A 115,343-nucleotide genomic window follows, 5' to 3' on the forward strand; every position below is an offset into this window, starting at 1 on the left:
GAACAAGTATTCTGAAGTAAAAGCCAGAATGTTACATGCAATAAAAGGCGATGGTGATCTTCAACTTCCTACCTTGGAACATAAAGTTACATTCAAAGATGGAAAAGTTCACGTAGCCGATTTGACTTATAACCAAGGTGTTCAAATCAATGCACCACAAAAGCAAGGCGAACCCAAAAAACCAGAAAATCAAGCAAATCAAGCGTTTAGGTCAATGGTTGCCCTTTGGTTAGCAGAAAATGATTATATTCCTGTTGATGGAAAACCAAACGAATATAAACACTATGCAAGTGGTGCCGTATTGGATGAAGATACGTTCAAAAGATTGAATGCTGATCCTGAAACCAGTTTGTCCAAGTTCCTGAAAGATAATGCAAACTTGAAATATGAGGAGCAAGAAGAATCACGAGCTACTCCTACTCCTCCATAATTTGAGAGCGTTATATTAAGCCTTTATTGAATTTGCGGTATTCCGCTATGGAAGCGAAATACCGTATCAGTTGCTAAAATAAAATCATTTTCTATTGTTAAGAACAACTTCAGACGTTCTTCTATATTCCCACCATATAATTTCGCCAGTCGCAGATAATCCTCAAAATGACGAGCTTCCGATTTAATCAAAGTACCGTAAAATTTTACCAAGTCCTGATCTTCAAGGTAGGGTATAATTGCGTGAAACCGCTCACAAGAGCGGGCTTCAATAATAGCTCCAATAATCAATTGATCACATAAACGTTGCAGAACATTTCTGCTCGTAACTTGCTTATGCATTTGAGTTGCATATCCTGAGGGTTGTAAGGGGCAAAATTCAATGCCTTTGTTCGTCATAAAGTTAATGACTTTTTCAAAATGAAGTAGTTCTTCACGTGCTAAAGGAGACATCACTTCAACCAATTCTCTTTTTTCCGGGTATTTGCCCATAAAATTAATTGCAGTTGCAGCTGCCTTACGTTCACAATGAGCATGGTCAATTAATAACAGAGGAATATGATCTGCTGCGAAATCTAACCATCTTTGCGGTGTTTTTATTTGAAGAAAGTCATTTAATAATTGTAAATCAGTATCTAATCGTTTTAACATCTGTGAAATACACTATACTTATCGAATAAAATGTCTTATATCATAGGACCTTTTTACAATTCTACTATTTTGGCTGTAATACCTTGATTTTCTAAGCTCGATGCCGATGGATTTTACGATTAGGTGACAAGAATTTCGACTTAATATAACGAATTGTAAACAAACCTAATATTTTGAAAATTTAAATTGGATGAAAAATGAACGGGGAACAAGCTGATACTGAATTAAGTAACTGGTTTTCAACTTACGGGGTAATCACAGCTGAGCGTATATTAGGCAGGTATAAAGTCAATTTGGCGCAAAGTGAGCTTGTAGAAGCAATTAAAAGTCCATATAGTTTTTATCATCGAATGTTGCGGGTTCCACTTAAAAGCGTACTTAATGGTATCGTCCTGCAACAGGCAAATGATTATCATGTCTATACTCAAAAATTATTTATTGATTATTTATTGTCTGGCGAAAATTCTAAAGGTGAGGAAGCACAAGGTGCTTCTATACGTGAAGATCTTGAAAATGAACGACAACAACTAGTTACGCTTGGTGATGAGTTTCATAATGTGCATGGGCAACATGATTATTTAATTGCTAATAGTCAGGCTGCGTTGATTAGATTAGCTCAAATATTCAATACAGAATTGGAAAAAGCGATTACTGCAATGAGTACGTTACTCAAAAGCACGGGTATTTCTGAGAAAAAGAGTAAAATTCGACGGGCAATTAATCATGCTTTGATTTATAGCAATATATTAGATGTCCAAAACAACCAATTTCTTTTCATAGAAAAAATGAATGAAATTCTTAAAATTTCGCTTACCGAGGATTTAGAGAAAAAAATGGTAATGGTATTATCTGAAATATTGCAAATCGATATGGATTTTGATGAACAAATAAGTGATTTTGTTGCGCAAACTGAAGAGCTTAGCCGAGCAGCTAACTCATACCGAACTCTCTTTTATGAAACGATTCTTCGTGTTGTGGATTTAATGAAATCATTACCTGATTACAAAATTGATCCCGAACAAGATGCTATTAACAGAGAACCTTTATACTTTGATAAAACGATTGGTGCAATAGAATAGTGTTGCACAAAGAAAAAAACAATTTCTAGATATGACACGAGTATGTATCCTGGGTTTGCTTCATTTATGAAGACGATAATGACTTGCAATGAATTTATATTAGCCATATAGATGGGATTTCGTGTATAATATTGCACTTTAACTAAACCCCTATGGAGTGCATGATGGCAAAAGAAACAACATTGTCAATTATTAAACCCGATGCAGTAGCTAAATCTGTTATTGGCCAAATCTATACTCGTTTTGAAAACGCAGGTCTGAACATCGTTGCTGCAAAAATGATGCAACTTTCTCGTGAACAAGCTGAAAATTTTTATGAGATTCATCGTGCACGTCCTTTCTTTAAGGATTTAGTTGAGTTCATGATTTCTGGTCCAGTAATGGTTCAGGCATTACAAGGCGAAAATGCTGTATTGAAAAACAGAGACATTATGGGTGCTACCAACCCTAAAGAAGCTGCTCCTGGAACCATTCGTGCTGATTTCGCTGATAGTATTGATGCCAATGCGGTACATGGTTCAGACAGTCTTGAAAATGCGGCTCGTGAAATTGCCTTTTTCTTTGAACCACACGAAATTTGTGAACGATAAGAACTGGTTTTTTTGATATTTAATGACACATATAATGTAGCCAGGGTGCCGCTTAGCGAAACTCAGGCTACATCAACTATATTGCAACTAATGTCATTAAATTTGGAGTAAAAATGACTGCACAAAAAGTAAATCTGCTGGATTACAATTATCAACAAATGCGTGAATTACTCAATAGCTGGGGTGAGCAACCATATCGAGCTCAGCAGCTAATACAGTGGATTCATCAGGCAGGTTTTACTGATTTCACAAAAATGACTAATCTTAGCAAGACGCTAAGAGAAAAATTAACACAGCTATCTTGCATTAAATTACCCGAAATAGTTGCTTGCCAAAAATCCAATGATGGCACTCATAAATGGCTATTGAAACTGGACTGTGGTAATTGCATCGAAACGGTATTTATCCCCGAAACCAATCGAGGTACCTTATGTGTTTCCTCGCAAGTGGGATGTGCTTTAAACTGTTCCTTTTGTTCTACTGCGAAACAAGGTTTTAATCGTAATTTATCCACTGGAGAAATTATTGGTCAAGTATGGTTGGCTGTACGTGAATTATCACAACAGCAAGGAGCCCACGACAAAAGAGTAACCAATGTGGTGATGATGGGGATGGGAGAACCCTTACTTAATTTTGATAATGTCGTGTCAGCAATGGATATTATGATGGATGATTTTGCTTATGGATTATCAAAGCGTCGCGTTACTTTAAGTACCTCTGGAGTTTTACCCGATCTGGAACGTTTAAGAGAAGTCAGCCCAGTGGCTTTGGCTGTTTCATTACATGCACCAACTGATGAGCTGCGAAATGAACTTGTTCCTATAAATAAGAAATATCCCTTGGCTCAGTTAATGGCTTTATGCAAAACCTATTTTAAAAATGAACCACGAAGAAAAGTAACTTTTGAGTATGTAATGCTCAAGGGAGTAAATGATCAACCTGAGCATGCAACTCAGTTGATAAAGTTACTGCGTAATATTCCATCAAAAGTAAATTTAATTCCTTTTAATCCTTTTCCAATGTCACAATATGAGCGTTCATCTCAGGAAACAATTAATGCATTTAGAGATAAATTAATAGCTCACGGAATTAACACGATTACCCGGAAAACACGGGGTGATGATATCGATGCCGCGTGCGGACAATTAGCCGGAGAAGTTAAGGATAGAACGAGTCGCTCTCAAAGATGGCAAAAATTACATTTTACACCCAAAAAGGATCAGAAGCCGCAAACTGTACAATGATATTGTAGTTGGGGGTAACAGAACGACCCTAGCCAAGAGAGCAACGATACTAGGACTCGCTGCAGGCTTCATCTAAAATTATGTCATTTGAAACCCCAATAAAATCATTATTTGTGACAAATCATTTTTAATTTATTTATAAGCGGTTATAATGCGCAATCATTTCTAGCCTTAGTGTGAAATATTGTGTTAAAAAAGTTTTGTTTTTTATTTATTATCACCTGTCTGTTTTTACAGGCTTGTGTGCATAATGAAGAAGATGAAAAGCAAAATTTCAAAAAACGTGATCTCAGTAAAGCCGCATCGTATAATGTACAGTTAGGCTTAGGTTATTTAAAACAAGGTGATAGGCCTAGGGCGAAAAAAAAGATCCTTACTGCATTAGAACAAGAACCTTCATCACCTGATGTTAACTCAGCAATGGCTTATTATTTTGATCAAACTAAAGAACTGGATCAGGCAGAAAAATACTATTTGAAAGCAATATCATTAGCAGGAAATGGAGGCGCACAGCTAAATAACTATGGAGCCTTTTTATGTCGACAAGGCGATTATAAAAGAGCTGAAAGTTACTTTTTAAAAGCTGTTAATGACTTGAAATATGTTCATACTGCCGGAGCTTATGAAAATGCTGGTCTTTGTGCTCTATCAGTTCCTAATGAAGACAAGGCCAAGCTATATTTTGCTAAAGCATTAAATCAAGATCCTTCAAGGAAGGTATCTTTTTATGAATTACTGAAACTTGAAGTTAAAAGCGGAAATGCTTCAGAAGCTTTTGCTCTGTTACAAAAGCATCCAGATTTAATTTTAAATGACAGACTATTATTATCTTTGGCCAAAGAGGTTTCTGAGAAAGTTGGACAATATACTCTTGCAGCAGAATATCAGCGAAGTATAAATAATTTAAATTCCAATATCGACACTAGTGGAGTAACTAATGAATACAATAACCACACTGGATGAAAATATAGTTGAGCATAATAAAAATCCAGGCGAGCAGCTTGCCAGTATACGTGAGCAAAAAGGGTATACAGTTGAGTACGTTGCCAATAAATTGCATTTAAGGGCTCGAATTATTGAATTAATTGAAAGTAATGAGTTTCACTTGTTACCAGAACCAGTATTTGTTAAGGGATATTTGCGTGCATATGCTAAATTATTAGGAACTTCCCCCGAACCTTATCTGGCAATATTTAATGAACAGTTTGTTGTTGAGAAAAAATCTGATCGTGCTCTTTTATGGCAACAAAGTAAACGCGAGTCTCATAAAGCAGAGCATATTATTCGCTGGTTCACAATATTATTTGCTGTAGGAGTGATTGTTGCTGTAGGAATTTGGTGGCAAAAAAACAGAGATTCGCAGCAAGTGTTTTCAACAAAGAGTACCCCAGTTGATTTATCACTAAATCAAACACCAGCAGTAGAAACTCAAGAATTGAAGCTTACTGATATATCAAAAATGCAATCTCTATTAAATCCCAAACCGGAAATGTCTCCTATGGAGAAAATCGGTGGCTGAGCGAATTAAAGCAATACGAGGAATGAATGATATTTTGCCTGACGCAACGGCATTATGGCGTTCCATTGAACAAGTTTTTATAAGTGTACTGTCCAGTTATGGTTATCAGGAAATACGCTTTCCGCTTATTGAAAGTACCCAGTTATTCAAGCGGACTATAGGTGAAGTCACTGATATAGTCGAAAAAGAAATGTACACATTTAATGACTTAAATGGCGATAGTATTACTTTGAGGCCCGAAGGGACTGCAGGTTGTGTGCGCGCTTGCCTGCAAAACGGACTCCTACATAATCAGCAACAAAAATTATGGTATATGGGACCTATGTTTCGTCATGAAAGACCACAGAAAGGACGATATAGACAATTCAATCAATTAGGTGTTGAGGCATTTGGTATGCCTGGGACCATGGTTGAATTAGAATTGATTTCCATGTGCCGTAAATTTTGGGAACAGTTAGGTTTTGCAGACTTTGTACAATTGGAAGTAAATACATTAGGTGAATTAACAGAACGTCAGCGCTATAAAAAAGTTCTTGTTGAGTATTTGACGGATCATGAGCATCAGTTAGATGAGGACAGCAAGCGTAGGCTAACGCGTAATCCATTGCGTATTTTGGACAGCAAAAACCCGGAAATGCAAGAGTTATTGGCTAATGCTCCTAAACTGATTGATGTACTTGATGAAAAAAGTCGTGCACATTTTCAATCTTTTTGTGATGGCTTAGACGCATTAAATGTACCTTATGTAGTTAACCCTGTTTTGGTTAGAGGCCTTGATTATTATGGGCATACGGTGTTTGAGTGGGTAACTGATAAACTAGGAAGTCAGGCTACAGTTTGTGCTGGAGGCCGATACGACATATTGGTTGAACAGTTAGGCGGTAATCCAACACCTGCAGTAGGTTTTGCATTAGGCATTGAAAGAATATATCTTCTTATGGAAACTCTGAATGTCCTAAAGCAGGAGAGTAAAAAGAATGGTTTGTATATTATTGCTACCAATGATAATGCTGTGGTACAAGGTCTCGTGATTTCTGAATCAATACGTACTGCTTATCCGGAAATTGAAGTATCAGTAAATACAGCAGGTGGTAGCTTTAAAAGTCAATTCAAAAAAGCAGATAAAAGCGGGGCACGATTGGCTTTGATTTTAGGTGAAGATGAGTTGGCTAATAAGCAAATTAGTATTAAAGATTTGCGTAATGAAGCTGAGCAAATCACTGTAGATCAAAATATGGTTAATCAGGTTTTAAAAGATTATTTAGAGTAAGTGCAGGAGAGTGTTATGTCAGTGTATATGACTGAAGAGGAACAATTAGAATCGATAAAAAAATGGTGGAAGCAATATGGTACTCTTGTCACTGTATTATTATCGCTTGTACTCTTTGGGATTGCTGGATATCGATATTTGCATTGGCATCAGGAAAAGCTAACCCAACAAGCATCAGTTGCATATGAGCAAATGATGGTTGCTCTTTCAAATCAAAATATCAAAGCAGTTAGAGCCTATGCTAATGAACTGATTCATGAGCACAGTCGTACTGTTTATGCCGATGCAGCACATATGACACTTGCAAAAGTTTATGTATCGAAAAATAAACTGGATAAAGCAACAAACGAGTTAAATGCTGTTGCTTCGAACAGTAAGATGCCGACTCTAAAACAAATTGCCAAAATCCGTATTGCACGTATCCTTGCAGCAGAAAAATCTTATACAAATGCTCTTAAAGAATTGAGTAATGTTGAGGATAATACTTATTTACCAGTCATTAATGAATTAAAGGGCGATATTTACGGAGCCACTGGACAATATGAAGAGGCCATGAACTCCTATAAACTGGCTTTAGAGGAAGTAAAAAATAATGGAATGGGTAATTTATTTTTGGAAATGAAAACCAATGCGATTGCAAGTAAGTCGCACTCGATGATTTCTGAAGATAAAAAAGTAGAATCTGCATAACTTTTAGTTATCAGCCTGATAGGTTCATATAACATACACATTTTGAGATTTGCTCTATCTGGGCTAAAACGTAATGAGTGTGTTTATTGATATGTTTTGTAAAAATTGAGGTTTGACTTTCATGAAAATGAAATTATTTATTTTAATTCTTTGTACCATAATCCAAGGGTGTTCAAAACTTGATGATTACATGTTAGGTAAAGATAACACTCCAAAACCTAAAGAGCTCAAACAAATTAAGGACAAAGTTAAAGTTGAACAAAATTGGACAGTTGCTGTTGGTAAATCATCAAAAAATAAAGAATATTTAAGACTTAAACCGGTAGTGAAAAGTGGAATTATATACACTGCTGATGCCAGTGGACTGGTTCAAGCTGTTAATAAGCATAATGGTACTATGAAATGGTCTACTGCTCTGAAGCATGGCTTGGTTAGTGGACCGGCTGTTGCTGGTGGATATGTTGCTGTGGGCACTAATAATTCCTCATTAGTTGTATTAAGTGAAAATAATGGTACCAAATTATGGCAAACAAAGGTTACCGGAGAAATTCTATCACCGCCTACTATTTTAGGTGGAAAGGTAATCGTTAAGACAATCGACGGTAGAGTTTATGCATTTAATGCAGCTGATGGCAAACAAATATGGATGACAGAGCATGGTTCTCCTAGTTTAATCCTTAAGGCAAGTTCATCTCCTGTTGCAATGGGAAATCTAGTATTGATTGGTTTTTCTGATGGAAAACTGGATGCATTAGATGTAAAAACAGGACGTGTTATGTGGCAACGAAGTATTGCTTATGCGTCAGGACCAAGCGATGTCGAGCGATTGGTTGATATCGATGCGGATCCAATTGTAGAAAATAATGTGGTTTATCTTGCAAGTTATCAAGGCTATATTGGCGCACTGTCTTTATCTGACGGACAGTTTATCTGGAGAAAACCTGGTTCTGTATACAAAAATATGATTCTAAGTGGTAATACTTTATATATCACTGACAGTCATGATGTCGTTTGGTCTATTGATAAACGTAGTGGCCAAGTCAATTGGAAACAGACTGGATTGAAGGCGAGAGTATTAACAGAGCCAGCATTGATTAAAAATGATTTGGTAGTAGGTGATAAAACTGGTTACCTACATTTTATTGATTCACAAACGGGTGAGATTATAGCTCGTTCAAAAGTTTCAAGTGGTGTTAGTATTTCTCCAAGCGTGATTGGAAGAAAGTTATATGTATTAACAGACAACGGAATGCTAAATCAATTATCTGTGAGTTAATAAATGATCCCTGTGATTGCACTTGTTGGACGTCCTAATGTTGGTAAGTCTACATTATTTAATAGGCTGACTAAGACACAAGATGCCCTAGTTGCTGATTTTCCTGGTTTAACTCGTGACCGACAGTATGGTCAAGCCATTCATGATCATAAGCACTATATCGTTGTCGACACCGGAGGTATTGGTGTTGACGATATTGCTGTTGATAATTTAATGTCTAAACAATCAGAAATCGCACTTAATGAGGCTGATATTGTTCTTTTTCTAGTTGATGGAAGAGCTGGCTTGACTGGTATTGATGAAAAAATTGCCAGTAATTTACGTAAATTAAATAAAAAAGTACATCTGGTTGTTAATAAAACTGAAGGTTTGGATGATGATCTTGTCTGTGCTGATTTTCATGCTTTAGGGATTACTGATATTCACTCTATTTCCTCGTCGCATGGTAGTGGTATTAGAACCCTACTCGAGGAGGTTTTATCTCCATTTACGACTCAAGTTGATGAAAGTGAAGAAGATAATGTGATTAAAATCGCTTTTGCCGGTCGCCCCAATGTTGGAAAATCAACTTTGATTAATCGAATTTTGGGTGAAGAACGGGTCGTTGTTTATGATATGCCAGGTACAACCAGAGATAGTATTTCGATTCCTTTTGTAAGAGATGAACAAAACTATGTTCTAATTGACACTGCAGGTGTACGTAGAAAATCTCGCATTGATGAAAAAATAGAAAAATTCTCTGTGATTAAAACGTTACAAGCCATTGAAAAATCGAATGTATGTTTACAAGTTCTGGATGCTAGGGAAGGGATTACTGATCAAGACATGAATTTGCTCGGCTTCATTATTGAATCCGGTAAAGCATTAGTTATTGCGGTAAATAAGTGGGATGGCTTAGATGAAGAGCATAAAGAAAAAGTAAAAAGCGAATTATCCAGAAGATTACATTTCGCTAATTTTGCAAAAATCAGATTCATATCGGCCTTGCATGGCAGTGGTGTAGGTGGTTTATTTAAAGATATAAACGAAGCGTATGCTTCAGCTGTCCAATCCTTTTCAACACCAAGATTAACTCGATTGCTTCAAGATATTAGCACGAAACACACTCCTCCTTGTGTGAATGGACGTAGGATTAAATTAAGGTATGCGCATCTTGGAGGGCATAATCCCCCTGTAATTGTCATCCATGGGAATCAATTGGCGGATTTACCTGAAAGCTATAAGCGTTATCTTAGCAATGAATTTATTAAACATCTGGGATTAGTCGGAACACCATTAAAATTTGAGTTTAAAGGCGGAACAAACCCTTTTGCAGATAAGAAGATTAAGTTATCGCAAAGGCAAGTAAATAAAAAAAGAAGACTAATGAGTCACGTTAAGAAGAAAGCAAAAAACAAAAGGAAGTAGACTGATTATATTTTTTGCTTTCCATTTTTGTAGTCGGGGTTACGACTGCCTTTTCATCCAGGCTACAATATGTCAAAAATGTGATTAACTCTTACAAAGTGAGCGACATTGTGAAATTATTTGTTTCGTTCTTGCTGCACTAATATTTAATTTATTAAGAAGGTTAGGATTCTCACCAATTGCTTTGCATAAGAGAATGTTTTCTCCAAGCAAAAATTCAATTTCAGCTTTTGTAAAGTTAGTAATGCAGGTTATAGGGTATAGGCCAGAATACTCTATTAATTCTTTTAAGCTTCCTTTTTGAGGATAATCCCAGCCAATTAAATGTAAACCTGAACACTGACCATATTGTATTGCATCATTGGTAAAGCGAGTATTAGTCACAATCCAACCCTTGAGTTGTTCATGATTTTCTCTTTTGTAGGCCTGTTCAATATCAAGAAATCGTGCCTTGATATACAAAGTAACTTTTACATCACAAGCAAGACCCAAGCGATTATGGTATTTGCATTCTACAAAAACATGCTCATTCTGGCGCTCTCCAACTACATCTACTTCATGATTAACACAATATCCATTAATAATTTGATTATTAAGGACTTTAAATCCTTGATGACGCATAATTTCAGCAACAAATTTTTCAAATGGATATCCAGAAAATCCAAGTTGCATAATTGCACGTTTTAAATGATATTTGCCAGCGATGCTTCTTGACTCATTGCGTAAGTGGCGAAAGGTAATACGATAAATTTCTTGTGTTGTCATTCCTTCAACTATTGATTGAGATACGTCATTGATGATCTTGTTAATGAGGGATTCGTCGGTGCCAACTCGTTTTAATGAGCGATAGATACGCTGGGGATCAAATGGTACCTTTTCTCCAGAAGATTTAATAATATAAACAGGTTGTGCAGGTGTGGTCACTTTATTCATTTGTGGTATTCCAATTAAGCAAGAAATCGATAATATCCTGGCTGACATCGATATTATTTGATGTATGAGGAATTGTATTGCAGGTAATAATCTTTGCTGCATGGGACAGTAAAAGCTTTTGATATGCATTTTCAGCAAAAACGGCATGAACGCCAATGCAAACAGCCGGCTTCATTTTTAATGAACTTAAATGAGTTAATGTTTCCATCATTGTCATTCCCGTTGAGATAATATCATCAATAAGAATTGGTGTTGCCTTGCAGTATTGTTTTATTCCTGGAATAGATATTTCAACGTGTGTATCGCTTTTCCTGATTTTTTCTAAAATAGTAAACGGTGCGGAAGATTTTTGCGCAATTGTTTCAACCCACTGTGCACTTTCTGAGTCAGGCCCAATAAGAATTGGATTAGATACATGTTGAGATATCCAGGATGAAATCTCATAGGTTGCATGAAGTACTTTAGTGGGTATTTTATAAATCGCATTTAAATCTGACCAGCGATGTAGATGTGGGTCGACTGTAATTAAGCTATCGAAATAAGCGGAAATCAATTCTGCAAAATATACGGATGTAATCCCTTGTCCTGGTTCAAATGCTTTATCTTGACGCATATATGTAAGGTATGGAGTTACTAATACTATTTTCGATGCGCCTAAAGATTTAGCTGTTTCTGCAGCAAATAGAAGAGGAAGAATTTTCGGATTGGGATGTACTAAATTGGCAACAAATATAACAACTCGCTCTGCTACATCAGAATCGATTCTAACAAGAGTTTCTTTATCGGGAAATTGATGGAAACTAATTGTTCCTAGCTCATAATGACATTTTTGATGAATTGTATATGTCAGCTCATCATGTCCAAATAGTGTAAAAATAATGGGTGTTTTTTTCATACGCTGGCCTCAATTTGAAATACTTCATGGCCTTGTTTCAAGAAATCAAGGGCATAATTGAGCTCTCCTCGCGTATCTGCGTAGATTCTAAAAAGAGGTTGAGATTTTTTGACTATTGAATGCAGTGGACTTAATAACTCAACACCTGCTGCTTTTGAGCGTGGTGCCCCTGCCAATTTAGCTAATTGAGAAATATGTCGATTATCAATGTTAATAATGATACCTGAGAGCTTTGATTCTACTGTATGAACAATTGGTGCTTTTTTAATCTCACGCAGGCCACCTTGAGCCCGACAAATTGCTTCAAATTTAGCTAATGCCTTGCCAGTGTTAAGAAGGTGAGTTGCAATACTCAATCCTTGTCCTGGCAAAACCTGGGGGGAAAATTCTATGATATGAGCCGCTAAGACTAAAGCATGCTCACGTAAATCTTGTGGTGCATGTTTATCGCAATTCAGTACTGCTAGTACATCAAGTGCCTCAAGAACAGGTCCTATTCCACGTCCTACCGGCTGTGATCCATCACTAAAGATTACTTTTGTCCTGATATCAAACTCTTCTGCAACAGTTTTTAATAATTTTTTTAGCGAATTAGCCCGCTCAATTGATCGAACTTTTGCCGTAGTTCCAATAGGCATATCAATGACGAGATGATTAGAACCCGCAGCAATTTTTTTTGATAAAATTGAAGCGACCATTTGTCCTTCACTATCGATATTTGCAGTTCTCTCGATTCGGATAAGTAAATCATCGGCTGGGCTTAAAGCCATAGAGCCGCCCCAGACGAGGCAACCATTTTCTTGTTCAACAACTTTTTTCATTTCATTAATGCTCAGGTCGACGTTAGTGAATACTTCCATCGTATCTGCTGTTCCTGCAGGTGACGTGATGGCACGAGAAGAAGTTTTGGGAATAACCAAGCCGAACGCAGCAACAATTGAGACAACAATAGGGGTCGTACGATTTCCTGGTAAACCGCCAACAGAATGCTTATCAACAATGAAAGGTATGTCCCATGATAATTGTTGGCCAGAATGAATCATCGCTCGAGTCAGATCAATAATCTCTTTCATGGAAAGTCTATCTCCGCCGCTGGCAGCAAGATACATTGCAATATTAATATCAGAGAGCTGTCCTGACACAATATCATTGATGATATGGGTTGTTTGTTCTGCAGTGAGCTCATTTCCATAAATTTTTGAGCGGATGTAACTGAGAGAATCCAGTTGTTGTGGATGTGTTAATGCTATTTTTTCACCTTCTTTTGCAGCGAGTAGTTCCCAAGCATAAATAGAAAGACTTGCTTCATTATGTCTTAATAAATTGGATTCAACTGTATTTAATGTGGCAACAATAGAACGTTCATTTAGTATTACTCGAACACGAGTCTGGGCTGTGAATCCCTCTGATTTACATATATAACAATCCTCGCGCATGTAAATAACAGGTTCCTTATGGGTATTAATCCCCAAATATTTAAGCGTCAGGGTGGTGTGCTTTTTGCTCATAATCCCTCTGTTTGTCCATATTTAGGAATATCGCATTGCCAACCGAGTTGTGTTTCGATTTTAGATTTTAAGGATAAGGAGGCTTCAGGTTCTCCATGCGTTATAAATGTCTTTTTAGGCGGTTGTTGAAACTGATTGAGCCAACCAAGAATATCGCCGTAATCGGCATGGGCTGAGGTACTGTGCATTGATTCAACTTGCGCATTGATAGGGATAATTTTGCCATGAGTTTCAATGAACTTTTTACCCGCTATTATCTCTGCGCCCAGAGTCTCCTCAGACTGGAATCCAGTAAATAACAAGGTATTACGTGGATCTGATGCGTAGGCTTTGATGTGATATACGATTCGTCCACCAGAGGCCATGCCACTCGCAGAAAGAATAATTTTGGGTGATTTGTCCAAGTCAAGCTCAATCGATTCTTCTACATCTTGCACGTATGTGGCTACATCACAGAGCTCTTGGCATTGGATTGGAGTTAAACGAAGATCCTCTATGTGTTTATATAAAATTTGTGTCGCATTGATGGCCATAGGGCTATCTAGATAAATAGGCACATCCGGAATTGCTTTTTCTTTTTTTAATTCAGAAAGATAGTGTAATAATATTTGTGAACGACCAACAGCAAATGCTGGAATAATTACTGATCCACCTCGATGAATCGTTTTATTGATAATATTTTTTAAAGTTAACTTGGGTGGTTCCTTTTCATGAAGTCGGTCTCCATAGGTCGACTCAATTACCAGATAGTCAATTTGCTTAATTTCGCTGGGTTTTTTCATTACGGGATCATGCATTCTGCCCAAGTCTCCAGTGAAAAGAAGTGATGTGTCTTGGCATTGTAGTCTTACAAAGGAAGAGCCTATAATGTGTCCCGCAGGAATAAATTGAAAACTGATGTTGTCATGTAGACTAATTATCTTGTTATAAGCTTGGGGCTGAAATAGTTGTAATGCATTTTCTGCATCCGCTGCGGTATATAGCGGAAGAGCAGGGCGATGATTGGAATAATGGTGTTCATTAGCATGCCTGGCATCCTCTTCTTGCAGGTGTGCGCTGTCAGGTAATAATATGTCACATAAATCTTTAGTCCCGTAAGTACAGTATATTGGTTTATTAAATCCATTTTTAACTAATAATGGCAAATACCCTGAGTGGTCAATATGAGCGTGGGTAAGAATAATCGCATCTAAGAGTTCAGGATTGAACGGGAGTGGATTCCAGTTTCTTAAACGTAACTCTTTAGGACCTTGAAAAAGACCGCAATCTACCAAAATATTTTTGTTATTAAACGATAGAAGATATTTGGAACCTGTGACAGTTCCAGTGGCACCAAAAAATGTGATTTGCATCATTAATCCTTTAATAATAGCGCTGATAAAAAATTAATTTTAAAGTCGTAATGTTAATACATCACATGGAGCATGATTCACTGTAGCATGTGCTGTGCTTCCCAAAAATGAATGCAAGCCAACTGAAGAATGACTGCCAATAATTATAAGCTGACAATCTAATTCTTTTACCTTATTAAAAATATGCTCTTTTACCGAACCCACTTCGACGAATTGATGGTCGCGTGGAATGTCAAAATTTTCCCCTAATAGGGCTAAAACAGTTTGTGCATCGTCTTTGGCTGGGTTGGCTAACTCTGTAAAACCAAGTCCTTGAGCTAATTGGAAACTAGCAGGTAGTTCAATGACATGTAACAGATATAATGTGGCACTAAATTGTTTTGCGATAGCGATTGCTTTTTCTGTGAGATGATTATGTTCCTTGAGCAAATCCGTAGCAAATAAAATATTCTTATACATAGCAGCCTCACAATTAAATTTATTATTGTAAATAATAGTAGATTCCTTGATATAAGTACCTATTTTACATCACAAAATGTGAAAAATAATTTGGTTTGAGATCGTTCATTGGAATTGTACTGTGTATTTTTAGATAAAGGTCAGGGTGTAGATGAGATAATTTTCCAATCAAGATTCTTTTAATTCGTAATTGGGATTTATTTCCATCAAAGGAATTAAGACAAAATCTCTAAATTGGATTTGCGGATGAGGGATTACAAGTTTTTTAGATCGAATATTTTTATCTTCATAATACAGAATATCAATATCAATCACTCTTGGTCCCCAGTGCTTTTTTCGAACCCTGCCTTGTTTTTTTTCAATTTTTTGGCATGCATCAAGTAATTGTAAGGGAGGTAAACGAGTAGAGATCTCGATTACTGTATTGCAAAAGTCTTGTTGGCCTTGCAATCCCCAGGCTTTATTCCAATAAAAAGAGGAAATTTTGGTAACCACGGTAGAAGGCAAAGATTTTATTGATTTAATTGCTCTTCGAAGTTGACGTTCAGGTACTTGCTGATTTGAGCCTAGACCTAAATAACAAACCTTCATTGTGGATCACTAACTTTATTGCTTTTAGGCTTGCGGCGTCGCTTACGCTTAGGCATATCTGGTTTGAGTTGAGCTACCATTTTAGCTTGCTCTATTTCATCTGCATCCTGAAAAGCTGTCCACCATTGCGCTAGCTCCATGGACTCATCACCTGCAAGGGCACGTAGCGCCATGAAATCATAGGCTGCTCTAAAGCGAGGGTGTTGTAAAAGATTAAAAGCTCTTCCTCCAAGTCTTTTCACAAAGCGATACTGTAATAACCAGATTTCACGAATAATTTGTGTATAGCGTTTGGGAATTGAAATAATTTGATTTTGCTCTGCTATGACAAGCGACATTGCTTTTTCTATAGAAGGTAGTGGGTCTATTCCAGTTTTTTGTAGTTCCTTAGCACGCTCAATCATGGGGAACCATAAAAGAACTGCAAATAAAAATGCTGGTGTTACTGGTTTATCTTCATGAATACGAGTATCCGTGTTTTCAAGAGCAATAGCTAATAAAGCATTTACTGGATGAGCGCTGTCTAATAGGGCATTAGTTTGAGGACATAAATGTTGAAACAAGCCATATTGCATGAGCAATCTTTGAACTGCTACTGCATTACCGCATTGGTATAATTTCGTCATTTCATCAAATAAGCGTGAACTTGAAACATGAGTAATAAGATGACTAATCTCAGGAAAAGGTGCTTCTGTCTCTTGTGCAAGTTTGAAATTTAATTTGGCACTAAAGCGAATTGCCCGTAACATACGAACGGGGTCTTCCTGATAACGTTTGACTGGATCACCAATCATACGAATAAGCTTATTTTCAACATCTTTTACACCACCCGTAAAATCAACAATTGAGGAGTCATTGATGTTGTAGTAAAGCGAGTTAATCGTAAAATCACGTCTCCAGGCATCTTCATCAAGGGAGCCATAGGCATTATCACGCACCAACATACCACGTTCATTTGTTTGTTGATTCTCATCCTCTTCTGCATGACTTCGGAACGTAGCTACCTCAATAATTTCACGGTGGAAGAGTATATGTACAAGCTTGAATCGGCGCCCAATAATTCGTCCATTTCGAAACAGATTCTTAACTTGATTCGGTGTTGCATCGGTTGCAACATCGAAATCTTTTGGAGCCTTATGCAGTAATAAATCCCTAACGCTGCCCCCAACAATGTATGCTTGAAAGCCAGCACCAATTAAGCGGTTAAGCACTTTGAGCGCATTGCTGCTAATGTCCGCTTTAGAGATGGAATGCTTATTCCTTGGAATGATATAAGCTGAGGGAACAGTTGGCACATGAGCCCTGTTTCTCTTTAAGAGCTTTTTAATGAATTTGATGATCTTTGTATCTCACAAGATTAATAAAAAATTTATATTATATCGAAGCAAAAGAATAAAGTGAATATTTTGTCCTTACAAACCTTGATCTTTCAATAAAATTTTTGTGTTGTGGATTATATAAAAAGGTTTAGGTAAATATCAGCCTATGAGTATATCATATAATTTTTCAATTTCTGACATCTGAGGATTTGATGGATTTTATTGATATTTCAGTAGGCTTAATTGTCTTAATCATATTAGAAATAGTTTTGGGAATTGACAATTTGGTAATTTTATCTATTTTGTCTGAAAAACTACCACCCAAACAGAGAAAAAAAGCAAGGCGCTGGGGGCTCACGCTTTCTTGGATTATGCGGCTGATTTTACTGGCACTTGCGGTTGATCTCATCAAATTAACCAAACCATTGCTCACTGTGGCCGACATGTCGTTTTCTGCCCGTGATTTTTTTCTCATGGGCGGTGGGGCTTTCTTAATTTGGAAAGCAACAGAAGAAATTCACCAGGACGTGACCGAAGAGTTTGTAGTAACCGATGAAAAGACCGTAACTTTTAAAGCAACATTTCGTGCGGTTATTTTCCAAATTGCATTAATGGATATTATATTTTCTTTAGATAGTGTTTTGACTGCAGTGGGATTGACTTCATACTTTTGGGTGATGGCTGTCGCAATTACTTGTGCCATCCTCATAATGATATTTGCAAGTGAAGCAGTAAGCGCATTTATTAAAGAACATCCTACAATCAAAATGCTTGCACTAAGTTATTTAATTCTGATTGGAATGGTTCTTGTTGCCGATGGATTTTCTTTCCATATTCCTCGAGGATATATTTATTTTGCTATGGGATTTTCCTTAGGTGTGGAATCGCTGAATTTGCTTAAGCACTCACGGAAAAAACGAAAGCATCGCTCAGGAAATTAATTATGTTATTGATTAAAGCATTTCATATTATTGCCATGGTTGCCTGGTTTGCCGGATTATTTTATTTACCCAGACTATTTGTTTATCATGCTGATACTCAGGATGAGACGAGCCTTACTCGTTTTAAAATAATGGAGAGGCGGCTTTACTATGGAATCACGTGGCCTGCTGCGGTAGTGACTACTTTTTTGGGATTATGGCTTTTAAGCTATAATTTATCTTATTACATGAGTGCAGGATGGATGCATGCTAAATTGAGTCTGATAGTTGTTTTATGGATTTACCACCTATTATGTGGGCATTATTTAAAGGCGTTTGCACAAAATAAAAATCAAAAAAACTCTCGTTTTTTTCGTATTTATAATGAATTGCCAACTTTGTTGCTGATAGGGATTGTTATCTTGGTTGTGGTGAAACCGTAGCTCTAAAGGTATAGCCTGAGTGACGTGAAACCCGGAACTCTTAACGTTCTAAAAACTCTTGTTCTCGGGTTTCATAGGTACTTAATTAAAGGTACGAATATAGGAACTTATTCCATTTCCACCATATCAAAATCTTCTTTACCAGCGCCACAATCTGGACAGAACCAGTTTTCTGGTACATCTTCCCAGCGTGTGCCTGGCTCAATTCCATCTTCAGGCCATCCCTCAGCTTCATCATAAATAAATCCACAGATGACACAGATATATTTCTTATATTCTTGCATGATAATACTCAATTAAAAGAGCGTAATTTAGCTATTGTGAACGTCGATGTAAAGATAAACCGCTTTTTTTGCCAATTTTTAATAATCTCTGTAATATTATACTGCAAAATTATGGAGATTTTTTATGACTCGCTCAACAGAATTATTTCATCAGGCTCAGGCAATTATTCCTGGAGGCGTCAACTCACCAGTAAGAGCATTTAAAGGTGTCGGTGGCGATCCGATTTTTTTTAAACAAGGTAAAGGTGCTTATCTTGTTGACGTTGATAACAATGAGTACATTGATTATGTTGGGTCATGGGGGCCATTAATTCTTGGGCATTGCCATCCCGCTGTAATTGAAGCAGTAAATAAGGTGCTGCATAGTGGCATGAGTTTTGGAGCGCCAACAGAGCTTGAAATACAATTGGCTGAAAAAATTACCTCTTTAATTCCTTCGATTGAAAAAGTACGAATGGTTAATTCTGGTACTGAAGCAACCATGACTGCTATTAGATTGGCTCGTGGTGTAACCAAAAAAAATAAATTTATTAAATTTAATGGTTGTTATCACGGACATAGTGATAGTTTGCTGGTCAAAGCTGGCTCTGGTCTACTTACATTAGGTATCCCCTCCACTCCAGGGATCCCACAAAGCGTTACAGAACATACTTTAACTGCAAACTTTAATAATCTGGAACAAACAGCACAATTATTTGAAAAATTTCCTGATGATATTGCGGCAGTAATATTGGAACCAGTTGCTGGAAATATGGGTTTTGTTTTGCCTGAACCAGAGTTCTTGAATGGATTACGTCAATTATGCGATCAACATAATGCTTTATTGATCTTTGATGAAGTAATGACTGGTTTTCGAGTTGGGTTAACAGGAGCCCAGGGAGTGTTTGGAATTACTCCTGATATTACTACTCTTGGTAAAGTTATTGGAGGCGGGATGCCTGTAGGTGCTTTAGGTGGTAAGGCTGAAATTATGTCCTTTCTAGCGCCAGAAGGACCTGTGTATCAAGCAGGTACGCTTTCTGGTAATCCATTAGCTATGGCAGCAGGTCTTGCAACGCTATCTGAAATTGAAAAACCAGGATTTTTTGACCGGTTAATTGAAACAACTCAAAGCTTGACTCAGGCTTTAGCCTCAGTTGCTGAAACGTTAAATATTCCATTTTTTACTGCTTCATTAGGTGGTATGTTTGGTTTTTGTTTTACAGAAAAAAAACGCATTGCGGATTATGCTGATGTTGCTGCCTCTGACGAGGTTTTATTTAAAAAGTTCTATCATGGAATGTTAGATAAAGGTATTTATTTTGCTCCCTCAATGTATGAGGCCGGATTTGTATCCAGTGCACATGGAGAACATGAGGTTGCCAAAACCCAAATGGCCGCCGAGGAAGTTCTAAGTCAATTAAAAAAATAGCACGGTAATGTGTCCACGAGATGACCTTTGAGCCTGGGTGAAGCGATAGCGGAACCCAGTTTTAAAGAAATTTATTAATCGAGTAAAGTGCGGTTTTTGCTGTGGCGTAGCATATTAACTTATTGAAATATATAAATTTCAAAATATATTTTTAAAAAAACTAGACAGTGTTTTTTCCACATGTCATATTCAAAGACGATCTTGAATAAACAAGGAAGGTCATATGTCGATAATGACAAATAAAAAGGAATTTATAAAGTCAATGCCCCAAGGAATTATTCCTCTTTTTTTTATTCAAATTGTTTCTACTTTAAGTTTTAGTGTTTTGTACTCTACACTTGTTTTGTATATGAAGGGCAAGTTAGGACTCCAAATTAGCGCTGCCAACAGTATCATGGGTGTTTTTATTGCATTTAATTATGGCTTGCATTTGCTTGGAGGTTTTTGGGGCGGGCGTTTGCTCTCTAATCGTGCGTTGTTTTGTGCAGGAATGGTGGCGCAAATTATTGGCTGCGTCTTATTGTCATTCGGCGATATTTCATTTCTTTATTATGGCTTGGCAGCATTTTTAACCGGTTCTGGTTTAAATGTAACATGCGTGAACTGTATGTTAACTCAATGTTTCTCTCCTGAAGATACGCGACGGGAAACAGCATTTCTCATGAATTATGCAGGTATGAATATCGGCTTTTTTGTTGGTTTTAGTTTGAGTGGGCTATTTCAGTTGACTCAAAACTACGAACGACTTTTTTTGCTTAGTAGTTTAGGGAATTTGATTGCCTTAATCATTTGTTTATATTGTTGGCAGCAATTATCTGATAAAGATACAATTTTCTCTAAAAAAGATAAGCTTTCTCAGAAGAGAGCTGTTCTGTTAGGTAGCATTCTGATTATAGCGCTTCCTTTCTTTTTAGGCCAAATGCTCCATTATGCTGACTGGGCTAAAAAATTAGTACTGATAACAGGCATAGTAATGCTCGGAGTTATTTTATATCTGGCAAGACAACAACCAACTAAAGAAGCTAAAGATAAAATAGTAGCGTTTGCAGTGTTTATGATTGTAGGGACTGTTTTTTGGATGCTTTACCAAATAGCCCCGATGGGTCTTACAGTATTTATTGATCATAATGTTCAGCGTGAGTATGCGAGTTGGATTATTCCACCGCAATGGTTCCAGAATATTAATACAGTCGCTATTGTTATTGGAGGCCCATTATTAGGAGTCTTGTTGCATAAAATGCGTAAAAACGGGGTGCAAATTAATATTCCAACTCAGTTTGCATTAGCATTGTTGCTTATTGGTATCGCTTTTGCAATATTGCCTATTGGTATTGCTTATGCCAACTATGAAGGACTAGTGAATCCTAGCTGGATTATCTTGAGTTATATTTTGCAGAGTATAGGTGAACTTTTAATATCCCCAATTGGTTATGCTATGATAGGATATTTGGCTCCTACATCATTGCAGGGTGTGATGATGGGAATGTGGATGCTTAATTCTGGTGTTGGTGCAACTTTATCCAGCTACAGTTCAAACTTGATGATTGAAGGGCAGGATAGTGTTTCACCTTTAGTAACTAATAGTGGTTATAGCCATGTATTTTTAATGTTAGGATTATTTGCAATTGGTTCTTCAATTGTACTTTTTATCCTTGTGCCTAAATTAAGGGAGTTAATTCAGGAAAAAAAGCCAACTGAATTACAAGAAGCCAAAGGGATGGCTACGAATCGAGTAGTTGTATGTGAGTAATTTTTTTGTACCTATTAATAAGGCAGAGTTGGCTTGGCATGATACTCTGCCTTTCTCGTCACAATATGATGACATTTATCATTCTTCTGAAGGCGGAATAGATCAAGCCCTTCATGTATTTGTTGATGGAAATGATTTAATTAAACGTTGGCAATCACTTTCTGATGATAACCCCCAAAGATTTACAATTGCAGAAACGGGTTTTGGAATGGGTTTGAATTTTCTCGTAAGCTGGAGTTTGTGGGAGCAATATGCACCCAAGTCCAGCCAATTGCATTTTATTTCATGCGAAAAACATCCTTTATCTCTTACTGATTTAAGCAAAAGCCTAGCCTATTGGCCACAATTGGAACAGTATGCCCAGCAGCTTATTACAAGCTATCCAGTCTTGACCCCTGGATATCATCATTTGTCTTTTTGTGATGGCAGAGTAACACTTACATTAATGCTAGGTGATGCGCTGGAATGTTATGAACAACTATTAATTTGTGGCGAATCTACTCTAGAGAAGAAACTTAGAACGGCTTTTATCGATGCATGGTTTCTGGATGGGTTTGCCCCTGCTAAAAATAAAAGTATGTGGTCAGATGCTTTGATTAGAGTAATTGGGATGTTATCTAAAGAAAATACCACTTTAGCAACCTATACCGCTGCAGGAACAGTAAAGTCAGGTTTAATCCAGAATGGATTTGATGTAGAAAAACGGAAAGGATTTGGGCCAAAACGTCATATGATTTGTGCTCATTTTACGAAAACACCGATACAAAATGCCGCGAAACGGCACACACCTTGGCATGTGGGGAAGCATGAAAAATATTCTAGTAAATCAGCGATTATTGTCGGTGCCGGTTTAGCGGGTTGTTTTACAGCTTATGCACTAAACAAGAGAGGGTGGAACGTAACAGTTATTGATGAATTGGGTCAGGTTGGCAGTGCAGGATCGGCAAATCAGCAAGCGGTTTTATTTCCAAAGCTATCTGCTTACCAATCGCCTTTAACTCAATTTATGTTAACTGCATTTTTATATGCTGCACGAACGTATCAATCTATCTTAAATCAAACAAAGATTGGCGAACTGAATGGCTCATTATTACTTGCATACTCTGAGAGAGAAAAAGCAGCTCAGTCCAGCTTACGTTCCTGGCTTGCTCATTACCCCGAGTTGGGAGTTCTCGTAGATGCACAGCATGCATCAGAGTTGACGGGACTCTCTTTAGACAAACCCGGATTGCATATCCCTTTATCAGGATGGATTAATTCTCCTGAATTATGTAGGTATTTAGTTAACGTGGAAGGTATTTCTTTACTAACCGATACTTCGATAAACCAATTGAATTTCGATAAACGATGGTTCGTGAATGATTTAGAAACAGAAGTGCTCATTTTGGCAAATGGTCATAAAATCAGCTCTTTTAAACAAACAGAATATTTGCCAATTAAACCGATACGTGGGCAAATGACGGGAATTTCCTCAACAGAACAAAGTGCGAGTTTAAAAATACCCATTTGTGGTGATGGTCATGTGCTTCCAGCAATACAAGGTATACATCAGCTTGGAGCTACCTACGAGTTAAAATCAGCAGACTCCCGAATAAAACCTCAGGATGATCAACATAATTTGGCTAAACTAGAACAATTAGCACCTGAGGTTTTATGGTCTGGATCAGTAAGTAATCATTGGGCTGGTGTCAGAGCATCAACTCCTGATTATCTTCCTTTAGTAGGTAAAGTTGCTGAAGCTAGACAATTTATCCATCAATTCGCTCGATTGGAAACCAATGCAAAGCGTTGGATAGCCCAAGCTGGTCCTTATTATCCTGGTCTTTATGCTTGTGCTGGATTTGGATCTCGAGGCTTGACAACAATTCCAATCTGTGCGGAATGGCTTGCTTCGGTAATTAATAACGAAATAGGTTGTTTACCCAGAAACTTGCAATATGCTTTATCGCCTGCACGTTTCTTACGTAAAAATATAATTAGAGGTGAGATTAAAATCGATTGAGATGGAATTCTCATTAGAGCATAATATTATGCTTGTAGCTGGAATGAAGCGAAATACCGGTGCGTTGACGAAAGACCTCAAGTTCCATATCATTTTTCCAGCTGGATAGGTTCAGATTAAGATCAAGGAGTGACAGCTAATGGCAAGTTCCATGGGAAAAGCCTTCAAACAAACAGTCAAAGAAAATAAACCATTACCCGTATTAGGTACCATAAATGCTTATTCTGCTATGCTCGCGCAATCTGCTGGAGCTAAGGCAATATATCTTTCAGGAGCTGGTGTTGCAAATGCATCGTACGGTATACCTGACCTTGGCATGACCAATTTATCTCAGGTTCTTGAGGATGCACGCAGAATTACCGAAGCGTGCTCTTTACCACTGCTTGTCGATGTGGATACTGGATGGGGGCATGCGTTTAATATTGCCAGAACGGTAAAGCTCATGGAAAAAACAGGTGTCGCAGCCATCCACATTGAAGATCAAGTGTTGGCAAAACGATGTGGGCATAGACCCAATAAAGCCATTGTGTCTCTGAAAGAAATGGGTGATCGAATTAAATCAGCCGTTGATGCGCGCCAAGATCCTGATTTTGTGATCATGGCAAGAACCGATGCCTATGCTGTTGAAGGTATGAACGCGGCAATTGAACGAGCATTACTTTGTGTTGAGTTAGGGGCTGATATGATCTTTCCTGAGGCAATGACACGTTTGGAAGAATATCAAACGTTTACTCAGGCAGTTTCTGTACCCGTGTTGGCGAATATTACTGAGTTTGGTAAAACCCCTTTATTTAATCAAGAAGAACTTAAACAGGTGGGTGTATCATTAATTTTGTACCCCTTAAGTGCATTTAGAGCCATGTCCCAAGCGGCGCTAAATACCTATCGTGCGATTCTTCTGGATGGAACGCAAAAATCTATGCTCAATACAATGCAGACTCGAGAGGAATTATACGAAGTACTTGGTTATTATCAATATGAACAAAAACTAGACCAATTGATGGAGGATGACAATGAGTGTTAAAAGCGGCGGTTTAGCCGGAGTTGTTGCTGGTCAATCAGCAATTTGTACAGTTGGGCTAGCAGGGAAGGGTTTGAATTATAGAGGCTACTCAATTGATGACTTAGCAGAATATGCTACGTTTGAAGAAGTTGCCTATTTATTGCTTTATGGAAAACTGCCGACTCAAAAAGAATTGGATGAATATACAAAAAAGCTGGTTAGTCTCAGAACATTGCCAGATACATTAAAAACAGTACTAAAATTAATTCCTAAAAATACTCATCCTATGGATGTTCTAAGAACTGCCTGTTCATTTTTGGGTACAATTGAGCCAGAACATAATTTTACAGAACAATATCATATTGCAGATCGATTGCTGGCTTCATTTCCGGGGGTAATGTGCTACTGGTATGCATGGCATTTTCACAACAAGGAAATTTCTGGCTTAAGCGATGAGCAAACAACAGGGGCACATTTTCTTGCTTTATTACATGGGCATAAGCCAAGTAAAATCGAAGCTCAGATGATGAATGTATCTTTAATTTTATATGCTGAGCATGAATTTAATGCCTCTACTTTTGCTGCACGAGTAACAGCAGCAACACTGGCTGATTTTTACTCTGCAATTACGAGCGCTATCGGTACATTACGCGGTCCCTTACATGGAGGGGCTAATGAAGCAGCAATGGAGCTTATAGAACGTTTTAATAGTCCGGAGCAAGCTGAAACTGAACTGAAAAAAATGTTGCATGAAAAAGCTCTTATAATGGGATTCGGACATCGAGTTTATACAACCAGTGACCCACGCTCTGACATTATCAAAAAATGGTCATTCCGATTGGGTGAAGCTAAAGGCGATCTTCTCTTATACCACATTTCAGAACGCATCGAAGAAGTAATGTGGAATGAAAAGAAATTGTTTCCAAATTTAGATTTTTATAGTGCTTCGGCATACCACTACTGCGGTATTCCTACATTCTTGTTCACACCCATTTTTGTTATGTCGCGTATCACAGGATGGGCCGCACATGTATTTGAGCAAAGAGCGAATAACAAATTGATAAGACCTACCTCTGAATATACTGGACCCGAACCGCAAAAATTTCCGGCTATTGAGACGAGAGGGTAGTGATTATACATGTAAATATGAATGTAGCCTGGGTGAAGTCAAGCATAGCCCGGGAATGCTTTCTTATGAGAACATTATTAGATACAAGAGGTTATTATGCACAGTTATGTAGAAGATAATATTAAGCCTGATTACGATCAGGTTATGATTGATATTGCGGATTATGTGCTAAACAAGAAAATTGATAGCGCTTTGGCTTATGAGACAGCACGATTATGCCTCATGGATACATTGGGATGTGGTATTTTAGCGTTAAATTTTCCTGAATGTACCAAACTTTTGGGTCCAGTTGTTCCCGGCGCTACTCTTGTTGGTGGAGCACGTGTTCCTGGCACAGGATATGAGTTAGACCCTATCCAGGCTGCATTTAATATAGGTGCTATGATACGCTGGCTTGATTTTAATGACACATGGCTTGCCGCAGAATGGGGACATCCTTCTGACAACTTAGGTGCTATTCTTGCAGTAGCCGATTATATGTGCCGACAAAATTGTACCAAGGGTAATGCACCAATTTTAATGAAGGATGTGCTTACTGCCATGATTAAGGCACATGAAATTCAAGGGTGCTTGGCTTTGGAAAACAGTTTCAACCGAGTCGGTCTGGATCATGTCTTTTTAGTTAAAGTTGCTAGTGCTGCTGTTGCCGCTCAGCTCTTTGGCGCAGATAGAGATATGATGTTAAGAACTTTATCTCAAGTTTTTGTCGATGGTCAAAGCCTGAGAACTTACAGACATGCTCCCAACGCTGGTTCAAGAAAATCATGGGCGGCAGGAGATGCTACATCAAGAGCGGTGCGGTTAGCATTAATTGCTAAAGCAGGAGAAATGGGTTATCCAAGTGCATTAAGCGTTCCTACCTGGGGATTCTATGATGTGCTTTTTGACAAAAAAATATTTAAGTTTCAACGCCCTTATGGCAGTTATGTTATGGAAAATGTTTTATTTAAGTTGTCTTATCCCGCTGAATTTCATGCGCAGACTGCTGTTGAGTGTGCTGTAATCCTGCATCCCATTGTGACACATCGATTTGATGATATCGCACGAATTGATTTAGTAACCCATGAATCCGCAATTCGAATTATCAGTAAACAAGGTGCTCTACACAATCCAGCTGATAGGGATCATTGTTTGCAGTATATGGTGGCTATCGGTTTATTATTTGGGGATTTAAAAGCAGAACATTATGAAAATGATATTGCAGCAGATCCTAGAATAGATGCTTTACGCGAAAAAATGCATGTTACTGAAAATGAACGCTTCTCTCGTGAGTACCACGATCCGGAAAAACGTTCGATTGCAAACAGTATCAAAATTGTTTTTAAAGATGGTACTGAAAGTGATTTGATTACTGTAGAATATCCAATTGGCCATAAGCGCAGACGCGAAGAAGGCATTCCCGTTCTATTATCCAAATTTAAAAAGAACATCAGCACCCAATTTCATGCAGATCGTGTTGAACGAATTATGCAGGCAATGAGTGATACCAATACACTTGCAGCAATGAAAGTGGATGATTTTATGCAGTTATGGGTTGTATCATAACTCTTTTATGTAGTTTGAATTCAACGTGTGGAACATTTAGATAATTAATATCTAGAGTTCCATAACGTTAATTCGATTAACCATAATTCAATAAATAGCACATTTGCGTATCCCATTTAAATGTATATAATTTAATCAGGAATCTACTAAGTAACCTGGGAGAAGCAATGAAATTAAAAAAGACATGTCTCTCTGTGTTATCTGCCGTATTGATGTTTGATTGTTCCGCTTCCATTGGGCATGCTGATGTTGCTTCCAATGAAAAAATCGTCTCTGTGTATTTGCTTATCGATACACCTGAACAACTTCAGCGCTATGTTAACGATTTACTTAAACTAAAAAAGCCGAATTTTAACCGGGTAATCTTTTCTTTTGTTAGGCCGACCCTTATCGATTACCAGCAGGGCAATTTAGCAGCGACAGGCATACTCGGTTACTTTACAGATCATGATGGCAAAGGTGCGCAGGCTTTTAATGCACTAAAATCTGCAATCAAATTATCTGAAGAGAAAAAGATTCAAACATTTCTGGCTGTAGGTGGTTGGAATTACAGTTGTAACTTCAATGAAGCACAAGAGGCTTGTGGCCCGGCGCCTTCAGCTACAAATCAAGTGCTCTATGATTGGTTTCCTGACCCAACTGACCCAGATCAGGCTGTAAAAGCAAAAACATCCTATGAAAATTTAGTAAAATTAGCAAATGACCTGGGCGTGGATGGTATTGATTTTGACTATGAGGAAGTTTGGCATGCTGATCAATATGCAGTTGCTTGGGGACCTAGCACCAGTGGTGAATGGTCAACCGATATTGCCCAAAGCATACTTAATGCTGGAGGTCCAACTTATAAAAATCTCATGAAATATGGAATAAATTCTGGCTCATCTTATGTGATGCCTAAGACAATTGATAAAGTCGATGCAATTCTGCATGCCATTATGAATAATCCTAATGCAAAATATCTTAAGTTTACTACAGCGTCACCACCCGTTGGGGCTCGTCCAATTACCGGTTTTGTATCTGGAGACAAATATCCGGATATCGATATAAAGGGGGGACTTTGGTGGAAAGGGAACTTGAAGGGATTATGGTATCAGCTCGCCAATAAAGATGAGGCAATTGTTTCCCGATTTGATAGCATGGGATTGATGACCTATGATCTATGTGGGGACAATGCGGTTGTGTGTGCGCCATATGCTAATGGGCCTTTAGATTTACCTGGCCAGATAAGTGCGTACATGAATGATTATACCAATTGGCTTAAAGCAGATCGCGTTAGTAAACCCAGTTTAACAATTGATAGCATCGGAAAAGTAACTTTTTTACCGGCTAAATATCATATTAATGCAAAAATACAATTTGGTTTTGAAGTAAATCAACCTGCCTATCCTAAAAATATTAGTGGACAATTGCAATTGACCAATCAATTGGTCGATAAAATCCTTGGTCAACAGAAGGGGAGCGGAGGTGTTATTATTTGGCAAATGTATTCCAGGAAAAATACTGCTGTATCAGATGCTACAACTGTAAAATATACGATTAATCAAAGTTGCAAGACCTTTTTAGCTAATGATAGTCGATATGATTGTAATGCTGATTTTCCTGGTTCCTCCAATTAACTTTTCACCGCATGTGGTTGTTGTTCAATTTCCTGGGTATTGCTGCGTTATACCCAGGATTCATTACATTGTGGATGAGGAAAAGCAAGCTGCCTATATTTTACGTTGTAATCCGGATGCAGCCAGTATTTTTGTTGATATCTCCTCAATAGAATATTTTGTCGAATTAATATAAGAAATCTTTTCCTTTTGGTACATGGCTTCTACCTCCTTGACTTCCAGGCGGCATTGTTCTGGGGATGCATATTTGCTGTTAGGCCTGCGTTCTGCTCTGATTTGTTGTAAACGCTGTGGATCAATGGTCAATCCGAACAGTTTATTTTTATAAGGCTTTAGTACCTCAGGTAATTTAAAACCAATAATATCTTCTTCTGTAAAAGGGTAATTAGCAGCCAAAATTCCATATTGAAGTGCCATGTACAAGCAACTTGGGGTTTTTCCACAACGAGAAACACCAATAAGAATAATATCTGCTTTGTCGTATCCCCGAGTTTTCACGCCATCATCATGCGACAATGCAAAATCGATTGCTTCAAGTCGATGCAAATAGAGCTTACTGTTAACTACACCATGAGTTTTCCCGACTGTATAAGAAGATTTTTCATTAAGCTCCTCTTCCATAGGGCCAATAAAAGTATTAAACAAATCAAATACGCGAGCATTGGCTTTTTTAAAATAATTTCTGACCTCAGGATCAATCAAAGTCGTAAATACAAGGGGCTTGATTCCTTGTTCTTCAAAGGCTTGATTAATCTGCTCAACAGCATGTTCCGCTTTCTTCAAAGAATCAACATAGGGAATAGTGAGACGTTCAAATTTAGTATTTTCAAATTGGGTAATTAAGCTATGGCCTAGAGTTTCAGCAGTAATTCCTGTGCCATCGGAAATCATAAAAACATAACGCTTCATGTATTGCCCTATAATTAAAATATTATTGATATTCTATTTTAAAATGAATTGGTTAATATCACCAGCAAGTGTACTTATTTAAATCCATCTGCTATCTTAAATTATAGAAAAGGATATTTTAGGGGTAATATGGAACAAGATCGATTTAGTAGCAACAGCAAGCTCTATATTCTAGGCATGATTTGCTTGGTTCTTTGCTTGGGATTATTTTTTTTTAGTTTGTATATATTACCCTTTCTTGCTTGGGGACTAAACTATAATGTTCCTGAAGTTATTTTGACACTTTTGAGTTCTTTGCAAGATGATTATAACTATACCGTTGGGGCTAGTAAGCTTATTGTTTGGCTAATATTTTTTGTACCTGGCCTAATTACTGGGTTGATTTCTTATTTTGTATCTAATTATATTGATAATAATATTTATAAGTCAGAACTAAACATTAAAGAAGAGCAAGAGAGTCCTTCTACTAAACAAATTGGGAAGGAAATAAAAGAATCCGCTGGTTTTGGACTAAAGATTCTTGGTTTGATGATCTTGATTGTAATAGCAATTTTTTTATTACAATATCTGATCCAGATAACAGTATAGTAAATGGCAGGAGATTTTATGGCCTATTTAAAACGTTGGAAGATTAAAAGAATTACCAAGAAAATAAAAGTAATGCAAGCGAATCGGGTAAATAATCAACCTGGAGATGAACTGCTTAAAAAAGAAATTGCGTACTATTTTGAATTAGCAGCTATTTACAATAAATTGAAACGAAATAAAAAATTTCCCTATGCAAATTTAATGTATATGGAATGTTATAGAGCAGCCGCAATGCTTGATGATGCGGAAGCTAATTATCAATTAGGACAAATGGTTCTTGAGGAAGCGAAGTTTAGGCAAAATTTAGAAAAAGAAGGAGTTTTCAAAAGCGAATCGAATCTAAAAAAATGCAATCAGCTTTTTGAAGAAGCACACGCTTATTTATCGGCAGCAATAGCTCTTGGCCATATTGCAGCAAAACGCTTAAGAGGACTCAGCTTTATTAATGGCTGGGGATTGGAAGCTGATAAAAAAACGGGGTTCGAGCTAATTGTTGCAAGTATTGAGGAAGAAGGATCTTGGGACAGAGTACCTCAGATTTTTGCATCTATGGGATTAAACAAGCCTGAGTTTTTTTCGCAAATTATGCAGCGCAGAAAGTCATCATAAATATTGAAACCCCTTAAACCCTAAAGCCCAGGTGTGAAATAAAGCAATTCCTGGGCAATCATAAAACGATTAGTTGGTATTAATATAGCTTTTAATGTAAAATTATTGACCTATCGGATTTGGTTGTATTCAAAAAACTGTTCACCTCTATATTGTTGATTTATGTTATTACATCAATACCAAATAAAAGCTCAACGTCCAATCACACCCAGTGAAAAATTGTATCTTGTTGGTGATGCAATGAACCACTCTTGTTCACTACAGCTGGTGCTTGAAATGAATTCATCAGTGGATGTGCCTTCTCTTAATAAGGCAATTATACAAGCAAGCTCTGCCAATCCATATGTTCATATGCGAGCTAAGTTAAGATATATCAATTCAATTTGGTATAACGTCTCTCATAAATCAATAGATTCCGAGGTTTCTCAAGTTATAGAGATGGAATGGGATGGTCATGATATCCAAGGTCTATCATTGTTCCATGGACATAAATTTGAACCGTCACATTCTGCTACACAAATTATCTATATCAAAGGGAAACGCCATTTTTTGGTATTCCGTGTATTTCATGGAGTAATGGATGGCATGGGGTTATACCATTGGGTGAAGGAGATTTTTCGAGCATGGAGAAAAGTTCCTTTGATTGGTACAGACCTGGCAATGACGGATTATGATTTTCTCAGGCAAAAAAGGAAAATTGAATATCGTCCGAATTTTCCATTGGATTGCATTGCACCAACAGGTAATACGGGCTCTGCTCATACTCATTATTTATGGCATAAAGTAACCCTTTCTGGAAAAATTAATGCAGTAACCGCTAAAATTTGTCAAATTTTATTAGAGAACAGTACCGCGTTAGGTGCTGAGCGGGCTCGCTTTATGATTCCAGTTGATTTACGTCATCATGTTAAAGCGAATACCACAGCTAATTTTGCAAATCCTATATTTATTGAAGCAAAAAAAGGAGCGGATTGGTCGAGCATTTATTGTGATATAGTCAAGCAGCTGAGTTGTCAAAATGAACTGCATATTGGAACCTATGATGCTTATCTACATCATTTGCCTTTGCCCTTGTTGAAAGTCCTGCTTAATGCTTTGATTTACTATCAAAATAAAAAAAATCAGTACATGATGTCTGGAATTATATCGAAACTATCGATTAATTTATCAGAACTCGAATCAGAACAAGACTGCAAAGCCATCGATGGATTTTTTTTGCCAATTAATGCTCCTATTGCACCTATTGTTCTTATTGTGACGGAACATAATGATGTAACAAACATTTGCTTCTCTGTCTCAAGCGCGCATGCTACACCTGAAACATGCACCCATTTAGCCAATCAATTTAAACAGTTGATTGACGAACCTGAGCTCGTTGCAGATAGCAGCTTACCTTATTGCGATACACTGTGGCCTGTATATAACAATACATTGGTTGAATTTCCTCAAGAAAAAACTATTTTTACAAAAATATGGGAGAGTTCAATAAAAAATTCCCATAACCATGCCTTGATATCAGGAAAACGAATAATAACTTACAAACAATTGAGTCATCGTGTTTTAGAACTTGCCAGTTTTTTTTCCGATATAGGAGTAGGATGTGGGGATAAGGTTGCTATTTATTTACCCAGAAATGAAGATATGATTTGTTCTATGCTCGCTTGCTGGTATTTAGGTGCTGCTTATATTCCAATTGATATAACATCACCCATCACTTGGGTATTAGCTTTATTACAGGATGCACAACCTGTTTTAGTGATTCATGAAGAGTGTGCCGCATTAAAACAGCATTATCCAGGATTGAGTACTCATATTCCACTACAAATCATTAGTTCCAAAACCCCGAAGAGCAATGGAAATTCCCTAACCCAATTGGCTTATATTATTTATACATCAGGTTCTACGGGCACGCCTAAGGGAGTCATGATTAATCATGGTCAATTATTGAATTATTTGTCTTGGGCAGTTGAGGCTTATGGGAATAATAATCAACCTTATCATACAGCATTATTTACTAGCATTGCCTTTGACTTAACAGTGACATCACTCTATTTACCTTTACTTTCTGGTGGGAGCATGATGTTAATACCTGAGCCTATTAACATATTGACATTAAAAGATATATTTACAAAACGAACGATCAATTTTTTAAAGCTAACACCGTCCCATTTGAGAATGATAAGCAGCTTGCCTATGAGCTCGGGGCATCAATTAACTTTGGTTGTTGGTGGCGAAGAGTTACCTTCTAAATTGGCTCGATCAGTTGTGGAGAAGTTACCTGCGGCTCGAATATTTAATGAATACGGTCCAACTGAAACTACGGTTGGTTGTATGGTTCATCAATTTGATGTTACAAACGACCTTCAAGGTAGCGTACCCATTGGTATTCCCACAGCAAATACACGCATTTATTGTTTGGATAGTAAACTTAAACCAGTCAAAATTGCAGAAGAGGGAGAAATATATATAGCTGGTACTAATGTTGGAGTGGGTTACTTAAACGAACCTCAGTTAACGAGTAAATACTTTATGGATGATCCTTTTTTTCCAGGAGCGCGTATGTATCAAAGTGGTGATTTAGCGAAACATCGAGAAGATGGTTTGCTTGTTTATCTTGGGAGAAAAGATCAACAAACAAAAATTCGTGGTCATCGCATTGAATTGTCTGAAATTGAAAATATTTTATTAGCAATTCAGGGTATCTCACAGGCCGTAGTAACACTCATAAAACAGGAGCAATTTTTTGGTGAAGCGAATAATCAGTTAGCTGCATATATAGTATCAGATGCGAATGGGCAGGAAATGAATTTGCGCAATGAGTTATCAGCAATACTTCCTTCTTATATGATACCAAAATATTTTATTTTTTTGACTGAATTGCCTTTGACTGTCAATGGGAAAGTTGATTACAAAAAACTACCAGAACCTGTTTCTGAATTGATTTTTAACAAGATTGAGGAGCATGATGATTTATTAACGCAAATTCGCCAATTATTTGCAAACGTATTATCGTTACCTCTTGAAGTTATTGATAATCATGTTAATTTTGGCGACCTGGGTGGCGATTCCATGCAAATGGCTTACATGATTAATGAAATGATTACAAAAATGATTTCTTCACAGCATCATGATGCATTTTCAAATGAATTAGAGCGGTTATTGGTTTGTGCAACACCGTATAATTTTTATAAACATCTGTCAAAAATTATTTAAAAGAATATTATTGTACCAAGGAGAACTGAAGCAAAAATATCTTTATCTTTTTATTGAATGCTGGATATGCAAGGTAGATTAAATGGTTTTTAAGGAAATGATGTAAATGAAGATTTTAGTTACTGGAGGTAGGGCGCCTGCTACTATGGATATTATGCGTAGCCTCATTAATCAGGGATATGAGGTTTATGGTGCTGAGAGTATGCTTTTTCCGCTCGCACGATTTGTTAAGGGCGTAAAAAAGCATTTTGTTATTCCTAAGCCTAATCAAGACCTGGCTGCTTTTTTAAAGGCAATTAAAGAAATAGTAATTCAAAATAAAATTGATCTGCTTATTCCTACATGTGAGGAGATTTTTCATATAAGTCAGGGCTATGATGAATTATCAAAGCATACCAAGGTGTTTTGTGAGCCCTTTGAACGACTCAATCAATTACACAATAAATACGCATTTAATCAACTCGTTAGTGAATATGGTTTAACAGCCCCCCAAAGCTGGCTAATTACCACAGATAAAGATAAGGTGAGTCTCCCCAAGGATGTAGGACTGGTATTAAAGCCAGTTTTTTCTCGTTTTGGCTCGCATACCCTCATTAAACCGTCACAAAAAGTCATTGCAAATCTAAAAATTAATGAACCTTATATTGCGCAACACTTTATTCAAGGAAAAGAATACAGTACTTATGCTATTGCCCATAAGGGTGAGGTATTAATTCAATCGTGCTATTACTCTAAATATAAAGCAGGTCGTTCCACAGGAATATACTTTGAACCTGCAGAAATTAAATCAATAACTGAGTTTATTAAGATATTTTGCAAACGGTACCAATTCAGTGGCCAAATTGCTTTTGATTTTATTTTGATGAACGATAAGGCATATGTTTTAGAGTGTAATCCGAGAGTAACTAGTGGATTCCATCTTCTTACTGATAAAATTGACTGGCATAGCATTTTAAGTGGCCAAAGACAGTATGATATACCCAATATGCAACATATGCAGCCTTTCATGCTGGGGCAGGGAATGATGCTCCACTGTTTGAAATATATATTGAAAAATCCACTTCAATACATTAAAGATTATCGAAGAGCACATGACGTATTAAAACATAAAGCTTATCCATTGTTTAAGCTGAAGAGTATGCTGATGATGCTTAATGTACTTTGCAGAGTCATTAGGGTGAGAAAGGGATTTTATCCTGCTTCAACGTATGATATTGATTTTAATTGAATTTAAAATATATAAATATATCTAATCTCTAAATATTTTGACCCTATAGAGCATCACATATATTTATGTATAGTAGATTTCTTAGGGTTATGTTTTGTTCTATCCAACAATAAGCAAGGAGTAGTTGGTCGATGAAAATTGCGGTATGCAGTGATGAGCTCTATCCTGTTAATGAGTTCGTTGTGCGGGAGCTTGAGCGTTTAGGGCATCAAGTTATCCTCTTCGGTGCAATCAAATCACGCCAAAATGAATCATGGATTCAAACTGCTCAAATTGCTGCTGAGGCGATTCATCATGGTGAGTGTGATGAGGGTATTTTCTTTTGCTGGACAGGTACCGGCATTTGTATTGTAGCCAATAAAATTCCAGGTATCAGAGCGGCGTTATGCACGGATGCCCAAACTGCAAAAGGTGCGAGAATATGGAATCGAGCTAATGTCTTGGCTCTATCTAATCGTCTTGTAACTCAGGATTTAGCAAAAGAAATTTTGGATTCTTGGTTTAATACTAAAGTCGATGAAGAGGATGAACAAATCATTAAGGAAATTGAAGCAATAGAGAGAAAACATTACTAGTTTAGTTATGACTTAGAAAGTATATTGCAATTATGACCTAATCTGAGAAACCATGTAAACGTAATTAGGTGATAATATTAGACTTTTAAGAAGTATTTACAATATATTGGTTTATTAAAACTTGTATAATGAACTACTTTCTTGCTAAATTGGGGTATAACCTTCCATACAGGTTTTTTATGTTAAAACGGGATATTTCAACGACTAATATTCTAATTGCCTCTGCTGGCGGAATGATTGGATCCGGGTGGTTGTTCAGCCCGTTTATTAGTGCCCAAATGGCGGGTAGCAATTCATTGATTTCATGGATTATTGCTGCTGTTTTTATGATCTTTATTGCGCTACCGCTATGTGAACTGGGTACAATGTTTCCAATTTCTGGAGGGATGTCTAATTATCCTACTTTTACCCATGGAAAGGAAGTTGGGTTCTTATTTGCGTGGACATCATGGCTGTCTTATGTTGTCATGACTCCCATAGAGATACAGGCAATTCTGCAGTACTCAAGTCATTTTTTTCCAATATTAATTGTTAAAAATTCAACAGCATTCACACTTTCCGGATATGGTTATGTTGTAGCACTGGGGATCATGCTCTTAGTTGTGATGTTGAACTCCTATGGAATTAAATTGCTTGTTGAGTGTAATAAATATGCAAGTATCATTAAATTTATATTACCAAGTATTGCAATCGTTTCCTTGCTTCATGTTGCACCAACGCTTGATAACGTCAAAATTAGTTTGTCTGATAAAGAAAGTTGGGTAAATATTTTTACTGCACTATCAGCAGGAGGTATTGCGTTTGCTTTTACTGGATTTCAAAATGGTTTGGTATTGGCAGGAGAGGTAAAAAATCCGCAACGAAATATACCCATTGCTATTTTAGGTGCCGTACTGATTGGATTTATTTTGTATTTCATGCTGGAATTAAGTTTTATTGCCGCAGTGCCGCAAAAATATTTAACACATGGCTGGCAAGCTCTGAGTTATCCCGGAGATAGCGGGCCCTTAGTGGGCTTAACTTTGCTTTTAGGTTTAGGGGTTGTAGCCACTTTGCTGATGATAGACGCCGCTTTTTCTCCTTTTGGCACAACCTTGGTTTATACTGCTGCAACATCACGAATTGTATATGGAATGGCATTAAATGAGCATTTACCCAAAATTTTTTTAAAGGTAAATCGTCATAAGATTCCTTATGTGACTCTTTATGCAAATTTGATAGTTGGAATGTTTTCGTTTCTCCCATTTCCAGGATGGCAGAAATTAGTGGCATTTCTATCTTCTGCAAGTATTCTTTCTTACAGTATTGGTCCAATATGTCTTTTGGCAATGCGTAAATTACAGCCATTAACACCGAGACCCTTTAGACTTTCAGGAGCCCTGGTTTGTTCGCATGTTGCATTTTACTTTTGCAATTTAATGCTATATTGGTGCGGATATTCGATCATATGGAAGTTGGATATTGCTTTACTGGTGGGTATTCTAATTTACTATATCTACCATCGCCAAAACTCCTGGGATAATAGTTCACTTTTATACTGGTTCATATTTTACATGGTTACCATACTTGCAGTTTCCTATTTAGGTGCTTTTGGTGGCATAGGAATTCTAAAGTTTCCCTTTGATCTCTTGAGTCTATTACCCTTAAGTATTTTGATTCTTTACTCATCTCAAAGACTGTTGTGTCCAACACGCCATGAGCATGTTATTTCTGTAGTAGAGGAAACAAATGCAGTTATAGAGGATAAAATTCTTACATAAAGACTGTTTAATAATATTATGATTCCATAAAGATAGTTAGAGTATTTGACGTCTTGACCAAAATACTTGGATTGGGGGTTGCACTTCACCTCTGAATGGGTGAAGCTATATATCATGTATCTTATTAGGGTAAATGTCGTGCGCTATTCTAATTATTTATGTTTCTTTGCCGCTTTTTTCTTCAATCAGATAGGAAATTCTCAAACGCTTTCAGAGAAAATAGATGGGATTATTGCACAAAAGTTACCACATGCAACCGTTGGTATCCTCATCAAAGAGGCGGAAACTGGCCGGGTAGTTTACAGCAGGAATGCGGATAAATTACTTTCTCCAGCTAGTGGCATGAAATTACTTACCGCTGCAGCAGCACTATATCAATTAAAACCCGATTATCGCTTTATAACAACGCTTTCTCGAAAAGAGCACGATTACTATGTTCAATTTACAGGCTCTCCCTCGTTTACTGCAGATAATTTAACTTCGCTAATGCTGAACTTGAAAAAAAATAATATAAATTCCATAAAAGGAAATGTAATAATTGATAGTTCGCAATATCAAACTCCAAATTATCCAAGTGGAACTTCTTATGACGATTTAGGGTGGTATTACGCGGCTCCTGATACTGCTGCAATATTGAATGAAAATAAAGCGGCTTATGAGCTCATTAGTGCGAAAGAACCAGGTAAACCCGCCGAGATTAAACCGAAAACATCGCTTAAAGCATTGACGGTTGTTAATGAAGTAGTAACAGTAAGTAAAGAAGAGGGGAAAGATCATTGTAGTTTGAATCTTGAAATGAAAGCCAATAATACCATTCGATTATATGGATGTATGATTCAGGAGAAAAATCCAAAATTAATAGAGCTTGCTATCCCTGATCCTATCTTATTAGTAAAGCAAGTGATCCACAAAACTTTAGATACAAACAGGATAGCTCTGAAAGGAAAAATTAATATCGGAACATCTCCTGCTGATACTGATTTTATTGCGAGCTATCAATCAAAAACACTGAGTAAGCTGATTACTCATATGTTACAACAATCGGATAATCTCTATGCAAACAGCCTTACCAAAAAGCTAGGCTATTCTCTAAGTGGAAAAGGAACGCATAAAGAAGGTGCTTTTGCTATTAAAAAAATATTATCGGAACATACCCATTTGGATATGTCGCAAGTGGATATAGTTGATGGTGAGGGAACTCGCTATAATTTGGTGACCCCAGAGCAAATGGTAGTCTTGCTTAGCGATCTTTATCATGATCAAGCAATGAAAGATATTTTCTTCAAAGCACTACCCCAATCCGGTGTTTCAGGAACCTTAAAGGAGAGGATGAAGAAAACCATGCTTGAGAAAAAGGTTTATGCCAAAACCGGTTCAATGCATGATATATCTTCATTATCAGGTTTTATGATTAATCCGCATGAAAAAACATTTATTTTTTCTATCATTATCAATGGCGTGAATAAACCCTTAGATAAAGCCAAATCACTTGAAGAAAAAATCTTGTTAGCATTAGATGAATACAGTTTAGAGGGCAGTCCTTCCTCATAGTGTAGTCTGTAAGTACTTGCTTTAAATTAAGTTTCTGTATTGAGAGTATACCTCCAATTGTATCTATAATTAGTTCTTTCGCTTATACTATTTTTTATAGCTAAGGAAATGTATATGGATGAAAAGGTATACTATAGGATCGTTACATATCTAATTGGGGGAATTTGTTCCCTCATGGGTTTTTTGGATTTACTTGCTTGGTATTTCAATCCTCATTTATCAGTTGATCTGCCTGGATATCTCTTTATGAGACCGGGTACGGCTTTGGGCTTTATTTTTTCTGGTTTATCTTTAATTTGTTTAAATAAAAAATTAACACAAATCAGCCGAATTCTTAGTTGTATTCTTTTATTATCTGCTGGACTTATTTTATATGAGCACATTTTAAATGTTGGTCTCGGTATAGATGCATTTTTTATCAAGATTTTTGAGTTAGACCCCGCTCAATATCCAGGTTCCGCGGCTCCTGGTGTTGCATTGAGTTTTATAATTACTGCCCTTTGTTTTTTAATTGTTTCATTTAATTTTTCTACCAATTGGCTTTGGCTGAGTTTATTCGGTGTATTCTTTATTTTAAGTTTGGGATTTATTGGCGCGGCTGATCATTTCATTGATTTCACAACACGTTTTGGTGCTGGACGATGGATGAAAATTTCAATTTATACTGCTGTTGGTCTGATACTTTTAAGTCTGGGAATAATTTCTTACATTAATTCAAAAAATATAAAACACTCTCGCATATCTCTTCCATTAATAACCGTTTTTGTCATTTTAAACATCACTATTTTAGGGTGGCAGTTCACTAAAAAAAACCAAGAAAATTCATTAAATATGTTATTAGAGTTAAAAGTTGAAAATGTAGAAGATGTGATTGAATCTCGTTTACAAGAGATCACGTCCTATTTTTCGAGAATCGCCCAACGTTGGCAAAGTGATCAAGCAACATCTGAAAGCCAATGGCGTAAGGATGTAATGCACTATATTCATGATCAACCTGGTTATCGCGCAATTGAATGGCTAGACAATAAATATAACGTACGTTGGATTACACCTGAAGAGGGTAATGAACAGATCAAAGGATATAATCTTTACAGTGATGTCGAGCGACGTAAAGAACTATTAAAGAGTTCGACAAAAAATGAACTGCAAATGAGCTCTCAGTTCGAGCTTGATGGGCAAGAAAAGGTGCTCTTATTGTTAAGTCCTTTGTATAATGACAATCATTTTCAAGGTTTTATGGTCGGTATTCTTGATACTGAAACTTTTTTGGAAGATCTTTTAAAGAAAATGGATATTCAAGGATATAATTTGAGTATCTATGATTCCTCAGGTCTTTTATATACGAATGCTCGAGATAATAAATTTTATCAGAGTTGGCAACATATTATTGTTCTTCCCACATATGGTCAAACTTGGAAAATAATCCTTTGGCCTTCTATTACACTTTACGAACAGGTTATTACCTCCTTTTTTCCTGCCATGATCTTAATTATTGGAGTAATTATGGCTCTGCTCTCTGGATTTTTGATTTATTCACTCCAGTTTATAAGAGAGAACTCTGAAAAATTAAAGCGAACACAAGTAGAATTAGCAAATGCTCGTGAGCGTTTGCAAGGAATTATAGAAGGCAGTAGTGATTTAGTTGCCGCAATTGATTTGAATTACAATTTCATTGCTTTTAATACGATGTATAAATGCGAAATTTATCGTATTTTCAAAGTTGATCTAGAAGTTGGCATGAATTTCAGTGTCCTTTTACAGAAAATGAGTGCCGAAAATCAAAAAAAATCGGTGTCGCTTTGGGAAAAAGCAATGAAAGGTACCGCATTTACTGTAATTGAGTCATTTAAAGACAAACGATATGACGGATTGGACTTTGAAATACATTATAATCCGATTCATGATTCAGATGGCAATCTTATTGGTGTAAGTCATTTTGCAATCAATGTTCATCAGCGTATTCAAAATGAACGAAAACTTGAGGAATCTAAAATAGAACTTGAAAATCTCGTCAAAAGTCTTGAAATGCAAAATAAAGAACTGGAGTTGTTGAAGGAATTAATGAGTTTGTTGCAATCCAGTCTTTCTATGGACGATGCGATTGAGATAATTAAAAATTACAGCAAACGTATCCTATCTGGTACATCTGGAATTGTTTATCTTATTTCATCTGATAATTTGAACGTGATTAGTAGAGTTTTAAGCTGGGGTGAGCCTGTTTCTAATTTATTTCTTTTTACACCCAACGATTGTTTGTCTTTATTACGACACCAATCCTATTCTATTTCTGATTCAACTGAAGGGCTATTGTGTAATCATATTAAAAAAGCTGAGAAAAAGCCTAAAAGTTATGCATGCTTGCCTTTGTTAGCCCAAAATGAAATGTTAGGCTTGTTTTACATGGAGTTTGGCCTAAATACCGACAATCAACGATTAATTGCTTTGGCGCAAATTATTTCCGAACAGTCTGCACTGAGTCTTTACAATATTAAGCTTCGTGATGTTTTGAAAACTCAGTCTACCCAAGATAGTTTAACAGGTGTTTATAATCGGCGCTTTTTTGAAGAGTACTTACAAAAAGAAATTTTAAAATCGAAAGATAGTCCATTTACATTTGCTCTTTTATTAATTGATATCGACTATTTTAAAAAAATTAATGATACCTATGGGCACTTGATTGGTGATCAGGTTCTTTTTGAGTTTGCTGCAAAAATACGGCAAATATGTCGAGAGGATGACTTGGTATGTCGTTGGGGTGGTGAAGAATTCATGATTTATTTACGAACTAGTAATTTGGATCATGCTAAATCCAAGGCAGAAACATTACGTGCATCAATTGAAAAATTTGCAATTGAAATCAATAGGGAACAACCTATTTCTGTTACTATATCAATCGGTATCGCTTTTTATCCTTATGATGGTAAAAGAGTCGATGATTTAATATCAAAAGCAGATGAAGCACTTTATCAGGCTAAAAAAATGGGCCGTAACAAGGTCGTAGCAAGCTCAAACGCGCATCAAAATAGAAATCACTAATTAGTAATTAAAAACATAATAAAGATTCAATTAAAAATTGAATTCTATAAGAAACTAGTAAGCATATTTATCTTGTCATTAATGATAAAAACTGGATAATCGACCTATTATTTAAATAGGTAGAAACGATGAATATTGAGAAACTATTTTCTTATGGAACTTTGCGATATGAAGCAGTGCAACTGAGTAATTTTGGACGAAAATTAGAGGGAGAGGTCGATAGTCTGCCAGGATTTGGTATGTCTAAAGTTAAGATTAAAGACTCCAGTGTCATTGCGACAAGTGGTGAAGAAGAGCATCCGATCATTACTTATACTGGAAGATCTACAGATAATGTTGCGGGTATGGTATTTGATGTGAGTACTGAAGAGTTAGAAAAGGCAGATTCTTATGAGGTTGCTGATTATAAACGGGTCAAAGTGAAGTTGGCTTCAGGTATATCTGCTTGGGTCTATGTTCATGTTGAGAGTATTTAATAAGCTCATTCGAAAAGTGGATTCCCGCTTTCGCGGGAATTTTTTTAGCTGTTAGTACATTGATTCATAGCATACTTAATGAACTGTATGATGTTCATCTTTCACCCATCGCATCAGAAATGCTCCAATTATTTGATATAGAGGTAAAGTAGCTAATGCAATATGATAACTAAATAGTGAAAAATCATGAGAACTACCCGCATTGCTAAACGTATCAAGCAGTTTCCCTATTGCTGGTTCAGTAATTGCATCCAAAAACGCATCACTGGCATTGATTAAAGAACTTACTGTACCTGCCAGATATAACGGATTTGATTCTTTTCCGATTACAAATACTATTGGAAATGCTCCCAAACTAAAACCGAAGAGAAAAAGCAATACACTCAGTAGCCAAATCGGCATAGGGTGTGCGAAGATTATCAAACTAATTGATAATGCAGAAACTAAAGTACTGTAAAAAATAAATGCGCAGCGATTTTGTATTCGATTAATAAATAAAGCAAATAGGGGGCATGCAATCGCTAATCCTACAAATACTAATGAAATGAGTGAGGGTGCAACCAATTTATCTAAATGATACGCTTTTTGTAAAAAAGGATTTCCCCATAAACCACAAAAAATAACAATGGGAGAAAATGCTAAACCACTATATCCGGTTAACAGCCAGTTTTGTTTGTTTTTTACAATTAATAAAATATCTTGCCATAGATGTGGATTTTTAGATGCATGCTGTGTTTCTGATATTGATGATTCAATGGCAACGGATGGTTTATCTTTAACAATAAATAAGAACAAGAACGCTAAAATTATACCCATCCAGGCCACATCAACTAAACTAGCTCTCCATCCTATTTGGCTAACCAGCCATGCCAGTGGCATTTGTCCGAAAATAGCACCGATCATTGCAGCAGTAACAAGTAGTGAGGTCAGCAAAGCATAATATTTTTTTGGAAACCATACTGCTGCTAATTTGAAATAAGCGATGGAGGCAAAGGAAACACCTACACCCGTTAAAGAACGCCCCAAAATAGCGGTATTTAAATCCTGAGCTTGAGAAAAAATATATATTCCAAAAGCACAACAAAAAATGGCTCCTGTAGTTACCCATCGCGTGCCATAGTGATCGAGGATAATTCCAACAAATAGAGGTACGATAAGATAAGTCCAGAAGTACACTCCCGATAAGACCCCAAGTCCTAAACCTTGGAGGTGAAATGTATCCATCAACTGTTGAGGCATTACACTTGGAAAGTTTTGGAGAATGTACTTATAAAATAAAAATGCTGCACACAAACTAATTATAAAAATAGCGCGACTGGTGATTGTTTTTTGTTTTTGCGATGCTTTTGCATCTAGTGCGGTTTCCAAGGTTTATCTCCTCAAAATAGTTAAAGTCATATCGCCTGATTATTTGGCCTTCCCCTAGAGAGGCCGAATAATCAAAAACGCAACTCTAGGGTGAGGAGAGAAAGACCACGACCACCACAGAAACGACAGAAACAATAGCAGACACCAACCCAGCAGAGTAGTTTAAGGTTAATTGATGTTGTAGGCCATTGTTCATAAATGTGTCAGAGTGTGAAATAAATTGTTTGATTCTTGATAGTAACAATTAGTATTAGATATTGTCAAATAGATTATCGAAAGAATTAAATATTTGAGCTCAAATTTCTTTGATTACTGGCGATCTGAGTTAGAAAGGCTCAGATCGCTCAAAATATACCTAATTAAAATACATTATTTCTGGTATTTATAGAAACATTTATTTTCGCGGACTTTTTAAACTCGAATCTAATTCCGGTACAGGAAGATCTGGTATCAGCTTTTTAAATCGATAGAGCCAACCAAGCCGTGCATCTGGAGTCATAATTTGCCCTGGCTTCACTTCGCTTATTAGTTTTTTTAATTCGCGTTTGCGTCCTGGTTGAACTACCGCCTCAAGTGCAGTTCTCGCTTTAATAATATCTTCAGGACGAGGAGCAGGAGCATGAGTTGGCACCAAACACTTTAACATGAGCGAGTAGCTGCTTTTAGGTTCAAGTTTAGGAGCTGTTGGTTTTGGTTGTGGCTTTGGTGATAAGGTGAAAGGAGTTGGCGCTTGAATAAGTTGTATTTTTTTTGCTTCATTACTATCTATACGGCTCATCAAGTCTTGTAATCGACTTTGGCAATTTTGAGAACGAGTCCTAAGAATTTTTGCTTGAGTTAGCTCGCGGTTATTGTGGAAAAAGTTAACGGTACAAATATCTGGCTTTAGCTTTTCATAGTTTAGTTTGGCCTGTAACAAGTCCTGTTCACTGGCATGATCGGGATCCATATTTTCTGTAAAGACAGCATATGAGTCTCCAAACCGTCGATAACGAGTCTTTTGACTTGGCTCAATAATAAATTGTGCTTGACTGAAATCGTTAACTGGCTCTAACTGAGCGTTAAGGAGAATTTTTTCTTTTCTTATAAGTTGCAGTGCTTGTGATAATCCGCGTTCTTGCAATCTTAAACCTTCTATTTGGCCTGCGCGATGCCTAGGCAATAGTATTTCTTCGTTTGACGCTGCTTGCTCATTTAATCGAGCTTTAACCCGATCGATTAATTGTTGACATAATTCTTCACGAGTTTGAGGCGGTTGTTTTAGTTGAGATTGATATAAAGCAAGTCGCTCCTCCAAAAGTTGCATTCTTCTATCAAGGGGGTGTGCGGTTGATTCTTGTCCTCTATCAACATTGCTTGCAGTAGGCTCTTGTTCTCTTTGCAGTGCTCTAAGGGTCTCTAACTCTGTTGATAGTGATGTTACACGGGTGTTTGCAAGCGTAACATATTGAGCTATAGGTTGATCGTTTAATAGAAGTATTGGAAGAAAGTCGTTGAGTTCTTCCAGATAGTCGGCAATATCAGCATTATTTTCTTCCATTGACAACACTTCGTCTTCAAGCTCTTGTAGCTCTTGTTCCAAGTTAGTTAATTCGCTTTCAAGTTTTCTCTGTTCTTCTTCAAGTTTTAGAATTTGGTTGGCTCGAATATTGGCATCCGCGATATTCAGTTCAATTGAAGAGTTCTTCTTTTCCTCAGCTTTCATTTCTTTAAGCTTTTCATCTATTTGAAGTTGGCTTAATTCGTTAACATGTTCTACATGTGCTTTATTCTTGGCAATTATTGCCATAAGAAGACAGAGCAAACGTTGCTGTCTAAGCAGTTCATCTGCAGCGCTCTCTCTAATTAATTGAGTTTGCGCCTCTTCTTTCATTAGTTCCTGGACTATCATATTTATAGTTTCGTTTCCGCCGGCTGTTTTCAGAAACTCAACCACCTGGGTGGCTTCTCTTAGTCCAAAACGTGCAAGAAATTGAGTGGCTAAATGAGAATTTGTTTCGGTTGTATTCGGTGAATTGTCTCTTTCTATAGTTGCAAACCATTGTTCAAGTTGACTCGAATTCAATGTCATTGGGACTGATTGAGCAGGGAATGTATTGGGCACAAGAGAGCTCCAGTAGAATAATGCCTGTACAAATTATAGGCTTTTTCCCCTTTAAAGTAAAGTATAGTTTCAGTAATAAACTGATAAATCATGATATTAACTCGTGGTCTCGTTGGCTTCTGGATTGAGCTCACATAAACCCTCCAGGAGATTCGTTCGTCATTCTATAATAAAGAATTTTTTTCCATAAAATCGATGAGGCAGTGATGAGTATCAAACAAATAATAATGAATAAATCATAATGCAATAACGAGCCATATTTTATCGAGGTAGGAGGGTTAAAACTGACTGCGATTGAAATAGTAATGCCAATAAATCCGAGAATAGATGAAAGAATGATGAACCAGGAAAAGTGCTTTTTCTCTTGCCAGGCTAATCGTATTGCACCAGCAAACATAAACCCATACATAAACAAATACATTTGAGTCGCCAGAGTTATCATGAACCAATAGGATGTATTAATGCTTGGTAATAATAAAAAAAGGGAACTTATTAATGTTACGCCACATGCCTGCATGATCAGTAATCCAGAGGTGGATTGTTTTACTGAGTTATTGTGCTCATTACTTGCAAACAAGAGACCTTTCACTGGCGATATAAGCCAATTATTGGCGCAACCAATACAACCCACGATGATTAAAACATTAACAATTAAATTCAGTTTCGCAAATTGGATTTTAGTAAAAAAAACTTGAAAGAGCTGAGGGATACCACTAACAAAATTTAATTGATTCGGCGAGAGTAGTAAAGCCAAAGTCAATGAACCAAAGAGCATCGTACCAAAAATAATAATTACCGAAAGAGCAATAGCTTTGGGTAATGCTCCAGGTTTGCAATCTTGTGCATGAACACCAGCAATCTCAATACCACAAAAAGAAAGGATGATTGCTGTTAGGGATGCCCATGAATCTTGATGAGAAGGTGTTATATGTTTCAGAGAATGAGGATGTACAATTACCCAGATGAATCCAATAGTCAAAATTAATATAAAGGGGAGTAAAAGGCCAAATATGGAGCAAAAAACAGTCAATCGATTGGATAAATGAAATCCTTTTATATTAATCCAAGTCAAACACCAGATAAGTATATTAATTATAATAAAAAGAAGTGTTTTATTTTCAGTAAGATTTGGATTAATGCAATACAGAAATGCAGCGGCTATAAAACTGAAAAAGGTAGGATAAAGAAGAATGTTCTGCATCCATTGAAACCAAATAGCGATAAATCCCGCTTTTTTTCCCAAGCTATTTTTTACCCACCCATAAATTCCTTCATGGGATTTGGAGGAAAACCAGCCTGCAATAATGGCACTGGGTAATAAAAAGAATAATAAAGCCAGACCGAAATACCAAAAAATATCTGTTCCAACTAATGCCGCGGCAGGCAAATTGCGAATGCTGTCTACCGAACCCACGGTCATTAAGGTCAAACTAAAAACAGTAAGCTTTTTATTCATTAAAATCTCAGAGATAAACAGCTTAAGCCACCATCTATTTTACGGAATTCACTTACATCTGTAGTGATTACTTGGAAGCCTGAATTATGAACCATTTCTATAGAACGGGGGAAACCTTGAGGCATAATGACGGTATTATTAACATTAATAGAATTGGCGGCATACGCTTCACTATCATCAATAATTAATTGGTCAAATGACTTAAATGCCGGATGGTTAACTAATTCTCCATTGACCAGTAAACATTTATTTCCAAGGTATGAAACCCCCGTTTTTAGATGTAAAAATTTTTTAAGTTCGACCACTGTACTTTTGAAACCATATTGTGCCAATAAAGAAGTCAATTGCGCCACACCTTCTTTATTGGTGCGTTGTGAAAGCCCTATGTAGAAATGATCTTCAATTTGCATGACATCACCTGCTTCCAAAGTTCCAGGTGCTTCTATTTTGTGGGTTTTATTTTTATAAAAAGTTTGAATACACGGTTCGATTAAATTGACCTCTTCCTGTCTTGAGAGTGCACCTGGACGAGTGAGGACGGCAAATCTGTCTGTAAGAAGTGCAGGGTCTTCAACAAAACAAGAATCAGGAAACGCATCTGATGCAGGTAAAACAGTTACTTCTAGACCACAGCGAATCAATGCGTTGATGTAACTTTGATGTTGCTCTAAGGCTTTAATATAATCAGGTTGACCCAACTCTTTTGCAGATGTTAATCCATGAATCAAACTGGTTGATGGTGTTCGCACTATTGCTTGTTGAAACATAATAATTCCCTTTGATGAGTAAAATGGAAATCCTCGACGTCGATACTCCCAAATATTATGGGGCAAAGCAAGAACGTATGGTTGTTTTTTTCAGAGCGTATTCTACATAGGGAATAATGTTGTATTTGTAATATTTTTAGGCAATGGATTGAGTAAAAGTGGCGTCACTTGATTTCAAATCTTAATAACTGCTGCGCCTGTAAAGCGCCCACGACGTAGATCCTCAAGTGCTTGATTGGCTAGACTTAATGGGTACGTATGAACTTCTGTTTTAACAGGAATTTTCGGTGCCAGCGATAAAAATTCTTCACCGTCCTTTCTTGTGAGATTGGCTACAGAACAAAGTGTTCTTTCTCCCCAAAGGAAATTATAGGGAAAACTGGGAATATCACTCATGTGAATTCCAGCACAGACTACTATTCCGCCTTTTACTGTATTATGAAGCGCAAGCGGGACAATTGCCCCTACGGGTGCAAAAATAATTGCCGCATCAAGAGAATGGGGTGCATCTTGATTTGAGTCTCCTGCCCATACTGCACCTAACTTATAGGCAAATTCTTGAGCTTGACTATCACCTGGACTCGTAAAGGCATAAACTGTTCGCCCCTGTTTTTTTGCTACTTGAATAAGAATATGTGCCGCTGCGCCAAATCCATATAGCCCCAAATGTTTGGCATTATTTGTTTTCAATAAGGCACGGTACCCAATTAATCCTGCACAAAATAGCGGAGCAGCTTGATCATCAGAATAACCATCGGGTATAGGAAAACAAAATCGCAGATTAGCTACACAATATTCTGCAAAGCCACCATCGATTTGATAACCAGTAAATTGCGCCTGGTCACAAAGATTTTCACGTCCTGATAAACAAAACGGACATTTTTCACAACTTCCACCTAACCATGGAACCCCAATTCGTTGTCCAATGGCAAAATTGGTATTCATAGAACCAACCTTTTCAACGGTGCCAACAATTTGATGGCCTGGAATCAGAGGTAGCTTGGGATTGTTTAATTCACCATCCACAACATGTAAATCGGTACGACAAATGCCACAGGTGTGAACTTTGATGAGTACTTGATTTTCTTGAGGTTCAGGTTTTTTTACTTCTTTATAGATTAACTTTTGGCCAGATTTTTCCATAACCATAGCATGCATCATAATATTTTTTCCTTAAATCGTATTGAACTATAAGTTCAATGATATTTATTAAAATGTAGACCAAATAAAAAATATTTTGACTTGACAAATAACTTTTGTATATCAAACTGTACTTGGTGTATTTGCAAACGTTAATGGAAATTAATTGGACGGAGTCGATAACATGAATGCGCTACTAAAATGGAAGAAGGGTACCCCTATTTCAATTGAACATCCCCATAATCCTTTTTTAAGTCTTCAACAGGAAGTTGATAAGGTATTTCATGATTTTTATGAAATGTTTGCACCAAGCAAAAGCCTGGAGCAGTTCGAAAATCTTAATCTTATGCCCTCAATGGATGTTGTTGAGGATAAAGATCACTTTACCATCCAGATGGAAATGCCTGGCATGGATGAAAAAGACATTAATGTGTCTTTAAGTGGTAATTCGCTTATTATTACAGGTGAAAAATCAACTTCCAAAAAAAATGAAAAGAAAAAATATATCTCCAGAGAAATTAGTTATGGTAAATATGAGCGTTCACTCTCTTTACCCTCAACAATTGATGTAGATAAAGCCAAAGCAACTTTTAAAAAGGGAATGCTCTGGATAGAATTACCTAAAAAGGCAGAAGCTAAAGGTAAATCTCGAGACGTTAAAATAGAAACTGCGAAATAAATACTCAACGCCCCATGGGTTTTATTGTGGGGCACTATGATTAACGTTATAAATAGCGCCCACATTCCCAGGTGGATTATAAAATTTTTATTATAACAGGCATACAGATGAGCTACATTGAAAATCACGTCTTTGATGAACTAACCATTGGTAAATCAGCAAGCCTAGTACGTACATTAACTCCGGACGATATAGATCTTTTTGCCGTCATGTCAGGGGATGTAAATCCAGCGCATGTTGATGCAGAGTATGCTAAAAATGATATGTTTCATAAAATTATCGCTCATGGAATGTGGGGCGCGTCGCTTTTATCTACTGTTTTAGGAACTGAGTTGCCCGGACCTGGGACCATTTATCTGGAGCAAACTTTAAAATTTGAACATCCAGTGACCTTAGGCGACACAATTACAATTACACTTGAAGTAGTAAAAAAAATACCTGGAAAACATATTGTTGAGCTGAGTTGCAAGGGGGTTAATCAACTGGGTAAAACGGTAATTAGCGGTCTTGCAACGGTTATAGCGCCAACAACCAAAATTAGAAGAGAACGTGTTGAATTACCTAAAGTGGAACTTAAACCAAAGCAGGAGCATTGGTATCAAAACTTAATTATGGCAAAAGATTCCTTAAAACCACTGATAACTGCCGTGGTACACCCAGTTGATGTACTGTCACTTAAAGGCGCAATTGCTTCCGCCGAAGAGGGATTAATCACACCTATTCTCGTTGGTCCGAAACAGAAAATTCTTGATGCCGCAAAAGAAGCCAATATTGATATTTCGGCTTATGAGCTTATTCCTACAGTACATAGCAATGAAGCGGCTGAAACAGCGGTAAAATTAGCAGCCACACAAAAAGTTGAAGCAATAATGAAAGGAAAACTTCATACTGAGGAATTAATGAAACCGATCGTTGCCAAGGAAAATGGATTGCGTACTGGACGTCGTATGAGTCATGTGTTTTCCCTAGAAGTGCCTAATTACCCCAAACCTATTTTTTTGACGGATGCGGCAATCAATCTATTTCCTAATCTCAAAGAAAAGTGCGACATTGTGCAAAATGCGATTGATCTTTTTCACGCACTCGAGCTAGGCACACCTAAAGTTGCAATTCTTTCTGCAGTTGAAACTGTAAATGAAAAAATTCCATCGACACTTGATGCAACCGCATTGTGTAAAATGGCTGAGCGCGGACAGATTACTGGGGGTATTTTAGATGGTCCATTAGCATTTGATAATGCTATTTCTATGGAGTCAGCGCGTGAAAAAGGTATTTTTTCTCCTGTTGCTGGTGATGCGGATATCCTAGTAGTTCCTGATGTTGAATCAGGCAATATGCTTTATAAACAAATGACTTATTTATCGGGTATCGAAGCTGCAGGAATGGTATTGGGCGCTCATGTTCCCATTATTCTTACCAGTCGTGGTAGTGATGAGTTATCTAGAAAAGCATCCTGTGTTATGGCTTTATTGTATGCACGAAGAAAGAAATAATGAAATTAAAACAATTTGATGAAGCTATCCTAGTGATTAATGCCGGCTCTTCCAGCATTAAATTCAGTCTTTTTATTTCTTCTTTAACGTTAATATATCACGGCGAAATAGAAAGTATTCTGGATAATCCTAAAATTACCGTTTCCAATGAAAAGCATGAACAAGTTGCTAAGGAATCGATTTCATCACCTGGATATGAATCTGCATTGAGTTATTTATTTGAATGGCTCAAAAATCTTCCAACGCGCTATTTTTTAAAAGCGGTCGGTCATCGAGTAGTTCATGGAGGACATTTTTTTCAAACTCCAGCATTGATTAATATAGATTCCATTAAAAAACTAGCGTCTTTAAATCCTTTAGCGCCACTCCATCAACCCCATAATGTGGCGATCATTGAAAGCATATTGAAACTTTATCCTGAACTGCCACAAGTAGCTTGTTTTGATACTTCATTTCATCAAACTCAAGATAAGCTGGCTACTCTTTTCGCTATACCCAGGGTATTAAGTGAAGAGGGTATTATTCGTTACGGTTTTCACGGTATTTCTTATGAATATATCGCCTCCGTTTTGCCTGAGCAAATCAAAGATAAAAAAGTAATTGTTGCCCACCTTGGTAATGGTGCGAGCATGTGTGCCATGGAACATTGTAAAAGTGTTACAACCTCTATGGGATTCACTGCTTTAGATGGTTTAATGATGGGCACTCGCTGTGGCGTACTGGATCCAGGAGTAATTTTGTATTTACTTCAGGAAAAGAAATTATCTGTAGAAGAGGTTAATACCATTTTATATAAGAAATCAGGTCTTTTGGGGGTTTCTGAAATTAGCAGTGATATGCGTGAACTTCAATCCAGCAAGAAAGCCAAGGCAATAGAAGCTGTTGATTTATTTTGTTATCGGGCAGCACGAGAGTTCTGTGCTTTAGCCAGTAGTTTACAAGGATGCGACGCAATTATTTTTACTGCCGGAATTGGCGAACACTCAGCACCAGTAAGAAAAAAAATATGTGAGCGTCTTGCTTGGTTGGGTGTAATCCTGGATGAAGATGCAAATCTTAAAAATGCGGCAGTAATAAGTCATCCTAATAGTAAAATCTTCATTGGTGTTATTCCTACAAATGAAGAGTACATGATTGCAAAACATACGTTGAATCTGGTTTTAGATACATAAACTATCTGGAGTTATATATGATTCAGTTGTTTTTAAGATTACTTTTAGTGGTTTCAGGAGCAATCGCAAGCTGGTTTGTTGCACATGATGAACTGAGGTTTCCTATCGTTCAAATGGTAATCGCAGTTATTTTATTTACGCTTATCATAGGTATCATCGCTTTTTGGCCTGAATTAAAAAGTTGGTTAAAACGAGTACGTACGAAGGATTAAGGAATGGATAAGATTTGAATTGGATTTTCAGGATTCAATCTCAAACCCATAATAAAATCGGTAATTATTTATGTCTCCGTTATTTGAATGGTTAGTATCACTACGTTCGAGATATTGTATTCCAGCATAAAGGGGAATTTCTACTAGAATCTATTGTTCCTATTTTTTATAAAAATATTCTGTCAAGACTGTTTTTTAATTTTTTATTTGTTATTATGTACGACCAATTTTCTAAAGTCCATAATTTCCCCTGCCCTGTGGATAACTCTTCTAGAAAAATCCTACATTTCTTGCTGTATCCCATTAAAAATTAATATAAGCCTTGTACAGAGCCAAATCATTTTTATTTATTGATGTAGTGAAAGTAAGGTTTATCCACAAAATCTGTGGATAACACTGTGAATAGTACTATGAATTACTTGATAAATAAGCGCATTTGGGTCTGTCTGAAAATTAACCAATAAAAAAGGATTGTTAGCCTTTGTTAAAATGAAGTAAAGCAGAGCATAAAACAAGTTATTTTATGCAGCGCTATAATAGTGAAGTTAACTTGTACATCATGGGTTTTGTCGTAACAAATTACCATGACAAATATAAATTGCCTGTGGTACTCTCTATCGTACTGAAAAATGCAATCTTTTTCCAACGATTGCAATTGATTATTCATGTTGATTTATAGATTTATTTGTTGAGAACATTTCATGAGAAGAGCAAAGTCCAAACTTAATCCTACCACTCAAACTGCTCAAATTGATAATTTAAGCCATGATGGAAAAGGTATTGCGCGTATTAATGGTAAAGCAACTTTTATTCAAGGTGCTCTACCAGGCGAACTTGTTGAGTTTCAATATACCAGGATAAAAAAAGATTTTGATGAAGGGTTTTTACTTAAAGTTCTTGAGCCATCCTCTTTACGTGTTGAGCCTAAATGCCCTCATTATTCTATGTGCGGTGGTTGCTCATTACAGCACATGAGTGAAGAAGAACAAATTCATTTTAAACAAGATCAACTGCTCGATTTATTGTCACGATATGGACATACTAAACCCCAAATTGTGCTGCCACCTTTAGTATCGGGGTATTGGAATTACAGGAATAAAGCTCGGCTAAGCGTTCGTTATGTAGAGAAAAAACAAGCTTCAATGGTTGGATTTAGAGAGCGTAGTAATCCTCGTTTTATTACTGAAATCACTCAATGTCCTGTTTTAAATGCAAAACTCGATGCCGATATTATTCCATTAAGACAATTGATTGACTCAATGCAAGATAAACATTGCATCGCACAAGTTGAAGTTGCTGCAGGGGACGAGGAGATTGCTCTTATTTTTAGAAATTTAACCTCTTTAAGTTTTGACGATGAGTTGAGTATTAAAAAATTTGCTGAAGAATACCAATATACAATTTTTCTTCAGCCAGGTGGTCCCGACAGTGTCTATTGTTTTTATCCCTCTAAATCAAAAGAATACCTCACATATACATTGCCAGAGTATCAAATTACTTTTTCATTTCATCCAACAGATTTTACCCAGGTAAATTCAGCGTTAAATCGTTCTATGGTGTCACAAGCGATGCAGCTTATGGACTTAAAAAGTACAGATATAGTGCTAGACTTATTCTGTGGGCTGGGTAATTTTTCACTTCCAATGGCCAAGTTTTGTACCAAAGTACTTGGTGTCGAAGGTAGTAAAAATATGGTTGAAAGAGCATATATGAATGCAAAACTTAATCATATCGAGAATGTAGACTTTTATGCTGCAAATTTGGATGATGTGAATGAAGTAAAAAAACTGGTTCAGCAACCTTGCAATAAAGTATTAATTGACCCACCTCGCTCTGGTGCTCTTGAAATTGTGAAACAAATTGATTCAATTAATCCAGAGTGTATTGTATATGTATCATGTAATCCCGTAACATTAGCTCGTGATACAGATATATTAGTTAACCAAAAGGGCTATACGCTGGTAAAAGCAGGGGTAATGGATATGTTTCCCCATACTGCTCATGTTGAATCAATCGCATTGTTTAAAAAGGATAAAACTGATGGTTAGAGTAAAAGATACTGTCCCATTGTGCGAAGATGGAAGCATCGATGTTGATTTATGGCTTCATCAGTTAGGTGCAAAGGGGTATTTGGATAATCTTGAACTCATTCGTAGTGCATGTACCTTAAGTCAACTTGCAGGACAAGAACATGCTACGGAAACAGGACAATCATGTTTGCAACAAGGATTGTCTATGGCAGATTTGCTTGCAGATCTTGAGGTTGATCAAGAAACACTTGCTGCAGCAATTATTTTTGAAAACGTGCACTATGCTGATTTATCCATCGATGATGTTGTGGAGCAATTAGGTCCTAATATTGCGAAGTTGGTCAAGGGCATAGAGCGCATGAGCGCGATGCACAGTTTCCAAGGATTAAATAAATACCCACAAAATAAACAACAAATTGATAACATTCGTAAAATGTTACTGGCCATGGTAGATGATGTTCGGGTTGTATTAATTAAACTTGCTGAGCGTCTATGTGTTTTAAGAACTGCTGGGCATTTATCTGAAGAATTACGTAAGCAATTAGCTACTGAAGCGATGGAAATTTATGCTCCTTTGGCCAATAGACTTGGAATTGGGGCTATAAAATGGGAAATGGAGGATATGGCTTTTCGTTATTTACATCCTGAGGAGTATAAAGCGATTGCCAAAGGCCTTAAAGCAAAGCGATTAGAGCGCGATAGTTTTGTTGATGCTATTGTTGCTCAGTTGAATGAGCAGATTAAAGCAAATGGGATAGAACATTTTGCTGTTTATGGACGTTCAAAACACATCCATAGTATTTATAAAAAAATGACGCGCAAGAATGTATCTCTTGATGAGATTTATGATGCTACTGCAGTACGAGTTCTTGTCGATACCCAGCCTCAATGTTATGAAGTCTTAGGTATGGTACATACGCTATGGAAGCAAATCCCAGCTGAGTTTGATGATTATATTATTAATCCTAAATCTAATGGCTATCAGTCGTTGCATACTGCTGTAAAAAGCCCTGAAGGAAGAGTTTTTGAGGTGCAAATCAGAACATTTTTAATGCATGATTTGGCAGAAATGGGGGTCGCAGCACATTGGAAGTATAAAGAAGGCGGCTTCAAACAAAAACAAAGCCATGAGCGTAAAATTGAATGGCTACGTGATGTATTAGCTTGGCATCGAGAAATGGCAAGTAATAAAGGTGTTCCCGAAAGTACTACCACAGAGTTTCTTGAAGACAGGGTTTATGTTTTTACTCCAGACGGAGATGTTCTTGATTTACCTCAGGGTGTAACATCTTTAGATTTTGCCTATCACGTTCATAGTGATTTGGGGCACCGATGTCGCGGTGCACGTATAAATGGACATATTGTACCATTGACTTATCAACTGAAAACAGGCGATAAAGTCGAAGTTTTGACTGGAAAAGAAAGTAAACCTTCTCGTGATTGGATCAACCCTCATTTAAATTATCTCAAAACATCGCGAGCTAAAGCTAAGGTTTTGCATTGGTTTAAGATGCAAGATTACGATAGAAACATTCAAGATGGGCGTGAGTTGCTTGATAAGGAATTGAAATCATTAGGAATAAAATCTGATAGACTTAATGAAGTTGTAACAGCTCTCCATTTCAAAAAACTGGATGATCTTTATGCCAATCTAGGACGTGGTGATATCAAAATAGGTCAAATTGTTAGCAAGCTTACGCCACCTGTTACTTCAGAGCTCAATCTTGAACGATTTGTTAAACCCCAGGCAAAACCAGAAATTACTGGAAGTGATCTTCGTATCGAAGGCGTGGGAAATTTATTAACTTTTATGGCGCGATGTTGTCAACCTGTACCAGGCGATCCAGTAATTGGTTACATCACTATAGGACGCGGTGTATCAGTACACAGACAAGATTGTCCTAACATTATTCATGCTAGTGAACGACAAAAACAACGCTTCTTGCAAGTAAGTTGGGGAAGTGCTACCCGTGAAAACTATGTGGTCGATATTTTGATCAAAGCGTTTGATCGTTCAGAGCTGTTGAAAGACGTCACTTCGCTTCTTGCTAATGAAAAAGCACATGTTTATGCATTGCAAACCCAAAGCAATAAACAAGAGAACATGGCTTATATCACTTTAACAGTAGATGTTGATGGACTAAGTAGTCTATCTCGACTACTAACAAAGCTGGAGCAAATTCCTAATGTTCTCGAAGCGAGAAGACAAATCTAATTCTAATGTATTGTAGCCTGGAATCGCAAAGCGAAACCCAGGCTATCCTTATTTAAAAATAAACCCAGCAACAACAGCACGATGCTCGCTTAATAAAACATTATAGGTACGACACGCTGCACCTATGGACATGCACTCTATACCTATTCGTTGCGCTGCAAACTGTTTCATAATTGACAGAGGCAGGAGTTTTCCGGTATGTTCATGACCAATGATGATGATTTCCGGTTTAAATTGCGTTAATAAATTCATATAGTGCTCATCAATGCCTTGAATGTCTTTAATTGGCAGATCACTGATGATTTTTGTTTTCGAAACAATTAAACTGCTTTCATAAACAATGGAATTAATCTGAATTTTATTATCACTATAAGCTTGCACTGCGTGTAGTTCTGCGGATTCTAAATTGATATTCATGGTTTAGAGTGCTTCAATGGATTATATGTGACTGTAAGTATACTACAGAGGTCAATATTATGAGTCAATTTCCACGTATAAATCGTTTGCCGCCTTATGTTTTTAATACTTTAGCTCAATTAAAAACAGAAGCGCGAGCGCGTGGAGAAGATATTATTGATTTCGGTATGGGAAATCCCGATCAGCCGACACCTCCACATATTGTAAATAAATTAATCGAAGCGGTACAAAGACCAGATACTCATCGTTACTCTATGTCCAAAGGAATTCCGAGGCTAAGACGTTCTATGGCTTCCTGGTATCAACGCAACTATGACGTACAGTTAAATAGTGAAACACAAATATTAGCTACCATTGGCTCCAAAGAGGGATTGGCTCATCTGGCATTAGCGATAAGTGGCCCCGGGGATACGATTTTAGTTCCTGATCCAGCATACCCCATTCATACTTATGGATTTATCATTGCGGGTGCCAACGTAAAACAGATTCCCTTGATTAATGAAACTCAATTTTTAGCTTCAATAGAAGATGCGATTAATCGTAGTTTGCCCAAACCTAAAGCATTGGTAATTAATTTTCCGGCAAATCCAAGTACACACTGTGTGGATTATGAGTTTTTCAAGCAAATTATCGATTTAGCAAGAAAGCATAAAATATGGGTGATTCATGATTTAGCTTACGCTGATATTGTATTTGATGGGTATAAAGCACCTTCTATACTTCAAGTTCCAGGCGCTACAGATGTAGCAATTGAAACTTATTCAATGTCTAAATCATACAATATGCCAGGTTGGCGCGTAGGGTTTGCTTGCGGCAATGAAGAATTAGTTGCGGCACTTGCTCGAATTAAATCATATTTAGACTATGGTACATTTACGCCAATTCAGGTTGCAGCCATTGCCGCCTTAGATGGTCCCGATGAGTGTGTACATGAAATTAGAGAATTGTATGAAAAGCGACGTAATATCCTTTGCGATGGTTTAAATGAAATTGGTTGGGAAGTTACCCGTCCTAAAGCAACTATGTTTGTTTGGGCACCAATTCCCGCTCATTATCAACATATGGGGTCACTTGAATTCAGTAAATATTTATTAAAAGAAGCTCATGTGGCTGTATCTCCTGGAATAGGCTTTGGTCAACAGGGTGATGGTCATGTTCGTTTCGGTCTAATAGAAAATAAAGATCGTATGCGCCAGGCATTAAGAAATTTAAAAGCATTGTTTCGCAGAGATGGATTGATTAAGGCTGAACAAATATGTATGTTGTGATTAACTCAGAATGTAGTTCCATTCCTGAACGTGCCAAACCGCTAAATTCGGAAGGGAATGTATTACTCAATTTTTTGCTGTGTCTTGGTTATGATCCTGCAGATCCACCTTATGCTGACTTATTAAGACAATACCATAATTTGGAAGGTGAATGGGTTGTATTGACTCCGGTTTATTGGGAGGCAACGCATAATGACGCGATGATTGTTGCATTGGGTAGTGAGCTGCAACTTGAAGAACATGAAGCAAAATCATGGTTTGATTTGTTTTCAGCCTATCTGGCAGAAGAAGATGTAGTTCTTCATTACCATAACGCAGAAACCTGGTTGCTCAATAATAAAAAATATTCATTAACTGCAAAACCACCACATCATTTATTACATCAATCATTAATGCCCGAATTAGCGCAACTGGATAAGACGATGTATTGGCAACGGTTTATCACTGAAAGCCAAATGCTTTTTGCATCCAAACCCAATCAATCTTTGGCAAATGGATTATGGACATGGAGTAGTGCAAAACTTAATAATAAAATGCCGATCAATATTTGTGTTGACCGGCATTTTGATTCAATAGCAAAAATATGTAGTTCTCAAGTTTCTTTATATAGTCCATCAATAACACTTAAGGATTATCAAATTTTATTACTTACTGAGTTTTCCGTGCTTAGTGAACAACATCAAAATGAATTGAATGAAATGCCTATTCATTGGTATTGGAACAATGAGGCTTACTCTATAAGTGCTGATCGTTGGTATGTTCGTTTATGGAGAAAACTAATTCATGCTTATTAAACAACGGCCTCGAGCATTACAATCATTGGATTTACCCAATATTCCAGACGTATTAAAACGAATATTCGCAAACAGAGGAATTACTGAGCTTTCTCAATTGGATAAACAACTTCAGGCTTTATTGCCTTTTGATAGTTTAATGGGAATAGATAAGGCATGTCTACGCCTGGAAAAAGCATTACGTGAACAGCATAGGATTTTAATAATCGGTGATTTTGATGCCGATGGAGCGACTTCAACGGCACTTGCTATTACTGCGTTGCGCTCAATGGGGGCTCAGTATGTAGAGTATTTAGTTCCTAACCGTTTCGAGTTCGGTTATGGTTTAACACCACAAATAGTTGAAGTGGCCAGCAAATGGAATCCCTCTTTGATTATCACTGTGGACAATGGAATTGCTAGTATTGAGGGCGTGGAGAGGGCGAATCAGTTAGGTATTGATGTTTTAATCACGGATCATCATCTACCAGGAGAAAATCTTCCAAAAGCTTGTGCCATCGTCAATCCAAACCAGCGAGATTGTAAGTTTCCTAGTAAATCGATTGCTGGAGTTGGTGTTATCTTTTATGTCATGCTGGCTCTGCGTAGACATTTAGTTAATACCAATTGGTTTCGTGAGATGAATATTATCGAGCCCAATATGGCGAGTTTTTTGGATTTAGTTGCTTTAGGGACAGTCGCTGATGTTGTAGGGCTGGATCAAAATAATCGCATTATGGTGAATCAAGGTCTATCAAGAATACGACAAGGTCTTTGTCGTGCAGGAATTAAAGCATTAATTGAAGTCTCTGGACGTGAATGTTCGCGACTTAGAGAGTCCGATTTGGGGTTTGCTATTGCTCCAAGACTCAATGCGGCTGGGCGATTGGACGATATGGCTTTGGGTATTGAATGTTTAATTACCACAGATCCGCAACACGCTAGAAATTATTGTCAACAACTAGATGAATTAAATGAAGAAAGAAAGCAAATTGAAACAGAAATGAAAGAGCAGGCGTTGCTTGCATTGGAAAAACTTGCTCTAAGTGCTGATTACAACAGTACTCATTTGCCTATAGCTTTGTGTCTTTTTGATAAAACCTGGCATCAAGGAGTCATTGGTATTTTAGCCGGACGAATGAAAGAACGTTATCATCGTCCTGTTATTGCTTTTGCAGAAGTAAGTGACGATGAGTTGAAAGGATCCGCTCGTTCAGTTCCTGATTTAAATATTCGGGATGTATTGGCGGCAATAGATAAGGACCATCCTGGGCTTATTAATAAATTTGGTGGGCATGCCATGGCTGCTGGCTTGAGTATTAACCCGCGTTCTCTTAAAGCATTTCGAGAGGCCTTAATTTCTGAAGTGAGTAAACACATTGATTTGTCACAATGTGAAGGAGAGTTACTTACAGATGGTCCATTACAGCCTGAAGAGTTTACTCTTGAAGTTGCGCAGCTAATCCAGCAGGCAGGACCATGGGGCCAGCAATTTGCTGAGCCTATTTTTGATAATGTGTTTGAAGTTTTGGATCAACGATTGGTTGGGAAAAATCATTTAAAAATGACTTTGGCGACAACACAAGGTAATCAACAAGTAGATGCGATCGCTTTTAATGTCGACTTAAAATCTTGGCCAAATCACAGAGTTAAATATGTACATGCAGCTTATAAATTGGATATTAACTTTTATCAAGGTCGAACACGATTACAATTACTTATCCAAGCAATGAATACTGTAAATCAAGCATAATTGTGAATATGCAGCTGCGTGAACCAAGGCTGGTTTTTCAGTTATATTTTGTACAAAATATTTTAGATCAGGTTATAATTGTCTCTTTTTTTATTGATGAATAATAGTGTCAAACATTTTGTTATCACCTTTATCTATTGCCCCCATGATTGACTGGACTTACAGTCATTTTAGGGTTTTTATGCGTATTTTGGCTCCACATGCACTTCTTTATACCGAAATGCAAACTACTGGGGCGATCCAAAATAATCCAGTACGCTGTTTGCAATTTAATGATAGAGAACATCCAATAGCACTTCAACTTGGAGGTTCAGACCCCAAAGCGTTAGCTCAATGTGCTCAATACGCAGAGCAAGAGGGATATGACGAGGTGAATATTAATCTGGGTTGTCCAAGTGATAAAGTACAGGCAGGACGTTTTGGTGCGTGTTTAATGAGAGAACCAAAACAAGTGGTGGCTTGCATCCAAGCCATGCTACAAGAGGCTACTATACCTGTTACCGCTAAAACCAGAATAGGTATAGATCAACAAGACAGTTATGAGTTTTTTAGTGATTTTGTACATCAATTGCTTGAAGCTGGGGTGCAAAAAGTTATTGTACATGCTCGCAAGGCTTGGCTAAATGGTTTAAACCCCAAACAAAATCGAACAATACCGCCGATTAACTATGAATATGTGTATCGGCTTAAGAAAGAACTACCCGAGATTCCGGTGGTGATTAATGGTAATATATCAAAAATAGAAGAGATCAATAGCCATCTGCAATATGTTGAGGGAGTAATGCTCGGTCGTTTAGCATGTGACAACCCTTTTCAAATAGCCCAAATACATCAAGTACTTTACCCAGAAACTCAAACAAGCACACGCAGCCAAGTATTTAATTGTTATTTGGATTATCTGTATGGAGAATATAATAAAGGAATCTCCCTAAGCTTACTGATTAAGCCGGTATTTAATTTGGCTTTTGGATTACCGGGTGCAAGTCAATGGAAAAGAAAACTGATGCTGATCTTGCAGACTAGAAATATTTCTTTGTTTCGAGATTTAGGTGAGTATTTACAAGAGATCGAGTTGCATGCAGAGACTTTATAAAGTGAAGCTAGATTGCATTATCATGATAAATTGAGATATATACATTATTTCCCATTCGAAATATTGTATAATATGAAAAGGAATTGTGGAAAATCATATCGTGGTTGTCTGTTTCGTCAGAAACTTTTCTCATCACTAAGCTATATCATGAAGATTCTCTTAAATTATAAGGTATTCATGGTATTTTTCCCCAAATTTTAGTACATTAACAAATTTGTTATTTGAAATCTCCAGAGGATTATTTAGGCCATGCTGAATACGTTGATTAAGAAAATGTTTGGAAGCCGAAATGAGCGTACATTGCGGCGTATGGAAAAGGCAGTAATGGCAATCAATGCATTTGAACCGCAAATGAAAGCATTGACTGATGCTGAGTTGGCTGCAAAAACCCAACATTTTAAAGCACGTTTTGCAGAGGGTGAAAGTCTTGATGAAATGTTGGCAGAGGCTTTTGCTACAGTAAGAGAAGCATCCGTACGGACCTTAGGTTTGCGCCATTTTGATGTGCAATTAATTGGTGGAATGGTGTTGCATGAAGGTAATATTGCTGAAATGCGCACAGGGGAAGGTAAAACATTGGTCGCAACTTTGCCCACATATTTGAATGCAATTACAGGCCGTGGTGTACATGTTGTTACTGTGAATGATTATCTTGCTAAACGCGACAGTCAATGGATGAAACCTATATTCGAGTTTTTGGGGTTAACTGTGGGTGTTATTTATCCAGATATGTCCCATTCAGCAAAACAAGAAGCTTATCGTTGCGATATCGTTTATGGAACGAACAATGAATACGGTTTTGATTATTTACGCGATAATATGGCCTTTAGTCTTGAAGACAAGGTACAACGAGAGTTGAATTTTGCCGTAGTGGATGAAGTAGACTCTATTCTTATTGACGAGGCACGTACACCTCTAATTATTTCGGGTGCTGCTGAAGATAGTTCCGAACTTTACATTAAAATTAATACATTGATTCCTCATTTGAAGAAACAAGAGGAAGAGGGTGGTGAAGGGGATTATACTGTCGATGAAAAGCAAAAGCAGGCACATCTTACTGAGATAGGACATCAACACATAGAAGAGTTACTGGTTAAAGCAAAACTTCTGGATCAGGGGGAAAGCTTATATCATGCTAGCAACATTATGTTAATGCATCACGTGAATGCAGCATTAAAGGCTCATGCTATGTTTCATCGCGATGTGGATTATATCGTGAAGGATGGACAAGTTATTATTGTTGACGAGCATACTGGTCGCACAATGCCCGGTCGGCGATGGTCTGAAGGTTTACATCAGGCCGTTGAAGCTAAAGAAGGTGTTTCGATTCAAAATGAAAATCAAACTCTTGCTTCAATTACATTCCAAAATTTTTTCCGTATGTATAATAAATTGTCTGGTATGACTGGAACAGCGGACACAGAAGCTTATGAACTACAGCAAATTTATAATCTTGATGTAGTTGTAATTCCAACCAATAAACCTATGGTACGAAAAGACGAGCCTGATCTGGTTTATTTAACTCAAAAAGATAAATTTGAAGCAGTTATAGCGGACATCCGTGAGTGTATTGCTCGCAAACAACCTGTGCTTGTGGGTACTGTTTCTATTGAGGCGTCTGAGTTTTTAAGTCAAATTCTTAAAAAAGAAAATATTAAGCATCAAGTACTTAATGCTAAATTCCATGAAAAGGAAGCACAAATTATTGCTGAAGCAGGTCGGCCAGGTGCAGTAACTATTGCTACAAATATGGCTGGACGAGGAACGGACATTGTTCTGGGTGGAAGCTTGTCTGCTGATTTAGCGCAATTACCTGAAAGCGCAAGCACTGAAGAAATCGATGCTGCAAAGCAGTTATGGCAGAAACGTCATGATGAAGTAATTGCGGCAGGTGGATTGAGAATTATAGGTTCAGAGCGACATGAATCACGTCGAATTGACAATCAGTTGCGTGGACGTTCAGGCCGTCAGGGTGATGTGGGAAGCAGTCGTTTCTACTTATCTCTTGAAGATAATTTAATGCGAATATTTGCTTCAGAGCGTGTTGCGTCGATGATGCGTCGTTTGGGAATGAAGCCTGGAGAGCCGATTGAACATAGTTTAGTAACCAAAGCAATTGAGAATGCCCAACGGAAACTTGAGGGGCATCATTTTGATGTTAGGAAGCAGTTGTTGGATTATGACAATGTGGCAAATGATCAAAGGCAGGTTATTTATACACAACGTGCCTCAATCATGGCTATGACCGATACTGAAGAAGCGGTCAATATAATGAGAGAGGAAGTCATATCAAATCTTGTTGATACTTACATTCCTCCACAAAGTCTGGAAGATCAATGGGATCCAAAATCTTTGAGTGATGTGCTGGCTGATGAGTTCAAACTGAAGGCTCCTGTGCTTGAATGGATTGAAGAAGATCATCATATTCAGCCAGAGCAAATCAAAGATAAAATTCTTGATATTTCAGCAAAAAAATATGATGAAAAAGTAAAACAGGCTGGTAGAGCTACGATGTCTCAGTTTGAAAAATCAGTGATTTTGCAAACTTTAGATAATCAATGGCGTGAACACTTAGCTGTAATGGATCAATTACGTCAAGGAATTCATTTGCGCGGCTATGCACAGAAAGATCCAAAGCAGGAGTATAAAAAAGAAGCTTTCACCTTATTTACTACCATGCTTGATAATTTAAAGTATGATGTAATTCGTTTAATTTCTTCAGTTGAAATTCAAACTGAAGAAGATGTTAACGCAGTTGAAGAGCAACGACGTGCTGAGCAAGTGAGTAAGATGAGCTTACAACACGGCAATTATGTTGATGAAAATGAGGAAGAGACGACTCAAACATACAGAAGACATGAAAAGAAAATCGGTCGAAATGATCCTTGTCCATGTGGTTCGGGTAAAAAATATAAAACATGTCATGGAAGCTTGGCGTGAGCATTGAAGTTGCTGTAGCGGTTATTGTTAATGAACAGCAGCGTATCTTGATTACCCAACGTCCTTTTAATGTTCCTCATGGAGGATGTTGGGAGTTTCCTGGCGGTAAATTAGAGGCTGGTGAGCCTCCAGGAACAGCACTGATTCGAGAAATCAAAGAAGAAGTAGGTTTAGATATTTTACAATACAAATTATTGAGTGAAATTAACCATCAATACTCTGATAAAGAAGTAAAATTAATTATTTTTCTTGTCGAACAATTTTCTGGTACTCCTTCATGTCTGGAAGGGCAGTTGGATATGAAATGGGTTTATCAGCATGAACTAAATCCCAAACATTTTCCTGAAGCAAATCACAAAGTAATTGCAATGATACAGAATTATTTATGCTGTAGAGAATCTATATCATAGAGGCGGGATAAATATTCCTTGGGATTTGTCGATAGAACCTTCACTCATTAGCACGAACGTACACTTAAAATCTCTGCACGAACAGAGTGAGAGAGCTCGAACAGCCTGCGCTGAATTTTAAACGGACGGCACTAAGTAGGAGCTCCCTTTTGCTCAACGACTTAGGATGTCATGGTAGATGAGGTTGTCGTAGCCCACATTATTAATAGTCATTAGTTAAAATCAATATATAGTGGAGCATGGTCTGACACTTCGTCACTCAGTACAGAAAATTCATTAACAATGATATCTGGGGAAGCCAGAATATAATCTGCAAATTTTTCTTCTTTTTTGTAATAGCTAGTTCTTGTTGAGCTGACATTGTTAATTTTTATTAAATTATTCATCTTACGCTCAAGAATATGCATGCTTTTCGTGTCAGGTCTTAAGTTAAAGTCTCCACATAATATTTTAGGTGTATTAATGGTATCCATAAAATGTCGAATACGTTGTGACTGATTGATTCGCTCCGGAGTATCATTTTTACCTTGTCCATTCCAGAGACCATGAACATTAAGTATGGAGTAGATTTTTTTATCTACTTCACATTCGACCCATTGCAAGTTTCTAGGATGATTTGCTCCTATTCCTGGATAATGTTGTTTTTGATGAATAGTTATATCTCCCTCTCCTAATATATCGATATTATTTTTCAATAACATTGCAATTCCATAAATGTTTTCCACCGCGGGTTTAAAAATGGCAAAATGATTAGGAAGGAGTTGCTGCAGATCAGAAAAAATATTCAGACTAAGTTCTCTATCTTCTTCGGTTACCGTACGATGAGCGTTGTAATATACTTCCTGAAAGCAAAAAATATCAACATTTCGATGTATATTTATAAAGTCTAATAAAGGCTTGCGTATGCGGCCTCCCCATAAATTTAAGGTAATTAATTTCATTGATTATTGAATTCCTTTTTCCCTATTCGAAACATTTTTACACAAAAAGCTTGGGTTTCTATCAGCTGGTATAGAGATACATCTAGATCACATGATATCCTTTGACTTCCTTAGATATGTAGCATGTAAATCATTTACTGCTTTAGTTAATTCGTCAATCTTCATGTGGTTATTAATTACATCATCTGCATTTTCCAGGCGAATATTAATATCAGGTTGAACAGATAAAATTGCTTGGGCTTGTTCCATACTGCATTGATCCCGTTGCATTAATCGAGCTATTTGTATTTCCTTTGTTGTACAGACAAGTAAAATTCGATTGATATAAGGGTACGCTTGTTTCGTAATTAGCAAAGGGATTTCTACCATACAATAAGGTGTAGTGCAGGTTTCAACCCGTCTTTTTATTTCTTGCCGGATAAGTGGATGTAGGAGGCGCTCAAGCCAGTCTCGCTCTTTATGATTAGAAAATATTATTTCTCTTAGTTTGCTACGATCTAACTCCTTATCTTGCTTTAGAACTGTATGACCGTAATGTTCTAAAATTTTTTTATAAGCGAGTTCATTTTTTTGGGTTAGCTCTCTTGATATTTTATCGGCATAAATTACATCAATACCTAGATTCGAAAAAAGTTCAGCAACAGTGGTTTTTCCACTCGCTATATCGCCTGTTAGTCCAACACAATAAACCATATTCTTTAAATCTCATTTTTATTAATACATGTTACTACATTAATGTAACATGTATGAGGGACGGGGCTTTTGTGTTTGCAATATGCTTGGGCAGCTAATGCTGCATCATCACGATTAGGATAATGATTACTATTCCATCTCATGGCTTCTCTATCAAAAGCAGTACATTGCCACATGGGAGTTACATTTGCACCATGGATAAATCTGACGCAACTGGCATTAGATGTTTTGCACGTAGCGGGTTTGTTGCTATTTTTTTTACATTCTGAGTAAGAAAGATTTAAAGCTATTTTTTGGTAAGTACTTTGGGACGTCCATTTTGTCTGGGTTACATCGTGAGTTGAACATTGCCAATAATTACCTTCGGTGTTTATTGGTTCTGCAAAACTTGAAACTGAAACACCTAAAACAAGAAAAAAACAACATCCTATATACTTATTCATTTTTTTTCTCCTTGAAGCAGTTCGATTAATTGTTCTACATGCAAGGCCTTAGAAAAATACCAGCCCTGTATAAGTCGAACCTCGTTTTGTAATAGATAATCTAGTTGTTCTTTTGTTTCTACTCCTTCTGCAATAATAGTTAAATTAATGCTTTTTGCTAATTGAATAATTGCATCGTTTAATGATTCTGCAACAGCTTTTGTCCCAATAGCATGAATGAACAATTTGTCGATTTTAAGAAAATTGAAAGGATAATGTTGTAAATAACTGATACTCGAATGTCCCGTTCCATAATCGTCTATAGCTAATGAATACCCTATATTTCTGAGCTCATTTAATCTGTTGAAATATATTTCATTATTCATATCAAGTAAATTACGCTCTGTAATTTCAAATAATATTTGTTTAGGCGAAATAGCATACTGGAGCATTAGCGTATAAAACTGAGGAAAAAATTGATTATCAGTAAAATGTAGCGCACAAATATTAAATGCTAGATGAAAATCAGGTTGGGTTTCTAAGATATTTTTAGCTTCTTTAAACGCTATTTCAATAATTTGCAAGGTAATGGGGACTATTAAGCCAGTATCTTCAGCTTCCTCGATAAACAGATCAGGCATTATTATTTCATTTCCATGATCTTGCCATCTTAATAAAACCTCTGCTCCAGAATAGGTATTACATTGTGTGTCAAATAATGGTTGATAAACAGGGTAAAATTGTCCACTTTTAATAGCCTGTTTTATCGCACCGTGTAAGGAATAATATTTATTAAATTTATTTTTAATCAAAAAATATAAGGAAATTGAAAATACTAAAATATCAAGAATTAGCAGGATTTGATTATATAATAGGTTGTTAATTAAAGTTTGATCAGGTCCTTCCACAGTTAGCACAACACCATCAATGCTGTTTAATTTTGCACTAGCAAATATTCTGTCTGTAATAATGGGTAATTTATCTATCCAGGAATTGCTTGTAGGCTTTCTAATCTGGATAATTTCTTTTTTCTGATTCACATCGTATAACGTTGTTGTATGTATCCCGCTTTCTGGATTATTCAATTCTTTTTGAAGTACTGGAGCCAAGACAATCATTTCTACGTTCCGGATACCTATTTTTTTGGGGATCACATAGATGGGCTCAATAAACATAGATGTTTTTAGCGGCCCCATAATTGACAGACTGATATCATGATTTAGATTGAATGTTTGATTTTGTGGTAATGTGGAACATGTAATATGATGCTTTTGGTCATGAATTGCTAATCCAGAGATTTGAGGGTGATTGATTACGATGTGTTGTAAATAAGGGTCAAAATCATCCTTACAATTTAGGTTATTCTGCTGGTATACAGGGATTTTGTATATATTTTGAAAAACGTTATTGATAAAACGATCAATATTGTGAGCTCTATTATTGGTTACGTCTTTAATAAAATTAAAAGAATTTGCAGCATTGTGACGCCAATTAATATAAGAGAACGACACAAGCAAAGCAACGGTGAACAATATCCAGAAAAATTTGAATCGCTTGTAGACAATAAATGCCATGTTTCTGAATATTGTTCGCATGATTTACGGCGTTACATAGGCTCTCTTTATAGAGTTTAGTGTTATTTCGGCTAATTTCCCAATTACTTCATGATTCGTGTTTAATGGAGGAAGCCAGTAAAGGGTTTTACCTATAGGTCTTATTAAAGCGCCATGATTTAGTGCTTGCTGATAAACCTTATTTCCTATTCGATGATCTTCCCTATCTTCGAGATCTGCTGCAACAACGGCTCCAATTCCTCGAACATTATTTAATTTACCAGAGAGTTTGGCTACTTCTGTTAAGGCTGCAAACATATACTCACCCAGATTCTGAGCCTGTTCGATTATTTTTTCTTCACGCATGGCACGTATGGTTGCTAATGCGGCGCTGACTGCGAGTGCATTTCCACTATATGTATGTGAATGTAAGAATGATTTCCCACTATCATAATCTGCATAAAATAGATCAAAGATGGAGTTATCGATCATTACGCAGCTTAGAGGAATAGATCCGGACGTTAATCCTTTGGATAAACAAATAAGATCAGGTTCAACATCCGCGTGGTGTGAAGCTAACCATTTACCTGTTCGACCCATTCCAGTCATTATTTCATCGGCAATAAGATAAATATTGTTTCTTTTAGCCCAGGACGATAATCTTTTAAGAAAGTCGGGGCTGTAACACAACATTCCACCGGCACCTTGAACTAAGGGTTCTACGACTATGGCACAGACTTTATTGCTTATTGCTTCTAATTTCTTTTCTACAATTGACCAATAGGCATCACAATTGTTCCATAATAAATCCTCTTTGCCTGAAATATAAGGAATATCTTCAACATAATGGCAGGTAAGGCTAAATGATCTATATGGCGCTTTATAAAGACCTAAATCACTGATGCTCATTGTACCTAGTGTTTCTCCATGATATCCATTCTGAAGTGCAATAAACTGATTTTTATCTGTATAACCTTTGATTTGATTGGCATGGATTGCTAGTTTCATCGCAATTTCAACAGCACTGGAGCCATCGCTCGCGAAGAAAACATGTTGCTTTTTAGTAATTTGAGCTAACTCTTCTGCTAACGCTACAAGTTGTGGGTTTGTAGTATTTGCAGTAATGACATGTTCAAATTGATCCAATTGGTCCTTTATTGCAGCAATAACGGCAGGATGGCCATGGCCCAAAGACTTACACCACCAACTCGAGATAGCATCGATAAGAGGGCCTTTATTGGTATAGAGATAACTACCGTGAGCTTTTTCAATAAACAAGGGAGGGCATGTTTCAAAATCTTTCATTTGCGTGCAAGGATGCCAAAAATGCTTTAAATCTCTACTAATTAATTGATTTATGTTGACCATTTTGAAAATTTTGGTTGACAAGATGAGACGGAACTTTATCATGTCTGTTATCTAAATAAAATGAGAACTATACAAAATGTAGCGAAGTTAGACTTTCGCATCATTTAATATCCTTGATTAGGAGGAACCTGTTGTGACTCAAGTTAAGAAGCACTGGTCTGTTTCTGAAATTACAGCTCTATATGAACAACCATTTAATGATCTTTTACATCAAGCGCATGCGGTACATAGAGAATATCACCAACCTAATTCACTACAATTTGCTACATTATTAAGTATTAAAACAGGAGCTTGTCCCGAGGACTGTGGTTATTGTTCTCAAAGTGGACATCATAAAACTCATGTTGAAAAAGAAAAGTTAATGTCGGTTGATGATGTATTAAAAGCTGCTCAGGAAGCAAAAGAAGGTGGGGCCAAACGGTTTTGTATGGGGGCAGCTTGGCGTTGTCCGCCTGATAAGGTCATGGGTGAATTACAAGAAATGATTAAGGGAGTTAAGTCACTGGGACTAGAAACCTGTATGACCCTAGGCATGTTGAATCAAGAGCAGGCTGCCAGTTTAAAGGAAGCTGGTTTAGATTATTATAATCACAACATTGATACTTCTCCTTCTTATTATGAGAAAGTAGTTACAACACGTAAATTCAGTGACCGTCTGGATACATTAAATAATGTTCGATCGGCCGGAATTAATGTGTGTTGCGGCGGAATTTTGGGCTTGGGTGAAACACGCGAAGATCGAATTGAATTTTTATTAACTTTAGCAAATATGGAAACACCTCCTGAAAGTGTTCCAATTAATCGTTTAATACCTGTAGAGGGAACTCCTCTTGCAAAAGCGCAACCAGTAGAAGGTATCGAGTTAGTTCGTACAATCGCTACCGCCAGAATATTAATGCCGCAAAGTGTTATTCGACTGACAGCAGGAAGGACGGAAATGAGCGATGAATTACAGGCACTTTGTTTCTTTGCGGGTGCGAATTCAGTATTTCTTGGTGATAAGTTACTAACTGAAGAGAATCCACAACGTACTAAAGACAAGACTCTTTTTAATAAACTTGGTTTAACTGAGATTGTTTAAATGCCTCTAAGTCATAAGATTAGGGATTATACTAATCGGCTGGCTCAGGATGGTTTATTAAGAACTAGATTCGTGTCAGCTGAGGATTCGTCGTTAATTCATTTTGACAGCAATGATTATTTATCACTGGCAAGGGATAAACGGATATCTGAAGGATACCAACGAGGATATGCTCTGTACCCAAGTGGTAGCGGGGCTTCGATGGTGCTAAGTGGTTATCACCCCAATCATCGAGCTGTTGAAGAAGCATTTGCTAATTTATTGGCTGTAGACGACTGCATTTTATTTTCCTCAGGATATGCAGCAAATCTTGCAGTAACTGCATTACTTGGAAGGTTAAAAGTTCACTGTTTCATTGATAAAGAAATTCATGCCTCAATTTATGATGGCTTAGCATTATCCCAGGTAAACTATACGCGTTATTTGCATAATAATTTAGATGATTTAAGTCGTAAATTTACCTTAAATTTTAAGAGCTCCGCTTTAATCACTGAAGGTATTTTTAGCATGAGTGGCCAATTAGCTCCCTTGCTAAAATTATCTTCTCTTTGTATTGCAAATCAAGGTGCACTCTTAGTTGATGAAGCGCATTCGTTTGGGATTCTAGGCAATCAAGGAAGGGGGGCAACAGCCTATCATGGGTTAACTCAAAATGAAGTTCCATTGCGAATTATTCCTTTAGGAAAAGCTTATGCGGCTCAAGGCGCCCTTGTTGCAGGAAAAGCAGACTGGATCTATGCATTATTACAAGCGGGTCGATCCATTATTTATTCAACTGCAGTTAGCCCTGCTTTAAGTTATGGCTTACTAAATACATTGGAATTTGTCGTCAATGCGGAAGATAGGCGCTCGAAATTAGCGCAACTAATAACTTTATTTAGATCCTATGCAAAACAATCACCTTTAAATTGGACTGATTCTATTAGTCCAATTCAGCAACTTCAATTAGGATGTCCACATTTAGCTTTGCATTATGCTCGCGAGTTGAAGAAACAGGGGATAAGCTGCTGTGCTATTAGAAAGCCCACCGTGAGTGTCAAAGCCTCAGGATTACGAGTCATTTTGAACTACAATCATACTCCCGAACAGATTCGTGAGTTATTTAAACAGATAAGTGTACTATATGAACATAAGCATCCATAGTTATGGAGAAGGATACCCTCTTGTTTTTTTTCATGGATGGGGATTCGATAGCCAGGTCTGGTCACCATTAATACCTAAGCTGTTAGATTTTCAACTGATATTCGTTGATTTGCCAGGATTTGGTCATTCCCAAATGATGGATTGGGATGTATTTAAAACCAATTTAATTAACCAATTACCTGAAAAATTTGCATTAATAGGTTGGTCTATGGGGGGATTATATGCAATGCGTTTGGCAGTAGAGGAACCGGAAAGGGTAGATTATCTTATTAATGTGACCTCATCCCCTCGATTTTTATATACCGATCTATGGCCAGGTGTTTCTCAAGAAGTTTTTAAAAAATTTTTTAAAAAATTATCAAATGATCCACATACTACATTAAAAGAATTTTTAGAGCTCAATGGATTAAAATCTAATGATGGGTTACACCATCTGCCTCAAAAATTGCCATCTCCAGAAGGATTAGAATCTGGTCTTAAGATTTTAGAAACATGGGATTTGCGTGTAAAATTAAAGCAGTTTAACAAGCCTACCTGTTTTATATTTGGCCGACTTGATCCGATTGTCCCGATTAAAACAATGAATTCCATGCAATTAGACTATCCTGATGCGCATTACACCTTATTCAAGCGAGCTGCCCACATGCCATTTTTATCACATGCAGACTTATTTATTGACGAAGTAAGAGGGTTTATTAAATGAAGCATTTTTTTATCACAGGTACTGACACCGATTGTGGTAAAACCTATGTTACCGCACGTTTGGCAAATTATTTTTCATCATCAGCTGCAATTAAACCTGTAGCAAGTGGATGTATGGAAATAGAAGATAAACTGGTTAGTAGTGATGCACAATATTTACAAAAAAATAGTATCAGCTTGGATGTAATAAATCCTTGGCGATTTAAGACTCCTGTATCACCTCATATTGCTGCAGATCTCGAGGGCAGTTGCTTGTCTGTAACCCAAATTGCGGATTATTGTCTTAATCTGCAACTGGATGGTATTAAAACTTTGTTTATTGAAGGTGCTGGTGGATTGATGGTTCCATTAAATGATCATGAAACTTGGATTGATTTTTTGCAGATTACAAAGATACCGGTTATTTTAGTAGTTGGCATGAAATTAGGTTGTATTAATCATGCTTTGTTAACAGAAACGGCTTTGCATACACATAATATTCAATGTATAGGGTGGGTTGCCAATTGTATTGATCCTAATATGCAAGCCTTATCAGCTAATATCGATACATTAAGCCAAAAACTTACTTCTCCTCTTTTGGCAAGAGTGCCTTTTGCAGGCGAGCTTACTATGATCGGTTCCTTTCTTGATTAATTATAATATTATTGAGTTGGATATCGTTTTTTAATCCCCTACTTGTTGTTTCAATAACACTATTGTATGTTAATGAAGAATTTATTTAATGGAAAGGAAAACCATGTCTACACGAGATAAGTTGATACAATCAGTAATGACTGCTTTTTTTGTTCTTGTTGCAACTGGAAGTTCAGCAGCAGATAATAATGACACTTCAGCTGCAACTGAAAAATGCTATGGAATTGCTAAAAAAGGGATGAATGATTGCGCTACTGCAACTGCTTCATGTGCTTCTTCTGCTACCAAAGACAAGCAGAAAGATGCCTTTATTTTGCTACCTAAAGGACTCTGTGAACGAATTGTTGGTGGTAATCTCAAACCTGAGTAAAAATTTAATATATAATTGATTTAAACTGATATTAAAAATAAGGATATTTATTATGAAGCAAACTCTGGGACGCTCGCTATCATCATTGCTTATCGCAATTACTTTTTCTACTCCAATATTTGCTGCTTCTGAAACCTATACTTTGGATAAAAATCATACTTATGTCTTATGGAGTGCTGAACACTTGGGTTTTACAACTCAATATGGCAAATGGTATGCAACGGGACAGCTAGTTCTTGATAAAGACAATCCAAGTCAAAGTAAAGTTAATGTGACAATTGATGTTAAAGACATGATTACGGGTATTCCTGAGCTTGATAAACATCTAAAAAGTAATTTGTTTTTTGATGCCGAGCATTATCCTACAGCAACCTTTGTTAGCAATAAAGTAACGCCACAAGGTGATAATAAAGCAACCGTTGATGGTACGTTAACCCTACGCGGGGTGAGCAAGCCAGTGGTGTTGGAAGTTACCTTAAATAAAGAGGGAATGAATCCAATTAGTAATAAGATGTCTGTTGGTTTTACCGCCACAGGTTCTATAAATCGTTCTGATTTTGGTATCAATGCATTCTTGCCCGCTGTGAGCGATAAAGTAAATCTTTCTATTGGGGCCGAGGCATACCTGGATCAGAATAAAAAAGCAGATCAAGATAAAGATCAGGCACAAGGTAAAAAATAGGATATCTTATGCAAATCAAAAACAGCTCAACTCATTTTGGTATCATTGCGATAGTATTTCATTGGGTAATTGCTTTATTGATTATCGGGTTATTGGCACTTGGTTTGTATATGGTTTCTTTGCCCTGGAGTGCTCAAAGACTAAAATTTTATGGTTGGCATAAAGAGTATGGTTTTTTAGTCCTGTTTTTAGCTATTTTAAGAATCATTTGGCGCTTAGCGAATGAAAGTCCTGAACTGGCTTTACCTTGGCTTGAAAAAATTGCCGCACGCAGCATGCACTGGGCGTTTTATGTATTTATGTTTGCTATGCCAATTACTGGGTGGTTAATTACTTCGGCAGCAGGGTTGCCTGCATCATTTTTTGGATTATTTACCTTACCTAATCTTATAGCGCCTGATGAGAGTAAGCGGATTTTATTTGAATGGATTCATGAGTGGTTAGGTTATGCTCTTATTGCGGCAATTTGTATGCATGTAGCTGCTGCTCTAAAACATCATTTTATTAATAAGGATGATATATTACGGAGAATGTTCCCATGAAAATGATTAAGTATTTATTCGTTTTTTTGTTTTTGAATAGTGTCAATGCTCATGCTGATGCTTTATCTGAATGGACACTTGTTCCCAATGAAAGCAGTATAAGTTTTACTGCAACACAAAATAATGCACCTGTTACGGGTACATTTAAAGAGTTTACGGCAAAAATAGTTGCTGACCCGAAAAATTATCAAAACAGCAGTGTGGATGTAGTTGTTAATATGAATTCACTAACAACTTCATATGCTGAAATTACATCAATATTACTCGGTTCAGACTGGTTTAATGCCAAAGAGTTTCCAAAGGCTGAGTTTAAATCGACCAAATTCACTAAAAAGGATGATAAAAATTATGAGGCCGTTGGGACATTAACCATAAAAAATAAATCCCTGCCAGTAACTCTTACTTTTACAGCTGTAGAGTCACCTAAAGATCATCTCGTTGTTGAAGGACATACTAACCTAAAACGATTAGATTTTGGAATTGGACAAGGTGATTGGTCGAGTACTAGTGAAATAAAAGATGAGGTAACGGTAAATTTTAAAGCGGTTGCTACGCATAAACAATAATCTCGTTCAATATCAAATTGAAGTTTGAGCTAACACTCATCAGACTCGAGACTTTAAAATGATGCCTCATTCAAGTTTACCATTAAGCAGTTAGTGTAAATTTGAGTGAGACGGCGTCATGGGCGCCTTCATTGATGCCAGTGATAACATTCTGGGACGTTTGGATATCAATTTGTTCCTTTTTAAAGAAACCATGGCCGTAACCGAAATCAACAGTGAGATGGTTCATCAAGCGATATCCCATGGAAAAACCAGTAACCAAACTGTCTCCGGGACCAATTTGAAATCTCCCATTCGATGGTGACTGATTATAAGTACCTGCTACCCGGACTACCCACTTTGGTGAAACTTGATAGATTGTCCCCAGGGTTAGAAGCCAACTGTTGTGAAAGTGATAATTAATGCGAGCCCGAGGGACAATAAATACTTGGGAGGCAACTTGAGTTGCAAAGTTATAAACAGAAACTTCTTTAAAGATATTCCATTGCAGGTATTGGACAGTACCTATAAAGCCTAATTTTTCATTGATAAAATGGCTTAAGGTCACTACACCTCGTGCTGGTGTCCAGTATTTAAAATGGTAATCATCTGAAGAAATGTACTGCGAACCAGTTATTGTACTACTACCCTGTAAATTATAGGTGACCGAACTGCGGTAATTAAAACCCAAGGCTGTTTTTTTACCTGGCTTAATTAATACCCCGAAATCACCGCCCAAACTGTTTGCTTGACTGTCATTCAAGCTTCTACTTTCAGGAATATTCAAACGGGATATGCCTGCTGCAATAGGCTCCTGGATGAGATGAGCATAGGTAAAATTAATGTTTCCCCCTATGGAAAGATATTGATTAATTTTAATCCCCAGAGCGGGAATAAAGTCAATATTATGCGTTTGATTGCGTGCAAGAATATAGCGAAGAATTGGTTGGTTATCCAATTCGCGATTAAAATCATTTGCAACGACAGCAAACCCCGCTACGAATCGTTCATTTATAGGGATGCCAAGATACATGGAAGGCAAGAAAAAATTGGATTTAGAAGTAGTTGAACCCGACTCGGTTCCTCCAAAAGGTATTTTTTGCGCACTCCCGCTAAACTCAAATTGTGCTCTTGCCAAGGTGCCTAGAAGGATAAGTTGTTGATGGGGTGAAATAGTTAATGCCGCCGGATTAAAGTAAACCGCTGTGGCATCCTTTACTACAGCAGTTCCAATTGTTTGTTCAATAAAAGAGGCATGTAATGGCGATCCTAAGAACAAAAAAACTATAATTAAGTACTTCATTATATTAATAAAGCTTGCCATAAACCTTGAAGCGAGAATGAGAACATCCTTCAAGTTGTAAAAGTATTTTTTCATATAGTCAAGAAAGTTTTATCTTGGAAGGTTAATCCAAAACCAACAACAAAAATATTTGAAGTAGTATATTAACAGCAATAACTCATGCCGAGCAGGTGATTATTGAACGATAAGCTAAAATCCAAAAAAGTCTAGTTAAATAAGGGGAAATGAAATCGATAAGCCAGGGGTAGGACTTGTGTGTTTGGATGTGGTCAGATCTATTAGACCACATCAGTTTTTTATTTGAGAGGTAGGGCTTATTCAAGTTGGCCACGCTCATCAGGGAAAAAAAAGTCGCATTTCTTCCAATTGTTCTTCAATAAATCCATTCATTGGAGTTGATCTGACAAATAGACTCATATCTTAATGTGAAAGGGTTATTTTCTTATTTCGGTCAATTTCAACTCCAAAGAATCCATCATACTCAAAGTCTTTCTAGTGGAGTGACTGACTTTAAGTGATTTGTTAGTTCAAGACCGTTTGCTACTTGTTAAACTGGACTACTTTACCCGCTTGGAAATCTTGGGTGTACACGTTATTTCTCAGGTAAACCATATTCAATAAATAACTCGAGGCAAGTCAACATAAAGAATGTCGATCCTCGAGCGATATTGAAGATTTAAATACCAGATATGAAGACAATTGATTTGCGCTCCAATAAAACCAAGTGGTTAAATATAGTACCAAATATGCAAGTGTCTCGGAGAGTAAGATGAAAATAAAGATGGACCAGAGTGTTCATTTAGCTAATGAAATTCAACAATATAGCCCACTAGATAATGCGCTTGAAAGCCATCATCAAGCCCCAGGTTATGGTGATGTACATTTACAGGGAAACAGGCCGTCCCAAGAGGACGGCGGTCTCTTTGTGAAACTGGATAGCGTTGTTGAATTAAGCCCAGCTCAGGTCGCCGAGCGGATGTGGACAACGCTTAAACACGTTGATGACCAAGTTAAACAGCTAGAGAATGAGCAGCCTGACTTAAAAAAACAAGGTACCACCGCTTGTATCGCCACTGTTCATCAGAATCACCTTATCACCGCGAATCTCGCTGATTCTGTACTCTTTGCGGTTATTTACAGCCCAGAAGGAAAGGTTATAGGCGCTAGCCGTGTTACACAAAATTTGCATAAACCTAACCAAAAGAGTGAGGAGCAACGAATTACCTCACAAGGTGGGCGTGTATTTTTTAATCGGGTTAACGGAAGGTTAGGGGTAGCAAGAGCTATTGGTGACCATCAGTATAATAATGATGGAGAGGTAATTAGTTCAGATGCTTCACTAGGCGTTTTCTCGCTGGATGAGATGCAGAACTCTTTGAATCCTGAAGGGCTTCCAGTTGGCAAAATGCAACTCATCATGACTTGTGATGGTTTTACTGAACCTGCTAATTGTGGTAATGTTGAACATCATGACTATTTGAGCCGCTGTCTGGCCGCTGTCAACGATGGCCAACCAGGAAATCTGTCAGAGTCTAAGCTTGCAAGAGCGCTAGCTGAAAAAGCAATCGCAGATGACTCAGGGGATAACGTTTCTGTTTCAGTAATGACCTACAATCCTCAAAATACAAACACAAGTTATTTTGCTATTTTTGATGGCCATGGCGGTCAAGGCGTTGTAAATGCCGTCGTGCAGAATTTTGCTAAAGACTTTAATCAGCAACTTGCGATGACTGAACATGCTTATCAACAACAAGCTCAATCAGTGCAGAATAAACAAGCGAATTTTATACGCGATAATGAAGCAATTTTCAAAATGCTAGCAGAAGCACCAGCGGTTCAGAGTCAAACTGCGACAACCACAGCTGCACCAATGGTTCAAAGTCAAGCGACTACCACCACAACAATGGCTCCTGTGCATGATACGCTAGCAAAACGTAAAGCGATTGAAAGCAAAGCTGCAACATTGTTAGCTGCTGGTCAAGCAGACAAAATTATTTTCAAAAATAAAAACTACATTGCTAATAATCCTGAGCATAATGAGATACAGGAATTGGAGCTAGTGCAATATGTATTTTCTAACGCTGAGAAGCAATTAGCCTTCAAAACGCTGATTGAACAAAGTAGCGGTTCTGTTCTTTTCTGTGGTCAAGGATATCAGAATCCGTACATAGTTGAATTACAGCCCGAAGTGGTCGAGAATTTAGCTTTGCCTAAAAAGAATTCTGTTGCTACAAGAAAAGAAATAGAGCAGAAAGCGAGCACGATACAAGGTTTCAGCAAGGCGACAAAGGTTATTTTCAAAAATAAAAATTACATTGCTGGAAATCATGAGCATAACCAAAAGCAACCTTTACATGTGGTGCAATTTGCCTTTGCTAATCAAGAAGAGCAAGAAAAGTTCAAAGTGTTGGTCGAACATCATAGCCAAACAAAGGTGGCCTATTCCGGTGACGGCGAGGTAACCCCCAATATTGTTGAACTGTTCCCAGAGGTTGTTGCAACAATGGATATCGCAGTTTTCAAACCTACTGCGCCTAAGGTTGTTGCCGACAAGGTTGAGCAGGTAATTGCTCATAATAAAGGCATCACCAATTCACAAGCTGAGTTGCAACAGCTTAAGAAACTGCTGAATTTATCCGACGATTTTACCATCGGTGAAGCAATTGATGACGGCGGTTGCTTTTTTGATAGTCTGGCACAAACCTTAAATCAGTTATATGGCACAGATATCTATAGCGAAGACTACCTGAGATTGTTGTGTCAAGAATACTTTTTCGCTAACAAGGAAGAAGTCAATACCTTGAATAAGGCTGATAATGGCCTTGAACTGGGTGATGACTATGCCTTTGTTAAATATAGCAAGGCACAATTAGATGCTGCATTCTATGGTAGATCGCCCATCTGGGGTAGACCCTCTGTTGAAGGCAAAATCCTTTGTCATAAATTAAATTTAAAGGCAATTTATGTAGTTGAGTTAATTATCGATCCTGATAGTGGCTCATTAATTCCTGCTGTCTTTAAGGCGACTAAAAACGGCTATACACAATTGGATGTTTTACCTCAGAATGTAATTGGTAAGGAGCCCGTACTGCTTGTTCATCAAGACAAATTGCATTTTGTTCCTCTGTTATCTCAAGTGAAGCCTGGCCATGAGAAAGACAAAGATAAAGTGTTGCCAAAAAGCCCTGTTGTGCAAGCCACAGCCACTGATACAACTACAGTTGCTTCTCAAAAGAATGTTTATGATTTACAAATCAGTCGTCATCCAAGGGATAGCAAAAAAGTATTAGTTAAAGCCAGCCTGACGCCAAAACTCGAGAGAAAACCACAACATGTTGTTTTTGTTCTTGATAGAAGCCATAGCATGGATAGTGGTGGGGCTATTGAATTAGTTAAAGAAGCGACCAAACAGCTGGTTCGTAAGGCATTACATCCTGATGATAGTTTCAGCATCATTGTTTATGACAAAAACCCTGAAGTGCTTGTTCCTAAAACAAAACAGAGTGAAGCAAAGTCTGCCTTGGAAAAAATAAGCAAGATACGTACGGGAGGTGGAACTGAAATACAAAAAGGCTTGGCTCTTATAGGTCAGGGCGGCTCTTACCCTGTTCAGGTCGATGATGTTGCCAATACAAGCATCATTTTATTGACAGATGGTGACAATGGTACAAAGATAATGCCTGAAAATGAGGTTAGGCTACTAAAGCAACGTTTAGGTTCAAACACTGCTCCGGTTATCGTTCCTATCGGAGTTGGTCGCCACTATGCCCCGCAATTCCTCTCCAAGTTTGGCAAATTAACCGGCCTCGACACGACAATCCATATTAGCGACGGGAATACGATGGCTGCTGGCTTTAATACGGCGGCGAAATTTATTGGTCCTCATCTTGCAGAGAGTGTTAAGTTAAAGCTAAGTGTGACCGCTGATAAAACTGTCTCTGAACAAGCGATGGATTTAGGTATCTTATTCGCAGACCAGCCAGGGAATTACGTTTTTGAATTAGATCTTATTCCTGATGAGGTGAATGTTGCTTTAACCAGTACCCTTGATAACAAGCAGCTGAGCACAATACAAAATCTATCAGAGGTTGCTAGGGTAGATAGGGATGTTGTTGCGCTGTATGCGAATCAATTACTGCTTCAGAGGGATAATGTGCCTTTTGAGCCTTGGGATACCTATATTGCCCGCAAAGAACAAAGGGCTGTAGAACTTGAAAGGGATATTCTGCCATTACTCTCACCAGCCTTTGCTTCCGATAGTGACTTGGTAAAGCGTGTTCGCTCAAATCTGATAACAATTATCAAGTCGCTCTATGGAGTTCTTGAGGATGATAATGAAGCTAAAGAGGCCAAAAGTAGTACCTCTACTACGCAGGTATCGTCCGGTGCATTCGAAGAGTTTGTGAAATTTGGACTTACAGGTTTGCATCAGTATAACGCTGAGACCAAAAGCCTAAGCCTAGGAGGACATGAGCTTCGATTAGCAGGTTCCGACATCGATTATGTGACGTGTAAAAATCGTTATCTAATTTCTTTTAGTGCTTCCTTTAATAAATCTCAAGCGGTTATTCTTGATCAAGACAGTCCTGTGATTAAAACGGAATTTAAGAACCTGGAGGGTACGATTAATGCAATGGTAACCACCCAGGGCAAATTAGAGGCTGTTGCACAGCAAGTTAAAGGTATTTTTACAAGTACAGAAGTTAAACATTGGTATGACAACCAACAATTTTCTCTTGAGCTTGGCGGTAACCTTATTGATTGTATTCCTTTTGAGGAGTATATACAAAGTGGGGCAGGTGAGTCTCGACATAAGGCTTTGTTATCTAGTCAGTTTGTTGCCAATTTAGTCAGGAAACATCATCTAGCTAATGGTACTGTTCGTCAATTTTTCGGGCTTTCCGAGGATGGAAAAACAGCTTATTCCTGGGTTAGTTATCATCCTAAAGGATCTAATAGTCTTTTTATTATTGACCCTTCCAGTCAACCGGCTGTCTATGATTTAAACAGCCGAGAGGCCGTTTTAAAAGCTCGTAAGGATTATGCTGCACGGGGTCTTGCAGGTATACTTGATGGTTGTTTGGCTACTTATAAGCTCCTAAAACTTGAGGATCAAGAGCCGATCTCTGACAACCTGCTTGGCCGCATTACTGACGAACAAGTGTTCCTCGATAAAGGCTATGTGGATCCTATAAGCTTAGAAGTTATGGCTAAGCCTGTAAGAATCAAAGGTCAGCCTGAACAGCAGATCTTCGATGAAGCGTCGATTAAAGCCTGGTTTGCTACCTGTGGTGTTAATCCCATCAACCCATTGACAAGACAGCCCTGTTCGATGGAGCTTGTTCCTGCTATTAATGTGAGGGATAAAATCATTCTTGAAATTCAAGCACAAAACGATTCGATTCCCACTGAAAAAGTCATCGAGATGTATGAAAGCCGAAAACAAAAACGATCTCGAGCGCTTGCTAATGGCCTTTATGCCTTAAACTGTGCAATGGCCAATGGCATTGAGTATAGTTCGGATGATCTGAGCTTTGGGAAGGATAGCGATGCAAAGGCAGAGGAATTGCCTTTATTCATTAAACCCGATATAACGGCAATTTATAATAAATTCGGCGGAGTTCGTTCTTCTATTGGAGCTGCCTCAATGATGCTGGTAAATCCTGGCCATGAGGTTCCTACTAGTGACGAAATTCCTTTTGTACAGTTGGGTTATTCTGATGCAGGCGAAGTAGAGTTACAGTTATCTTTTAGGAATGAAAAAGATGCTCGTGCCTTATTAAACCTGTTGCATGCTCAGGAGTTGTATGGAGCCACTCTGGGGATGGCTTCTATCAATCATCCTGAATACGGCGTGTTTCATGCGACAGTGGTGCTTAAAGCCGAGGAAATTAGATCTTATCTTGAAGAGCTCTGTGGTTTACCCAACCATGAAACGGCGTTTCTATTCCGCGTTTGTTGCTTCGGTGGCTATTACTGTCAACAGTACCTCGACACTGCTGAATTGGATGGACTTGAAGCAACATTAATAGGCTTTCAAAAAAGTAAAGCAGAGAGTTCGCTCGGTATTATTAGCTCGAACTTGCAAGCATTATTCTTAGCTCCGCCAAAGGTTAGTGCTGAAGCACAACAGAGTGTTGCTGATGCACTACTGACTATTATTCAACAGGTAAGATATAATAAAGAAACAGCAAGATATGAGCGCCTGGTGAGTGAAAAGCCAATTCTTGAAGTATTAAAGTCTGACTCTACCCTCAAAACGGCCGTAAAAGATTATATGGATTTAATCACACTCCTTGTTTCTAGCAGTCAATATGTCCTCGTTAGTGCGCCAACGATGGCTGTCTAATCTTAAAACAACTGAAATCCCGCAGCTTAAATGCGGGATTTCCTATTTTCCTGTCATTACTCCTGATGATAGGACCCTATTGTAAACAGACCCTGGCAAAATTAACTATACTTTTAATAAAGACCACTTTTATGGGTGCATCGATTCATGGACTTGAACCGTGTAAATTTAAATTTATTAGTACATCTTGAGCTCTTATTAAAAGAATGTTCTGTCTCAAAAGCTGCAAAACAAGCTCATCTTAGCCAGACTGCAATGAGTGCAATTTTAAAGCAGTTAAGAGAAATCTTTGATGATCCCCTATTTATTCGTGAATCGCATGGCCTTAAACCTACGCCTAAGGCTTTAGCCTTAATGCCTAAGGTTAAAACCTTTTTAACCTGCGCCAATGAAATCTTTGCCAATGATAAATTTGATCCAAGTACCGAAGTAGCGGTTTTTAATTTGATTTTAGGAAGCCATGGCGAATTGCTGATTTTATCCAAATTATCCGCCTATCTTGCGCAACATGCCCCCAACTTTACCTTAAAAACAGCCTGGGTAACGAAAGATTTGGATTTAGATAAATTGTTAGGCACCACAGAGGATTTTGCGATTGCAGCTGACTTTCTACCCCATGGAACTATTATTAACAAGGAGTTTTTACTTGAAGAAGAGATGGCCTGTGCAATGCGCAAGTCACACCCTTTGGCTAGTCAAGAATTGACCCTAGACCTATTTATGGCAGCAGAACATGTGAATATACAATTTATTGAACAAGCCTTGGTGAAACAATGGATTGATTTTGGCTTTAAGAGAAAAATTAAAATAACCGTATCGAATTTAATCAGTGCACTTGAGGTAATTCGCGATACGGACTACCTGGCAATTGTTCCGCGACATTTGGCTATGTTCTTAAATGATAAGGATCACTTTGCGATAAAACCGCTGCCTTTTCCAAAAAAAACGTTTACGATCAACGTGTTCTATCACAAACGTTATGACAATTACAAACCACTACTATGGCTCATTAAGGTTATTAAAGAGCAATGCCTGTAAGCTTTTCCAGGACTCCCTTCATTATGTACAAACACTGTGCGATTATTTTGCAATAAAATTATAGAGCACATATGTCAAGACAAGTACTCACTGATGAGATATGGATGCATCTTGAAATAACGATGCGATTTCCCGGCTGTCATAAATGGAGTAATGATCGTAGTGTTATGGAAGCTAAGAACAGAAACGCCATGACGAGATATTCACAAAGAAAAAGTTGAATCAGCGGAGGATATTCCAGAATAAGTCAGAAGTGTAAGAATGAGGCCTGTTATCCCTCGTTTTATTTACGCATATCACTTAATTCTGTTTCCTCTATTAAGCAACTTGCATATGAAATATAATTGTACTATCATTTCAATTGAAAGGAGATTCAAAATGAAAACTATTAGTAGTACACAGCATAAAGAAGAAATTGTGTTGTCGAAGGCCTTATGTAACTTGGCAAAATTTTATTCTTTAACCGGAAAAGACTTAGGTAAAATCATTGGTATAAGTGAACCCAGCGCATCTCGTCTCAGTCAGGGGAAAAAATTAATCTCACCTCATACAAAAGAAGGTGAAATCGCGCTGCTCCTTTTAAGGATATATAGAAGTTTAAATGCTATGGTTGGGAATAATCATGAAAAAGCTAAATTATGGCTCAATAGTCAAAATAAATATTTTAAAAATAAACCTATTGAAGAAATAAAAACTATTCCCGGTTTAATTAGGGTACTTAACTATTTAGATGCAATGCGCGGTAAATTATGAGTATTTGGACCGAATGTGAAGGTTTAAAGTTTTTCAAACATTTGGAGTTGGAGCCGTGGAGAATAGTTGAGGATCAATATCGCTCAAGCTCTAGAGATTTAGTTGAGAGCAGCGAAGAACACGATCTTTTAGAAAAATTATTAGATGATTCCAAACCTCAAGCAGCCAATAATAAACACTATCTAATTTTTACTCCTTTTAGGTATCCTCCACTTGAGTATGGATCTCGATTTGGTACTACTTATGAGCCTTCGCTATGGTATGGATCTTTATCTCTGCAGACAGCCTTTGCAGAAGTAGCATTTTACCGTTTAAAATTTTTTGATGATACTTTAGCTAATCTAGAGTACATTGAGATTCGAATGACTGCATTTAAGGCTTATATAGATACAACAAATGGAATTGACTTAACAAAGTCTCCGTTTCAAAAATATCAAGATAAAATTTCAAGCAAAACAAATTATGAACAAAGTCAACTTTTAGGTACAGAGATGAGAGAGGCCAACGTTGACGCATTTGTATTTGCTTCAGCAAGAGATAAAAATGCTGGGGAAAATGTTGCAGCATTCACACCAGACGTCTTTAAAATTAAAAATAAAGAATATATAACTAATTTACAAAATTGGCGGTGTATCGCAAACAAAAATATTATTGAATTTAGTCGTGATGAAATTTTACAGAGAAAAAAACTGGAATTTTCTAAAACTGAATTTGAAGAAATTAAATAAGGTGAATAAAGGGTACAAGAAGAGTGCACATTATTGCCTTCACATTTATAAATATGAGATAACTATGAAAGAAAAAATTGAAAAAACGTTTGAGTCCAGCATAAAAGGGACCATATTTGAAAAAGTTTGTCATTTAGCAGAATTAAATCAAGAGGAAGAATTAAGAGATTTAACTTCTGGAGAGAGTATCGATATCGTACAAGGTAATTATTTACCGGTAGGTTATTTAGCTAAGAAAGGAAAACTGGACGCTGTGATGTTGTTAATTGAAAAATTTGCTGCGAATAAACATCATGCAGCCCTGTGTGCCGCTTGGGGTGAACAGGAAGAGTTAATTAATTTACTTATTAGCAAAGAAAATGATGCCCGCCAGTTTGATGAGCTTATTTACCATATTACCAGAGGGTTTGTTCGACGTTTTAATCGAGATATCGTTGCTGCTTTATGGGTATTGCGTAGATCTTCCGATGGAATTACAACTTTAATTAACCGATTTGTCGATGAGGATTTATTTTTCAAAATTCAATACGATGAGCTATTTTTAGATCAGTTCGCCTCCAGTTTAGATTCTAATTATTTTTTTGCAGAATCCTGTTTGGCTAAGGTTCAATTTAAATCAGCAGGAGTAGATTCTTCGTATTTAGGAGTAAAATATCAATATATGGCACTTGCAGAATGGAACTATTTTCGCGATCTGCGTTTGTGCATAGTTGATTACCAACTTGAACCTTTACAAGCAGAAAAGCTATTGGCAGCGACGCAAGGACTCCGGATTTGGCTTTTACAAGCAGTGAGACAACTGTCTATGGGCTTATACATTGATGAAAATGGTATGCTGCAAAACACCGATAATGAACGGCCAAAACTACCGATTGAGATATTATTTCATATTACAACATTCGCGTTTAATCTACCTGAAATTTGTGATGCCCGTAAAATTATGATTGCTGAAAATAGACGATTAAGTAATGCAGTCATTGAAAAAAATGAAACCGAAATGAGTTATAGCCATTACTCTGTCATACCCCAGGTCTTATCTTTTTTTGGGATAAATGGACCTAAGGAGAAGAAAAAACAAATTGAGGGGTTAATAAAAAGAGAGGAAGACCGATATGAAAAAAGAATATCATGTATTCCACCACCCTAAGCCAAGTGAGGATAACGGCTGGCTCACTCCAGCCGAACCCTCTTAGGTAGGGTCGAGAACTGATTCGGTGAACCCCATAGCTGTCAGGCAAAGGATTAAAAGCTCTCTCTAGTAGAGAGAGCTTGCTCGAAAGAGGTTCTCTTTTTTATATCTTTTGTTACAAAAAGAACATCTTGAGCTCTTATTAAGAGAATGTTCTGTCTCAAAAGCTGCAAATCAAGCTCATCTTAGCCAGACTGCAATGAGTGCAATTTTAAAGCAGTTAAGAGAGAGCTTTGATGATCCCCTATTTATTCGTGAATCGCATGGCCTTAAACCTACGCCTAAGGCTTTAAGCCTTGATACCTAAGGTTAAAACCTTTTTAACCTGCCCCAATGAAATCTTTGCCAATGATAAATATGATCCAAGTACCGAAGAAGCGGTCTTTAATTTGATTTTAGGAAGCCATGGCGAATTGCTGATTATATCCAAATTATCCGCCTATCTTGTGTAACATGCACCCAACTTTACCCTAAAAACAGCCTGGGTAACAGAAGATTTGGATTTAGATAAATTGTTAGGTACCTCAGAGGATTTTGCGATTGCAGCTGATTTTCTACCCCATGGTATTATTATTAATAAGGAGTTTTAACTTGAAGAAGAGATGGCCTGTGGTAGTAAATATTTTTTCCCACTGATCCATGGAGATAGGCCTGCCAATTACCTTGATTTTGACTAGCAAAAGACATGTTTCAGATTGTTATGAGAAATAGATAAACCAGTGTAGGAATTATGAAATGATATTTAGTGCACCCATTCATAGCAGTGAATCTCCCTGGGCTTAAGATAGCAAGGATGATTGGATCCAAGCAATCATATGGTTTATTAGACTAAAAAAACGTCAATGTAATATACATAAGCAAAGAATTCTAATTATTGTTGTTTTTCTTCAATCATCGATATTAGGGCAGTACTAAGTTAAAGCAGGGGATTGTTCAGAGCGTATAAGTAGTATTCTACGAGGTGGAACTTGCAACAACCTAGAGGGGCAGGCCTTGAATTTAGATAATTATTTCTTAGCAATGTTATATTTGATTTATCTAAATCGTCAATAAATTCAGCAAATTTTAATTGATAACTCACAATTAATGTACTGATCCTATTAATCTTTCGACAAAGTGGCGTTATCGAAAAAGATTCCTTGGTTTTAGATGTTGAGTAATTTAGCCGCATTTAAGTAACTTATTTTCATTTTATCTTCATCGTCCAATTGCACAGAATCAAGCCATTGGCTTGCTTTTAAGTTATCTTCATAAGGGTAGTCAACTGAAAACATGATTCTATCTGTGCTAACTGTAGAAATTGCATGCATCAAGGACGGAGTATCAAAAAAACCACTTGTTGTTAGGAATATATTAGTATTTAGATACTCTGTAATGGTTCTTTTACATTCCAATTTTTCCCGCCAGCCTTCTTCATTTAGCCGATGATCAAGTCGCCAAGCCCAAAATGGAAGCATTTCTCCCATGTGGCCTATGATAATTTTAAGGTTTGGATACTTATCAAAAAGTCCTGATAGCATTAAGCGCAAAACATGTTCGGCTGTTTCAACATGAAATCCCCATGTTGAACCATGTAATGCCTGGTAGGGTGAATAGGTCGCTACTCTTCCTTCAGGAATCCCTCTGGGATGTAAATAAACTGGGATGTTATTGCCATGAATGTATCCCCAAAATTCGTCAAATGCCTTTTCATCCAGGTATTTTGCTGGTGTATAGTTGCTGCTATCGTATCCATTAATTAGGCAGCCAACTATTTCTTGTGCACCTTGAATACGTTCAAGCTCTTTGATGGCAAGTTCTGGGGCATAAGTGGGGACGCAGGCAAATGCTCGAAATCTACTTGGAGACCGAGTAACACAGTCTATTAAGTAGTCATTCCACTTTTGGGCACATAATTCTAATTGCGATGCTAGCGCTAATGATTGCAATCCTGGGGTCGTTACTGAGAGCACTGATAAGTCAATTCCCGCTTCATCCATACTCTCAATTCTTAGCTGATGTATATCTTTTAAACGAGCTAAATTTTGACTAAACTCGAAATGACTCTTGTGTTCCAAAATTAAGTCTCGACCAGGAACAACAATTGCCTCCTCTAAAGCAATCCTTTTCATTGTCTTCCTATTCCATCCGTTAATATAGATAAGTCTAGTACATTATTCATGGAGAGAAGGATATTAGATCCACAAAATATTCAATTTATCCTGATCGTCAGTAGGTTCAGCAAATTGTAATTGATAACTTGCAATTCAATGCATCAACCGATTAATCACAGATATTCCAGATAACGCGCTAGCAGCTTAACTACGCTTAAAATAACTTCAATTACCAGCTGGAACAATTCGAGCGACTTAAGCATTCAAATAATCAATATTTCAAAATTGCAAAGACCTTGAAAAATTATTGCTATTTAATGGTTCGTTAATAATTTGAACGTAAAATATGAATTATGGTCAAATAAGTCAATAAGAGGTCATATCATGCATAGTAATAAAGAAAAAACTGAGAAAAAGGAAAAAGCTAACGCTGAGTATCATCTTGCTTCTTTAGTAAAAGAGACTAATCAACAAAATGGACCAGGTCATGTATCAATTTCAGCTGTGAAACAAAGAGAGGGTCAAACCAAGATAATGCATACAAGCTTCTTCCCCGGAGCAGTGGGCTCCCTTGTGAATGCAGTTACCTTAGGATCAGTGCCGGTTGGAGGGCAAATTGCTGAGGATCCTAAACAAGACATTGATGAAGCAGATGCAGTTCTTGTCAAAAAATGCAGTAAAGAAGAATATAAAAATGCGGTAAAAACCCAGAAAAAATTCCATGGTGAGGTTAAGGAGGGAACACGCGCCTACTCTGTTTTTGGTCCTATAAACCCAATTTCTTATCCGATTGCCTCAGCTTATGGTGCATTTTATAGCTCACAGTTAAGTGCGAAGAAATTTAAAAGCAATCAGGGGGGAGCGCCAGAGGATATGTGCGGAATTGAGGTATACGATGATAGCAGTCATGTTAAAAAAGACATTGGAGTAGATAACTGTTGCAGTTCAGCTACTAATATCTGTAACGGAGCTGGAATTCCTGTAGCGAACCCTTTAGTACCATCTTTTTTTACTAAGGAACTCCAAAAGCACGGATTTCAGACAATCGATAAGAAAGAATTTAAATCTAAGTTTGGATTCAGAGATTAATTGAATTAGCTACTATTTTATTCGCCATTCAAGCTACTAAAGCCTAAAATGGCGAGTAACATATCCTAAGAAATTTCTTAGATAGAGATAGATTTGGTGATAAGCTTACCGTTAATTTCTAAAATATCACTAACCAGCAGACTGCAATTCGTGGAACGATGATCACTCTCTACATATTTTGATGTAATTTTCCTATTTATATCTAGATCGATTGGGTCCTGAGTAATGAAAAAAAACATAGGGGCTTGCTTTATATTTTGATTATTTTTTCTTTGCAACGGTTAAGTTCAATTATCCTGATCGTCTATAGATACAGTAACTTTTAATTGATATTTCACCGTTCAGGGACTGACCTTATTAATCGATTGTTAAGAAATTTGATCGCTCACAAAATTAGAAAAAAGAGCTCATTCAATGCCTTTAATTCGCTTAGAGAATGTGTTACGGACTGGGAAAATTATGATGGCACAAAAATATTTGACGGGATCAGCGACTGACCCCGATATAAATTTTAATTGAGTATGAAATCCATTCTTTGGAGATAACTTGAATCAGATTCCTCGTCCCTTTTTTGCAAAAAGGATTGTGAAACATTATGTCCATTGCCAAAAAAAGATAATGAAGATTCTGAAACTCTTGGACTGGGCGTATTCTCGCTTATTGGTACAAATTCTGGAGCTTGCGGACGAGAATCTGATGCGTCATGGCTACTTGTATAATCATAAAAAGTATCATCGCTAAACCACCGATTTGTTAGTCTATTGCTGGTAGAAATAGCTGCTGGTTCCGCTTTAGTTTTAGGCGTATCTTCATGGATGCTTGGTTTTTTAGTCTCAACTGGAGCTGGATTGAGTGAGGTTACTTGATCTAGATTGTCTAATTGTTCTGCAAAATTTGATGGAGTTGCCCAAGGGTCATTAGTCAGAAATATACCTCCTGCCTCTAATAAGTGTCCTGTAAGCGTGACACAGTTATATACTTCTGTATGTTTTGGATTTCGTAATAAAATACGGTGAATATAGTCAGAAGCTTTTATTCCAGGGAGCAGTTGATAACACACTTCACCTGTATCAAATCCTTCTTTTATCCGAGTAAACTCGTTTAACATTTTTTGTTTATTAAGCCCATGTACTACAAATACTTTATCAGGTTGTAATGGTAAAATCTCAAAGGGCTCTAATAGATTTGCAAAATCCTCTTTGGGTCTAATGGCTTCTTGCAGGCAATCATCTTCCAGTTTTGATGCTAAGGTGGCTTTTAATGGCCATATTGACGTAAGTCCTCCAGCAGGCGTTGATTTGGGCCAGATACTCGAATAATGTCCTGGATTATCGCTAAATTTCATTGAAACATGGCCAAGGCTATTAAATCCAGTGGACCAAACAAAAATGGTGACTGAATCGTTATCAACGGATTCTTCTAATTGGATTGGTTCGATACTGACGTTTTCCTTTTTACTTAGCATAAAGGATTCCTCCCTTTATTGGTTATTTAAAACAGCAAACCAAATCAATGCTGTTGATGCGAAGAACATCTTTGTTAAATTTGGAGCAAAATATTATATGGAAGAATGGAATTGGTTACAAGGGCACGCCTTCATGAAAATTATTAAAAACATGTAATAACATAAAGGATAACGCCCTCTAAAAGGGCGTCAGATTTTAATTGAGCCAAGTAAACCAATTAGTTCACTATGGAGTCGTATCTTGAACAGTAGTCCAAATCAGATTCTTCTTCCCTTTGTGCGGTAACCGGTTCATTACTAAAAAAGGAATCAGAGCACTCTGAAGCTTTTGGAGAAGCTCTATCCTCATTGCGACACTCAAAACCAGATACTAATTCTTGTTCTGTTGATGATATTTCTATCTGAACTTCCACTTTCTCAGGCTCATCAGTAAACTCACTATGATGAGAGGGCCAATCATGGTTGTAGTTACTAAAGCATTTAGTCGTTGGATCTGTGCTGGATTGAGCTTCTTGCGGGGTAAAAAATCCTATTAACGAATTAAACATGCGTGTAAACAAACCAGGATTTTCTTCAGTAGAGATCGTTTGAGTTTGTTCTGGAACTGTTTCGATGCACTCCAAACTTTGCTCTTTAGTTGAATCTGTTCTTGCTATATTTTCACATAGAGAAGCAAAATGACTATTAATGCTGGATGGTGTCGGAAAGGACAATATGCCATCGGGCCTCTTCATACCACCTGCCTCTAAAATTCTACTTACTGCTTCAGCACAATTAATTACTACAACGGTTGAAATTTCAGAATCAATAAGAGCTCTATCAAACACCTTAAAGCCTAACAACATATTGGATGTGGAAGTATTACTGTTTAAAATTGCGGTTGTAGTTTGTGTCATTGAGCATGGTGTTAAGCTGAAGGAAGCACGGCCTGAATTCATTAATTCCTGTAAGTTATCCATCTCTTCCATAGCCGCATCCATATTCTCTATTTTGTCAGTAATATCGTAAGTAGCATGAATAGGACTGTCCGAACTAGATTGGGAACTATGATTTACTGCTTTAGTAGGAAAAACGTACATCGATGAAATTGAAAGTGGTGTTAGTGGGGATAGCTTATCATTTGGATAAACACTAATCAGGCGTGTTTTACCCTCATGAGTAGCTTCTATTGAAACATGGCCGGTACCACCTACTTCTGGATGCTTGTGATAATTTACCACTACTTTTGAAGTAGTTTTGGAAATTTCGATTTCATTTTTAGTTAGCATAACACACCATGATTAATATAGGGGCATGATGTATTATAAGAAATCAATATTAAGGTAGTATTAAGTACGGTAAAAGGTATTACTGAAAAATCAAGAAAATGGATTTCCTCACCACACTACTATAAGATCAATTTCTATTGAGACCAGGGAGTTGGTTCATCATGAACAATACAAAAATGATTGCGGCTATTTGTATAGGCAACGCCATGGAGTGGTACGACTTTATGATTTATAACTTCATGCTGCTTTTTATTGCACAAACATTTTTCCCCAGTCATAACTCGATTACCTCGTTGCTTACCTCCATGGCGAGCTCAGTGTTGCCCTTGTAATTCGACCTGTTGGTGGAATGTTATTGGGCGTCTGGGCAGATCGGCATGGACACCATAAAGCATTGTTATTACTTAGGTACTTTAGTTTTGGTTGAAGGTATCTTGGGTTTATTGATTGGTGCCTTTTTTGGAGTAATAACAGCAGTTCTTACAGAGCTATTCCCCGCTGAAATTCGCTCTACCTGTTTAGCCATAAGCTATAATGGGGCGGTTATGCTCTTTGGTGGCTTTGCTCCTTTTATTATTACTGCATTAATCGAACAGAGTAAAAACCAATGGTTTTTACATATTATTTAATGATTGCAATAAGTCTAAGCTTTGTTGCTGCTTTGTATATTGCCAAAACATAGAAGTATTATGACTACACGAGAATAGTTAACGAAACTCATAGCTCCGTCGGAAAAATTTCGCGTAATTAGTACAGTTCATGAGTTATCCGTATTATTCGCCGATGATAGAGGCAGATGATGAATTATTTTGTTTCAATAAAAATATGAATGGTAACATAATGATAAAACTCCACATGATAAATGTGAATGTATTGATATAAGAGACCATTAAAGATTGTTTATTCAGCTCATTCAACAATAAGGCTACAGCTTGTGGATCTGTGACTTTAAGATGCCAAGGACGTAGGTATTCCATTATTGCTGGATTGTAAGGGTGAATAGAACCACCGATTTGATTCCATGCCATTTGAGTGTGTCGACTTAAAAACGTGATAGTAATAGAAATCCCAACTGAAGAACCTATGGTGCGCAATAGACTGAACAATCCAGCTGCTTCAGCACGAGTAGAAACTGGTAAAGTTGAAAATGCAACAGAGGACAATGGAACGAAAATCAAGCCTAGCCCAAATCCTTGAAGTATTAATGGCCAAATGAGCCAGGATAGACTTACATCTTGAGAATAATGAGTCGTGATATAAATCCCTGCAGCACTCAATAACACTCCTATCGAAATTAACCATCGAGATTGAATTTGATTAATCAACTTACCAACAATCATCATACTGAACATACTGGCTATTCCGCGAGGAGCCATAATTAATCCCGCTAGTAAAACGGGATAATTGAGTAAGCCTTGTAACATCTGGGGCTGGATAACCATCGTTCCATACATACCTAATCCTAGAACGGAGAGTAATATACTCGAAAGAACAAAATTACGGTCTTGAAAAATAGCAAGGTCAAAAAGAGCATTAGTTTTATTTTTTATACTGTATACTACGAATCCACACAAACTGATAAGACCTAAAAATGCAGCAGTTCGAATATCTAAAGCTGCAAACCAATCCATCTGATTCCCGCGGTCGAGAACATATTGAATGCAGCCCACCGCTAAAGTAATGAGTATCATGCCAATCCAATCCATCTTGCGTTCCTTTTTAAGAGTATCAGGAACAAAATGGGATACCAACAGCGCCGCAGCGATTCCAAATGGTATATTGACATAAAATGTCCATCGCCAACTGGCAATCTCTGTAAGATAACCACCAAGTGAGGGGCCTAGGATAGGTCCTACCATCACTCCCATGCCCCAAATGGCCATAGCTTTACCACGTTCGTTATCCGGAAAAATATCGGTCAATATGGCTTGGGATAAAGGAACTAACCCGGCCCCAAAAATACCTTGAAGCAATCTGAAAACGACCATTTGCACGATAGAGGTTGCCGCACCACATAGAGCAGAGGTGATGGTAAATCCGATAATGGATAAAAGAAGATAAACTTTTCGGCCAAACCTATCCGTAAAATAGCCAGTTAAAGGCATGAAAATGGCGGATGCTACCAAATAACTGGTTAAAGTCCAGGTTATTTCATCAGGACTAGTTCCCAATGAACCCTGAATATGAGGCAGTGCGACATTGACAATGGTCGTGTCTAATACTTGCATCAATGTAGCAGCCATGATGGCGATGGTTATTATCCAGCGTCGTGAGGCTGGTAACGTGTCTGCTGGTTGATTCATGAGATTTTACTCACTTGATCTCGCTGCGTGGATTGTAAGTCTACAGTTACCTTGGCAGAGGTCCCCAGTCGTAAAGGATATTGTGAGTCTGGTTTTGTGATTTGAATACGGACGGGGACACGTTGTGTTACTTTGACCCAGTTTCCAGTGGCATTCTGAGGCGGCATTAATGAAAACGCCGTTCCGCTTCCACCGCTTATACTACTCACAATCCCCGTAAATTGTTTATGAGGGTACATATCAATTTTAATCGTTGCTCGTTGATTTTTTTTGATATGCTCAAGTTCAGTTTCTTTAAAATTTGCATCGACCCAAAAGGTGCTGTTATCAATTATCGCAAACAGTGGTTGGTTTTCTGAAACTACATTTCCTATCCTAAGAGACAGGTTGCTAACCAAGCCGCTAGTTGGTGCAACCACATGTGAATAAGATAGTCTCATTTTTGCTTCTTTGAGTTTGGCTTCTGAAAGTTTTAGGGCCGCTTTGGCGCTTTTAAGTTTAGCTTTTACATCATCTCCCGCTTGAAGAGACATTACTTCGTTTCTGACTAGCTCTTTGGTCCTAATTGATGTCGATTGAGCATGTTGTAGATTGGTTTTATCAATTAGATATTGTGCCTCAGCCTGTTCCACTGCCACTTCAAAAGGAGTAGGGTCTAACTCAAACAGCATTTGACCTTTTTTAACAAATTGATTGTTATCCACATAGAGGTGTTTTACCTGACCGGTTACACGCGATGCAATCTGTACTATATTGCCATTGATATAGGCATCTTCTGTGCTGACGTATTGTTGTGAAATGAACCAGAAATATATAACGGCCAATGTCATCAATGTCACGCCGCTTGCGATTAGAAAACGTTTCCATTCAAGTGTTCTGCTGCGCAACCGATGTGTTATCGATTTTTTGATGATTCTTGAGTTACTCATAAGATTCCTCGGCGGTTTTCTTAATTTTTTGTAGTGTGGCAATACAGGCCTCTAATTCTGCTTCAGACAAAGAGGCGAGTAATTCTTTAGACAATTCATCTGCAGTGCTTCGTATCTGCCCAAGAGTCAATGTTGCTTTTTCAGTAAGGCAGATCACTTTGACTCGGCGATCGTAGGTTGCATCTTGTCGAATGACCCATCCTTCTTTAGTCAGGCGGTCAATTAAACCAACAACAGTCGGTGCTTCAAGACCTAATTTTTTAGCAAGCTGAATTTGGGTTAGAGGAGAAGTCTCAATAGAGAGAAAAACTAAAGCACGCCACTTTGCCTGGCTCAGCCCCAATGGTCTTAAGCGCTTATCAAGTAAGTTTCGCCAAGCTGCTGCAGTTTCATAGAGTACCATAGGGAAATTTTTCATCATTCTTAACCTGTTCGTAATTTCATGATTCGCTTTAAGTTATAAAATGCCTTGAAGCAAATAAATATCAATTGTGTGTACCAAAAAGTTCTCATTTTCAGAATACATTTTATCCTTGTCTCTATAATTCATATAAGTGATTATTCGTTTTTAAGGATGGAGTCCCCCACCCAATGCAAGATACAATTGAATCGTATCTTGATATCTTTGTGCCTGGGCATTGACATAGCCCAAGCGCGATTGAGCATACAATCGCTCTGCATCGAGGACTTCTAAAACACCTACCACGCCCGCAGTAAAACTTAACCTTGCTATACGAAGAGATTCTTTAGCGGTTAACATGGCTCTTTTTTGTAATGCAAGCTCTTCTGCATCATGTTTTAAGGCATTCAATAAATTGGTCACCTGATAAAATGCTTTAAGTACAACTTCTTGATACTGTGCAAAAGCAGATTGATATGCATGGACAGAGGCACGGCGTTGGGCACGCAGTGTTCCTCCAGAAAAAAAGGGAGTTGTAAAATTACTCAAAAGGCTCCATGCATTAGGGGATATACTTGATGGTGCTCCGGGAATTACTCCTTCCTGTAAAAGTGTGGCAGATAGAGTAATGTTAGGATAAAGACGCGCCGTAGCAATTCCAATATCGGCACTGGCCGCATGCAGACTGGCTTCGGCAGCAAGAATATCCGGTCTTTTATGGGCAAGCTCTGATGGGAGCTCTAATGGTAGTTTTTTAGGTAATGTAAAGTCTTTTAAATGAAAAATTAAAGAGTGTGGATGGGTGGGGATCACTCCCAAAAGAACATTAAGCGCATTTTGTGCAACATGTAATTGTTGGTAGAGAGCAGGCAATAAAGCTTCATCATTTGTTAACTGGCTTTGCGCACTTAAAACATCACTACGAGAAGAAGAACCCACGCTAAATGATTTTTGAATCAACTGTAAATTTTTCTTGTCATCTTGGATGATATCCTTAAGGACATCAATTCGTGCCTTAATCGTAGCAATGCTTAAAGACGTTGTTGCAATGTTACCCGTCAAGGTTAGAAATGCTGCATCCAACTCATGTTGTTGATATAAAGCCAATGCTTTTTGTTTTTCAATCGTTCTGCGTGTTCCACCAAAGACATCGAGGGTATAAGAAGCGTTAGGGCCTATTTGATAATAGGAAAAAGGTTCAATTCTGAGATTAACAGGTCCGAATGTGGCAGGCCCATATTGTTGTCTTCCAATACTCGCATTGAGACCTGCTTGAGGCCATAAATGTCCTTGGGAGGCTGTAACCAACTCTTTGGCTTGTGCTAAAGACTCTCTCATGGCGGCTAGAGAATAATTCTTCTTGATGCCTTGCTCCATGAGGTGGTTTAGTACTACTGAATGAAATTCCTTCCACCAGGTTAGTGATATTTTTTTATCCAGGTCTATGCGTTGATTCCCAAATTGAGTTGTCGATTTAGAAGAATATGATTGGTTAATTATTGGCGAGGGGCTTACAAAGTCAGGTCCAACAGCACATGAACATAAGATGATTGTCCCGATGAGTCCAATCAACTTTTGATAAGTAGGTCTCATATACTTCCCCTTTTCAATCTGGAAAAACAACGAATAGGTAGTAGGTTAGGGTGAGCGAGTATTGTCTCAGCGATTCTTATAGGTATGTTAATCATTACTTGACATATCTTATCTGAGGCTTCAAAGGGGATAACGCATTGCGAGAGAATTAGAGAATTCTTAGCAATAAATAAGAGAAAAAAACTCCGCCAAAACGATTGGTTACAATGGGCTCTCTTTGAATTTATATCCGCCTCAAAGGGCCAGCCAAGGCTTTTTTCATAACATAACTGCCAGTAAAGCTTCATTTGAAAACCAGTTAACAACTTAATAATTAGCATGCTAACATAACTTGAGATTAAACGATAGAGGATGAAAGTAGTCGAGGATTTTTGCGAAAATGAGGATTTGCAGCATAGTGTTTAACCGAATCAATAATCATCACTGATCACCTTGTTTCTAGTGGCTATATCACAAGCAATTATATAGTACCCACGTGTCCATGAAAGCCAAAAGGTATTCGATGAGGTAATTAAGGTAGTGACAGGAGGTCTAGTTAATAATTATTAATTATCCATAAAGTACTATAATTATCTGTGTGAGGTTAATTATGTACATAGATCCGATTGATGATGATGTTATTTCTTATAAATACGCGCCGTTCTATGCTGAGTGCGATCCAAGAAACGTGATTAATATAGATTCAAGGGAAGCCCATGGAATTTTCACCTCTGGCATGACTGAATGCGTATCATTTGCTTTCTTTGTCAAGGACAGCAATGAAGTTAAGCGTCTCTCTATGATCCATTTTCCAGGAGGCATTACAAGTTATACTTTAGATTCGCAAGTGGGAAAAGAAGTTATCGCTGCAATGGTGGCTAATGCGCCTAAAGATGCTGAAATTGAAGCAGTAATAGGATTTAACAGCTCACATTATCCAAACGGCTTGTTTGATGATGAAGAAATTTTAGAAGTTCTTGATAAACAACTTACTGAAATGGGATTCCAGCTCACTAATCTGCAACTTTGTGCAGGGAATGGGCGAAATTTAGATGAGTCAGGCTTCAGCTTCGGTATAAATTTTAACGGTAAATATGGCGAATTTATAAATTGCCATGGTCTAGTTGCAAAAGGGGAATTAAATTCAAAAGAGGCTTGTATAAATTACAGTGATACCCCCACAAACCTCTCTCAACTGACCTATTTGCTTAATTGGGTGCGTATACGCGGAGATAAGCAACGATGGGAAGAATTACAGAAGGACATACAACGTCTAGAAGAAATCCATTTCGATAAAGACTTTTCCCAAGTAAAGCAAATGTCTTTTAAATTGGCAAGGGAGGAAATTCCACTTAATAATCCGGCCCAATTGAAAGATATGATGCTAAGAGCGCGCGAAGGAGAAAACAAGGAGTTATGGAAACAAATAAAAACAGCTATAGTGCAAGAGATCGAACAAGGCACTGATAAATATGCATCCTTATTGAAATATAAAGCAATTTTAAAGTTACAACTTGTAAAAAACACTTTAAATCAATACGAAAGAAGTTTTTTTAGTAGAACGTTCCAGCAAGGAGAGCCAACCCATTGGCGACAAGTAAAAAAATATGATTCAGGAGGAGCAACCTCTGGCGCACAAGAGTCCACATCAATCGATTCTCAATCAGAGGATTCAGAAACATCTAATACCTTCAAAAGAGTTTGAACAAGCTAATTTTTATATCTAGCATAAGCAAACAAAAGAGGAGGGGCGACTTAATCAACAATAACCCTTTAATAAGGCTTATTAATGTGATTTTCAGTCTTAATTGAATCCACACCAGACTTGAAAAAAGCAATGGAAAAAAAGGAATCTATATAATAGTTTCTAATGAGTTTTCATTATTTTAGTATCTATATTTTTTAATTTACCAAGCAAAGTCAATGCGGCTGATAATGCTATATCTTCCTCTGGTCGAAAATCCATTGCAACAGCAAATCCTATATGATCTTCTTCAGGTAGAGTTAATTCTTTGTTCAAAATTGGCCTAACTTTATCAATCAGTGCCTGCATTGCAATATCATCTATTGATGTAAAATGCGTTTTTCTATTAGTTAGCATTTTTCCCAACGTTATATGTAGTGCATATTTCAATAAATATAGAGCATCTTCTTGCGCTTGATCTAGGTGACTTAACTGAATCAGCCCCGCTTCATTATATAAATGGGTAAATTCATATAACTCAGGTGAAAAATCATGGTTAAAAATATCTGATTGCTGCACATGTCTCGCTTTACATCTAAAGAAAAAAAGAACAGTTTTTTTTTCCTGCAATTCCGTAATTTTAAAACATCCTTGAAAAATAAAAGGGGCTTCCCACACAGCAACTAACAAAAGGGTTTCAACATTAATGCCGGTAAACTTCATTTTATTTGACATAATACACCAAATTCCTAATTCGATTGATTAGCTGATAGCATTATAGGCAAAAATGATTTGGTCTGCTCTAACTTTTCAGTAACATTTAGTGATCTTAATTGACCGACTTTATTTTGCTCTTGCTTTTGTAACAGCGGCTTTTCGTTTTAAAATAAGATGTATTGCGTCTAATTTTAAATAAGCCTGTTCTAAAATATCATGGGTATTATGAATTTAATCAATAGTTTATAAAAATAAACTAAATCTTGGGGTGATGTACCGATAATATTCTCGTTCAAAACTGTTCTCATCCCATTATCTGATCACATATTTATTTTTGAGAATTATTCCTTTATACAATCATGACAGAGGAAAAGCTGAGTTTAATGTAACCATATTCATGTCCAACCCCATTGCATATGGAAGTGCGACAATCTCTTTATTTGCAAGTACTCGATATAAAATAGTTGTGCATAAAGATGCGGCTGCAAATGAACCCGCAGAAAGCTGTGATGCCGGGCATGGTTTATTCTCGGCCATCAGATCAAATACATTAATTAAATTAGTAGACACCTCATCAGGAAGATGGGGCTTGATTCGATAAATAAGCTGTTTAAAGTAATAGGCATATTCCATGGGCTCCGCATTGTCCACACAAGAAATATTGAAAATTTCTTTAAACCAGTTTTTTGTCTGATTTGAAGCGGGTATATAAAAAGCAATTGCTCCCCACCCAGCACTAAGCGAGCTTATAACAGGTTTACTTTGTAAATAGCATTGTTGGTAGAGTGCAACGAGTCCTTTTACACTCAAGAAATCAATTGTATCTATAATAATATCCGCACTTCCGACAAGTTTTTGAGCATTTTCTTCTGAAACAGGTTCAATGATACATTCAACTTGAATCTCGGGATTTATCAATTGCATCCTTATTTTTAAGCGTTCAGATTTAAAATGACCAATATCAGTGTAAATATAGTTTTGACGATTTAAATTGTGGACATCAATTGTGTCGTGATCGACCAATATAAAATTGGAGCATCCCAATCGTACGAGTGCTTCTGCAATATAACTACCTAGACCACAACCCGCAATTAATATTTTTACTTCACTTATTTTTTTTTGAATATCATTATCTATATATCCATAATTTCTTGAAAACATCTCAGAATTAGACATGTAAATCTCCTATCTGTGTTTAGAAATAATTTTAATGATCAATTTTTTTTCTCTATTTGAAATGCTTTTTATATAAGATTCGATAAAGTTGATATAAAGAGACGGGTCAAAATTGAATAGCCTTTTCTCGAAACTACGTGGAATAACCATTAATCTACAGTCTTCCAGTGCCGTTACTGATACATGTCTTAAATAATTATCATGGTATGTTCCAAACTCACCGAATATATCACCAGGATGGATTTTCAAGATAGTTATTGATTTTTTGGATACAATAAGTTCTCCATTTAAAACAGCAAATCGCTCCTGATGGTGCTCTTTTTCACTAAATAGCAGCGATCCTTTTTTAAGATTTAAAAAATAACAATTTTTAATAAGGAAGTTAATTGTTCCCTTTTTTAAATGGTATAGGAATGATTTTTTATACTTTAAAAAAAAAGTAGAATCTATATCATCAATAGTTTTATCTGAAGTTAGGTAGTTTTCCAGGACATCTGGCCGAAAATTTTCATAGTCATCTTTTAAAGATTTTGGACAGTATTTTTTCATTAGAGGATAATTTATCGACTTCATGTTTTTCAGAAACTGCATATCAGGCATTACTACAATTGGAATTTCCACTCTGTCATTAAACTGTATGAGTTCCGTTGTATAGGGTCTATAACCGAGCAACATGTAATGTTTAAGTAAGCCAGGAGCACAACTTGCAAACGAAAAATAATTATTAAAATCACGAATTAACCTGGTCGAGATATGAATGGTTTGCAAAACTACAAGATATTTACCTCGTTTATAGCGCTGTACTGCAAGCCTTTCCGCAAATGCTATTGATTGGTTATGGGCAAGAGGTAACTCATGTAAAAAATACTTCAAATTATTTTCTTCTGGTACTAATCCTCGTTCTAAATAATGTACTCTGCATGCACTTGAAATATTTTTTTTATTCGTCGTATAGGTGTGTAATGAATTTTGTTTATCATCGAATTCATCTTTAAGAATTTTTTGTTGATGATCATAAGTTTCTTCAATCATCTTATGCTCTTCATGATAAACCTCATATCTGAACTTATATATCTTAATTTTTTCCTCTTCTGTTGAGGCTTCTTTGACAGGGATGCACTTTAAAATATGGTATTTGAGATAAGTTAATATCATGCTATTCCACCCTGAATTAGTCCAAAATTAAATCAAGATTTCTAAAGTATAGTCATAAATTATCAGGTGATAATTAAAATTAATTGAAATTAGTAAAATAAAAAGGCTGATATTATTGACATGCTGCTTTGGAAGTTAATTATCGATGTTCTATGTTGATAGAACGCTCTCTTGTGTGCCTTCCCCGATGCGTTAAATAAATTTATTTTTACTGGAATTATATCTATGGCAAAGGACCAAATGGATTTATTTCCTTTTCTTCATCCTCATCAAATAATACTTCTTCGAAATGAAAATCTTTTTTATGGGTTAATTCTTCATTGATTTTAGCTGACAATCCTGGAGATAATAATTTCTCATAATTTGTGATTAAATAATCAGTTTCTACCTTGGTTAATGAATTTCTGTAATCCTCATCCTCCATAATAAATTCTAATAAATGAGGCTGACATTCCCCAATACTTAATATCCAATGAGGTAAGGATTTAGGTTTTTGCGTAATTAATATATTTTTGCAATGTTCATTTTGTAAGATAGCGAGCCCTGTTTTTTCATTTTCTATAATGCATCGCAATAAATGATGGAACATAGCAGCTTCTGAACTATTCAGAACTTGAGTTAATTGAGTCATCATGTTTTTTTTTCTCAAGTGTTCGACATTTTGAAATAACAGGCCTAGGTTACGCTCTTCTTTAACGTTTAGGGATGAACAAATAATTTCTAAAATTTCATTGGGCAAATTTGAAAACAAAATTGGTACTCTCGACACAATATTACTCACATTGATCTACAATTATACATGAGTTAAATTAGATTTATGATGTCTTATGTATTCGAAAGAAAGCAAACCGACAATTGGTACTCTTTTTAAAGCAAATCGGCTAATTGCAAAAACTGTAAATCGAATTATTGTAGAGCCAGATAATGTAAGTTTAACAGATTGGGCTACCGAAGCTAAATTATTTATCAGTAAAGACGGTAATTGTCTTTCTTCAACAACGTTACTTGTTTACCAAAAGTATGTACCGACTTACTCATGTGGTGGACGTCGTTATGGAGTCCTAATTAATGCAGAAGAAGCCTATGTATATGATGTTAATACAAAAGATGCTAATACAAACAGGATCGATAAATTAAAAAAAAGAGATGAAAGAAAAGAGATTAAATTACAGAGTAAAAGCGCAGAAACTACAAGACTAAATCTTAAAACTTTAGATGAACTGGGTAAAGAAATTCAAGAGACAGAAAATGGTTTTGAAATGAATGAAGTTTTACTCGATGCACCAAAAGATTCATTAGTAGGCTTATTTGTTCGCGCTATAGAGTTTTCTCCGAAAGCGGATTTAAAAGATTATTATCTTAGCTTACTGGAAATGATGCTTATTCAAAAATATCTCAATGAGGCCTTCGATTTACCGTTGCTTAAAATTTGTCTCTATTATGAACGCGAAGGAAAGCTTGGAAATTTTCCTAGTCAAGATGAATTATTCACTCAGGCTAGAGCACATGGAATAAACAATCGGAATTACCCTGCATTATTTGAGAGGCTTTCCAGCAATTATGTTTTTCCTAAATACAATCCTATAACGTTAAAGGATTTTTTAGCACGATATGAGCCACAAGAAGTGTTGGATAAAGTCCGAGAGCAGGTTATAAAGAGTTTAATAGCAAATTATAAACCTTTTGTTCCCCGTGAAATCGATGCAACAACTATTCTAAACGAATTAGTGGATCTAGCAGTAGGTATTAATCCGGGACTCATAGATGAAACTATAAATTTATGTGTCTTTGCAACTTTAAAGGATCCTTCTTCACAAAAAACGAATGTTCTAGAACAACGAGAATATCTATTTTTTTCGACAACAGGGGAATCCTTATCACCGAATACAACGGCAGAGGACGATATAATTACGCCTTTCTATGAGTTTAAAAAGTAATTATATTCCCCATGGATTTTGTCAATGTAGGTCTAATCATTATGCTTCATAAACCATTTCTTCTTTAATTCGAGAAATTTGGCTTTCTGATTGTCATTTAAAAGTGCAAACATTTGATGTTGCATCATTATCTTACTTTTTAACATAGAGGCTCTTATTTTATTTACTTTCTCTATTAAAGCATCAAGTTTTGCCTCATCAATTTTATCAGTTTTAACCAAAGAGTTTATCTGACTTCGTAATAGTCTGAGTTGAGCATAGTTTTCTTTGAAGTCCACTTTGGCTTTTTCTTTATATGCTTTGAGTTTGGCTTTTTGATCTGCAGAAAGATTAAGTTCTTGTGCTAATTTATCAAATTGATGATGGGAATTACAATGTTTTAAATCACCAATACATGCAAAACTTGGCTGTCCTAAAGATAATACTAAAGCGAGTGTTGCTAGCCAGATAAGCTTTTTATTCATTATCAATTCCTTATAATTATTAAACCAACTTTTCTGTTTATTTATATCACCACGATGACTTTAAATGGAGTATAGTCTATGAGGCGAATAAATACGTTACTTTTTATATGCTACTAATTACTTGAATATTAATAATTTTTCTATAAACGATGACTCTTTATAGCTAAATATATTTTCTACGATTGAGTCAATTGATAAGAAGGGGGACTCAATTTTATTTTTTTATCTTTTGCAACGCTAAAAATTATTGCATCATGACAAAGAGTTTCAAGATCTTCGATTAATTTTTGTGTATATCCGTTATGGTGACGGATGTTATGTAAAACATTTTTAAATTGGAGAATATTAAATTGATTGTCTTGATTAAAACAGCTTAATATGAGTTCAAGATCTTCTATTCTTGCACGACTTCTTTCTTTAGAAGCAAAGTGTTTCGGTGTGTGCGTTATTTTTTGGATGTATCGTTCCATTTCATTTTTTATTGAACAAAAAGAAGCAGGTAAGCTTAAAGCCAGCTCTTTTTGGCGTGCGGCAAGTAATTTTGTTCGTGATGCTTGTAGTTTTTTTCCAGAATCTAACCATGAAGAATCATTTAATTCACCTTCGTCAACACCTAGAAATTTTAGCATTCCCAAAACATTTTCATGCAATGGAATAGAATTTTGTGAACGAAAAGCATTTTGCAATCCATAATGATTAAAAGATAAGGGTTGAATCTCTTTAATAAATTTATCAGAGTCCACAACGTAACCACTAAATAATGCATTTGATATTTGTATTGGTCCTGTGGTGCAGACGACAATTGATTTAATATAAAGATCACGCTCCTTATTCATTAAATAGTTGAGGAACTTATCATCATTTTTTTCTAAAATATGCTTAATTGAAGAGTATTCTTTGCTAAAAAAAAGATATTTAATCAAGTTTAATTGAGTTTCGAGATCTTTTCTTAATCTTTGGATTACATGTTCATGAGTTTCTTGTACATCGATTTTGTTAAAATCTAAAAATTTATTTTTATCAGTCATTACTTCATTAATGTATGCTCTGATTTTTAATGAAGAATTGGATGCATCTGGTGGAATGATTTCTTTGGATTTAGCTATATAAAGTGATTCAGAACGATTTTTCATAAATTTTAAAAGATGACGATTTATAAAGCTGTCTGCATTTAATTCACTTTCAGTTCGTTCAATAAAGTCGGTATCATAATGTTCGAGCCTTGAGATCAATCCACTTTGCACTCGCTCGATATTTTTCCTTGCAGCAATTTCATCCACAATAGCAACAAAATCATTATTTGACAGAATAAATTCCTTTTTACCCATTTTTAAACTACCAATGTTGAGGAGTATGGGCATTTCAGTTGCAATCATCTTGGGAAGATTGGATGTATCAACTGGAAAATCGAAATCTGTATAAGTGCCTTTTTTAAATACTGGTGACAGCCATCTTAAAATATCACTTGCAACAGCCAAATTCCCACCAGATTTTAAATTGCAAATTTCGTCTTTATAAAAATCGTATAACTTCTTTTCATTATCCGATTGGAGTGATGTATGAATTGTATGCGCATCAAGAGATATAATTTTATGTTCCCTGCAAAATTCGTGTAACGAAGTTACTGATGAATGTGTTAGTAAATTGGAGTCATATACTAAATGAATTGAATCAGTGGGATTTTTTTCACGCATTTCAATAAGGCGAATTTGGTTTTCCAAATTCATGAATACATTTGGATTATTAGTTAACCAGATTTTTACATGTAAGTTTGGATTATATTGATACATTTTTATTCTTAATTTTTAAGTTTCAATAAATTACTGCATATAAAAACTAGTTTTGTTTTAATTTCTGGCACGAATAATTAACGGACCATATATAAAAAAGCTTAGCACAAGATAAAAAAAAGATTTGCAAACTAAATTTAATTGATGAGTTTCGACAAATATGGTATAAATGTCGCGCTTTAAATACACACACGATTCGGCACATACGATAGGGTCCCTTAAGGGTTTCGTATGGGGAGCGTGGACGAATAACCCTGGAGAAAATAAATTATGAATATCAGCATGCGTGAATTGCTTGAAGCAGGAGCTCATTTTGGACACAGAACACGTTTTTGGAATCCTGAAATGGGTGATTATATATTTGGATCCCGTAACAAAATTCACATTATCAATCTTGAAAAAACAATGGTAATGCTCAACGATGTTGTGAACTATGTTGGCAGATTAGCATCTAATAAAGCAAAAATTCTATTTGTAGGAACTAAAAGAGCCGCCCAAGACAGTATTCGTGAACATGCGAAGCGTTGTGGCATGCCTTATGTCGATCATCGTTGGTTAGGTGGTATGTTGACCAACTATAAAACAGTTCGCCAATCAATTTTTCGCTTAAAAGAATTAAAAGAAATGAAAGAAAAAGGATTGTTTAACGGCATGATTAAAAAAGAAGCATTGATGCTTACCCGTGAACTTGAAAAATTAGAAAGAGGTTTAGGTGGTATTGAGCACATGGGCGGTTTACCTGATGCTCTGTTTGTTGTTGATGTTGGCTTCGAGCACATTGCTGTTGAAGAAGCTCATCGATTAAAAATACCCGTAATTGGTGTTGTTGATACCAACAATAGCCCAAGAAATATTGATTATATTATTCCTGGTAATGATGACTCCATGAGAGCAGTTGATATTTACGTCCGTTGCGTTGCTGATGCTATTTTAGATGCTAAAGGCAGTAATACAGTGGGAGTGGGTTCATCTGACGCTGAATTTGTAGAAGTAGTTGAACAAACTAACGATGCAGAAAAAGCTGGGGAATAATTAGATTTTAAAATATAGGGGGGCTGGGTGTTTAAACACCTTAATTTGCCCCCCTTTTGCTATACGGAGAAATGAAAATGTCAATTAGTGCAAGTTTAGTCATGCAGTTACGTGAGCGTACAGGTGCTGGTATGATGGAATGTAAAAAATTTCTAATAGCAACCAATGGTGATATAGAGGCTGCAATCATTGAAATGCGCAAAGCAGGCCAGGCAAAAGCAGATAAAAAAGCAGATCGCGTAGCTGCTGAAGGTGTGGTAGTGATTGCACGTTCTGCTGATGGACGCAGTGCAGTGATGTTAGAAATTAACAGTGAAACAGATTTTGTTGCTCGTGATGAGAACTTTACTAACTTTGCAAACATGGTTGCTGATGCTGCATTAAATAGTTCAGCCACGACAATTGCAGAATTGTCAGCGATTACTCTTTCTTCTGGCGTTCCTGTAGAACAAGCTCGTCAAGAGTTAGTAGCAAAAATTGGTGAAAACATTAAATTAAGACGCCTTGAGCGGATGCAGTGCGATGCAGGAGTTATTGGTTGCTATTTACATGGTTCACGAATTGGTGTTATGGCTGCACTTAAAAATGATCAAGAAGAACTTGCTAAAGACATTGCAATGCACGTTGCTGCGAGCAAACCAATTGTAGTAAGTCGAGATCAAGTATCTACTGAAGCTATTGAAAATGAGCGTGAAATTTTTACTGCTCAAGCAAAAGAAAGTGGCAAACCACAAGAAATTATCGATAAAATGATTGAAGGTAGAATCAATAAATTTATTGATGAAGTGAGCTTATTAGGTCAACCATTTGTAAAAAACCCAGATATCAAAGTAGGCCAACTTTTGAAAGAAAAGAACACCGAAGTTCTTTCTTTTGTTCGTTACGAAGTTGGTGAAGGGATAGAGAAAAAAGAAGATAACTTTGTTGAAGAAGTGATGGCTCAGGTTCGTACATGATGAATGAAAGTCACCCAACATTAAAATATAAGCGTATTTTACTTAAATATAGTGGCGAAGCCCTCATGGGCAAGTCACAATTCGGAATTGATCCCTCAGTCTTGGATACATTAGCTAGGGATATAGCCGATTTAATTAAGATGGGCGTTGAGGTTGGTCTCGTATTAGGTGGTGGTAATTTATTTCGTGGCAAGGCACTTTCTCAAGCGGGTGTTGGACGTGTAACTGGCGACCATATGGGGATGCTTGCTACAGTAATGAATGCTTTAGCTGTGAGAGATGCTTTGGAACGTATTGATATGCCGGCGCGTATAATGTCAGCTATTCCCATGCTTGGAGTAGTTGACCCATACCACCGGCGTAAAGCAATTGAACATTTGCGAACTGGACATGTAGTTATTTTTGCGGCTGGGACTGGAAATCCATTTTTCACAACTGATACAGCCGCTTGTTTAAGAGCTATTGAAATAGGAGCGGATGTAGTTTTAAAAGCAACTAAAGTAGATGGTGTTTACTCAGAAGATCCTTTTAAAAACCCTAATGCCAAACGTTATGATTATTTAACTTATATTGAAGTTTTAACACAAGGTTTGGAAGTGATGGACTCTACTGCAATTTGTCTTTGTCAGGATCAAGGCATGCCCTTACAGGTATTTGATATGACTGCACCTAATGCATTAAGAAGAATTGTATCTGGAGAGCGCGTAGGAACTATAGTCGGAGCTAATCATGATAAATGAGATTAAGCAAGATTCAGAAAAGCGAATGAAAAAAACCATTGAGGTGTTACAGACTGATCTGACAAAAATTCGCACTGGAAGAGCGAATGCCGGTTTACTGGATCACGTACAAGTTGATTACTATGGAACTATGACCCCATTAAATCAAATTGCTAATATTTCTGCTAGTGATTCACGAACAATCTTAGTGACTCCGTGGGAAAAATCTATGGTGGCAGCCGTAGAAAAGGCTATTTTGACTTCTGATTTAGGGTTGAATCCTGCTACAGCAGGTTCCGCAATTCGTGTCCCAATGCCGCCATTGACTGAAGAACGAAGAAAGGAACTCATCAAAGTCGTTCGTAATGAAGGCGAGCAAGGAAAAGTTTCCATACGTAATATCAGAAGAGATGCCAATACTCAATTGAAGGAATTGGTCAAAGATAAAAGCATTTCTGAAGATGATGAGCGTCGAGCAGCAGAAGTGATTCAAAAGCTAACCGATAAATACATTCTTGAAATAGATGGGTTATTGGCTGAAAAAGAAAAAGACTTAATGGAAATTTAAGTCTGGTTGCTGCTTGAGGTAAACAACCTCAGGCAGTACTAATCATTATTTTTGTAGTATGTTCATCCTTGCTAAAGTCATCAGTTCATTCGCTAGCTTGTTGCAATCATAAATATGGTTAATTTGTATTAAGGTTTTGCATCACATTTTTATGAATTTTGAATGCATCTCTCCCTAATTTGTTATGTGTAAATAATTTTGAGGTTCCTCATGCAATACAAAGTTGTTTTTTTTGGTAAAAGTGGAAGTGGCAAAACCCAACTTCATCGAATCGCAGGGTTACAAAATTTTGTAGAGAATGTTCGTCCTACTATAGGCGCTGATTTTTTGACGCGAGAAATAAATTCCGATGATTCGGTCCTCTTATGGGATACAGCTGGAGCTGAACGATACAAAGCAATGAGTCATATGTTTTTTAGGGGAGCTGTTGTTGGTGTATTTTGTATTGATCTAACTGAAGAAATTAATGAGCAAGAAATTATTAAGAGCATTGAAGAATTTCGTCACTTTGTACCTAATGCTCCTATTATTTGTGTTGGTACAAAATCAGATTCTCCTGAAGCAGATAAAAAGGCTCTAGACAAAATCAAGTCAAAAGTATTGTTTGCTGATTTTATCACTACTTCTGCAAATACAGGGGAAAATGTAGAGGATCTTTTTAAATTAATCTGTAAGCACTGTGGCGCTAATCTTCTACTCTCATGGAAGGAGGCTGTTGCAACACTCCAAAAAAGTCTAAACGAATTACCCCAAAAAAAGGGTATATTGATAAATGAGAAATTAACTACGCTGGCAGATGTTATATTAGGTAAGCCAGGCAATCCTAGTGCTAGCCCAAGACTTAAAGCTAAAGCGATCGAAGACTTTACAAATCAATGTAAAACTATTTTGAAAGATGAGCATTCTGATGCTTTTAAAGCTGTGCTTTCAATTGCAGCGGCTGCGGTCGTACTTACTGTAACAGCCATAATTGGATTTTCAATTGGTGTTGCTTGTAGTTGGTGGACCGGTCCAGGAGCATTTTTTGCTGGGCTCGCAAGTGGTTACACAGCTGCTGTAGCTGTTGCCTCATCAAGTACTGTTTTTGGTGCATTAGCTGGTGGTATCACAGCGTATGGATTATTTAAACCACCCAAAGAAATTCAAGCAATTAACGAGTTTGCTGAAACAGTATCTTCTTTTGACCCCGGGATTGTTTTGTAGTTTAAAAATTTCAATTAGCTGTTCCGCAATTTTTTTGTCAAAACCAAAAAACTCCCAGGACATGTTCTATGGGAGTCATCAATCAATAGCAGCGGGCTGAAGATTATTAACGCTTAAAATAGGTTGTTAATTGCTGCCAGATAGTTTTCTTATAATCCCCAACATAGCCCCAGGAGTCTACCCAAATAATTCGCTTAAAAGCATCTGTTTCATTTATTTTTTTTATAAATAATTCTTTACTGTCATTTTTTGCAGCGAGAATTACCATGTTAGCACTTTGTCTTATTGGGATGACCAACGTATGGCTAAATTGATTTTTAATTAATTGAAAAATCGGATATTGTTCTTTTATATTTGCCAAGTTAACGGCCAAAACTCCATCTTCAGTTATTATTTTTTTGCATGAGGCAAAAAATTGGGCATTAGCGCACTCAGGTGGAAAATGATTTGCATTGTACAGATCAACAATTAAGTGCGAGAAATGTAGTTCACATTTTTGGACATAATCCATCGCATTTTCATGAATAATGGTTAAATTTTTTAAACGATCGATTATAAAAAAACGCTTTGCTATTTCGATGACTTCTTCACTATTATCTACAGCAATTAGAGGGATGTCCTTGAGCATCAATGCGACCCCTGCGCCACCTAGTCCTAACATACAAGTAGGCCCAAGATATTTGCGGGCCATTAATGTAAGTGCTGGGAGATAGTATAAACCCGGTTTATGTGGATTATGGCGATTTATAACTGTTTGTAGGGCGTTACTACCTAACTTTAGCCAGCGATAGCATGCATTCTGATATACTTTATAACCGGAAGGAGAAGTATAAATGCATGTGCCTAACTTTGTTTTCCACATTTTAGGTAGTCTTCTCTAATTGAAAGGGATAGATCGATCCTAGTTTTAGTATTTGAGTCAATTCATCCAGGGCACAAAAACATTCATCAAGTAACTGAGGATCAGCCAAGTCTGTCGCACTCAACTCAGTTCGATAGTGTTTTAATACCCACTGCTCCAAAATTTTTAATAATTCATCATTTATCAAAACACCTTGATGCATTGCTTGGAGCTCTTCTTCATTTAACGGAACACGCAATCTGAGGCAAGCAGGGCCACCGCCATTTCGCATGCTTTGTTTCAGATCAAGGAAATGAACTGAATTAATAGGATTAGACCCATCAGAAAGTATTCTCTCAATGCACGCATTAGCACGCGGATTATTTTGACACTCAAATGGAGCAATAAGCATCATAGAGGTTTGTTTTGATAGACTAATAATTTGTGAGTTAAAAAGATAGGTTTCAACTGCATCAGCCACACTCAGTTCTTTTTGTGAAACTTGGATGATATTTATAGGGAATGAGGCTTTTTCGCTTAACTCTTTAAGCACATAACTTTGTTGATGGAAAGCTTGTTCATGGACTAGTAAAACGGATTCATTGGCTACAGATATCACATCATTATGAAAAACGCCCTGGTCAATAGCAAGGGAATTTTGACAAGCAAATACAACACGGTCTGTCGATAGCTGATGTTGACGGACTATGGCTTCTGAAGCTTCTTGTGTTTGTCGTGCTGGATATTTCATTGGTCCAGATAATGGATTGCTCCCTAATCCTTTTTTCCCGTATACGAAAAGATGAATCCCGGGTTGATTGTAGTTTTGACAGATACGACTGTGATTAGCTGCACCTTCATCCCCCATAATGGTTGAGCGTGGCAGAATAGGGTGATGACGGAAGTAATTTGAGTTTGCGAAAATAAACTCCAAAATTTTTTTTGAAAAATCAGCTTCATGGTGTCGGTGTAAATTACTTACAAGATTTGCAGCCGTAAAATGAACTTTATGATCTTGTGTATCAGTGCTCGGAGAAATTGTGGCAGCATTTGCTGACCACATGCTGGAAGCTGAATAACAGGCGCTCAGAAGCTCAGGTGCTGTTTTATAGGCTTTATTAATTTGTTCTTTCGGTGTACCACAAAAACCTAGTTGATGCAGTAGCTCAAGATTAGGGCGTTGATGTGGTGGAAATAAACCTTGTTTAAGTCCCATTTTATGAAGCAAGTGCATTTTTTCCAACCCTTGCAGGGCAGCTGATTGGGGATTGGAACTTGCTAGGGCATTAGATAGCGATGCAATATTACCTGCTGCAAGACCTGCGTAGTTGTGAGTAGGGCCAACCAGGCCATCCAAGTTTAATTCATAAACGTTCATTTTTTAATCTTCTGTTTCA

101 protein-coding genes (1 of these 101 only partly in view) are annotated in these 115,343 nt (G+C 37.0%); 63 read left to right on the plus strand and 38 right to left on the minus strand.

Going from position 1 to position 115,343, the window contains the following annotated elements; all coding sequences use genetic code 11:
- Positions 1-430 carry the final stretch of a hypothetical protein gene (locus tag BW930_RS03900; RefSeq protein WP_058469486.1) on the plus strand. 461 nt of this gene lie to the left of the window's left edge, so 430 of the gene's 891 nt are visible here — the last part of the coding sequence; its start codon lies beyond the left edge, outside the window; it ends in the stop codon at positions 428-430.
- 23 nt (positions 431-453) lie between these two features.
- On the opposite strand, the gene BW930_RS03905 is transcribed toward BW930_RS03900, so the two are convergent.
- Positions 454-1,080, minus strand: a complete 627-nt coding sequence (locus BW930_RS03905; protein ID WP_058469487.1) for a MiaE family protein — start codon at positions 1,078-1,080, stop codon at positions 454-456.
- 197 nt (positions 1,081-1,277) lie between these two features.
- Here BW930_RS03905 and BW930_RS03910 point away from each other — a divergent pair, with 197 nt between their 5' ends.
- From BW930_RS03910 to der, 9 genes are all read left to right on the plus strand, one after another.
- Entirely contained in the window at positions 1,278-2,159 is an 882-nt protein-coding gene (locus tag BW930_RS03910; RefSeq protein ID WP_058469488.1) for a hypothetical protein, read from the plus strand.
- Positions 2,160-2,323: 164 nt separating this feature from the next.
- Positions 2,324-2,749 carry a nucleoside-diphosphate kinase gene (gene ndk / locus BW930_RS03915; protein ID WP_058469489.1) on the plus strand — a complete coding sequence of 142 codons (426 nt, stop codon included), beginning with the start codon at positions 2,324-2,326 and terminating at the stop codon, positions 2,747-2,749.
- 113 nt (positions 2,750-2,862) lie between these two features.
- Positions 2,863-3,993: a dual-specificity RNA methyltransferase RlmN gene (rlmN, locus tag BW930_RS03920; protein ID WP_058469490.1), complete on the plus strand. Its 1,131-nt coding sequence runs from the start codon at positions 2,863-2,865 to the stop codon at positions 3,991-3,993.
- Between the two features lie 186 nt (positions 3,994-4,179).
- A complete protein-coding gene (gene pilW, locus BW930_RS03925; protein ID WP_058469491.1) occupies positions 4,180-4,956 on the plus strand; it encodes a type IV pilus biogenesis/stability protein PilW in 777 nt (258 codons plus the stop codon).
- Positions 4,931-5,512: a helix-turn-helix domain-containing protein gene (locus BW930_RS03930; RefSeq protein WP_058469492.1), complete on the plus strand. Its 582-nt coding sequence runs from the start codon at positions 4,931-4,933 to the stop codon at positions 5,510-5,512. Before pilW ends, BW930_RS03930 begins: the two co-directional genes overlap by 26 nt.
- Positions 5,513-5,534: 22 nt before the next feature.
- Positions 5,535-6,782, plus strand: a complete 1,248-nt coding sequence (gene hisS / locus BW930_RS03935) for a histidine--tRNA ligase (RefSeq protein ID WP_217697068.1) — start codon at positions 5,535-5,537, stop codon at positions 6,780-6,782.
- A gap of 15 nt (positions 6,783-6,797) precedes the next feature.
- Positions 6,798-7,472, plus strand: coding sequence for a YfgM family protein (locus BW930_RS03940; RefSeq protein WP_058469494.1), 675 nt, complete (start codon positions 6,798-6,800; stop codon positions 7,470-7,472).
- 121 nt (positions 7,473-7,593) lie between these two features.
- Positions 7,594-8,748, plus strand: a complete 1,155-nt coding sequence (gene bamB, locus BW930_RS03945) for an outer membrane protein assembly factor BamB (protein WP_058469495.1) — start codon at positions 7,594-7,596, stop codon at positions 8,746-8,748.
- A gap of 3 nt (positions 8,749-8,751) precedes the next feature.
- The gene (der, locus tag BW930_RS03950; RefSeq protein ID WP_058469496.1) at positions 8,752-10,155 is read left to right on the plus strand and encodes a ribosome biogenesis GTPase Der; all 1,404 of its coding nucleotides are present in this window, start codon (positions 8,752-8,754) and stop codon (positions 10,153-10,155) included.
- 84 nt (positions 10,156-10,239) lie between these two features.
- On the opposite strand, the gene BW930_RS03955 is transcribed toward der, so the two are convergent.
- From BW930_RS03955 to pcnB, 7 genes are all read right to left on the minus strand, one after another.
- Positions 10,240-11,088 (minus strand): ATP cone domain-containing protein, encoded by an 849-nt coding sequence (locus BW930_RS03955; RefSeq protein WP_058469497.1) that lies wholly within the window; start codon positions 11,086-11,088, stop codon positions 10,240-10,242.
- The gene (locus BW930_RS03960) at positions 11,081-11,983 is read right to left on the minus strand and encodes a ribose-phosphate diphosphokinase (RefSeq protein ID WP_058469498.1); all 903 of its coding nucleotides are present in this window, start codon (positions 11,981-11,983) and stop codon (positions 11,081-11,083) included. Before BW930_RS03960 ends, BW930_RS03955 begins: the two co-directional genes overlap by 8 nt.
- Complete coding sequence (locus BW930_RS03965; RefSeq protein WP_058469499.1) at positions 11,980-13,491, minus strand: thymidine phosphorylase family protein; 1,512 nt, start codon at positions 13,489-13,491, stop codon at positions 11,980-11,982. Before BW930_RS03965 ends, BW930_RS03960 begins: the two co-directional genes overlap by 4 nt.
- Positions 13,488-14,843 (minus strand): MBL fold metallo-hydrolase RNA specificity domain-containing protein, encoded by a 1,356-nt coding sequence (locus BW930_RS03970; protein ID WP_058469500.1) that lies wholly within the window; start codon positions 14,841-14,843, stop codon positions 13,488-13,490. The genes BW930_RS03965 and BW930_RS03970 overlap by 4 nt, the downstream gene beginning before the upstream one ends.
- Before the next feature lie 39 nt (positions 14,844-14,882).
- A complete protein-coding gene (locus tag BW930_RS03975; RefSeq protein ID WP_058469501.1) occupies positions 14,883-15,302 on the minus strand; it encodes a universal stress protein in 420 nt (139 codons plus the stop codon).
- A gap of 168 nt (positions 15,303-15,470) precedes the next feature.
- Positions 15,471-15,893, minus strand: coding sequence for a 2-amino-4-hydroxy-6-hydroxymethyldihydropteridine diphosphokinase (gene folK, locus BW930_RS03980; protein ID WP_058469502.1), 423 nt, complete (start codon positions 15,891-15,893; stop codon positions 15,471-15,473).
- Complete coding sequence (gene pcnB / locus BW930_RS03985) at positions 15,890-17,188, minus strand: polynucleotide adenylyltransferase PcnB (RefSeq protein WP_172461583.1); 1,299 nt, start codon at positions 17,186-17,188, stop codon at positions 15,890-15,892. Before pcnB ends, folK begins: the two co-directional genes overlap by 4 nt.
- Before the next feature lie 236 nt (positions 17,189-17,424).
- Between pcnB and BW930_RS03990 the strand changes: the two genes are divergently transcribed.
- A complete protein-coding gene (locus BW930_RS03990) occupies positions 17,425-18,153 on the plus strand; it encodes a TerC family protein (RefSeq protein ID WP_058469504.1) in 729 nt (242 codons plus the stop codon).
- 2 nt (positions 18,154-18,155) lie between these two features.
- Positions 18,156-18,575, plus strand: a complete 420-nt coding sequence (gene hemJ / locus BW930_RS03995; protein WP_058469505.1) for a protoporphyrinogen oxidase HemJ — start codon at positions 18,156-18,158, stop codon at positions 18,573-18,575.
- Between the two features lie 107 nt (positions 18,576-18,682).
- Here the strand turns inward: hemJ and BW930_RS04000 are convergent, their stop codons facing one another.
- A complete protein-coding gene (locus tag BW930_RS04000) occupies positions 18,683-18,859 on the minus strand; it encodes a rubredoxin (protein WP_019232400.1) in 177 nt (58 codons plus the stop codon).
- A 124-nt stretch (positions 18,860-18,983) separates the two neighbouring features.
- Here BW930_RS04000 and hemL point away from each other — a divergent pair, with 124 nt between their 5' ends.
- The 7 genes from hemL (at position 18,984) to BW930_RS04035 (ending at position 29,315) form a co-directional block, all read left to right on the plus strand.
- Positions 18,984-20,270 (plus strand): glutamate-1-semialdehyde 2,1-aminomutase, encoded by a 1,287-nt coding sequence (gene hemL, locus BW930_RS04005; RefSeq protein ID WP_058469506.1) that lies wholly within the window; start codon positions 18,984-18,986, stop codon positions 20,268-20,270.
- 223 nt (positions 20,271-20,493) lie between these two features.
- Complete coding sequence (locus tag BW930_RS04010; RefSeq protein ID WP_058469507.1) at positions 20,494-22,020, plus strand: peptide MFS transporter; 1,527 nt, start codon at positions 20,494-20,496, stop codon at positions 22,018-22,020.
- Complete coding sequence (mnmC, locus tag BW930_RS04015) at positions 22,013-24,022, plus strand: bifunctional tRNA (5-methylaminomethyl-2-thiouridine)(34)-methyltransferase MnmC2/FAD-dependent 5-carboxymethylaminomethyl-2-thiouridine(34) oxidoreductase MnmC1 (protein ID WP_058469508.1); 2,010 nt, start codon at positions 22,013-22,015, stop codon at positions 24,020-24,022. The genes BW930_RS04010 and mnmC overlap by 8 nt, the downstream gene beginning before the upstream one ends.
- Positions 24,023-24,161: 139 nt before the next feature.
- A complete protein-coding gene (gene prpB, locus BW930_RS04020; protein WP_058469509.1) occupies positions 24,162-25,046 on the plus strand; it encodes a methylisocitrate lyase in 885 nt (294 codons plus the stop codon).
- A complete protein-coding gene (prpC, locus tag BW930_RS04025) occupies positions 25,036-26,154 on the plus strand; it encodes a bifunctional 2-methylcitrate synthase/citrate synthase (RefSeq protein WP_058469510.1) in 1,119 nt (372 codons plus the stop codon). The genes prpB and prpC overlap by 11 nt, the downstream gene beginning before the upstream one ends.
- A 96-nt stretch (positions 26,155-26,250) precedes the next feature.
- A complete protein-coding gene (locus tag BW930_RS04030) occupies positions 26,251-27,699 on the plus strand; it encodes a bifunctional 2-methylcitrate dehydratase/aconitate hydratase (RefSeq protein ID WP_058469511.1) in 1,449 nt (482 codons plus the stop codon).
- Between the two features lie 167 nt (positions 27,700-27,866).
- Entirely contained in the window at positions 27,867-29,315 is a 1,449-nt protein-coding gene (locus tag BW930_RS04035) for a glycoside hydrolase family 18 protein (protein WP_058469512.1), read from the plus strand.
- Positions 29,316-29,408: 93 nt separating this feature from the next.
- On the opposite strand, the gene ppsR is transcribed toward BW930_RS04035, so the two are convergent.
- Positions 29,409-30,224: a posphoenolpyruvate synthetase regulatory kinase/phosphorylase PpsR gene (gene ppsR / locus BW930_RS04040; RefSeq protein WP_058469513.1), complete on the minus strand. Its 816-nt coding sequence runs from the start codon at positions 30,222-30,224 to the stop codon at positions 29,409-29,411.
- A gap of 129 nt (positions 30,225-30,353) precedes the next feature.
- Here ppsR and BW930_RS04045 point away from each other — a divergent pair, with 129 nt between their 5' ends.
- The 9 genes from BW930_RS04045 to BW930_RS04085 all read left to right on the plus strand — a co-directional run bounded on the left by BW930_RS04045 (position 30,354) and on the right by BW930_RS04085 (position 43,260).
- Positions 30,354-30,812 carry a hypothetical protein gene (locus tag BW930_RS04045; protein ID WP_058469514.1) on the plus strand — a complete coding sequence of 153 codons (459 nt, stop codon included), beginning with the start codon at positions 30,354-30,356 and terminating at the stop codon, positions 30,810-30,812.
- 18 nt (positions 30,813-30,830) lie between these two features.
- Positions 30,831-31,421, plus strand: coding sequence for an SEL1-like repeat protein (locus tag BW930_RS04050; protein WP_058469515.1), 591 nt, complete (start codon positions 30,831-30,833; stop codon positions 31,419-31,421).
- Positions 31,422-31,583: 162 nt separating this feature from the next.
- Positions 31,584-34,634 (plus strand): non-ribosomal peptide synthetase, encoded by a 3,051-nt coding sequence (locus tag BW930_RS04055; RefSeq protein WP_058469516.1) that lies wholly within the window; start codon positions 31,584-31,586, stop codon positions 34,632-34,634.
- Between the two features lie 106 nt (positions 34,635-34,740).
- On the plus strand, positions 34,741-35,862 hold the full coding sequence (locus BW930_RS04060) for an ATP-grasp domain-containing protein (protein WP_058469517.1): 1,122 nt from the start codon (positions 34,741-34,743) through the stop codon (positions 35,860-35,862).
- Between the two features lie 131 nt (positions 35,863-35,993).
- Entirely contained in the window at positions 35,994-36,437 is a 444-nt protein-coding gene (locus BW930_RS04065; RefSeq protein WP_058469518.1) for an RpiB/LacA/LacB family sugar-phosphate isomerase, read from the plus strand.
- Positions 36,438-36,616: 179 nt separating this feature from the next.
- Positions 36,617-38,197, plus strand: a complete 1,581-nt coding sequence (locus tag BW930_RS04070) for an APC family permease (protein ID WP_058469519.1) — start codon at positions 36,617-36,619, stop codon at positions 38,195-38,197.
- A gap of 138 nt (positions 38,198-38,335) precedes the next feature.
- On the plus strand, positions 38,336-39,748 hold the full coding sequence (gene dacB / locus BW930_RS04075) for a D-alanyl-D-alanine carboxypeptidase/D-alanyl-D-alanine endopeptidase (protein WP_058469520.1): 1,413 nt from the start codon (positions 38,336-38,338) through the stop codon (positions 39,746-39,748).
- 114 nt (positions 39,749-39,862) lie between these two features.
- Positions 39,863-42,784, plus strand: a complete 2,922-nt coding sequence (locus BW930_RS04080) for a diguanylate cyclase (protein WP_058469521.1) — start codon at positions 39,863-39,865, stop codon at positions 42,782-42,784.
- Positions 42,785-42,912: 128 nt separating this feature from the next.
- Positions 42,913-43,260: a gamma-glutamylcyclotransferase family protein gene (locus tag BW930_RS04085; protein ID WP_058469522.1), complete on the plus strand. Its 348-nt coding sequence runs from the start codon at positions 42,913-42,915 to the stop codon at positions 43,258-43,260.
- A gap of 75 nt (positions 43,261-43,335) precedes the next feature.
- Here BW930_RS04085 and BW930_RS04090 read toward each other — a convergent pair whose 3' ends face one another.
- From BW930_RS04090 to BW930_RS04110, 5 genes are all read right to left on the minus strand, one after another.
- Positions 43,336-44,628, minus strand: coding sequence for an MFS transporter (locus tag BW930_RS04090; RefSeq protein WP_058469523.1), 1,293 nt, complete (start codon positions 44,626-44,628; stop codon positions 43,336-43,338).
- Between the two features lie 394 nt (positions 44,629-45,022).
- Positions 45,023-46,732 (minus strand): hypothetical protein, encoded by a 1,710-nt coding sequence (locus BW930_RS04095; protein ID WP_058469524.1) that lies wholly within the window; start codon positions 46,730-46,732, stop codon positions 45,023-45,025.
- A 130-nt stretch (positions 46,733-46,862) separates the two neighbouring features.
- On the minus strand, positions 46,863-48,188 hold the full coding sequence (locus BW930_RS04100) for an APC family permease (protein WP_058469525.1): 1,326 nt from the start codon (positions 48,186-48,188) through the stop codon (positions 46,863-46,865).
- Positions 48,188-48,955, minus strand: coding sequence for a dimethylarginine dimethylaminohydrolase family protein (locus BW930_RS04105; protein WP_058469526.1), 768 nt, complete (start codon positions 48,953-48,955; stop codon positions 48,188-48,190). The genes BW930_RS04100 and BW930_RS04105 overlap by 1 nt, the downstream gene beginning before the upstream one ends.
- Positions 48,956-49,129: 174 nt before the next feature.
- Entirely contained in the window at positions 49,130-50,113 is a 984-nt protein-coding gene (locus BW930_RS04110; RefSeq protein ID WP_058469596.1) for a zinc-dependent alcohol dehydrogenase family protein, read from the minus strand.
- 166 nt (positions 50,114-50,279) lie between these two features.
- On the opposite strand from BW930_RS04110, the gene BW930_RS04115 reads away from it, so the two are divergent.
- The 6 genes from BW930_RS04115 (at position 50,280) to relA (ending at position 57,896) form a co-directional block, all read left to right on the plus strand.
- Positions 50,280-50,774, plus strand: coding sequence for an Hsp20/alpha crystallin family protein (locus tag BW930_RS04115; protein ID WP_058469527.1), 495 nt, complete (start codon positions 50,280-50,282; stop codon positions 50,772-50,774).
- Between the two features lie 107 nt (positions 50,775-50,881).
- Complete coding sequence (locus tag BW930_RS04120) at positions 50,882-52,267, plus strand: bifunctional enoyl-CoA hydratase/phosphate acetyltransferase (protein WP_058469528.1); 1,386 nt, start codon at positions 50,882-50,884, stop codon at positions 52,265-52,267.
- Entirely contained in the window at positions 52,267-53,439 is a 1,173-nt protein-coding gene (locus BW930_RS04125) for an acetate/propionate family kinase (RefSeq protein WP_058469529.1), read from the plus strand. Before BW930_RS04120 ends, BW930_RS04125 begins: the two co-directional genes overlap by 1 nt.
- Positions 53,440-53,456: 17 nt before the next feature.
- Complete coding sequence (locus tag BW930_RS04130; RefSeq protein ID WP_058469530.1) at positions 53,457-53,651, plus strand: hypothetical protein; 195 nt, start codon at positions 53,457-53,459, stop codon at positions 53,649-53,651.
- 701 nt (positions 53,652-54,352) lie between these two features.
- Positions 54,353-55,699 (plus strand): 23S rRNA (uracil(1939)-C(5))-methyltransferase RlmD, encoded by a 1,347-nt coding sequence (rlmD, locus tag BW930_RS04135; RefSeq protein ID WP_058469531.1) that lies wholly within the window; start codon positions 54,353-54,355, stop codon positions 55,697-55,699.
- Complete coding sequence (gene relA / locus BW930_RS04140; protein WP_058469532.1) at positions 55,692-57,896, plus strand: GTP diphosphokinase; 2,205 nt, start codon at positions 55,692-55,694, stop codon at positions 57,894-57,896. The genes rlmD and relA overlap by 8 nt, the downstream gene beginning before the upstream one ends.
- Before the next feature lie 48 nt (positions 57,897-57,944).
- Here the strand turns inward: relA and BW930_RS04145 are convergent, their stop codons facing one another.
- A complete protein-coding gene (locus tag BW930_RS04145) occupies positions 57,945-58,313 on the minus strand; it encodes an Mth938-like domain-containing protein (protein ID WP_058469533.1) in 369 nt (122 codons plus the stop codon).
- Between the two features lie 59 nt (positions 58,314-58,372).
- Here BW930_RS04145 and alaC point away from each other — a divergent pair, with 59 nt between their 5' ends.
- From alaC to mutT, 6 genes are all read left to right on the plus strand, one after another.
- On the plus strand, positions 58,373-59,581 hold the full coding sequence (gene alaC, locus BW930_RS04150; protein WP_058469534.1) for an alanine transaminase: 1,209 nt from the start codon (positions 58,373-58,375) through the stop codon (positions 59,579-59,581).
- Complete coding sequence (locus BW930_RS04155; RefSeq protein ID WP_058469535.1) at positions 59,569-60,375, plus strand: hypothetical protein; 807 nt, start codon at positions 59,569-59,571, stop codon at positions 60,373-60,375. The genes alaC and BW930_RS04155 overlap by 13 nt, the downstream gene beginning before the upstream one ends.
- The gene (recJ, locus tag BW930_RS04160; protein ID WP_058469536.1) at positions 60,365-62,107 is read left to right on the plus strand and encodes a single-stranded-DNA-specific exonuclease RecJ; all 1,743 of its coding nucleotides are present in this window, start codon (positions 60,365-60,367) and stop codon (positions 62,105-62,107) included. The genes BW930_RS04155 and recJ overlap by 11 nt, the downstream gene beginning before the upstream one ends.
- A gap of 106 nt (positions 62,108-62,213) precedes the next feature.
- A complete protein-coding gene (gene dusA / locus BW930_RS04165) occupies positions 62,214-63,200 on the plus strand; it encodes a tRNA dihydrouridine(20/20a) synthase DusA (RefSeq protein ID WP_076547481.1) in 987 nt (328 codons plus the stop codon).
- Positions 63,201-63,449: 249 nt separating this feature from the next.
- Positions 63,450-66,140, plus strand: a complete 2,691-nt coding sequence (gene secA, locus BW930_RS04170; protein WP_058469538.1) for a preprotein translocase subunit SecA — start codon at positions 63,450-63,452, stop codon at positions 66,138-66,140.
- Positions 66,137-66,550: an 8-oxo-dGTP diphosphatase MutT gene (mutT, locus tag BW930_RS04175; protein WP_058469539.1), complete on the plus strand. Its 414-nt coding sequence runs from the start codon at positions 66,137-66,139 to the stop codon at positions 66,548-66,550. Before secA ends, mutT begins: the two co-directional genes overlap by 4 nt.
- Positions 66,551-66,762: 212 nt before the next feature.
- On the opposite strand, the gene BW930_RS04180 is transcribed toward mutT, so the two are convergent.
- From BW930_RS04180 to bioA, 5 genes are all read right to left on the minus strand, one after another.
- A complete protein-coding gene (locus BW930_RS04180) occupies positions 66,763-67,491 on the minus strand; it encodes an endonuclease/exonuclease/phosphatase family protein (protein WP_058469540.1) in 729 nt (242 codons plus the stop codon).
- A gap of 87 nt (positions 67,492-67,578) precedes the next feature.
- Complete coding sequence (gene coaE, locus BW930_RS04185; protein ID WP_058469541.1) at positions 67,579-68,184, minus strand: dephospho-CoA kinase; 606 nt, start codon at positions 68,182-68,184, stop codon at positions 67,579-67,581.
- 5 nt (positions 68,185-68,189) lie between these two features.
- Positions 68,190-68,627: a hypothetical protein gene (locus BW930_RS04190; RefSeq protein ID WP_058469542.1), complete on the minus strand. Its 438-nt coding sequence runs from the start codon at positions 68,625-68,627 to the stop codon at positions 68,190-68,192.
- The gene (locus BW930_RS04195; RefSeq protein ID WP_238587918.1) at positions 68,624-70,180 is read right to left on the minus strand and encodes an EAL domain-containing protein; all 1,557 of its coding nucleotides are present in this window, start codon (positions 70,178-70,180) and stop codon (positions 68,624-68,626) included. The genes BW930_RS04190 and BW930_RS04195 overlap by 4 nt, the downstream gene beginning before the upstream one ends.
- 24 nt (positions 70,181-70,204) lie before the next feature.
- Positions 70,205-71,527: an adenosylmethionine--8-amino-7-oxononanoate transaminase gene (gene bioA, locus BW930_RS04200; RefSeq protein WP_058469597.1), complete on the minus strand. Its 1,323-nt coding sequence runs from the start codon at positions 71,525-71,527 to the stop codon at positions 70,205-70,207.
- 133 nt (positions 71,528-71,660) lie between these two features.
- Between bioA and bioB the strand changes: the two genes are divergently transcribed.
- The 8 genes from bioB to BW930_RS04240 all read left to right on the plus strand — a co-directional run bounded on the left by bioB (position 71,661) and on the right by BW930_RS04240 (position 77,246).
- Positions 71,661-72,608: a biotin synthase BioB gene (bioB, locus tag BW930_RS04205; protein ID WP_058469544.1), complete on the plus strand. Its 948-nt coding sequence runs from the start codon at positions 71,661-71,663 to the stop codon at positions 72,606-72,608.
- Positions 72,609-73,751, plus strand: a complete 1,143-nt coding sequence (locus BW930_RS04210) for an aminotransferase class I/II-fold pyridoxal phosphate-dependent enzyme (RefSeq protein ID WP_058469545.1) — start codon at positions 72,609-72,611, stop codon at positions 73,749-73,751.
- Positions 73,732-74,454 (plus strand): alpha/beta fold hydrolase, encoded by a 723-nt coding sequence (locus BW930_RS04215; RefSeq protein WP_058469546.1) that lies wholly within the window; start codon positions 73,732-73,734, stop codon positions 74,452-74,454. Before BW930_RS04210 ends, BW930_RS04215 begins: the two co-directional genes overlap by 20 nt.
- Entirely contained in the window at positions 74,451-75,086 is a 636-nt protein-coding gene (gene bioD / locus BW930_RS04220) for a dethiobiotin synthase (protein ID WP_058469547.1), read from the plus strand. The genes BW930_RS04215 and bioD overlap by 4 nt, the downstream gene beginning before the upstream one ends.
- Before the next feature lie 103 nt (positions 75,087-75,189).
- The gene (locus BW930_RS04225; protein WP_058469548.1) at positions 75,190-75,456 is read left to right on the plus strand and encodes a BufA1 family periplasmic bufferin-type metallophore; all 267 of its coding nucleotides are present in this window, start codon (positions 75,190-75,192) and stop codon (positions 75,454-75,456) included.
- Positions 75,457-75,508: 52 nt separating this feature from the next.
- Positions 75,509-76,138: a YceI family protein gene (locus tag BW930_RS04230; protein ID WP_058469549.1), complete on the plus strand. Its 630-nt coding sequence runs from the start codon at positions 75,509-75,511 to the stop codon at positions 76,136-76,138.
- Positions 76,139-76,146: 8 nt separating this feature from the next.
- Positions 76,147-76,680, plus strand: coding sequence for a cytochrome b (locus BW930_RS04235; RefSeq protein ID WP_058469550.1), 534 nt, complete (start codon positions 76,147-76,149; stop codon positions 76,678-76,680).
- Positions 76,677-77,246, plus strand: coding sequence for a YceI family protein (locus tag BW930_RS04240; protein WP_058469551.1), 570 nt, complete (start codon positions 76,677-76,679; stop codon positions 77,244-77,246). The genes BW930_RS04235 and BW930_RS04240 overlap by 4 nt, the downstream gene beginning before the upstream one ends.
- Positions 77,247-77,328: 82 nt before the next feature.
- Here BW930_RS04240 and BW930_RS04245 read toward each other — a convergent pair whose 3' ends face one another.
- Positions 77,329-78,528, minus strand: coding sequence for an OmpP1/FadL family transporter (locus BW930_RS04245; RefSeq protein ID WP_058469598.1), 1,200 nt, complete (start codon positions 78,526-78,528; stop codon positions 77,329-77,331).
- Positions 78,529-79,297: 769 nt separating this feature from the next.
- On the opposite strand from BW930_RS04245, the gene BW930_RS04250 reads away from it, so the two are divergent.
- From BW930_RS04250 to BW930_RS17260, 6 genes are all read left to right on the plus strand, one after another.
- Positions 79,298-84,877 (plus strand): VWA domain-containing protein, encoded by a 5,580-nt coding sequence (locus tag BW930_RS04250; protein ID WP_058469552.1) that lies wholly within the window; start codon positions 79,298-79,300, stop codon positions 84,875-84,877.
- A gap of 147 nt (positions 84,878-85,024) precedes the next feature.
- On the plus strand, positions 85,025-85,915 hold the full coding sequence (locus tag BW930_RS04255; protein ID WP_058469553.1) for a LysR family transcriptional regulator: 891 nt from the start codon (positions 85,025-85,027) through the stop codon (positions 85,913-85,915).
- A gap of 378 nt (positions 85,916-86,293) precedes the next feature.
- Positions 86,294-86,668 (plus strand): antitoxin Xre/MbcA/ParS toxin-binding domain-containing protein, encoded by a 375-nt coding sequence (locus BW930_RS04260; RefSeq protein ID WP_058469554.1) that lies wholly within the window; start codon positions 86,294-86,296, stop codon positions 86,666-86,668.
- Positions 86,665-87,396 (plus strand): RES family NAD+ phosphorylase, encoded by a 732-nt coding sequence (locus BW930_RS04265; protein WP_058469555.1) that lies wholly within the window; start codon positions 86,665-86,667, stop codon positions 87,394-87,396. The genes BW930_RS04260 and BW930_RS04265 overlap by 4 nt, the downstream gene beginning before the upstream one ends.
- A gap of 64 nt (positions 87,397-87,460) precedes the next feature.
- Positions 87,461-88,543, plus strand: coding sequence for a hypothetical protein (locus tag BW930_RS04270; RefSeq protein ID WP_058469556.1), 1,083 nt, complete (start codon positions 87,461-87,463; stop codon positions 88,541-88,543).
- A 154-nt stretch (positions 88,544-88,697) separates the two neighbouring features.
- Entirely contained in the window at positions 88,698-88,892 is a 195-nt protein-coding gene (locus BW930_RS17260) for a helix-turn-helix domain-containing protein (protein WP_058469557.1), read from the plus strand.
- A gap of 838 nt (positions 88,893-89,730) precedes the next feature.
- On the opposite strand, the gene BW930_RS04280 is transcribed toward BW930_RS17260, so the two are convergent.
- Positions 89,731-90,696: an amidohydrolase family protein gene (locus BW930_RS04280; RefSeq protein WP_058469558.1), complete on the minus strand. Its 966-nt coding sequence runs from the start codon at positions 90,694-90,696 to the stop codon at positions 89,731-89,733.
- Positions 90,697-91,062: 366 nt separating this feature from the next.
- Here BW930_RS04280 and BW930_RS04285 point away from each other — a divergent pair, with 366 nt between their 5' ends.
- Positions 91,063-91,767, plus strand: a complete 705-nt coding sequence (locus tag BW930_RS04285; protein WP_058469559.1) for a hypothetical protein — start codon at positions 91,063-91,065, stop codon at positions 91,765-91,767.
- Between the two features lie 511 nt (positions 91,768-92,278).
- Here the strand turns inward: BW930_RS04285 and BW930_RS04290 are convergent.
- The 3 genes from BW930_RS04290 to BW930_RS17295 form a co-directional block, all read right to left on the minus strand.
- Entirely contained in the window at positions 92,279-93,232 is a 954-nt protein-coding gene (locus tag BW930_RS04290) for a hypothetical protein (RefSeq protein WP_058469560.1), read from the minus strand.
- Positions 93,233-93,450: 218 nt separating this feature from the next.
- Positions 93,451-94,500, minus strand: a complete 1,050-nt coding sequence (locus tag BW930_RS04295; RefSeq protein ID WP_058469561.1) for a hypothetical protein — start codon at positions 94,498-94,500, stop codon at positions 93,451-93,453.
- A gap of 134 nt (positions 94,501-94,634) precedes the next feature.
- Positions 94,635-94,778, minus strand: a complete 144-nt coding sequence (locus tag BW930_RS17295; RefSeq protein WP_165482278.1) for a hypothetical protein — start codon at positions 94,776-94,778, stop codon at positions 94,635-94,637.
- A 99-nt stretch (positions 94,779-94,877) separates the two neighbouring features.
- On the opposite strand from BW930_RS17295, the gene BW930_RS17300 reads away from it, so the two are divergent.
- The gene (locus BW930_RS17300; protein WP_058469562.1) at positions 94,878-95,129 is read left to right on the plus strand and encodes a hypothetical protein; all 252 of its coding nucleotides are present in this window, start codon (positions 94,878-94,880) and stop codon (positions 95,127-95,129) included.
- Positions 95,130-95,273: 144 nt separating this feature from the next.
- Here the strand turns inward: BW930_RS17300 and BW930_RS04305 are convergent, their stop codons facing one another.
- The 4 genes from BW930_RS04305 to BW930_RS04320 all read right to left on the minus strand — a co-directional run bounded on the left by BW930_RS04305 (position 95,274) and on the right by BW930_RS04320 (position 99,725).
- Entirely contained in the window at positions 95,274-96,803 is a 1,530-nt protein-coding gene (locus BW930_RS04305; protein ID WP_058469563.1) for a DHA2 family efflux MFS transporter permease subunit, read from the minus strand.
- Positions 96,800-97,732, minus strand: coding sequence for an HlyD family secretion protein (locus BW930_RS04310; protein ID WP_058469564.1), 933 nt, complete (start codon positions 97,730-97,732; stop codon positions 96,800-96,802). Before BW930_RS04310 ends, BW930_RS04305 begins: the two co-directional genes overlap by 4 nt.
- On the minus strand, positions 97,725-98,153 hold the full coding sequence (locus BW930_RS04315) for a MarR family winged helix-turn-helix transcriptional regulator (protein WP_238587919.1): 429 nt from the start codon (positions 98,151-98,153) through the stop codon (positions 97,725-97,727). Before BW930_RS04315 ends, BW930_RS04310 begins: the two co-directional genes overlap by 8 nt.
- Positions 98,154-98,300: 147 nt before the next feature.
- On the minus strand, positions 98,301-99,725 hold the full coding sequence (locus tag BW930_RS04320; protein WP_058469566.1) for an efflux transporter outer membrane subunit: 1,425 nt from the start codon (positions 99,723-99,725) through the stop codon (positions 98,301-98,303).
- A gap of 577 nt (positions 99,726-100,302) precedes the next feature.
- On the opposite strand from BW930_RS04320, the gene BW930_RS04330 reads away from it, so the two are divergent.
- Positions 100,303-101,409 carry a hypothetical protein gene (locus BW930_RS04330; RefSeq protein WP_238587920.1) on the plus strand — a complete coding sequence of 369 codons (1,107 nt, stop codon included), beginning with the start codon at positions 100,303-100,305 and terminating at the stop codon, positions 101,407-101,409.
- Between the two features lie 162 nt (positions 101,410-101,571).
- Here BW930_RS04330 and BW930_RS04335 read toward each other — a convergent pair whose 3' ends face one another.
- The 4 genes from BW930_RS04335 to BW930_RS04350 form a co-directional block, all read right to left on the minus strand.
- The gene (locus tag BW930_RS04335; RefSeq protein ID WP_058469569.1) at positions 101,572-102,123 is read right to left on the minus strand and encodes a hypothetical protein; all 552 of its coding nucleotides are present in this window, start codon (positions 102,121-102,123) and stop codon (positions 101,572-101,574) included.
- Positions 102,124-102,462: 339 nt separating this feature from the next.
- Positions 102,463-103,281 carry a ThiF family adenylyltransferase gene (locus BW930_RS04340; protein ID WP_058469570.1) on the minus strand — a complete coding sequence of 273 codons (819 nt, stop codon included), beginning with the start codon at positions 103,279-103,281 and terminating at the stop codon, positions 102,463-102,465.
- 9 nt (positions 103,282-103,290) lie between these two features.
- Complete coding sequence (locus BW930_RS04345; RefSeq protein WP_058469571.1) at positions 103,291-104,436, minus strand: Crp/Fnr family transcriptional regulator; 1,146 nt, start codon at positions 104,434-104,436, stop codon at positions 103,291-103,293.
- A 223-nt stretch (positions 104,437-104,659) separates the two neighbouring features.
- Positions 104,660-105,205 (minus strand): hypothetical protein, encoded by a 546-nt coding sequence (locus BW930_RS04350; protein ID WP_058469572.1) that lies wholly within the window; start codon positions 105,203-105,205, stop codon positions 104,660-104,662.
- A gap of 58 nt (positions 105,206-105,263) precedes the next feature.
- Here BW930_RS04350 and BW930_RS17305 point away from each other — a divergent pair, with 58 nt between their 5' ends.
- A complete protein-coding gene (locus tag BW930_RS17305) occupies positions 105,264-106,373 on the plus strand; it encodes a hypothetical protein (protein ID WP_238587921.1) in 1,110 nt (369 codons plus the stop codon).
- A gap of 32 nt (positions 106,374-106,405) precedes the next feature.
- Here BW930_RS17305 and BW930_RS04360 read toward each other — a convergent pair whose 3' ends face one another.
- Both BW930_RS04360 and BW930_RS04365 read right to left on the minus strand, forming a co-directional pair.
- Entirely contained in the window at positions 106,406-106,837 is a 432-nt protein-coding gene (locus BW930_RS04360; protein ID WP_058469573.1) for a Spy/CpxP family protein refolding chaperone, read from the minus strand.
- Between the two features lie 176 nt (positions 106,838-107,013).
- A complete protein-coding gene (locus tag BW930_RS04365) occupies positions 107,014-108,627 on the minus strand; it encodes a glycosyltransferase family 88 protein (RefSeq protein ID WP_058469574.1) in 1,614 nt (537 codons plus the stop codon).
- Between the two features lie 267 nt (positions 108,628-108,894).
- On the opposite strand from BW930_RS04365, the gene rpsB reads away from it, so the two are divergent.
- The 5 genes from rpsB (at position 108,895) to BW930_RS04390 (ending at position 113,105) form a co-directional block, all read left to right on the plus strand.
- Positions 108,895-109,659: a 30S ribosomal protein S2 gene (rpsB, locus tag BW930_RS04370; protein WP_115266191.1), complete on the plus strand. Its 765-nt coding sequence runs from the start codon at positions 108,895-108,897 to the stop codon at positions 109,657-109,659.
- A gap of 77 nt (positions 109,660-109,736) precedes the next feature.
- Positions 109,737-110,615, plus strand: coding sequence for a translation elongation factor Ts (gene tsf / locus BW930_RS04375; RefSeq protein ID WP_058469576.1), 879 nt, complete (start codon positions 109,737-109,739; stop codon positions 110,613-110,615).
- A complete protein-coding gene (gene pyrH, locus BW930_RS04380) occupies positions 110,612-111,355 on the plus strand; it encodes a UMP kinase (RefSeq protein ID WP_058469577.1) in 744 nt (247 codons plus the stop codon). The genes tsf and pyrH overlap by 4 nt, the downstream gene beginning before the upstream one ends.
- Complete coding sequence (gene frr / locus BW930_RS04385) at positions 111,345-111,902, plus strand: ribosome recycling factor (protein ID WP_058469578.1); 558 nt, start codon at positions 111,345-111,347, stop codon at positions 111,900-111,902. Before pyrH ends, frr begins: the two co-directional genes overlap by 11 nt.
- 210 nt (positions 111,903-112,112) lie before the next feature.
- Positions 112,113-113,105 (plus strand): Rab family GTPase, encoded by a 993-nt coding sequence (locus BW930_RS04390; protein WP_058469579.1) that lies wholly within the window; start codon positions 112,113-112,115, stop codon positions 113,103-113,105.
- A 106-nt stretch (positions 113,106-113,211) separates the two neighbouring features.
- Here the strand turns inward: BW930_RS04390 and BW930_RS04395 are convergent, their stop codons facing one another.
- Together BW930_RS04395 and astB are read right to left on the minus strand one after the other, a co-directional pair.
- The gene (locus BW930_RS04395; protein WP_058469580.1) at positions 113,212-113,967 is read right to left on the minus strand and encodes a spermidine synthase; all 756 of its coding nucleotides are present in this window, start codon (positions 113,965-113,967) and stop codon (positions 113,212-113,214) included.
- A 1-nt stretch (position 113,968) separates the two neighbouring features.
- A complete protein-coding gene (gene astB, locus BW930_RS04400; protein ID WP_058469581.1) occupies positions 113,969-115,324 on the minus strand; it encodes an N-succinylarginine dihydrolase in 1,356 nt (451 codons plus the stop codon).
- Positions 115,325-115,343: the final 19 nt, after the last annotated feature.

This window comes from Fluoribacter gormanii (assembly GCF_900156395.1).
GTDB lineage: Bacteria > Pseudomonadota > Gammaproteobacteria > Legionellales > Legionellaceae > Legionella > Legionella gormanii.

What these genes read in the sequence shown, in the direction of transcription:
- BW930_RS03905 (WP_058469487.1), bottom strand. Translation starts at nt 1,080, where the DNA reads ATGTTAAAACGATTAGATACTGATTTACAATTATTAAATGACTTTCTT.
- BW930_RS03910 (WP_058469488.1), top strand. Translation starts at nt 1,278, where the DNA reads ATGAACGGGGAACAAGCTGATACTGAATTAAGTAACTGGTTTTCAACT.
- ndk (WP_058469489.1), top strand. Translation starts at nt 2,324, where the DNA reads ATGGCAAAAGAAACAACATTGTCAATTATTAAACCCGATGCAGTAGCT.
- rlmN (WP_058469490.1), top strand. Translation starts at nt 2,863, where the DNA reads ATGACTGCACAAAAAGTAAATCTGCTGGATTACAATTATCAACAAATG.
- BW930_RS03930 (WP_058469492.1), top strand. Translation starts at nt 4,931, where the DNA reads ATGAATACAATAACCACACTGGATGAAAATATAGTTGAGCATAATAAA.
- hisS (WP_217697068.1), top strand. Translation starts at nt 5,535, where the DNA reads ATGAATGATATTTTGCCTGACGCAACGGCATTATGGCGTTCCATTGAA.
- BW930_RS03940 (WP_058469494.1), top strand. Translation starts at nt 6,798, where the DNA reads ATGTCAGTGTATATGACTGAAGAGGAACAATTAGAATCGATAAAAAAA.
- bamB (WP_058469495.1), top strand. Translation starts at nt 7,594, where the DNA reads ATGAAAATGAAATTATTTATTTTAATTCTTTGTACCATAATCCAAGGG.
- der (WP_058469496.1), top strand. Translation starts at nt 8,752, where the DNA reads ATGATCCCTGTGATTGCACTTGTTGGACGTCCTAATGTTGGTAAGTCT.
- BW930_RS03955 (WP_058469497.1), bottom strand. Translation starts at nt 11,088, where the DNA reads ATGAATAAAGTGACCACACCTGCACAACCTGTTTATATTATTAAATCT.
- BW930_RS03960 (WP_058469498.1), bottom strand. Translation starts at nt 11,983, where the DNA reads ATGAAAAAAACACCCATTATTTTTACACTATTTGGACATGATGAGCTG.
- BW930_RS03965 (WP_058469499.1), bottom strand. Translation starts at nt 13,491, where the DNA reads ATGAGCAAAAAGCACACCACCCTGACGCTTAAATATTTGGGGATTAAT.
- BW930_RS03970 (WP_058469500.1), bottom strand. Translation starts at nt 14,843, where the DNA reads ATGCAAATCACATTTTTTGGTGCCACTGGAACTGTCACAGGTTCCAAA.
- BW930_RS03975 (WP_058469501.1), bottom strand. Translation starts at nt 15,302, where the DNA reads ATGTATAAGAATATTTTATTTGCTACGGATTTGCTCAAGGAACATAAT.
- folK (WP_058469502.1), bottom strand. Translation starts at nt 15,893, where the DNA reads ATGAAGGTTTGTTATTTAGGTCTAGGCTCAAATCAGCAAGTACCTGAA.
- BW930_RS03990 (WP_058469504.1), top strand. Translation starts at nt 17,425, where the DNA reads ATGGATTTTATTGATATTTCAGTAGGCTTAATTGTCTTAATCATATTA.
- hemJ (WP_058469505.1), top strand. Translation starts at nt 18,156, where the DNA reads ATGTTATTGATTAAAGCATTTCATATTATTGCCATGGTTGCCTGGTTT.
- BW930_RS04000 (WP_019232400.1), bottom strand. Translation starts at nt 18,859, where the DNA reads ATGCAAGAATATAAGAAATATATCTGTGTCATCTGTGGATTTATTTAT.
- hemL (WP_058469506.1), top strand. Translation starts at nt 18,984, where the DNA reads ATGACTCGCTCAACAGAATTATTTCATCAGGCTCAGGCAATTATTCCT.
- BW930_RS04010 (WP_058469507.1), top strand. Translation starts at nt 20,494, where the DNA reads ATGTCGATAATGACAAATAAAAAGGAATTTATAAAGTCAATGCCCCAA.
- prpB (WP_058469509.1), top strand. Translation starts at nt 24,162, where the DNA reads ATGGCAAGTTCCATGGGAAAAGCCTTCAAACAAACAGTCAAAGAAAAT.
- prpC (WP_058469510.1), top strand. Translation starts at nt 25,036, where the DNA reads ATGAGTGTTAAAAGCGGCGGTTTAGCCGGAGTTGTTGCTGGTCAATCA.
- BW930_RS04030 (WP_058469511.1), top strand. Translation starts at nt 26,251, where the DNA reads ATGCACAGTTATGTAGAAGATAATATTAAGCCTGATTACGATCAGGTT.
- BW930_RS04035 (WP_058469512.1), top strand. Translation starts at nt 27,867, where the DNA reads ATGAAATTAAAAAAGACATGTCTCTCTGTGTTATCTGCCGTATTGATG.
- ppsR (WP_058469513.1), bottom strand. Translation starts at nt 30,224, where the DNA reads ATGAAGCGTTATGTTTTTATGATTTCCGATGGCACAGGAATTACTGCT.
- BW930_RS04045 (WP_058469514.1), top strand. Translation starts at nt 30,354, where the DNA reads ATGGAACAAGATCGATTTAGTAGCAACAGCAAGCTCTATATTCTAGGC.
- BW930_RS04050 (WP_058469515.1), top strand. Translation starts at nt 30,831, where the DNA reads ATGGCCTATTTAAAACGTTGGAAGATTAAAAGAATTACCAAGAAAATA.
- BW930_RS04055 (WP_058469516.1), top strand. Translation starts at nt 31,584, where the DNA reads ATGTTATTACATCAATACCAAATAAAAGCTCAACGTCCAATCACACCC.
- BW930_RS04060 (WP_058469517.1), top strand. Translation starts at nt 34,741, where the DNA reads ATGAAGATTTTAGTTACTGGAGGTAGGGCGCCTGCTACTATGGATATT.
- BW930_RS04065 (WP_058469518.1), top strand. Translation starts at nt 35,994, where the DNA reads ATGAAAATTGCGGTATGCAGTGATGAGCTCTATCCTGTTAATGAGTTC.
- BW930_RS04070 (WP_058469519.1), top strand. Translation starts at nt 36,617, where the DNA reads ATGTTAAAACGGGATATTTCAACGACTAATATTCTAATTGCCTCTGCT.
- BW930_RS04080 (WP_058469521.1), top strand. Translation starts at nt 39,863, where the DNA reads ATGGATGAAAAGGTATACTATAGGATCGTTACATATCTAATTGGGGGA.
- BW930_RS04085 (WP_058469522.1), top strand. Translation starts at nt 42,913, where the DNA reads ATGAATATTGAGAAACTATTTTCTTATGGAACTTTGCGATATGAAGCA.
- BW930_RS04100 (WP_058469525.1), bottom strand. Translation starts at nt 48,188, where the DNA reads ATGAATAAAAAGCTTACTGTTTTTAGTTTGACCTTAATGACCGTGGGT.
- BW930_RS04105 (WP_058469526.1), bottom strand. Translation starts at nt 48,955, where the DNA reads ATGTTTCAACAAGCAATAGTGCGAACACCATCAACCAGTTTGATTCAT.
- BW930_RS04110 (WP_058469596.1), bottom strand. Translation starts at nt 50,113, where the DNA reads ATGCATGCTATGGTTATGGAAAAATCTGGCCAAAAGTTAATCTATAAA.
- BW930_RS04115 (WP_058469527.1), top strand. Translation starts at nt 50,280, where the DNA reads ATGAATGCGCTACTAAAATGGAAGAAGGGTACCCCTATTTCAATTGAA.
- BW930_RS04120 (WP_058469528.1), top strand. Translation starts at nt 50,882, where the DNA reads ATGAGCTACATTGAAAATCACGTCTTTGATGAACTAACCATTGGTAAA.
- BW930_RS04125 (WP_058469529.1), top strand. Translation starts at nt 52,267, where the DNA reads ATGAAATTAAAACAATTTGATGAAGCTATCCTAGTGATTAATGCCGGC.
- BW930_RS04130 (WP_058469530.1), top strand. Translation starts at nt 53,457, where the DNA reads ATGATTCAGTTGTTTTTAAGATTACTTTTAGTGGTTTCAGGAGCAATC.
- rlmD (WP_058469531.1), top strand. Translation starts at nt 54,353, where the DNA reads ATGAGAAGAGCAAAGTCCAAACTTAATCCTACCACTCAAACTGCTCAA.
- relA (WP_058469532.1), top strand. Translation starts at nt 55,692, where the DNA reads ATGGTTAGAGTAAAAGATACTGTCCCATTGTGCGAAGATGGAAGCATC.
- BW930_RS04145 (WP_058469533.1), bottom strand. Translation starts at nt 58,313, where the DNA reads ATGAATATCAATTTAGAATCCGCAGAACTACACGCAGTGCAAGCTTAT.
- alaC (WP_058469534.1), top strand. Translation starts at nt 58,373, where the DNA reads ATGAGTCAATTTCCACGTATAAATCGTTTGCCGCCTTATGTTTTTAAT.
- BW930_RS04155 (WP_058469535.1), top strand. Translation starts at nt 59,569, where the DNA reads ATGTATGTTGTGATTAACTCAGAATGTAGTTCCATTCCTGAACGTGCC.
- recJ (WP_058469536.1), top strand. Translation starts at nt 60,365, where the DNA reads ATGCTTATTAAACAACGGCCTCGAGCATTACAATCATTGGATTTACCC.
- secA (WP_058469538.1), top strand. Translation starts at nt 63,450, where the DNA reads ATGCTGAATACGTTGATTAAGAAAATGTTTGGAAGCCGAAATGAGCGT.
- BW930_RS04180 (WP_058469540.1), bottom strand. Translation starts at nt 67,491, where the DNA reads ATGAAATTAATTACCTTAAATTTATGGGGAGGCCGCATACGCAAGCCT.
- coaE (WP_058469541.1), bottom strand. Translation starts at nt 68,184, where the DNA reads ATGGTTTATTGTGTTGGACTAACAGGCGATATAGCGAGTGGAAAAACC.
- BW930_RS04190 (WP_058469542.1), bottom strand. Translation starts at nt 68,627, where the DNA reads ATGAATAAGTATATAGGATGTTGTTTTTTTCTTGTTTTAGGTGTTTCA.
- BW930_RS04195 (WP_238587918.1), bottom strand. Translation starts at nt 70,180, where the DNA reads ATGGCATTTATTGTCTACAAGCGATTCAAATTTTTCTGGATATTGTTC.
- bioA (WP_058469597.1), bottom strand. Translation starts at nt 71,527, where the DNA reads ATGGTCAACATAAATCAATTAATTAGTAGAGATTTAAAGCATTTTTGG.
- BW930_RS04210 (WP_058469545.1), top strand. Translation starts at nt 72,609, where the DNA reads ATGCCTCTAAGTCATAAGATTAGGGATTATACTAATCGGCTGGCTCAG.
- BW930_RS04215 (WP_058469546.1), top strand. Translation starts at nt 73,732, where the DNA reads ATGAACATAAGCATCCATAGTTATGGAGAAGGATACCCTCTTGTTTTT.
- bioD (WP_058469547.1), top strand. Translation starts at nt 74,451, where the DNA reads ATGAAGCATTTTTTTATCACAGGTACTGACACCGATTGTGGTAAAACC.
- BW930_RS04225 (WP_058469548.1), top strand. Translation starts at nt 75,190, where the DNA reads ATGTCTACACGAGATAAGTTGATACAATCAGTAATGACTGCTTTTTTT.
- BW930_RS04230 (WP_058469549.1), top strand. Translation starts at nt 75,509, where the DNA reads ATGAAGCAAACTCTGGGACGCTCGCTATCATCATTGCTTATCGCAATT.
- BW930_RS04235 (WP_058469550.1), top strand. Translation starts at nt 76,147, where the DNA reads ATGCAAATCAAAAACAGCTCAACTCATTTTGGTATCATTGCGATAGTA.
- BW930_RS04240 (WP_058469551.1), top strand. Translation starts at nt 76,677, where the DNA reads ATGAAAATGATTAAGTATTTATTCGTTTTTTTGTTTTTGAATAGTGTC.
- BW930_RS04245 (WP_058469598.1), bottom strand. Translation starts at nt 78,528, where the DNA reads ATGAAGTACTTAATTATAGTTTTTTTGTTCTTAGGATCGCCATTACAT.
- BW930_RS04250 (WP_058469552.1), top strand. Translation starts at nt 79,298, where the DNA reads ATGAAAATAAAGATGGACCAGAGTGTTCATTTAGCTAATGAAATTCAA.
- BW930_RS04255 (WP_058469553.1), top strand. Translation starts at nt 85,025, where the DNA reads ATGGACTTGAACCGTGTAAATTTAAATTTATTAGTACATCTTGAGCTC.
- BW930_RS04260 (WP_058469554.1), top strand. Translation starts at nt 86,294, where the DNA reads ATGAAAACTATTAGTAGTACACAGCATAAAGAAGAAATTGTGTTGTCG.
- BW930_RS04265 (WP_058469555.1), top strand. Translation starts at nt 86,665, where the DNA reads ATGAGTATTTGGACCGAATGTGAAGGTTTAAAGTTTTTCAAACATTTG.
- BW930_RS04270 (WP_058469556.1), top strand. Translation starts at nt 87,461, where the DNA reads ATGAAAGAAAAAATTGAAAAAACGTTTGAGTCCAGCATAAAAGGGACC.
- BW930_RS04280 (WP_058469558.1), bottom strand. Translation starts at nt 90,696, where the DNA reads ATGAAAAGGATTGCTTTAGAGGAGGCAATTGTTGTTCCTGGTCGAGAC.
- BW930_RS04285 (WP_058469559.1), top strand. Translation starts at nt 91,063, where the DNA reads ATGCATAGTAATAAAGAAAAAACTGAGAAAAAGGAAAAAGCTAACGCT.
- BW930_RS04290 (WP_058469560.1), bottom strand. Translation starts at nt 93,232, where the DNA reads ATGCTAAGTAAAAAGGAAAACGTCAGTATCGAACCAATCCAATTAGAA.
- BW930_RS04295 (WP_058469561.1), bottom strand. Translation starts at nt 94,500, where the DNA reads ATGCTAACTAAAAATGAAATCGAAATTTCCAAAACTACTTCAAAAGTA.
- BW930_RS17295 (WP_165482278.1), bottom strand. Translation starts at nt 94,778, where the DNA reads ATGACTGGGGAAAAATGTTTGTGCAATAAAAAGCAGCATGAAGTTATA.
- BW930_RS17300 (WP_058469562.1), top strand. Translation starts at nt 94,878, where the DNA reads ATGGACACCATAAAGCATTGTTATTACTTAGGTACTTTAGTTTTGGTT.
- BW930_RS04305 (WP_058469563.1), bottom strand. Translation starts at nt 96,803, where the DNA reads ATGAATCAACCAGCAGACACGTTACCAGCCTCACGACGCTGGATAATA.
- BW930_RS04310 (WP_058469564.1), bottom strand. Translation starts at nt 97,732, where the DNA reads ATGAGTAACTCAAGAATCATCAAAAAATCGATAACACATCGGTTGCGC.
- BW930_RS04315 (WP_238587919.1), bottom strand. Translation starts at nt 98,153, where the DNA reads ATGATGAAAAATTTCCCTATGGTACTCTATGAAACTGCAGCAGCTTGG.
- BW930_RS04320 (WP_058469566.1), bottom strand. Translation starts at nt 99,725, where the DNA reads ATGAGACCTACTTATCAAAAGTTGATTGGACTCATCGGGACAATCATC.
- BW930_RS04335 (WP_058469569.1), bottom strand. Translation starts at nt 102,123, where the DNA reads ATGTCAAATAAAATGAAGTTTACCGGCATTAATGTTGAAACCCTTTTG.
- BW930_RS04340 (WP_058469570.1), bottom strand. Translation starts at nt 103,281, where the DNA reads ATGTCTAATTCTGAGATGTTTTCAAGAAATTATGGATATATAGATAAT.
- BW930_RS04345 (WP_058469571.1), bottom strand. Translation starts at nt 104,436, where the DNA reads ATGATATTAACTTATCTCAAATACCATATTTTAAAGTGCATCCCTGTC.
- BW930_RS17305 (WP_238587921.1), top strand. Translation starts at nt 105,264, where the DNA reads ATGTATTCGAAAGAAAGCAAACCGACAATTGGTACTCTTTTTAAAGCA.
- BW930_RS04360 (WP_058469573.1), bottom strand. Translation starts at nt 106,837, where the DNA reads ATGAATAAAAAGCTTATCTGGCTAGCAACACTCGCTTTAGTATTATCT.
- BW930_RS04365 (WP_058469574.1), bottom strand. Translation starts at nt 108,627, where the DNA reads ATGTATCAATATAATCCAAACTTACATGTAAAAATCTGGTTAACTAAT.
- tsf (WP_058469576.1), top strand. Translation starts at nt 109,737, where the DNA reads ATGTCAATTAGTGCAAGTTTAGTCATGCAGTTACGTGAGCGTACAGGT.
- pyrH (WP_058469577.1), top strand. Translation starts at nt 110,612, where the DNA reads ATGATGAATGAAAGTCACCCAACATTAAAATATAAGCGTATTTTACTT.
- frr (WP_058469578.1), top strand. Translation starts at nt 111,345, where the DNA reads ATGATAAATGAGATTAAGCAAGATTCAGAAAAGCGAATGAAAAAAACC.
- BW930_RS04390 (WP_058469579.1), top strand. Translation starts at nt 112,113, where the DNA reads ATGCAATACAAAGTTGTTTTTTTTGGTAAAAGTGGAAGTGGCAAAACC.
- BW930_RS04395 (WP_058469580.1), bottom strand. Translation starts at nt 113,967, where the DNA reads ATGTGGAAAACAAAGTTAGGCACATGCATTTATACTTCTCCTTCCGGT.
- astB (WP_058469581.1), bottom strand. Translation starts at nt 115,324, where the DNA reads ATGAACGTTTATGAATTAAACTTGGATGGCCTGGTTGGCCCTACTCAC.